This window comes from Mesorhizobium sp. M0590 (assembly GCF_040320905.1).
Taxonomy (GTDB): domain Bacteria; phylum Pseudomonadota; class Alphaproteobacteria; order Rhizobiales; family Rhizobiaceae; genus Mesorhizobium.
The window spans coordinates 1-115,343 of the sequence record NZ_JAMYQN010000019.1; the positions used below are offsets into that span (position 1 = coordinate 1).

Sequence of the window (115,343 nt, forward strand, 5' to 3'; positions counted from 1 at the left end):
CAACTTCGGCAAAGCCCGTCTCGCGGGCTCTCACCGTGCGGCGCCACTTATAGATCAGGCTGGTCGCGACATCGTACTGACGCGCTACCGCCGCCACTGTGGCCCCGGGCGCGAATGCCGCGGCCAGTATCCGGCACTGATCCTCTTCACGCCAACGACGACGACGCTCAGGCCCGGTCAATAACGTCACATGGCTCATGCTGTGCTGCTAACTTCGCTCGTAAGGGCGACCTTAAGAGCGCAGCCTCGCTACCGTGCCGTCCTCTCGCAAGGCGGCCTTCGCCGGAGGGTATCCATACGGCGACATATTGAAGGTCCGCATGGCATACTGCGACCGCTGCATGTCGTTCCTGGCAAGTGAGAACGGCAAGCAGATCAAGCTACTAGCGCTCGGCGAAGCTGAAGTGGATTCTCGACGAGGCGCTGATCGCGGCGGCTGGCGCTCCGCATTGAGCCTTGTGCCTCACCGCGCCACCGCAGTCACAAGGAACGCGACGGCCTCTCCGCTCGTTGATTGCTTTTCGAATCGAGCCGCCGTCATGAGGCTTCTAATATACGCCGGCCATCCTAAGGCGGACCTATGACCAGAGTTACAAAAGTTGAACTTCATCGGGGAACACTCCTTCTGTCTGCCTGTTCGATTTGCCAGGCGCATCCCGCGCATTCAGACAGGAGAAAGAAGATGAAACGCATCCTTTTGGCTTCGGCCGTGCTGGCGGTGTCGGCAGGGCTTTCCTTTGCCCAGACGACCAGCGGAACTTCGAGCGGAACCTCGACCAGCGGAACCTCGACCACGACAACCATGCCCAGTACGACGGATCAGGGCACCGGCACGACGAGCAGCGGCACCAACATGTCCGGCGATCAGGGCACCGACACGACCACCACCAGCGGCACCACAAATCCGAACTCGGCCAGAGACTGCGCGCCCGGCCAGCAGACTGGCAGCGCTCAGCAGGCGGCGCCTGGTCAGCAGGACACGACAGCCAATACCGCCGCGCCAGGCCAGGTGAAAAAGACCGACGAAGGTTGCTGATTGGCACATCGGCTCAGGTTGGAATCACCAGCGTGTGGCTGGCTGATCTCCCCCGACCACCGCCTGAACTCAACTCGGCTGGCGAGCAAGTTCCCGCCAGCCGAGCATCAGTTCAGGAACCTTTGCGCTTGCTTGTGCTTTCAGTGGGGCACGCGTGGTTTCTTTTGCTTTCGGTCAGATAGATATCCGTCTGCTCGCGCATCTTGCCTGAAGGGAGCTGCGGTCGCGCTCAGAGGAGAGCCGCGCTGTATTGCCGATAGCGCTAGAGCGATTCGAAGCCCTACGGCAACCGGCAGTTGGACTGACACCAAGTTGGCTCCGAGAGCGTTGGGAACAGCCTTGCACGGCACGTTGCTCAGTTTGGACTGCCCTCGTTCTCTTTGTTGCCCTGCTGGCCATATTCGTTCTGGGGTAGTCCTGATTGCTGCAGCAGGATCAAACTTGGGTGCACGAGGTTGTGAGCCTAGAGAGCTGCAGAGCCTACTTGGATCTTGAGCACCGTGGGGTTGAATGCAAGCTCCCGTGTGGTGCAAGTGACTGCTAGGCTTTCGTGGTTTTTGGTGTCCTCTTCGGTTTAGATGCCGCGGCCGACGTCACAGCAAGTGCGGCCTTCAGGCGCTGCTCCCGAAGCCGCGGTCTTTGCGTCTCGTGCCGCACGCTCAATGTCGGTCAATCCTCGTGCAGCATCCGAGGTGCGCTCGTCTCTGGCTTGTCTTTCTTTCTCGGTAGGCAAATTCCTACACTCCGATGTGCCAGCACAGTCGGCTGTCGGCACCCAACCACGGTCGCCATATCGTATTCCAACAGAAAAAACCCGCCTCGACTGCCGCTGAGCGCGCGCATCCCCGCCTCTGGAACGCTTCAAATACTTTGCCGTTGTTAAAGGCACCTGCAGGAGCCAGGCATGAGAGTATTCCAACGAATTTTGCCGCTCGCCGTGTTCGCCTTGCAGCTTTTTGCCGTGCAGTCATTTGCTCAGACCGAGCAGCAAGATCTGCCGGGGCAAGGCGCATCATCGACAACCGAAGATGCCCAGGATGTCGGCGTCGACGTTTCGCTTGGCAGGCACGAAGTGAAACAGCAGATCGCAAGGGAGCTTGGAATCTCCGAGGTGGAAGTGCCTCTGGCAGTTCATGTGCCTATCGAGCTCGCCAAGCGGGTCTGCGAGAAAGAGGTATTCGACGCACGCGCCAATGTGAACCGAAGCTGCACCGCGACGAAATACATCCCGGAAATTGCCGAAGCAGCACGAAATCGTCCGCAAACCTCTGCCGTTCCGGAGCAATAGGCGAAGCCGAATACTATGGGATACAGAAGGGGTGCTTGGCTACTCTGGTCGATCGACAAAGCGCCCCCCGAAAGTGTGGAGCTTGCGCGTAAGTTTTCAGGCAGCGTCGATACCGCTTGGCTTCCCCAGAGGATGAATCAGTTTGGGGCCGTTATGCTTCGACAAAAGGCGCACACCAGATTGCGAAGGCAACCTTCGACCAGGAGAGGCGGACACTGCTTGTTAGCAGCATCTTGATGATCGCCAGACTGACGAGCCTCTCTGGTCAGCATAGTAGCTTTTTGAGACTCCCCGCCCTTTTAGGTATACTTTCCCCTGACTGTCGACAATTGTTAGGGCGTCGTCAGCTGTGAGCGACGATCGCGCTTCCGCCCCGATCGGGAGACAGCGCAGATGGAAACCTCGTTCAAGAACGAACTGTTGCGGCCTGAGCGCGCCGGATCTGACGTTGCTGCAGCCTCACCTCGAAGCCCGTCACTTGGGACTGAGGACGCACCTGGAGCAGGCCTCGGTCCCGATTGACACCGTCGATTTCTTCGAGAGCGGTCCCGGGTCAATGGTGGCGAAGCTTCGGGCTGACGTCGAGGCCGAGGTTGGCCTTATTGGCTTTGACGGTATGACCGGGTCAGCCCTGGTCATGGGTGAGGACCGGTCCCCGCACGATTGCTTTGTTCAATTGAAGGCTGAAGCTATTGCTATAGACGCGCGTTGGCGGATCGTTCTTATGGGCAGCCCGAGGCGGAATACATCCGACTGATCGGGACGCCCCCGTTGCTCATGATGTCACCCGTGCTGCCCTCTCTCCCGTCGCTGACCACATTCGGGAGGTGGCGATTGGCACCTGTCAGGACGTTCTGGCAAGGGTTGTCCAACGGTATGAAACCGCAGTGTCGATCCAGGACAGGATCGTTGAACATTGCAAGGAGGTCGGATTAACACCGCAAGCAGATGAAGCTTTTTTGCAGGCCTTGTGGTTGTCGCTGGCGAAGGCCAGGACGGCCTTGGAGCGTGAGGTCCCCCCGGCACCGCTGCACCTGGCCGGCCGCTCTAGTCCTGGACAATTGCCGACCTCGTCGCTGGTCAGCATGCCAGAATGTCGATGGCGGAAGCCATGAGGACCCCGATTGAATGTTCTCATTCGTTTGTGATCGGGGGTGCAAGTCAATCCGGCTCCAGCGCATGTTGGCCTCAGGAACAAACCGCCGTCGCATCCGTTCAGCATCGCGAAGGACGACACGGCTGTCCACGGCCTTTCCGGTACTGCAAAGGAGACATGACATGCTCGGTCCGCAGAGGGGTTTTCGAAGACCATCTGAGGCTTCGCGCCGCTGGCGACATCGAGGAGGATCCTAGGTGCAACTATGCTGTGGACGTGGTCCTCTTGACCTCGAATTCGAATTTAGAGGCCATGATGCCGTCCGCCTGTCGTCCAAACGCCTGCGCGAGCAGCTGCCTCAAGGTGAGTTCAACTACATCGCAAAACAGGTCCGCGGCCCCTATACACTGCTGATCTGGTCGGCAACTTCGTCCAGGTTCGACGCCATTGGGGGCCCGAGAAGAGATCGGGAACCTTGATCAGGTGCGGGCAAAGGTCCGTTGCGAAAAATGCGGCCGCAAGGACTCGATGACAGCGGAAACCCTTCAGGCAGACGATCCTCATTCCGGAACTTCCGCAATGGAGCGCAGCCGAGATGCTCAAGCCGCTGCTGGCGCGGCGGACTGAAATCAGCGGTCAACCCGACCGTCGCTCGCTGTTGGCTGCCGGTGTGCCGTCGCCGAAGGAACAACAAGAGACTGGTCCAGTTAGAGCCATGCATGCGTCGATAGAAATGAAAGAGGAGATGACAATGGCGACGAAAAAAAGCTCTCAGGGCAGCTCCAAGGGCTTGGAAGACCTTTTCTATGATGGTCTGAAAGACATCTACTACGCCGAACGCAAGATTCTGACGGCGCTCCGGAAAATGGCAAAGGGCGCGGAGTCCAAAGAGTTGAAGGCGGCGTTCGAAAAACATCGTGACGAGACGGAAGGTCAGATCGAGCGTCTGCAGCAAGTTTTCGACGCCTTTGGCAAGAGAGCCCAAGGGAAAACGTGCCCGGCGATCGACGGCATCATCGAAGAAGGACAGGAGATTTTGGAGGAATTCGAGGAGGCTCCGGCATTGGACGCGGGTCTCGTGGCTGCAGCCCAGTCCGTCGAACATTATGAAATAGCGCGCTACGGGACTCTTGTCACATGGGCCGGGTTACTTGGCTTGAAAGACGCCGTCCCGCTACTCGAACAGACGCTCAAGGAAGAAAAAGCAACCGATGAGGCGCTCACACGACTAGGCGAAACAGGCGTCAACGAACGGGCGATGCAACAGGCCGCATAACTTCGGATCGAATCGACGCGACCGCGGCCCCCGGCAGACGGGATTGGAGCTTGGTTGTATTCGCCAATCCAGGCACACGTGTACACCGCAGCCGCCGAGCCGTCGACGTGGTGGTGGCCGACCGGTTTCGACTAGGCCACCGGAACTGACAATGGGGGACTGCGAATGCGATTACTTGCCCACGCCTTGGGCGACAGGATGTTGGTATGAACGAGGATACCGCTCGTCGGCCCACGGCAGGCTCTTCCGGGTTCGACAGCTTTTTCATGGCTGGTTTCGAGTGTTCCTCCCACAGGCGCGCCGACGGGGCCCGTCTTGATCTGATCCGCGCGACCTCACATGACATCCATGCACATGCCGACTATCGCCGTTGTGCCGAGCTTGGGCTTCGCACGATCCGCGACGGCTTGCGCTGGCACCTGATTGAAACAGCGCCCGGAGTCTTCGACTGGTCGAGTTGGACGTCGGCGATCGAAGCAGCCCAGGCGGCCGGGGTGCAGATTATCTGGGATATCTTCCACTATGGCTCGCCAGACCATATCGACCAAGGTGGCCCGGGGTTTATCAAGGCCTACGTCCGTTTCGCCGCGGAAGCTGTTCGGGTTCATCGCTCCGCTACCGGGGTGGCTCCCCTGGTGTGCCCGATCAACGAGATTTCGTTTTTTGCATGGGCTGTGGAGGTCGGCTATTTCCCCCGCGTCGGGCCGAACAAGCGTGGATGGTTCAAACGACACCTTGTCAGGGCAGCGGTCGCCGGCGTGAGGGCCATGCGGGAGGCCGAACCCGGCTGCAGGTTCATCTGGGCTGAACCGCTGATCCATATTGCTCCTCGTGACCGTACTCACCCCGAGCGGCGGCGCGCCGAAAATGCTCGCCAGGGCCAATTCGAGGCGTATGACATGCTGATCGGGCGCGTGGAACCGGAGTTGGGCGGCAGCAAGGACGTTGTGGACGTCATCGGCCTCAACTTCTATCCGCACAACCAATGGTACTTGAATGGCCCAACGATACCGATGGGGCACCACGAATACCGTGCACTTTCGGAATTGCTGGTCGAGGTCGCCGAACGATACAAGAAGCCGATGTTCATCGCCGAGACCGGCGCCGAAGGTTCAGGCCGGCCAGCCTGGCTTCACTACGTTTGCGACGAAGTGCGCGATGCGACGAGCCTCGGTGCACCTGTTCAGGGTATATGCCTGTACCCGGTGACGGCCTACCCAGGTTGGGACAATTCGCGCCACGCCGAAGTCGGCTTGTTCTCCACCATTCATGCGGACGGCTCGCGCACTGTTCGCAAGCCACTTGCGGACGAGTTGGAGCGCCAGCGCCAATCGTTCTTGGCGTTTGAGGAACAACAAGCAAGCGCGCTATAGCCTCGCTGATACGAACAGTGCGCGCTTTTCAGCTGCATCAACAGCACAGCATATCTAGAGCTGTTCGCCGAGAAGCCGAGAAACATCGTTGGTCTCTTTGGCCGTGGGTCGCCCGACGCCGGTCAGGCCGGCGCATCATTCACTCGGCCGCCTCGCGCTGCGTCGGCGTGACGAGCATCCCGTTTGCTGGCAGGCGTGTCTGAATGCGCCCGAACGTAGCCAATGCCTGGCCGACCACCTGATCCATATTGTAATAGCGATATGTTGCAAGACGTCCGACGAACCAGACCTCCGGGCACGCCGCGGCCAAAGCTTCGTATCGTTTGTACAAAGCCTCGTTTTCGGCCCGCGGCACCGGGTAATAAGGATCTCCGACGTCGGTGGGGTATTCGTAGGTGAGGCTGGTCTTCGGACTCTGCTGACCGGTCAGATGCTTGTACTCGGTGATCCGTGTGTATTTTTCCGTCTGCGGATAGTTGACGACGGCGACCGGTTGAAACTGCTCGCAATCAAGCGTCGTGTGCTCAAAGCGCAGCGAACGGTAGGGCAAGCGACCAAGCTTCCAGTCGAAATACTCGTCGATCGGACCGGTATAGATCATCTGCTGGAAGGGGATCTTGTCGCGAATTTCGCGGTAGTCGGTCTGCAGCATGATCTTGATCTTGGGACTATCCAGCATGCGCTGAAACATGCGCGTATACCCGCCTGCCGGCATGTTCTGGAAGCTGTCGCCAAAATACCGATCGTCGCGATCGGTCCGGGTCGGGACTCGCGCCGTCACTGACTTGCTCAACTGGGAAGGGTCGACACCCCACTGCTTCCTCGTGTAGCCGCGGAAGAATTTCTCGTAGAGCTCTCTGCCTACTGTGCTCACCACGACGTCCTCGGCGGTGCGGACTTCTTTGACCGTTTCGCGTCGGAAAGCGAAGAAGTCCTGCAGCTGCTCGGACGTCAATTCAAGGCCGTAGAGGCGGTTTATGGTGTCGAGATTAATCGGTATCGGCAGCAGCTTTCCATCGACAAGCGACAGCACGCGATGTTCGTAAGGCCGCCATTGCGTGAATTGCGACAGATAGTCGACGATCGATTGGGCGTTGGTGTGAAAGATGTGAGGCCCGTAACGGTGAATTAGTATTCCCGCCTCGTCGTAGCAGTCATAGGCATTGCCGCCGACGTGATTTCGTCGGTCTATGATCACGACGCTTTCCTGCCGTTGCGATGCGATACGCTCGGCCAGCACACTGCCGGCGAAACCGGCCCCTACGATCAACCAGTCGAACACGCTCACGCCCTCCTCAGGAATGGGACGACGCTCTTCATCGCATGGGCGCGCTCGATGTGGGCAGCCATCGCGCTCCAGGTCTTCTCCCAGGACATGTCGGCGAGGTAGGCGTCGGCCTTCTCCACCAGGAAATCGCGGGGGTGGGCCAGGATCGAGCGAAGCTTGGCCTCGATGTCCTCCGCCTCGACAATCTCGACAAGACCTTCGACGCCGTAGGTACGCACAACGTCGACGATCGCCGTGGACAACACCGGCAGTCCTGCCGCAAGAAACTCGGGAGTCTTGGTCGGGCTGATGTAGCGGGTCGCTTCGTTGAGCGCGAACGGCATCCAGCCGGCACTCCAATGCCTGAGATAGTTCGGCAGGTCTGCATAGGACTTGCCGCCCAGCCAATGCAGGTTGCCTGCCGTGGGAAGGCTCGCCCGATCGATCTTGACGACAGGGCCGAGCATGACAAAATGCACGTCTGGCATTGCCGCAGCCGCATGCGCGATAAGTTCAAGGTCGAGCCGTTCGTCGATGACCCCGAAGTACCCCACCCTCGGGTGAGGTATGTCGGCCTGATCGAACGGGTCTTCACCTGGCGCCCTAGCCTGATGGAAATGGGTAACGTCGATGCTGCTCGGGAAGGGAAAGATCGCCCGATGCAAGCTGCGCTTGGCCTCGTAGAGGCTCTGCCCGCCCGTGAAGACGACATCGGCACGTTGCAACAGCGCCTTTTCCAACTGCGTCAACTCTGCGGGAGCGTCTTTGAACGCGGAGAGTTCATCCATGCAGTCGTAGACGCAGACGTCACAGGCGAGATGATCGCTGAAGCGTAGCGCCATAGGCGTGTAATACCAGGTCGTCAATCGGTCATGCGGCGTGGAGGCGAGGATCTGATCGACGAACCTGCGCTGGATTGCGTCCGCCCTGGTCGCGGAAGTACCAACTGGGATCAGCGGCGTCACTATTCTGATCTTGGGGGTAATATTGTGCACCCGCATCGAAGGGTGGCGCCTCTCATCGAAGATCGGCTCTTCGAAGTAAATTAGCTGTTGCTGTTTTGACGCCAGGGTCAGAATGTGTTGTGGTCTCTGATATACGAAGTTCCATCGGAGGTGTGAAAAGCAAATTAAAATAGACGGTTGTACAGGGTTTTTTGGTGTTTTGGCCCGGCCCGCCGCCATTTCCATGTAGATTATCCTTCGATATAGTTACAAAATGCCTCGACTAACAAAAGTCAATCGAGGCAGCTTTGACATGAAGTTCGCAGCCTTCTATATAACTTCCATCCCGATAAGTTGTTCCATAGCTCCAAACTGTCTCGGGCGAGACCAGCCGTCCGCTCCACTTGCGACGGCTCGACAGAGAAGGGGCGAGCCGGCCGCCCCCATTCGATCCACATGATGAAGCCCCTCGCGTCAGGTCGGGCTCCCCAAATGTGGCCCTTTGCCACAGAGCGGTTCAAATCCTTCAATCGTTCAACAACCGTTCATCAGCGGAGCTATAAATACGCTTGGAATCGATTCATCTGAGTCGCGCCGGTGGTTCATTTGAATGGAGACCGAGACGAATCGAGGGATGGCTGGCGAATGAAGATCGACTTTGAAACCAACGTCTTTCCATTGTTTCACCCGCAGGTTGTGGATGATCTGAAGGACCCTTGTCCGGTGTTCGACGGCACGCTCTGGCACGTCTTCGGCTCCAGCGGCACCGTCACAACAGAGAGCTGGAAAATACTCCATGCCACGGCGCCGGATCTCTATGGACCCTGGACAGAGCACGAGCCGATCGTCTTGCCGATTACCGGATCTGGCATTGCGGCACCCGGCGTCATCCATGAGTGCGGCGTCTTCCATATGTTCATCCAGACCGAATTCATGAAGTCCGGCGGACGTTGCGAGCATGCAGTCTCCAATGACGGCTTTCATTGGGTGGTGCTCAATCCGGCGATTTTGTCGCTGCCCGACACTGATGAGGACGGCATCTACGATCCCCATCCGGCAATCATCGGCGGCAAGCGCTACATCGTCTATTCAGGCATGCCCAAATTCACCAGGGTACCTCAGCCTGATGTCTATCTGGCGCGCAGCCAATCCGATTCCTGGTTCGGGCCATGGAAACGTCTCGGCAAGATACTCGATCATCTCGACGTGCCGCATCACAATGCGCGCGAGCACCCAGATTACGAATGGGGGATCGAAGGCGCCCAGATCGTCGAACTGCCGGACGGTCGCGTGCTTCTCAACGCCACCTGCTTCCTCCCCGAAGGTCCGCGCGGCAGCCGGCAGCGCGTCTTCTTCGCCATCGCCGATGACGTCAAGGGTCCCTACGTTTCCGTTGGCCCCGTTCTCGACCCTGGTGAGCCCGGCGAGAATGGCCATTCGACGGTGATGATCGACGGCCGGCAACTGACCTTGTTCTACCAGAGCAGGCGTGAGGCTACGAACCATCGCTGGCGGTTCGGGTTGGCTAAGTGTGACCTGGATCGGCATATACTTTCGAGAGTTGCCTAGATGGTAAGTTCCGGCATTTGCCGGAACGGAGGATGCTCTGGCTGTTGGTTGGTGCGACGGATCCCTTTGTACTGGTGATTGAGGGTAGCAGGGGATTCGCAGCCAGTGGGCAAAGCTTGCGACGAGGGATCTATACACGTCAGGCAAGCCGGTCGCCTCATGGACGGCGGTGCCAGCTGCAAGCCTGGCCTAGCAATGAACTGTAACTGAGCGCAGCAACGCGGCCAGTCGATTCACGCGGTTTTGATCCTGAGCACAATGTCCTGATCGTAATTTCCAAAGCCCTTGCCGAAAATGTTGATCCCGCCGGGGCGATTGGCGTCGTCCTTGACGCCGATACGGACGCGGATTGAATGATGGCTCTTCAGATCGAGTGCGGCGAGGCCGGTTTCGGAAATCCTGAGGCCGTCGACATAGGTGCCGTCATTGGCAATTCGCCAGTTCTTAAGCTTGCCGTATTGCGAACCCTTGAGTTTCCACCAGGACGGCGTGAAGACGCCGCGCTTGTCGCCGAAATCCCCCGGCGACGTCCAGGTGCCGACATCGACGCCATTGATCGTCAGCGTGATGTCCGAGGGCCAATCGGCGCTGGTGCCCGGCACTTCCGAAGACAGCTCTATCGCTACTTCGAGCTCGGTGATCTCGGCATTGGCGAGCTTGGCATTGTTGGGAAACTGGTATTCGACAAAACCGCGCGTGAACCATAGCAGACCGGCTTTCATGCGGTCCGGATCGAGGAAAGTGTTCGGCACATCGAGCAAGCCGATGATGCCGTCCGGCGAACAAAGGCCGCAGGGCGCGGTAACCTCGAAGCCGGTGTAAAGCCCGATCGGCATCGACACTTCGATCGCGTCGTTCTTGACCGCACGATATTCGCTCTTGAACACGACGAGCACTTCTTCCGCCGTCGGATAACAGATTTTCTGACTGCCCTTCTTCGCTTTCAGGTGCTCGGTTCGGATCAGGCCCGCATCCTCCAGCACCTGGATGTTGGTCGAGACGGTCGACTGCGGCAGCGACAGCACGGCGGCGATTTCGTTGACATTCATCGGCCCCTTCTCATGCAGCAGTTTCAGCATCGAGATACGCGCCGAGGAGGCAAGCCCCTTGAGCACGGCAATGCCTTCCTCAGGTTCAATCACCAGAAAATTGCGATTCATGAAATCGCCAGTCTATGCTCGTGACAGAGGTTATGGCTTCGCTCATTACAACGGCGCTGACCGAAACGCCGAGCCGTTGATTTGGTTACATTAAGCCCTCGACCGTCAGTATGCATCGCAAGCCGCACCCACAAGGATGGTGCGACATGTCTACATTGTTCTCCGACCGCCAGCTCCTTGTAGTGCGGGGTGCTTGTCAGCCCGTGGCCTCGATTGCAGACGACTAGATACTGGCAGCCACAAAGAAAGGCAGAAGCCGAACACGGAAGTGGGGCCGTTCCCCTGGCCAAATCCCCAAGATACCGGACCTCGACGTCGGTGTTAGCCGAACCGGCGCGGATGGATGCACAGGATGCGGTTCGCTGAAGTGCGTGTCGCCGTGAAGTAAATCATCGGGGATTCGCCACCCGATAGAGTCGGGACGGGGTTCTACCTATTGCTTTTGAGCATGATCTTTTCCGAAAATCGCGATTCCACTTCTTCGGGATCGCGCCAGTGCCGGCCTACTTCATGCTGGCCGCGGCAGCGACCCTGTCCACCATGGCGAGAACAGCTAGCGGTGCGGTGTGGTGGACCATGTGGCCGGCCTGCGGGATGATATCGACAAAGGAACCAGGAATCTCCGATTGTAGTCTAAGAGCCTCGGCTTTCGCATCGAACAACCGGTCGCCGGCCCCGGCAATAATGCCGGCAGGCATCAACAGGGTGAAGCGGCCGCCGGCCAGCGCGTCGGCCAGCATCAATCCCGATTCGGCCGCGATCGACCGCAGCTGTGAGGCCGCTGGCGATGTCCTTTGCCGACGAAGCAAACCCTGCAGAGACGATGCCGGGGCGAAATACTTGCCCATGGCGAGCGGCCAGGTGAGCAGCACAAGCCGCGGCAGCAAAATGTGGCGGGAAACACCGGCAACAGGCAAGGCCAGCAGCCCGCCAGTGCAAGGCCCAGGCGCGGCGGCAAGAACGGACCGATGAAAGACTTCCGATCGAATCGTCGTCCGATCGAGCTCATCGACTCGCCCGCCTGCCATCGAACCCAAACTCAGGCCGCTGAGCGGCCGAGTAGTAGATGCGACTTCGCTGCTTCATGGCTCACACTCCATCTTTCAGAAAAGAGCGTGTGTTGCTGCGATCAGTTGAATCCGCCACCCAAAGCGGACGCGCCGCGAACGCGGCTGCTAGGCAGGCCGAAGCCTGTGCAAGTACAGCTGTGCGTCACAAGCCAAGTGAACCAAGAAGCTGCACGAACCGCGGGTGATCGCGAATGGCGTCGAAATCGACTTCGTGACGGATTCGCTCCAATACGTTCTGACTCATGCTTCCTCCGACGGCTCTTTCCAGGTACCGCACCGCTGCTCCACTTCCCCGAGCACGGAATACATGCAAGCGGCGTTGTACTGCGTCACGAAGTCGTCCGGATCGATCGCCAGCGCTCTGGCCAGCCAGGAACGCGCTCACCGATATACGCGAGCGCGAGGGCGCCGCGATGCAGCGGTGCCGCATTTTCAGGATGGCGGCCAGTTGAGCGTTCGGCGCGCTCGAAACAGACCCTTGGTTCGCGAGCGGATGAAGGCGATCGCGCAGGAGCGTCCCCCGTGTAGAGTTGCCACCCTGGATCTCGCCTTGGCCGGCTGCATTCCTGGCTGTGTCCCCTAGGATACATTGTCGAGCAGGGTCGACTTATCCAAGCCTTGTGTCGGCTCAGGCGGCCATTCACCATTCGGCGTCATCTCGTTGACTGTCTCGGGTAGATCCCGCGCAATCCTTCTGATTAGCTCCTCGCGCGAAAGACCCGTCTGCATCGAAATGGACGTGAGTGTACCTTCGTCCATTGCCGCTTGGACGTCCCTTGGCTCAATCGGTTGGTTTGGCCCGCTGCCAACCCACGAGTCGACCTTCGATCCTGCCCCCGCCTCCCTGAACCGGTCGAGGATCTCACCAAGGTCAGCCCTCGACACGCCATTCGTTATCTGAGCCAGAATTCTGCGTTGCGGGTCGTTTGGGTTAAGATACCCTGCTCCCGGAATCAATTGACAGAGCTTGTCGCGATTTTGGTATGCCAGAACGCCAAGCATCGCGATCGCCAATCTTCCCAGATTTGCCATTTGGTCTCCTCCACGGTTTTGGCCGATGAGCGAATCAAAGCCAAGTCTTGGCGGATGCCGACGCGTGTGGACTCGAACAACTTCTTGCCGGTCGGCTCGCGGGCGGACAGGACGCGTCCTTCGGGTACTCGTTTTCCATCTGACGTCTTCCCCTGACGCAGAACTTCGGGGCGCTTGGCCGCAGTCGCCCTGCGCCGATCGAACGCCCTAACCCGGCGCCTCCCGGGTTTGTTCCGCTTGTCAGAGTTTGTCGGCGACGATGGGGCGCGCGACCCGACGGGTAACTCTACCGGCTCGAGAGACAGAGTCTGCCCAACTTGACCATACTTCAGAACGACGACGGCTCGGTTAGCCTCAGCTACCTTGGACTGCCGCCGGCTCGCGCACGAATTTCAATTTCGGCGGGACGGCGAACACCCTGAACCGCTCAGCCAGGCTGTCAAGAGCTTGACGCATGCCCACTCCCGCAGCAGCCGCACCGTGTCCACTGATGACCATCCGCGGGTTCAGGGCAGCCAGGTGCTTCACGGATCTTTCCGCCGCATCCCAGTCCGGCGTGAAGTAGCGCGGCGGACCGTGCATCTCAAGATCCTGAACGGCGACCTCATAGACTGACTCCTGACCGGTGGTGATGAAAGCGTCCCCTACGATCAGCGAGCGGTCCTCCTCGCGCCAGAGCGAGATATGCCCAGGAGCGTGCCCGGGTGTGTGTAGCCATCGCCATCCGGGCATTCCGGGGATCGATCCGTCGGCAGGTAGGAGTTCCAAACGGTTGCCAAGATCAATTGGCCCCCGTGGGAAAAGCGGCGAAAGCAGCGCCATCAGTCCACCCCCGACCCAGGGATCCGGTGGCGGATAGGACGCGGTTCCGTCCAGATAGGGGCGCTCGAGTGGATGCGCGAAGACAGGCACGTCCCACCTATTCGCGAGGTCTAGAACCGTTCCCACATGGTCGAAATGGCCGTGGGTCAGGATGATCGCGGCCGGCCGTGCGTTCGTGCCAAACCGCTTTTCCGCGACCGCAAGAATGCTGCCGCGGGACGTCGGCAACCCGGTATCGATCAGCATCCAGTTCCGATCTCCGCTGCCCGGTGCGCCGAAGAACACGACATTGACGATTGCTAGGCGCAAATAGCCCAAGTCCGGTGCGATGCTCCAAGCGCCGTCGCCACGATCCTCGCGCCTGGCGTGGTCGATCTCGGAAAGTCGAATCTGAACGGTCATGTGATCCCGTGCCTCTCTTGTTGCTGAGCAGCCGCTCGAGTCGATCGGCGGCGGTGGTATATCGCCCCGAACTTGGCACGGCCCTCCTTGTTCCTCCTTCGCCACCCAGCTCCGGACAGTCCACCACAGGAACAAAGGCTCGACCAAATCGGTTCGGCATTACCCGGTCGCGCCAGGACGAGCTGGACTGAGCAACGAAGATGGCGCGCGCCCCATTGGATGCGGTATTTCGCCAACGCGGTTCCCGGTCCTAACAAGGCGGCCGAGTTCGAAGCCGACTGCTGAAAGAAGACTTCGAATGAGCGAAGTGGGGCGTATGGACGAGCACCAGGTGGAGGCTCCGGTTCCGCAAGCTTCGCCTATGACTGGTCAAGTTGGGCGCCAATGGTCGAGGCGGCCCGATCGGCAGGTGTCCAGGTTATCTGGGACATCTTCCATTACGGATCTCCAGACCATGTCGATCAGCGATCGCTGCATTTCATCGATGCCTATGCCTCGTTCGCGGCAGAAGCCGTGAGCGTACAGCGTTCGATCGCCGGAACACCGCCTCTGTTGTGTCCCATCAACTAGATCTCCTTTTTCGCATGGGCTGTTGAGGTCGGCTATTTCCCGCGTGGGGCCGAACAAACGTGGATGGTTCAAGCGGCATCTCGTGAAGGCTGCCATCGCGGGTGTTCGTGCAATGCGGGAGATCGACCCCGCCTGCAGATTTGTCTGGGCCGAGCCCCTTATCCAAATCGCTCCTCGTGACCGGACCCGCAGCGAACGGGGTCGGGCCGAAAACGCCCGTCAGGGGCAGTTCGAAGCTTACGACATGTTGCTGGGCCGCGTCGAACCTGAGTTGGGCGGGAGCGAAGATGTTGTCGATGTCGTGGGCCTGAATTTCTAGCCGCACAATCAATGGTAAATAAACGGGCCGACGATATCGATGGGACACCATGAGTACCGCGCTTTGTCGGAAATGTTGCTCGAGGTTGCTCATCGGTACGGTAAGCCGATGTTCATTGCCGAGACCGGCTCAGAGGGATCCGGCGGGCCGGCTTGGCTCCACTATGTATGCCGCGACGAGGTGCGTGCCGCTATGGGTGTCGGAGCATCGATTCGAGGGTATTTGCCTGTACCCGATAACGGCCTACCCGGGCTGGGACAATTCGCGTCATGCAGAGGTGGGGTTATTTTCGGCCATCCACCCGAATGGCACACGCCGCCTCCGTCAGCCCGTCGCGGACGAACTGGTGCATCAGCAAGATCTGTTCACGGCAAACCGGACGCGCTGATTGTGTTGCGACACACCGCAAGGGCGAGCACCGAAGACCAGGGCAAATTACGGTGTATTCCTCAGCCAAAATCGGCGCCACGCGATGCCAAGTGGCATGGGTGCGAGGATGACCGTGCAGCATCAGGAAGCGGCGGCCCCTTCCACCAACCCGCACTCTGAGCGTCGCTTCCGGAAGTTTGATCTGCTCCAGCGAGAAACCTTCAAACATGCAACTCCCTCCATTCGCAACATTTGCCAAACGTGTAAACGGAGAGGCAGTTCAATGTCGGCTTCCGCGGGATCTGAACTTGCCTTGTATTCCGCGAAGAGGTCGTGAGCCGAACGGCGGCTTTAACTGATCCCTCGGCAATAACCGGACGGACAGCAAACGGCCCCCAAAAAGCCGCCAGGCGGCGACGCGCCTGATATCGCACTTCGAGATCAACTCTGCCGTTTCCTGTTAGCCGAAGTTGCAAACGGCCCCGCTCACAATCGTGGTTGCGCCTTTGGGCATCGTGGTTCAGACCGCTGGCGGATTAGAACTCATATTGGCTTTGCGATCGGCTCATCGCTGCCGACTATCGGGGACCTATATAAAGGGGCATGTCCACGCGCCGTAAAACCAATGCAACAGCGAAGCTGATTGGAGAGTGGCCTTTAACCCCGGCTGCAACGTTTGGATCGTCCGTCAGAGCGAGGGGTATTTTTCTCGAAATACGCGCCCGCCTTCCAACGGAGTTCAGGAAATTGCTCAATATCGAGTCCCGCGTGCTTACCCTGCGCCTGTCTGAGGGCGCCGAGAATGATGGGCAGGTGGTATTCGGGATCATATCCAAAGCACTGCAGAATATCGAAGACCTGCCCGTAATCCCCCGTGAAATCGAGGACATTCTGACGATCTCGACGGCCGAACGGCACCGCTGGCTGAAAGATGGTCGCTTGCAGAGCGCCGGGACGAAAACCGTGAAACTCCGCGGGCGGGCAAGGAACATCACCTTTCACGTGTTCGACCCGGAGCACGTGGAGGATGTGCTTGACCGCGACCTGGTTACGGTCTGGCGCGAACAGGACGCAGCGACAGCTGCAGAGAACAGGCGGCGAGCCGCGGGGAAGGCCGCTATGAAACGTGCTCAAAGAAGCGGTCGCGGAACTGCAGCTTCAACTGGCTACGGCCCCGACGAGAACGCGCACTCCAGTTTGCGCGGCTGGGAAGATTTTGAGAATGACGGACTCCTGCGCTGATAGGCCGGGCGCACAAGCAGTTTAGGACGTTTGCCTGCGCCGTGCGAGATGCGCAAGAAGGGCCGTCAAACGCATCGCGTTCAGGACCCGCTTCGCAGGAACACCGCCCTTGCGCGCCATCTCGACACCCCAATGCATGTGGTCGAGCTCGCGGATCGAATGAGCGTCCGGATTGATGCTGAAGATGCAGCCCTGATCGAGTGCCTTTTGATGCCAGCGCCAGTCGAGGTCGAGTCGCCACGGATGTGCGTTGATTTCGACAGCGACGCCGTGTTTCGCACACGCTTTGAGGACTTTTTCGACGTCGAGATCATAACCGGGCCGCCGCAACAGCTGGCGACCGGTCATGTGCCCGATGATTGTCGTCCGGGGATTTGCGATCGCCTCAATGATACGCTCCGTCTGTTCCTTCTTTGGCAACTTGAAGCGGCTGTGCACGCTCGCGACAACGAAATCGAACAGCTCCAGGATATCATTCGGGTAATCGAGCGAGCCATCCGCCAGGATGTCCGCCTCGATGCCCTTCAGTATGCGAAATTTTCCATTGTATGCCTTGTTCAGCCGGTCAGCTTCGCGGTGCTGTTCAGCAATCTCCTGCAACGAAAGGCCGCCTGCGTAGTGAGCGGACTGCGAATGATCGGCGACACCATAGTATTCGAAACCGCGCTTGCGCGTGGCTTCCGCCATTGCCTCAAGCGTTTCGGTGCCATCGGATGCGGTCGTGTGAGAATGCAGGATGCCATGCAGATCTTCATCCCGAATGAGGGCGGGTAGCTTCTGCTTTGCCGCTCGCTCAATCTCGTCCCTGCCTTCGCGCAATTCAGGCTCGATAAACTGCAAGTCCAGAGCTTGGTAGATTTCTTCTTCTGTCGCTGACGCGATCAGCTTTCTCCCGCGATGAAGCCCGTCGGCGTTTAGGGTGAACCCCTTGTCGGCCGCGAACGTCTTCAGTTGCTTGAGGTGGTCTGCCGAACCGGTTGCTTCGAGCAGGCTCGCGCCAAAGTGCTTCCTGTCCGTGACAACAAGCCTGAGGGTCGTATCCTCGATTCCAGTCGATTTTCTGGCCTGCGCTACCAGGGCGAAATCGGAAACGAGCTCGCAACCGCGCCGGAAGTCGCCTGCAATTTCGACGCGCGAAAAGTCTGGATGCTCTTGCTTCACCGATATGACCGCATGTTCGAGAAGAGCGGCGGCCTTGTGCAGGTGAAGTTGCGTTTCGCCGCTGCGCACGATGGCCAGGTTCTGCAGGAGCTTTGTCTGAAGCGCGGCGCCGAGGCCTTTGACTGGGCGTATGCGGTCTTCTCTTGCTGCGGCCTCGAGCTCCGCCAGCGAGTTCACGCCGAGCGCCTGATGAAGCTTCAGTATCTTATCAGGACGAAGCCCGGGTATGGCAAACAGCTCCATCACGCCCGCTGGAACATCCTCGCGCAGCTTCTCAAGGCTCGGGTGCGTGCCGGTTTGGTAAAGCTTGGTCACGATGTCTGCGATTGCGTCACCGATCCCCGGGATCTTGGTGAGGGCGCCGGCGGCAATGATCCGATCAAGCGGCTGCGACAGCGCCGTCAGACTGTCTGCCGCGCGCAAGTATGCCTTTGTGCGATAGGGATTGTCGCCGCGCATAGACGCCCGTTGTGCGTATTCCCTCAAAAGACTGGCGACGGTCCTCGGATTGATTTTTGCCATGGCTTCAGCCAAACGGAGGCCGATCTCCGCAGGTTCCAATCAGGCAAGGCCATGAGCGCCGCGTTGCCCTTTAAATCCCGGCTTTACTGCCTCTTCACGTACGCTACAGATTGGGCAAGGATTGGTCAGCGCGACCCCATCCAGCCAGAGCTTTGGAGGCTGCGCGTTTATTTAATTCAGGAGCATCGCCCACGTGGAAATGAGAGGGCGCATCTATTGTCTTCATCTCCGCCCACGTGATCGGTGCCGCGACAGGGGCGCCTGGACGTGATCTTGCGCTGTAGGGCATGATCGCGGTCGCCCCGCGCTGATTGCGTAGATAGTCCACAAAGATGCGACCCTTGCGGCGCGCCTTTGACAACACGGCCGTGAAATGGGCCGGATCGCTCCGGGCGACCGCCTGCGCCAGGCGAGACGCGAAGTCCTTCACCTCTGGCCACTCGGCGCCAGGGGTGAGCGGCGCGATGACGTGCACTCCTTTGCCTCCCGTCAGCATCGGGAAAGTCGTAAGTCCCAGCGATTTAAGGATAGCGCGGAACTGAAAGGCAGCGGCGCGGACGGCCTCAAAATCGAGGCCTTCATCGGGGTCGAGGTCGAACACGAGGCGGTCGGCCTTTTCGACATCCTCGATCCGAGCCCCCCATCCATGCAGCTCGATCGTTCCCATCTGGACGCAGGTCATCAGTCCGTCGGCATCGTCGACATAGAGATATGGTTCCTCGTGCCCGTCCTTCTCCGTGATGCCGACGTGGTGGACTTTGTCGCCAAAGCTGCCGGCGTCGTGTTTTTGGAAGAAGCACTTCTTCGCGCGGCCCTGTGGGCATCGAACCAGACTGATCGGCCGGCTGCCAACCCAAGGAAGCATGATCGCCGCGACCGCTGCGTAATGGTCGGCGAGCTGTCCCTTGGTGATGTTGGACTCCGGATAGATGACGCGGTCACGGTTACTTATCGCGATGGCGGTTGTCGCAGACGCGGCGAGATCGGCTGCATGACGTTCCGTCTCGAGCACGACCGCCTCCGGCTTCTTGTCTTCACGGAGACCAAGATAGCTCGGATGTCGTAACGTCCCTTCATTTGTCATTTCGGTGAAGGCAATCTCAGCGACCAGTTTCGGACGGAGCCAGTGTGCGCCGCGCACTTCGGCGCGTGGTGCGTCGACGGTGGCGGCCTTCTGCTCAAGCGGCGCCATGATCTTCAAGAGACGAAGAAGTTCAGCGGTATCGAAGCCGGTGCCGACTTTCCCGGCGTAACGCAGCTTGCCGCGGTCATGAACGCCAAGGATCAAGGACCGAAACGCGCGGACCTTGTCGGACGGCGTCCAGCCGACAATCACAAATTCCTGCCGCCTGATGCATTTGATCTTCAGCCAGCTTGCGCCGCGGGCCGCCACATAACTCGAATCCGCGAGCTTTGAGATGACGCCCTCAAGGCCGGCAGCGCAGAAGCGATCGAGCAGCTCTTCTCCGCGGCCGAGGATATGGTCGGAGTAACGAAGGACCGGATTTTTCGCAGGCAAGATCGCCTCCAGCTTCGCCTTGCGCTCAACAAGAGGAAGCCTTGTCAGATCTTCGCCGTCGAGCTGCAGCAGATCGAACGCATAAAAGTCGATAGTCGCCGGGGCACCCTTCAATGCATTTTGAAGCGCTTGGAAGTTAGATCTTCCTTCGGCATCGACAACCACGGCCTCGCCGTCAATCAGGGCGGAGCGCACCTTGAGCTTGCGAGCCTCGGAGAGGACCGAGGGAAAACGGCTAGACCAGTCCAGACCAGATCGTGTGTAGGCTCGCGCCTCGCCTCCGCCGACCGCAACGAGAATACGATAGCCGTCGTATTTCATTTCATGGATCCAACGATCGCCGGCAGGGACCGTGTCCACGAGCGTTGCGAGCTGGACCGGCCGGAAAGCGGGCGGCGCTAAAGTGACCTCGTCACGAGCGGGCGACTTCGCTTGACTAGCGCTCGACGCATTGATTGCCTTACGCGACGTTGGCTTGACCACCCTGACCTAAACCATACTCAGAGACGAAACAGCGTTATTTGCCGTCCAACGCGCGACTACTTCTTTAGTTTCGCTGGCGGCCGTGTTGAGCTTTTCGCGATCATTGCCGACCCGCTTGATTAGCGCCTCGGCCTGAGGCCGTGCTTCCTGCCTCCGGCCCTTCCATTCCCGATTTTCGCGCACAGCTCACAGGCAATAATCAAGAGCAGGAACGGGCCCTCAAATGCCGCCACAGCGTATCCGGTTTCTGCCATCGGCTTTAGAAGCCTGACATCCGGTTCCGGTCCCCTGTGCGTACGGTTTTGATCTTCTCGTCGAACCCTATGTTCGATTGATGATTACTCGACGTGCCCCATTGACGCCAACTACCTCGCCCAGAGCAGCTCCGATGCCAGTTTCAAGAAGTGCAAAATGGCCATAAATGCGCCGACCAGAGTGAATGCTCTCGTATCCGGGTCTATTTCGAGCAGCGCGGACTTGGTCAGCATTAGACAGCCTAACGGGTCCTTCCCAACATAGCCATGGGCACCGGCCTGCTACTCACGCAGCACCCTCTCCTCCTTGGCAGCAGCCTCGAAAGCCTGACGGACCTCTTCCGGAGTCACACGGTCCTGAAGGGCGTCGGCGCACAGTTGCACAGCCTTCCTCCACTTAGGTCCCATCTTGGTCCACTTCATGAGTTCCTCGGCGGCACCCTCGACGTTGTTGCACCCGTAGGACCCCAGGTCGGTCGGTCTTGACGTACACCGGAGGGGAGAACCAATGGGTTGCCACGACAACTCCTACTCAGGGGAGAGATACACGTTGGCCTCCTTAGCGGCAGCCTCAAAGGCCTTTCGTATTATGTGGGGGTCAATCGAATCGCCCTCCAAGGCTGACAGGCAGAGGGTCACCGCCTTATGCCAGCGAGGCCCTCGCCGGGTCCACATCTTGAGCTGCTCAAGGGCTTCCTTCGCATTGTTGCAGCCATGCCTGACACCGGTTTCAGTCTTCACGAACACCGGAGGGACGAACCAGATGGGCGCCATGATACCTCCTACTCAGGGGAGAGATACACGTTGGCCTCCTTGGCAGCCGCCTCAAAGGCTTCACGCACCTCATGGGGGACATCCTGCCCTCGAACGCGTCGACGCAGGATTGGACCGCCTTCGTCCACCTCGGGCCCTTTGTGTCCCATGCCAGGAGTTCCTCGGCGGCTCCCTCGACGTGGCTGACCCCATTGCGAATGCCCGGACGTTTCGTCTTCACGTAGACCGGGGGAGAGAACCAGAGAGGACCCATAAGAGGGAACTTAGAGCGGGAAGAGCCCGCCGACCAACCCCGCTTTAGCTGCAGCTAAGGGAACGATGTAGGCCCTCGCGGGTTTAGAGGCGGCAGCGGGATTACTTCGTGGATGTGCAGCCGCTGTGGGGGGGTCCGTCGCCTCTCATCTCCATGCTTGGCGGCGGGCTCCTTTCGCGAAGGCGGTGTTGGTCTGAGACACCTAGAACCTTATACCGCAATCCAATTTAGCTGGTTGTCATTGGGGGGAGTAATGTCCCCTCCTCTTTTGCAGCAGCCAGGAATGCCTTGCGGGCCTCCTCAGCTTCCATCTCGTCGAAAATCACGGCCATGCAAACGCGCACCGCGAGGTCCCACCAAGGGCCACGCTTGGTCCACTTCATCAACTCCTCGCCGGCTGCCTCGGCGTTGTTGACGTTGCGGATGATCCCGGGACGCTCGGTCTTGACGGGGATCGGAGGGTTGAACCAGTGGAGAGCCATGAATGGACCCCAGGCGGCTAGCGGGTTTCGTCTCTACTAACCGGCTCAGCGATGAGGACGATTACCGTTTGTTAGGCATGTCTGAGTCCGTGACGGGATGTTTCCAAAGGTTCATCGACGGTTATCTAAGCGGTCGGTACGAAGCCGGTATGCATCATCTTCCGGTGGGTGTCGCCCTGGTCATTTCGCTTGTTGTCGGTCTACTCGTTGCGACGATCGCGTAAAAGGACCAGTCGGAAATCTGCGGCATCCGATGGTTATTTGTCCTCGGCGAGAGCGTTAATGTGAGGACTGTCACGCCAAGGCCGGAATATTGAGAATGAATGACAGCATATGGGCGCGCGCCCATTGCGAGGTCACCGAAGTCGGCCGACAGCTACTCCCGGGCGTCGAAAGCCACGCAGAGGCCCATGGCAGTTGCTGCCTCGACGATTGCCTCGGTTAGTTCTTCGTCGGAGGCCACCAAATAAGGCGCAGTCTCCCGAGCTTCGCGTAATGCCGCTTTGATCGAGACCGTGTCGCGACGGTCCGCCCTGTTGAGGAGGCGGTTATTCGCGAAGATCGAACCCGACGAACAGGCCAAAGGCTGGGGCAACATTGACAATAAGCTCCACCAGCTCGCAGTCAGTTTCCGCCAGATGTGGCCGGTCTCGGCGCACCGCTGCAATAGTCTCTTTGACGGAGATGATTTGGCCGCGACGGGCTTGTAGGATCAGCTCGTGAACAAGGTGTTTGGCAGTCACTTTGTCGGGTCGGCAGTTCGTCCAAACGTTCATACAAGGCCTCCCACCTCAGCGAGAACCCAAGAGAACATTCATGATCCTCTGTCGAGAAAAATCAAGAAGAATGTTTGATAACTTCTGAGTGGGAATCAGGGGGACAAGCCACGAAGCGAGCCTCTATACTCTTTGACCTGACGCTCAGCCAGCCGGCTAGGGACCTTCTTCCGTCGGGCCCTGTTTGGCCCGATCAATAGCCGCAAGTAATGACTGTAGGGTTGGCGGCAGTTCTGGTTCGACCTCCAGATTTAAGAACGTTTGTACGTGATGACGATAGCCTTCGGAACGGATCAGTTTCCGAAACGCTTCGGAGACAGACTGATGGTCTGCTTTGTTGCTCGTTGTCATGTTCGGGAAGTCCGTCCCAATGAGCCGCAACTCGCCCGCAACGAATGGGTTCCATCAGGAGGTCGGAATATTTGGTAGAAATTTCTGAGCGGGAGATCGGCTAACTGGCTCGCGCGAAGACCCCCGTGCCCCCTTCGATCCGCCGAGCATTAATCCCCGCTGTTTGAACAGAAGATCGTGTCGATCTAGCGTCGGTGTTGCATATCGTGAATGTTGGAATGCTTCTGTCCAATGTTTGCTCACGCTGTGATGCCAACAGGGCAGGCTCTTGCGGCAGGGTGCCGCAAGGTCGCGACGATGAAACGCCGGCCCAATTCAACCTGGGCGACGCCCTTCAAAGCTGGGAGGATCCATCTTCACCAAGCGGTCTGCGGCCTCGACCGCAGTTCGTATCCTGCTGCACAGCGCGAGATTTTCCGCCAGCATTTCTTCAGTGCGTTGAAGCGCGAGCTCGATCCGGTGGATGCGCTGCCTGGCATTGGCAACTTCCGATGTCAAAAGATCGGCCGCCATCCCGTGGCCGTGGGGTTCCATAGTGTCCATGGGTTTCTAATACATGGGGGGCGATATCGTTCCCTGATGTCGGGCGAAACGGCGGGCCGCAGAAAAGCGCGACGGGCCGAATGACCAATGCGCGCCGTGTCAAAACAGCGCCGGCAACAGGCGAACGGCTTCGGCCGCTCTAGATCCCACGGGCAGAGGCGATCACGGTCCAGAGGGCCATTGATCTGTTCAGGTACGACTACAACGTAAGCGAAGACACACTCAGGCGGCTGGTGATCAAGCACCGTCTTCACAACCAGACAATGCCCGGTGCTCCGTGGAGAATAAGCGCTCCCGGTTTGGCTATGGCGCTCGCCGGCGATGATGACGCGCTTGCGCGGTTGAGGCGGGACGATCGCGAGCATCCGGACGTAACCCGGTATTTCAAGCGGCTCGGCATCCCGCGACCCTGACCTGTTATCAAAAGTTATGGTCGCGGCGACTGTCTAAAATAGACATTAAGTAGATGTCGCGGCCCGACAGGGCTCCACACAAGAGCGAACCGTTGCTGCCTTGCGCATCGCCCTCTAGGCCGCCGGCGTCGAGTTCATCCCGGAGAACGGCAGCCGCGCCGGCGTGAGGCTCCGCAAACCTTAGGCCGTAGACTCGTTACTGCGCAGCCACACACCTGCTTTTCGCCATCGGACGAAGCGGTTGCAACAGGTGGTGCGCGGGCCATAGCGCTGAGGCAGGTCGGCCATGGAGCACCGGAGCGCAGCACCCAGAAGATGCCGTTCAGCACGCGCCGATCATCAACACGTGGCACACCTCTTGGCTTGTTGGGTAGACGCTTTATTCCATTGCTGACCATTGTCCAAAAGCGCTGTTAACCAAATTTTCTCACCCGCCAATGCTTATTCGCGCGACTGAAGGGGTGAGGTGATCGATGTGTGATTCAAACATAAGCGCGTTTCCGCTGCATCGGCGGCGGAAGTTGGTCGAAGGGATCGCCCGGGTCCTGGAATCCAAGAACGGGAAGGACGCGAACGCCTTCTGGCGCAACACCGCCAAGGAAATTCTCGTTCAACTGTCCGAATCAGGAATTGCACCCGGGGTCGCCGAACAGGAAGTTGGAACGCTTCTTCATGCTGTCTTGGCCGATATCGCCACCCGCAGTGCTGCGAAACTTGCACAATAGCATCGGCTCACGATGAAGGATTGCCGCATAGAGACGCCCCGGGGCTCCACAAGCGTAGCACCACTGCATCCGTCAAACGCAGGTTTCTCACTGCGGATGAAAAGATAGGCGCGTTCGTCGAAATCATGCGCGCGAATGTGCTCTCGGGCGAGATACGGCTCCGCCTCGCCTGTCCGGCGGTCATCGACCAAATCGAGGTAGGCGATGCGGAAACCCGCATTCACGAAAGGCCGACGGACCTTTTCCACGAGCTGAACCCGCAAAACCAATGAGCCGCCGTTGAGTTCCACACTGCCAATTATGCGACTTTTGAAGCACAAAAGGCGAACATGTAGTGGCCGGCCTATGTGTTCTCGACGTCAACAGCACTGACTCACTTCGGCTATCGCCGGCTTGTGAATGACCGGAAGGGGGCCGTTTCCAGACCGTCCGGTTTCGGTAGTTGCGAGAAGCTGCCGTTCTGCAGCCGACCCCTTAGCGGACATGGGGAGCTACTTCGAACAAAGATGTAAGCTGCCCTCCCCCATGCCAATCCAATGGCAGTCCTTCGGGCTACCATTGCAGTTTGGTGTACCTTTCCTTCTATAGGCTCTAAGCGATTCCAAGAGGGGGATTTTTGCCTTTCCAGCTGCAGAACTAGCATCGTCAAAGCACGGCTCCCATAGTGCCGCATGACCAGCGCGATGCGCGACTGAAACACACGAACGGGACAGAATGTTGGACTTGTTTACTCCGCGATTCCGGGAAGAAAAGCTCCACAATTACTTTCGTCGCATCTCGGCCGACCCTCACTACGCGAAGGTCCAGCCTATCATTCAAAACTGGGCGACAGGCCTGCTGGATCGAAGGGGAGAGAGCCAGAAATTCATCAACGAATTTCAAACGACATTCAATTCCTCGATGTGGGAACTCTATTTGAACAGAGCGCTGACCGATTTGGGGTGCAGTGTCGACTTTTCAAAGTCAGCGCCGGATTTCTTCGTCCGAGGACCCGGAAACTACGAGTTCAACATAGAGGCTGTCGTCTCTGACCAGCCTCCGACCGCGAAGCAGAAGAAGACCTTCAACGAGCAAGATTTCAAAACCCGTGGTGCACTGAAGCTTGCTGGGAAGATCAGGGACAAGCTGGATCTTTACCGCGGAAGCAATGGAAAGAAGCACCCGTATTCCTCGATGAGCCACGTGTGCAGCCGGCCATTTGTCATTGCAATCGCCCCCTTCGATAGCGACCTCTCACTCACCCAAAACAACGAACTCATCAACATGGTCCTTTTTGGCTTGGCGCCGCCTTTGCTCGAAGGGCCAGACCTAGGAAAGCAAGACAAGATAACCTCTCTCCTGAAGCCTTCGGGTGCGCGAGTTGAGATGGGAATTTTCACGAACGATTCGTTCAAAGAGATCAGCGCCGTTTTCTTTTCTACGGTCGGGACCTTTGGAAAAGCGGTCGTTGAAGGTAAGATTGATAGGCTCGTCCGGTCGACCCGTTACAGGGTGATCGACAAGGACAGGATTGCGCCCGGTTCGGAGCTCTGGCAAGTCGGGACGCACCGGTTTCAGCTCGCCGCGCTGAACTACCTCCTCACGCAACGACGAGGAAGCGAGCATCAGATCGGCGGTGCAGATGTGCTTATTCAGCACTCATCGTTTCATCGTGAAACCCATCTCGATGGGTTTCAGGTCTATTTCAATCCGTTTGCAGAGGTACCGTTTGAGCCAGAATTCCCATGGCCCGCAGAAATCGCTCTCAACTATTACGACGTCGAAAGCGGTGAGCACATCCAAGCGCATCCTGACGGCGCGCTCGTTTCAAGGCAGGTTTATCAAATAACCCCCGAATACATTCGGCTTCTGCTCGGCAGTTATGGCTTTCTTTCATGATGGTTAGCCGGATTGGAGAGGCTTCAAGATCGATTCCTAAGTCCGCATCCTGAGTTCTGCGCTCAAGAGCGGACTGACAGCAACCTGAGGTGCCTTTTTGCGACTGTGTGACGATTGCTTTGAACTCCGGTCATCAACATCTGGTACCATTCTTGAAGTAGCAGCAAGTAGGGCGTCGAACGATCAAGTCTGTCGCCCGAAACCGAATTGGGTCCCCATTATGAAACAGGAGGCAACTACTGTGGCAGCGGGAACTGCCGCGAGCATCGAACTTGCGGATCTGATCCGACGAAACGTGGAGTCTATGGCCTTCCCGCCATCGGAAATAGAGGCGGCCACCTATGAGGAGGTGAGCGCGCTGCCGCGCGTAGTTGTTTCTCGGCCGCCCGTGGAAGAGCTTTTGGCGACTGGCTTCGTGCGTTATGACTGTCACCGAAATTGCGGTGAGCAAGCTGCCAATGACCCGGATGGCAAAAGCAGACAGGTCACTGGATGGTTGCCCCATGGTGAAGACCTGATCCTCCACTCGGTCGCCATTATTGAAAATGAATGGATCTGTCTGACGCCGCAGTTAGTGCCTGCGCCGAACAGGTTTGAGTTCATTCCTGACCCTCATCTTGAGTGGCGCAATGCAGATGGCGGCGCCACCCGGACAGCATTCCGTCATGGGAATGAGGTACCGAAAGCACTTCGCAGGGACCCAGGCCATCATATCCGTATGTGGGACGAATTCCAGGCTCTCGTCGCAAGGGGACATTCGGTGATCGAGGCCAGAGATTTCATGGCAACGTCCGCTTTTTAGGAAATCGAACGTCGATTCGGAATGTCCGGCATGCGGCGCTAACCTGCCCGTCACGGTTCGAGCGAGTTGATTGTTTTGATCAGAGCGGCCACCGGTGGGCGAATAGCGTCAGAGCCCTTCGAATCCTGGGATGCCGTAGGCGGTCGGATCCAACGTCGGATTGAACAGCCATGCCAGCATTGACATGTTGCAGCCGTTCATGGTCTTGACGTTACTTAGCAAATCGGGCTCCGCGGCTGGCGTTTCGTCGGCGGCTACACTCACCTTTCCCTCCGGCCATTTGCCGGTGAGGCGAAATTGCTCCATGACAGCTTTTGCTTCTTCTTCAAGGGTGCGCCAGTATCTCGGCTTTCCGTAGAGAAATGGACACGAGTCTGTTGATGCCGTGAGTCCCGCCATCTCGGCGACTTTGGCGTCGGACAGCCGCCAGCCCAGCGGCAAGCCCAAGTCGCCGATGGGCAGCTCGTGGGGAAAATACCCGCCATCGACGTGTATTCCTTGAACGTTGTCCGGGTCAGCCAGTCCGCCGAGCAACCGCCTGGCCCGACTCACGGCCAATTCGCCTCTGGTGGTCCGAGTGCTGATCATCGTTAACAGCGGGTCCAGAAGATAGGACTGCCGTGGATCTGCGTCCTTTAGGGACTCAAGGTCGTTCAGAGGCACTTTGGAGTTCAAACTCTTGATCGGCATGTAAACGAGAAAAACATTGAACTCGCAGCCCTTCCACTCAACTGTTTGGGTGAATGTCGGGATGACGTGTAAAGGACATTTGCAGAGGTTTGTTCCACTCACCTCGTAGGTGGCGTCTTCGCTCTTGGCGCAGTGCTCGGAGTCGAGGGAAAGCGCCTTTATCTGCTCGACCACTTCCATCGCCGTATCGGCCCCTGCGTTCTCGAAGTAGCCGCCGTCTCCGAGAATTCGATAATCGTCTTTGTCGACTCGCAGCCGCGCCGTCGACGTGAGCCACGGGAAGCGAGCGCTGGTTACGGCTGCCCGGTTCCCTTGGATGTCCTCGCCGCCCGTCATGGGGAAGAAAGCAGCTGTTTGGCCACCCAGGTCAGGCACGGATCCAATCACAAAGCGAAATCCCGAATTGGCGTCCGTTGCAACGAACACCTGGGCGGGACGAGCCTGATCTGGCCGCCATGACGCTGCTAACGGTTCGGAGATACGCGGATTGTCCGGGAGACTTGCAGCAATGGTGTTTGCCAGGACATCGCCCCCGTCCGGCGAAATATCGATGAACGGCACGAAGAAGTCAGCCACCTGCACAATGAGGAGGTTGGCCAAAACGGGGGACAGGAAATCATAAGACAGCACATCGGTATTCACAGCCGTGTTGGAAGAGCCGCATTTACGCAGCTCAGAATTAGGCGCCTCCGCTGATGCGAACAACAGGTTGCCGATGCCCCCGCCCGATATGCCAACCGACGCGAACAGGTGCTGCTGGAAGCTTGGACAAACGGTCTGCAGCTTGCTGAGCGCGAGATAGGAATGAGCTGCGGCATAGATGCCGCCACCCTCGGCGGAGCTGATAATGACCGGATAAGGTCGCTTTGCCTCTTTGTAGGCGTCCAGATCGCCGCGCATTGCCAACCACGGCACGACAGCAGTGGCCGCAAACCAGTCGGAGCTGGCGTCAGCCCCGGGCTCTTTGCCAGGCGTGAGCGGAATATCGTTGCTGCTCCCGAACACAATCGACGCTAAAAGGCAAGCTCCGAGGTATGCCGCTGTGGCCAAAGGCCATGACCATAGGATCGTTAGTGTGGCGCCAAGCAGTCCAAGTCCAATAGTCACGACTGCAATACCTAGAGCCTGAGGTGTCGAGATCGGGTCGAGCCTCACTACGAGGCACAAAAGCGCCCACATGACCAGAACGGTTACAAGCGACCATCTCCGGCTCAGTTCTGCAACGCGCTTTGCGCCATACCCCGCCAATCTTAGCCGGCCTAAGAGCATCATGGCTCCAATACATACAAAGATGCCGGGAACGACAATCACCCAAAACAGCCACGGCGAGGCGGCGTCAGTCTTTTCGATTAAGCGGGCAATTGCGTAAAAGGATACACTCCCGACGAGCAGATCGGCGAATCGTGAGCTTCGACCGAGATCGTCGACGAATGAGATGGCGAAGGCCACGGTTACATATACTGGCAAAGCAAAGAAGAATATCGAGGCATAGCGCTCGTCGCGCAGGTATATGCTGAAGATATGTAAAACCTGCGGTGGCGCTAGAAAATTGAAAAGAACATAAAATACAGATATGACAAAAAGCGGAATGCGCTGAAATAGATATCGTGTGAAAAGCGTCATCGTATGTCTCTAAAGAGAATTTCAGCGCAAGTCAGTGATGCACATTCAAGAGAATGGTATTACATCGCCAGAGAACCGCAAGTCCTCCCCGCATCGTCATCGTATGCGAAGCCGGACGCATCATCAATCTGAGGACTGCCTGCAGCCAGATCCTCGGCTTCGTCGTGATGTCTATCTCCATGCCCTCCATGAGGAGACCTTTGTGGACCACCTGTTGGGCCGGCCAATGAGCCATGACCGTACCGAGTACCGCGTGCCGGTGAACGCCGATATCCATGACGCAGAGGTCATTTTTCTTCGAGGAGTAGGATTTCGATATAAAATCCGCTTGGCGTGAGGGGGCCGGCGAACTTGGCATAGTCGGTACTGCCGCCGCCGTAGCCAACGCCATCCACCACGTGACCGGCAAGTCCGTGCGTGATCTGCCGGTCACGATCGACAAGCTGCGTAGCCTTCTCCAGTACGAGCATCCTGGCGCCGCCCGTTTGGCATTCAGATGCGATGTGGCCGTGACTTAGTGCAATCGTGCCCAAGGTGGATCGCGAGAATGTCCGCTTTCTGGCTTTGGGCGAACCAACGTGAACGGCTGCGATCAGGCGCAAAGCTGCCACTCACCTATCGAAGAGCAAGAGGCCGCTTAGGGTCAGATCTTGCCGTTTGAGCTGGCCGCCGGAACGGGCACTGCGCCATCTCCGGACCTCCGGATCGCCATCAGGACTGAAGGGATTCTTCAAAGGCACGCATGCGGTGCCTCAAAGTCCGCTGATTGAGCTGCCGCATATGTCGAAGGTTGCGAAGGCAGGCCTCCGTCTCGCCGACACGGCTATCAAGAACGGTATCGAGTTCGATTTCAGCTATGAGGCGGATGCCAAGACGGGCACCCAGAAAATTGCCTTCAGGGTGACGCCCGCGGAGGCGCTGGAAGCGAAGAGGCGGGAGAAGGCGCGGCAACAGTTGCTTACCGGCCCGGAGACGGTGCGGCGGCTAACTGCTGCCGTTCCACAGGTCCAAATCGAAGACTTCACCAGAAGAGTGATTGCGCACGCCCCGTCTGGCAGCTCGTTCGACCAAATTGTGGTCGAGGCTTTCGTGCAGTTCATGAAAGATAACGGCAACGCTTACCAGTTGCTACAGCTCGCGTTGTCGTTTGAGATGCAGGGCAGGTCGGACATCGGGCAGGTCATACGCCGACATATCGATGACGGACCGGGCAAAGTGAGCGTCAGCGTAGAGGACTAGGCTCAATCAAGCCTTTGGGGCAGCTGCGGGCTTCTCCGCTTCCTTTGCATCAGCGACAGCTGCCCGCTCTTTGGGCGTCGGGAAAATGGTCTGAAGCTCCTCGGGTGGTATCCGCTCTTTGCCCTTATCAAGGATGCCACTGGTACAGATCGTGATGAACCCGACTCCAAACTGCGAGGTGGAGATCATGAAGTCCCCCTTCTCCTTGTACCCGTAACGGTAACCGAACCGCCTGCCGTAATCCTTGATGTTGCCCCGGCCACCAACCTCTTTTTCAGGCAACATCCTATTCACGTAGTCGGTTAGCTGCGACGCGCGCGGATGGCTGCTGTGAACCGTTGCGGTCCAGATGTAGTGCTTCTTCGTAAGGAACTTGCCGCCCGTTTCCTTGTAGTAGATCGCACACGCCATCTTCCGCCCGATCCTCGTGGCCGCCGCAGGAAACTCTGCAGGCACACCAGCCAACGGCATGTTCGACAAATCGGCGTCCGCTGGCACATGAATCCCCATTTCAGCCAGTGCCGCCGCCTTGGCCTGATTGCTGAGCTTGGTGTTCAGGAGCGCGGCCGGATAGTTGTTCTTGATGCCATCCTGCAGCCGCCACATCGACCACAAGTCGTTGGTGAACAGGTCGGGGTTTCCCATCTGCATGTAGTAGCCGAATATCTGGTCCTCCCTCTTGGTCGAGCCGTTGCAGGCCTCACACGCGGGGAACTCAAAACCCTCCGGGAAGAACCCACGCGGGAAGCACGCCTGAGGCGGGATGTGGTCGACCGTGGACGACTTGGTCACGCCTCCACAAAGGCAGCACAGCGGGTTGTCCTCCAGCAGTTGCTGGTAGCGGCTCTTCTTTTGTTTGGCCTGTCCCATTATTTCAGCAGCCCATGCAGGAGGTCGTTCAGCTGGATGGTGCCATGTGCAAACCCGTCGGCGAGAGCATCGATTTCAGGAATCGAGAGCCGCGCGCTTTGCGCGATTAGCTGCTGTTCCGCTTGCTCGAAAGCCCCGCGTCCAACCTTGCTCAGGCCGATGCCGAACGACGGTCAGTCCGGACTGAACTATACCCGTTAGAGCATCCTTGTCAGGCCTAAGTTTAGCATGGCTCGGTTTCGGATAGGTTAGCAGGCGACATCTACCGGGCTAGGGAAGCGCGGAGATGTCGAGCGACCTGGCTAACGGCCCTTCCGCTGCGCAAACAATGGGACAATCGCAAGCGCAGCGTTCGAACCAGCGTCGGCCATAATGGCCAATATGCGCCGGATCTCGGGCCTGTCGCAGCCCGCGTGATCGGCCAACGGCTTCGCGAGCGCGGCGGCGCGGTCGCCAAGATCATCATATTGCCAGAATTTCGGATCGCGGCCATGCGCCTCGACAAGGCGGGCGAGCCATCGCGTATAGATGGAAGCTCGCTCGTCCAACGACATGCGTTCGACCACACGCAATGATAACCACGCCGCTCGGCGGAGATGAAGTGTCGATTGCTGCCAGGTGTCGATCCATTCCAGAAGATCTGCGAGATGTAGCCAACCGGGCGGAATTGGAGTCGACCAAGGGCCCACGAACCCTGCAGCCTCCACGCAATTGTCGAGTGAATCATAATTGGTTTGCCGAGATGGGACGGCCGTCGCCATGACCCATTCCGCCGCGGGCTTCCACGCGAACCAGAAGCGTGCGTCGGGCCTCCGCTCGCTGACCATTAGTTCGTGGGCGATCGCCTCCATATAGTTGCCGACGAGTTCCCGGCCGTGATCTCGTTCTTCAAACCGGGTCAGACTTTTCCAGATCGCCCCATCGCCGTGGAAGGCCGCAAAGCGCCCGACCTCGCTCGCCATCTTGTGGGCCCATTCGAAGGGATAGCGGCGGTCGTGCTGCCGCGGCTCCTCGTCTTCCGAATAGTCCCGTGTCCATTCGACGAGGCCCTTCAAATAGGTCGCGAAAGCGTCGCGCCCCGTTGCCTCGCTCGTAAGGCGACGCCAGTCGAGGCGGGCTAGAATTTCCGCCACGCGTCCCCAGTCGAGCACGACAGGCGAGATCAGCCGAACGCGGCGCGGCGGATGATACCATTTGCGACCGCGTACCCACTGAGACCGATAGGGTGCCGGCGGAAGGTCTGGAACTCGGTTTGCCGGACATGGCGTTGCAGCGCGTTTGATAATCTTCAATCGCCTCCTCGCCATGCGTCTCGCAGCCCTTTCTTCGCTGCCCTGAAACCAGAAATGGCCGATGTCGATCACGCATACATCCAGCGTGGCAAAGGTCACCCGGCGAGCAAAGTCCGGGTTTGCGTCCCAGAGAAGTCCATCGAGCACTGCCTTTTGAAGGCCATGCAGCCGATCGACGGCAAGTTCGAGGACACGCCGCTCGATGGCGTCGTTGCGCTGGCGGCAGGCATACGCGGCGAGCCCCCATGCTCCTATATCCTGAGGGTCGAAGCTGAGTAGCGCCTCATCAACAGTAAAGTGTTCTTCCGCTGGCGAGCGCCGATTCTGACAACCCGCCTCAAGCCGTTCGCGAGCCCATTCGAGCCTTGCATCGAGAAACGCCATGTCGGCCCTTGCGACGACAATTGCTGCTGCTCCAACAATGGCGAAGGAGGTCATCTTTCGGGCCAGTCCGAATCCGCCATCATCGGCATCCTCGGGCGGTTCGGCCATCACTTGATCAGCTAGTTCGATAGCCTCTTCGAGGGTCAAGCCTTCCTCGATACCACCTTTCTCGCGCGAGTGGACTGCCCACATCGCCAACCGATTTACCTGTCCCATTCTGCGGCGGTTTTCTTCTGCAGCCTCGATGACCTTGAGCTGCTCGGCCGGAGGATTGATATGGGCTTCGATACGCTGCTTGGCCTCATTGTAGCTGATCTCGACCTGATTCTGGTCGCTGTCGGAGAGGATGCGTGCGAACCGCTCCCCGTTCGCCGCGACCCATGATGAATCGGCCGGCTGTCGCTTATCTTCGGCGAGATCCTCCAAACTCCACGTGCCACGCAAGGCGTCGAACTCGGCTTGGACTGTCTCGCCCGCCTTCAGGCGGAATGGAAGCATCAACGTGTGCGACATCGGCGACTGCGCCTTATGTCGCTCGAAGATCGCCTCGACCTGATCGAAGTGGTGATCACGCTCTGAGAAACTGTAGCTTATGCGATGCGCCGGTTGTTGGTCGTCGATATGCTTGCGAATGTCGTAGTTCCAGAACCGCGGCGTCCCGAGAAATGGCGCAGCGTGATCAATCGCACCCGGCGTGTTTACATGCGCCTTGAGGAGAGAAATACACAGACCCGCCGTCGCCACCAGACCGTTGGGCTGTAGAGCGAGCCTAATAAGGTCGCCGACATCCCGTCCGTTGGATGCTTGCCGATGCATCCATTCATCGAGCGCGAGATGCATCGAACCCAGGATATTTGATCCGAGTACGGCTCGGGACCAGCGGTAAACGGTCTCGTCACCCCAGAGAGCGATGGTATGCCCATCGATTTTGAGCGTCAGCGCAAGCGGTTGTTCCCCGTCGCGGCAGCGGGCGTACCAGCGCCAGAAGACCGAGGCTCGCCGTTCGATTCGATGGAAAAGATCCAGCGCCAACACTTCGTCGGCCTCGAACAACTCAAGGAAACCCGCGCGTGATGGGCCAGGCGGGTAGCAACTCTGACCGTCAGGGAGCCCCGAGCTATGAGCGTCGGAAAAACTAAATAGCTCACGCCCGAGGATCGACTGATCGTTACGCGAGCGGCGTCGCGGCGGCAGATAATGGCAGGCGCAAAGCTTGGCCCACGTGGCTGGAAACTTACCTGCCAGGAAACCAGGGGATTTCAGCAACTTGCGTCGCGGGCTGCCGAGGCGCCGATCATTAGCCAGACGCGCGAGATAGGCTTCGACACCGCGCGCGTCCGACTCAGCGCAGAATATCAGAGCCTGCCGAAGTTTCTCTTCGATTAGCTTCCAAGCGTCGCGGTCCGGCAAATCGATCCCGAAAGGCTCGCGTCTATCGCTCCAACCGAGCAGGTGACGGCATTCCTCGATCTCATCCAGCCAAGGGCGTACGATCTGTCCTATGGCCTGGCTATGGGCGTTCGGGAAGTTGAGCGTTGCTCGGCAGAAAACGCGCGCAGGTTCGGCAAGCTGAGGAACAAGACTCTTCGGCCAATTGGACCATTTCGGCAGCGACCAACGTAGAAATGGAACCCAGCTTCGCCACACCGGCTGCTTGCCATAGGTTGCGATCGCGTAGCGTTGGCTTTCGCTAAAATGGGCAAGGTGAGGAGAGTGTAGGAGCGTTTCGTCTAGCCTTGTCTCGGATACGAGGAGCGAGTCAAGAAGACGGCGGATCAGCCGGAAGTCATCGGCTTCGAGGGCGGAACCGAGATCGTCAAGGATTGCGCTAGAGGCTTCGGTATAGAGCGGCGCGACGAGCCAGGCCCGAGCCCAGGCAGGATCTATTGAGGTGTCGGCTTCGAGCGCCGCATACACTTCGCGCCAACGGACATAGTGGCCTTGCTCGAGACACAATTGTCCGAGGAGCCTAACCGCTCGAAGCCACCACAACGGCTCACCGCTGTCGCGCAAACGTTCGCCAAGCCGGTCGCAGTCGGGCAGCAGACCACGGGCGATGAGCCAATCCTCGTGTACGTCAAAAGCAAGCGTGATTGCGTCGGCACGAGGGTCTGAAAGCAGCGTGCCTTCGCTTATGAGGCAGAGCGCTCCTTCCGGATCGAAAACGGAGCTCCCAGGCGCGCGCGTCGGATTTTCGACAAGCCACCGCCCCATCTGCGACAGAGCCTTGGTCCGGCAAACGGTTAAGCGGGCATCATTCTGATCTGCATTAGCCCATTTTCCTGCTAAATCCATTTCGGTAATGCGCCCCTCGGGCGGTACGTCGAGTTTTAAAAGCTCGCGAAGAAGAAAGAGCCGCCGGTTCTGCTGGGCAAGATCATTCCGTCTGAGTAAAGATGCAAAGGCCGGGAACGCTTCCGCAACTGCTTCACAATCCTCCTCTTCTATCGCATCGACCGGAAGGCTCGCCGACTTGCTGATCCCCGCGTCATCGAGAGCGGCGAGCACCAAGTCCCGGTCTTGATATGCGCGAGCGGAAGTAATCATCCGCCAATTGCCGGCATCCAGATAACGTGCCGCGAGCGCCAGCAGGTCGGTCACGACCCCGCGCCGCTCCGAGAGCAGGAGTCGGTCGGCCCCGTCGATCAGGACCAGCAAATTGCCACCGCGTCCGAGGCGCTCGAACAGCTTTGTAGGTGTCTCGCCGATCCCGAGTTGCACCAGGTATTCGGCGAGCGAGCCTGCCCGAACCCTATTGTCTTTCAGAACAAAAAGCGGACCCAAATGCTCAAGTGCCAGGCGCTTCAGGATAGCCGATTTGCCACCTCCGCCCTCACCTGTGACGCGGACGATATTATGCTCAGCAAGATAGACCGACGCGCGCGCAACGAGATGCGACCGGGGCAGTTGGAGACTTTCACTGCCGCGGCGCAAGCGGTCCTCGATTGACCCCAAGGCGGCCTCGGCGGCCTCAGCCACACGCTCGAGATCAGCCGCGCCTGCCGCAAGCTCAGGGTAAAATTGGCGGATGACCGATGGATGCTTTGCCAGCAAGGCTTTGAGAGCGCCCCAGCCAAGAATATCTACCTCGAACTTGCCGACGGCAACCCGATCCGCGGAGACAGTGCGGGCGTGCTCCTGGAGATCCGCATCGACCTCGGCAGTCGTCGCAAAATACCATTTCCCGAGTGGTGGTGCGAACGCCTCTGCTTTGCCGAGCTCGATATCGAACTCGGCCTTAGTTGGCTTTCCGCCAAAGCCTTGGTCCTTGCCTTTGCACTGAACACCGAAGTATGTACCCGGCTTCCATTCGGGCGAGCCGTATACGTCGACGCCGTGCTGCGGTTGGCCGATCCGGCCGTTCTTCTGCGCGGTTGGATCCCTCCATACTTCCGCGAACAAGGCGCAAGACAGGTCCTCGAAGGTTTGCCACTTGCTCGGCGCATTGATCTGTGAGTCGAGAATATCCACGAGCTCAGCCTTGGCACAGCGAAAGATAGCCAGCAATTATGCGGGCGGAGCAATATCTACCCCAGCGCAAGATATTTCGCTTCCATTTTCACATTGGCCGGCGCGAACGCTAATCTGCAATCCGACTCACCCTCCGCTGGCCGAGCTGTTTGAGCCGATGCTTGATGTCCCGCGATTTCGCCTTGCGCGCCGATCGCGTAGGAGGACCTACTCAGCTTCTCCCATCCAGACGCGCGACCGATGCCTGTGGGTCGCCCGCAGCCGCTTCCACCCGCAACTCGAGCTCATGCGCCTCGGCGACGCCAACCCCGATCAGATTGCCCAGCGCGCGGTCGATCCGGCCCCGCGCGGGATGCGCCTGGATCAGCAGGCTCGGTTGTTCGGCGAACACGGCATCGAACCAGCGCACGACGCGACCACCGATGCCAGCGGTGATCCACAGGCCCGCCGCGCGGGTGCGATCGAACCAGGCCTCCACTGCATCGAGGACAAAGTCGAGGTGTCGCGCCCGGGGCGCAACGAGGAGCAGCTTCATAGTGCAAAGCGCCACGAACACCGTCGGCCCGCCCCTCAGCAGGGGGCGCATTGTGGCTAGCAGCGGGTCGATGCGGTCGAAGAGAAATGGCGGGAGATAGCTATGCGTCCCGTTAAATGGATCGTGGGTATTGAGGAGCATCTTCGCGATGATGCCGCCACTTTCTATGTCGATCCGCGAGCTGGCCGGATCGCCGGCATATTCCCACCGCCTGAGCGCGATCACCCGCTCCACCAGCTTGGCGCGCAGATCGGCAGGCCGAGAAGCGGTACGTTGGAGATCATTGAAATAGAGCGCGTCGGCCGCATGCATGACCGTCTGCGCGACCTCGCAGAAGGGCTCGTCTGGCAAATCGGTCACGAGCTTCAGATCGGAATCGAACGACATAGGCGTTCCGTCGAGTAGCCGCTCGGCGAACAGCGCATAATAGTGCAGGTTCCAGTCGTGGGGATCGCGGTCGATCTCGGTATCAACCGACAGCCCCAACCCGTTCATCCGCGCGGTCCAGTCAGCATAGGCCGCGACCACCTCCTGCCGCCAGCCGATCGATCCCTTAGGCGCGGCCTGCATCATCGCCAGCCACTGCGCCGCAGCCGCGCTGTCGACGTGGACGATCTCAATCGCCTCGTCTTCGTCGAACTGTGCCGGTGGGACTGGTCTAGGAACGCGAATACGCGAGCCGCGACGCAGATGTGGACGCTCCTTGGGCCATGTCGGCCACGCAGATTCGGCGCCGCCATCCAGCCAGGCGACCTCGGCTGCGACCGCTGCATCGATTGCCGCGGCCCGCTCTGCTTCGAAACGCGCATGCTCGGCGTCGTCCTCCTCCTGATAGCTCTTCCAGCGCCAGGTCGTGCTTGCGAAGGCTACGCGCATCGCCGCTTTGAAGAGCCTGGGCTCGATCTCGAGGATCCGCGCAAGGCCGGCGGAAAATGCCGGCGCGGCGCTGCGGTCCTTGCGGGTCGCGAGCCGGATCAGCGCATCTCGGTCCGCTTTGCTCCCCTTGCGCCCCCAGAGATGGATCAGCGCAAGCGTCGCGATCGCCGGGCGGTTGAAGCGCAGCGCAAGCTGCGAACCACCCCCGCGATCGGACTGCTCTTCCAACGCGATCGAGATGACCTGACGAACCCATTTCTCGTGCGTCACGAGCAGATCGTCATCCCCATCGCGTGCTACCAGCAGGGCAGTCGTGACCAGCCTCGTCGAGCGCGATTTGAGAGCATCGGTATCACTGTCGTCGGGAAGATCGCCCTCCGCATACTCGACCGCATCGCGTGCCGTTGAGGCGTTGGCGTGTTCGCCTTCTCCGCCCATAGCCAGACTGACGCGCGCCTCGATTTCGCTAGATCGAAGGAACTCGCCCCGCGTTTTCTCCATCGCCGCAAGATGGGCGGCCTCATCCGCCGGCGGCTGATAGGCCAGCTTCCCCTCCCCGATGTCTGTCCAGTTCGACCGTTGAAGCATGTTGTTGGCACAGCGGGCGATGAACCGCGTATCGCCCCAGTTCGAATAAGGCTCATAGGGCTCCAAGTTCTCGATCGCGGCGCCCAGTTGCTCACGCAGACGGTTCGCAATGGTGTCGTCGCCCATATAATTGGGGACGATGTCAAGCAAGGACGCACCCCGTGACGGGCGGGCTTTCAAGTCGGCGAGTTTGACCTTTCCATCCGGCTCTTTCCCAATAGGGAAATCAATTCCCGACCCGATTTGATCATGGGTCTGCCGCGCGCGGTCGGCAGACAGCAGCACAGGGGCTGCGATAAACGGCGCGAGAACGTCACGACCGACACTGAAATGCGACAGCAGTACGTCGATTGCGACCAGCAGATAGGCCGCACAGCTGCCTTCGGGTCCAAGGATGTCGGTGAGCACTTCATCGACGGGTACACCGTCGTCGAGGCGCTGCTGGCTCCACGCCTCGAGGGCCTTCAGTCCGGAGGCCGCGGAATATTCGTGGCTCTGGTCGCGAGACCACAAGTAGCTCGAAGTCCAGGGAAAGAAGCGCGGGCCATGGCCGAGATCGACGGTGTAGCCGTCGTCTTCCGGGGCAAACCCGTCGGTGTTGAACGCTATCGCTTCCGCAACCAGCGTCCGAATCAGCCTCAACCCTTCAGCAGCGCCGGACTCCAACAGATCGAGGAATGGCGGCTGCGCCGGCGAGGCCGGCAGATAGTCGCTGTCGGCGAAGGTGAAGGCTCGCTCCATCGAGCGGTCATGGCGGCCGCGCCGCTCCCGCTTGTCAATGAGGCTCGACAGTATGAGGTCCGTAAGCTCGGCCGGCGCAACCGGCGCGATCACCTTGGAAAACGGCCGGATCGCCTTGACCTTGTAGCTGTCCCCCTCGGCGCCGAGCTCCCTTAAATAAGTCTTCAGTTGATCGGGCGCGAATTCGCCAAGCAAGACCGCAATCAGGCGCAACTGCTCTATCGTGCTACGCGACGCGTCGCTCGCCGCCCGGCCGAGGCTTCGCTCTCCGGGGATCGTCACCTCGGCGTCGCGAACATCAAGCTGACGCAGCCAGCCAAACAGCATGATGGCCGTCTGCTCGGCGAACGGTCGAAGGTGCTTGAGGAAATAGACCTGTATTTGGACCAGCTCGACCACCGCGCCGATCGCCGACATTGGAATCTCAGCAGCATGCGCCACCACCCAGCGCAGGACCAGAACTGCCGACCCGGTATTATTTGTACGATACGAGCGCGGCAGATTGACCTTGGAGCCGTCCGGCATCGTCATCAAGTCTGCCGTCGCCACGGTCTCGGCCGCCGCGATCGCCGTGCACAATTCGATAAGGCGAGCTGCGTCGTCTGCCAATAGACCAGCGCTGCACTTTTCGAGCAATTCGAAGCCGGCCTCCGACCGCGGCAAGGCGAGGATGGCTTGGCGCCGCCATGATCCGTGCGCCCCTCGCGGAGACAGATGAGCGATCAGATCGGTCCAGGCGCTGCAATCTGCCCCCGTCTCGAGCGCGAGACGTGCGGCGAACTCGATACCGCGCGCCACACGCGGCGATACCGGCACAGTCAGATCGAGTGCGGCCAGACGGCTCGGATTCTCTGCGATGTAGTTCCCGATCGCCCAGTCGCGCAGCACGTCGTGATAGAAGTTTAGCCGGTCGCGGCGCACTTCCTTGAGCGTCAGTGCCTCAAGCAGATGCGTCCGAGCAGAAGAATCCTCGGTCAGCTCGACCCCGTCTTCTCCCTTTATGGCACTCGCCGCGAGCGCTGCCAGCAGCCGCTGCGCGGCGCGCACCTCCGCAGCCGACGCGCCGTCCGCTCTCTTCCACCACGAATCGGCCATTGCTGCTTCGGTCCGAACCTCGGTCGCGCTCGGCACCTTCAGCAACCGGGATAGCCGATAGAGATTACGAGCAAGACCGGCGGCGGGATGTTGGGGGGCAAGCAACAGCCGAAGATCCGGCGCCTGATTAACTAGAATCGCGACTTCATCGTCCGACAAGGGGCCGACGGGTACCGGCTGCACGCCGCCCAGGGCGGCAACGATCTCTTCGTCGAGCCAAGGTTCGATATCGACATGGCCGGCAGTGCGCGTGGTAGCGATTACTGTAAAACCCGGAATCGTGCTCGCCGCGCGCATGAGCTCGATGATGGTGCGTTGGCGGCCTCGATCGTCGAACATATCAATGCCGTCGACGAACAGCATCGCGGCGCCGCTAGCGGCCAGATCGGTCAGGAATTCGCCCGCCGAACCCGGAATACCGAGCGCGTTAGAGAACGGTAGCCAGCCGCCTGCCGGCGTCGAGTCGCAGTCAAGCACGATGATCGGCGCTTGGCGCGCCACGCGCTCGGCGACGTGCCGAAGCACCCAGGACTTACCGACACCGGAATCGCCACGGATTTCGATGAACCGATGCGCTTCGGACGCGTCATCCACCGCAGCGACAGCTTCCAATCGTGGCAAGGTCACACCCGCCACGCTCGTCCCGATATGGGAAAGCGTATTCCGCGCGAGTTCGGCTAGCTTGGCGCGTGCCAGCCCATAATCGCGGTCGCCGGCAAGCCGGAACCCTGCCTCGGCGAGATCGGCCCTGAGGCTATCTCGATCAATTTTACCGCCAGTGGTTCCGGTCTTGATCGACAGGTCGGTCAGCCGGCTCCATAGCGCCTCGGCACGGGCGACATCCTCGTCTGCCAGCGCCACCCGCGCGAGCGCCAGACCATGGGCCCGGGCAATCGGCGCCATCGCTTCGAAATCGAACTCGAGGATGAGCATTCGCCGCAAAAGCAACCAGATCGCCTGGTCATTGTCAGCGATACCGCCGGCGATCAAATGCTTTCGCGTCGTCGCGACGAAGTCGCGCATGTCCTTGCTCGCGACGCCCTTGGCGTCGATGCGGTTGAAGAACGCTGTTGCGCTATCCGCAGTTCGCGCCCATTTGAGCACATCCTGATAGGCGCCCGAAATCTTGCGGCTGGTCCGTTGGGTCGCGATGCCGAGAAGATGCCGGTCCTCCGGGACAGAACCCACCGTGCTCAGCGCAATTTGCGACGCGACGTCCTGATAGACGCTATCGCCAGGCGAGAAGGTAATATCCCGCTTCGACTGGATTTCGAGGATGAAGTCGCCCGCCGATCCCACGCCCGAAACTATCAGGTCATCGAGCTTGAATCCCTGCTCCGTGCCCTGGAACCGAATGCTGACGACCCGGGCGTCAGGCAAGCCCGGTGCCCGATTGCCCGTCAGCAGCGCAAGCAGATATAGCGCGCCGAGCTCACCTTCGATATAGGCACCGGCTGGCCCCCGCGATGCTGGGCTCGAACCGCGCGCGATTTCGGAGCTGGACTCCTGTTCCACCATTGAGATGATTTGCAGGGAGTCGTCCTCCCGATCAAGTGGGCACAACACTTTGTTCTAGTTCACCTGAACGGTCGGCAGGTTCTGACTTCGCTGAAAACAGGTGAGAATGGCCGAGGCGCTTTGCAGCCGGCTGCCTTGCTGCCCGGAAGTGGACTTCTTTCTGGTTCCGAATTGGAAATAGCGGACTCTGAGGTCGCCACGAGCCTTATCTTACATGACCCGTGACGGGCAGCGAAGGCTTGAACCAGCACAAACCAGACCTGACCAAGTGCGCTCTATTTATTCCATCTGGGTCCAGACATCGAACCCATCTTAGCCGAGCTGCACACAACTGTGCTCGCGGCGCGTCAACGATCCTTGTCCGATCTGGCCGCGTTCTCTCGGTCCTTGAGAAGTCGCGTACGGAGCTGGCGGGCCTCGACGACAAACTCATAGGGGAGCGTCTCAAAGACGCCCTTGAGGCTGACCGGATCGTTGCGCGCCCAGAGATAATAAGGATCGACGATTTCCATGATTTTTACCAAGCGAGCCCATTGGATAGGTTTCGGCGAATCGAGCAGCCGATCGCGATGCAATAACGCGGCCGTTTCAAGGTGACGTTGACGGAGCGCCACGCGGGCGGCATCGCTTACGGCCGGCAGAGTTTCGGCTGCGAGTTGATCAAGCCAAGGTACCATCACAGCCGAAGGGATGACGGTGGCTACCTGAGCCGCCAAGACTCGGTCCTTTGAGCGCTGCGAGTTCGCCAGCGGGGCGAGTAGCGCTGCCAGCCTATCGCCCCCCAGATGCAGCCGAAGACGCCGCTCGAGTTCCAATCGAAGGGAAGGCTTTGCGTCTCGGTAGCGGAGTAGGAGTTCCGAGCCGGCGCGATCTGGGTCGATCTCAAGCATCAGGTCGGCCGAAGCTGGTACCTCGTGGCGAGTGAGCAAGCGCTGCGCGGCGAAATAGGCTTCGTCCGGATCCTCATTCCGCAAATAGCGAATGGCCGCGATCGCGTTCCCGCGGTCAAACCCCGAGTGGCGGTAAGCCGCGCGCAGCAGCTCGTCTCGAGCCCGGCTGTCGCCCGCCTCGGCCAGCAGTCGCATAAGCCCTCCGTCAACGATCAGGTGCCCGTTGGTCCGCGAGCGCCGCAAGAAGCTGACGACCGCAGCCCTGCCCTCGGGGTGGTCGATGAGCGGGCGCAGGTAACCTTGGCCCGACCATGATGAACTCCCTATGTCCTGCTCCGAGAGCCAGTCAATAACGGCGCGCCGGGCATCTTCGTCTCCGTGTTCGCCGAGGTAGGTAGCGACGAGGTGTGCCTCCTGGTGGATCTGCCCGGCAATCATCTCGCGCGCCAGCGGAAGCACTCTGGGCGTGTAGAAGCCCAGCGCCCGAAACGACGCCAGTATCCTGATTCTGATTTGGCGGGAGGTCCCTGGTTCCAGGAAGGTTGCGACTAGGCGGGACGCATCCTCCGCGGCTCGTAGGAAGCCAGTCAGAGCTGCGGCAGTGTCGAGAGATTGTGCGTCGCCAGCTGCGAGAAGGTTCGTGATGCGGAGGCGGAGCGCCGAGGTGTCCCGGCCGTTCGACGAGCGCATCTCCGCAGCATTCAAATAGATGGGGGAGCCGGTTCGAACCATGCTTTCGATGTGCGCGTCGCAACCGTGTACGGCGAGCGCTTCCATGTACAGGACCTGGCCAACGGACTGGGCGTCGGGGTCCACCAGGGCTGCCGACAGCGACCTCGTGACGGCGTGTGCCTCAGACCAGCGGGCGGCGATAAAGCCATCCTGGCGACCAAAGGTATTGGGTCTTGCGAGCTCGGCCACCACCAAGTCATCGAACCCCGGCCCAGCGATCATCGCCAGAATGCGTTCGCAATGGCCGCCGGTCACATCGCGCGTCATATCGATGCGGCCGCGACGCCGTGCAGCGAACGTCAGCAATTCGGCCTCGAGCGCCGTGCCGGCACGACTTCTCAGTCTGTCGAATTGCCAAGGTTCACAGAGGCGAGGAAGGAAGTCCAAGGGGTGATGCAGTCGCCCCTCCTCTCGGTTGGGATTTCCGGTCCCGTTGAAGACACGGAGCCTTTCGGTGAAAGCGTCGAGAACTTCGTCGAGCGTTTCGGCATTCATCGCCTCGGGTCTGTTGCGGTAATAGAAGATGAGCTCGGTCGGTGGATCGTCGCTCCCGCTCGCACGCATGCGGATCGCGTCAGCGAGGCCCTTTGGATCGGCCGCTGCCAGTAAGTCGAACCACCAATTGGAGGCTTTCCAGCCGTAGAGGTCGCTGCCCTCCGCCAGCTGCCGCATGGCATCGCTTGGCGCTAGCCGTGCGCGGCTTCGCAAGATGCGCTCTGGCATCCACTCCTGCGCACCGGTCCCGGCTGCGTCAAGTACCGTACTCAAGGACGTTTCGCGGAAATCGCCTATTGCCTCTACGAGCGCTGCGCTCGAGGACCTCATTAGGGCCACCAACCGCTCGCGATGCCTGTTCCAAATCGCTGACGCCGTATCTCCGTCAACCGATTTCTCATCCTTGAGCCGCCACAACAGCTGGTCGATCGCCGTCACGTCCGTTTCGGCGGCCAGCTTCTTGTCGAGCCACTCCGGGGCTGCGGCAACGGCGATGCGCAGCGCATCGGAACTCAACTCCCGCCGGATAATCGCGAGCGACCGTACCTCGACATCCGATGTGGTTGCGGCCTCGTCGTAGGCGGCCGTGCGCGCAAGGTGCTCGCCCCAGATCGAGTCAAGCGCTCTCGGAGCCGGCACCATGCGGGCCGCCCACACTCCAATGTCGACGATGCGCTCGACGCCCGACGTGATCTGGCGCTCGATCAGGTCCTCGACGGGCTGGGCATCCGCGACTGCGATGCTGGCGAGGGCGAATGGAAGATTCCTCAGGATTTCCGTATCACCCTCTTCACCGAGCTCGTGGGCGGCGAGATATTCCAGGGCGGGAAGGATGCGCGGGCCCAGGCTGCCGAAGCCGTTTGTCCACTGATCCTCGGCATGGTCTTCCGGGTGCATCCGCGCGATATGCTTACGGATGAGCATGGCAACGAACTCGGGCTCGCTCTGGCCAGCGAGCAGCCACAATGCGTCGAAGTAGACATAGCCAAGACGCGTGCCGATCGCTTCGCCACTCTTGGTTCGCAGAACGTCGATCGAGGCAAAACGGGCCTCGGCTTCCGTCGGAGACAATCCATCCTCCAGTATTGCTTCGACCAAAGATTCCGCGACCGCCCAGTTGAGCATTCGGTCCGCGGCGAAAGCGATGCGGTCGGCTACCACGCGCCGTAAAAGCCCGACCTGCTCAAGGCGCAGGATTGCGGGATCGTCGAGCCCCGCGGCCCGCATCTCGCCGATACGCCAAGGATAGTGGCTTTGCCCTGTCAGGAGTTGGCCGGCCAGCGACCTCAGGCAGTGTCGGTCGCTGGGATGGTCGAATTGCTCGCGGGCATCCAGGCTCGCGTAGTCCCAATAGGCGTTGAACAGCTGATACTCTGATACGCCCGCCCAAGCATCGCGTTTGGGTAACTGAACAATAATGCTAGCGTGCACCGGCTTCAGAAGCAGTTCGAAAACATCGTCGGGCGTGGTCTCCAGCGCCGTGGCATGCCCATGTACGGTTAGGAAGCGGCGCAGTTCGGCACTCCGGAAATTGCCGATCTCAATGATCTGCAAATCTTGGCGAACCGAGCGGATCGCCTCGGTAATGCGCGGCTGGGCCGAGATGACGATGCGCACACCATGTTCGTGCCACCTGGCTCGCGCGAGCCGCTCCGCGAAGGTCCGATCCTGCACGTCATCGACATAGAGGGTGAGCCACGTCCCGTCGGCGCGACGGAGCGCCTCGCGCAGGCTTTTGGCCATGACCGCGATCGGCGCGAGATCCGGATGCGCCGGTTGCCAGATCCGCTCCGCGATGAAGTCGAGAACCTCCTCGATTGTCGCGGGCGCGCGCATGAGGATAGCGAGCTCGCCGCGATCGATCTGCTCGAAGGCGAGTTGTGCGAGTGACCAAGTCTTACCCTGTCCGGACTCGCCCGAGAGGACGGCGAGATCGGCCACGACATCGGGCAGAGCTCGACGCACCTGTAGTTCAACGGCGTAGCCGATGAGGCGGGCGTCCTCTTGCAGATGATTGCCGAGCAGCGTCGGCAAGGACTGGATATGTGCAAGCAGGCGGTGCGCTCGCGGACTAACCAGGGCGAGCAGGTCTGCGGACGACAGCTTTGCCCCATTCGTTGCGAGCATCATCAATTGGCCAATCAACTGATGGCGCTTGTCACTCACGTGTTCGCCGGGCTCGATGAGCGGGGTAAGCACCTTGTCGATCTCGTCTTGGGCCGCCGCTGGATTGAATACGTGGATTTCAAGCCGATCGAGCAGATGGCGCAACTCGGCGGTAACCTGGTCTAGGCCAGCAAATTTCGCGAGGCGTCGCTCAAACTCTGCCGTCGTCAGGCGTTCAGAGCCCCATCGATGTGGTTTGCCAGTAGCCCGCCCGCGCGACGCGATGTAGCCCTGAAGCGTAGCAAGGCCGGCCCCGTTGTTGGTGACGAAGCGAAATGTCTGGTCGGCAGCGATATGAACCGCACGCAGCAAGTCGGGAAACACCTTTGAGGCGACCTCACTGCTGGACCATCTACCCCGGCCGGTGCGCATCTTCACCTGTTCGACGATGTCGCGTGGTCCGCGAAGAAGCCTGTGGTCCCCGCCCTCGGAGGGTTCGAGATGCAAAATCATCTGGGCGCTGCCGTCCACAGGCGAAAGCGCGATGCTCATCTCGAGGCCGAGGTGAACGCTCCGCAAGATCTGCACGAGAAAGCCGGCGATCGCGCGCCGGCCCGGCGTTCCCGCGTCAAGGTCGATGGCAAGCGAGGCCGCGATCTGAGACGCCGCGTCGTTCATTGTGTTGGCTTCCTCAGGCCCATTCCATGATCGAGCGATGATTCGCTCTCAGAAGCAGCCTAGCCATCGGTGCGGCAAAGGCGAGGCGGAAGAAGGGACCTGGCAGTTGAAGCGGGCGGAAGCATCAGTCTACTTCGCGCCGACGTTTTTGTCCGCATTTCCAAGCCCGACGTTCCTGCACCGCAGGACCAAACTGTGAAACTCCCGCATAGCAAATGGGCTGACGGGAGGGTCCACAGTCTGGGACGTTCAAGGTTGATATCGAGCCTTCGGACCGATGTTCACGAACGTCGTCCCGAGGATGCGGCGTGAGCGGGTCGATGTAAGTCGTAAATGGTCTCCGCCTTCGTTTGGGTTAGACAAGATCGGATTGAATCGGTGTCGCCATTCTCGAATGGCAGCTCAAGAACGGACGGATCCGCGAGGCTGCCAAGTGCCAAGCCTATCTCATCTACCGACCTGATGTGATGATACAATCTCGGCGAGTGGCTCGATCTGGCGTCGTTCATCCTCTCCGACATTGTGGAAGACCCCACGCCGTCCGAGCGTGGGCGGCGCGGTCTCTACAACGACATTCTGAAATGCGTGGCCGAACTCGAGCGCCGCGGCCTCACTGTATTGTCGGGCGTCATGGAAGCGCCGCAACCGGGGCTGCCTGATTGGAAGGTGGCCATTGTCTCGGTGACGCCACGTCTGACCGATCCCGGCGCGCCCAAGCGCCGCCACGTCATGGTCGACCGCCGCTGCGTGGCACTGCCGCCGAATGCGCTCGCTGACGGCTAGGCAATGAGCGCGGCGCGCTCAGCGATGAATTGGGCAATCTGAGCCGGTACGAAACGGCGCGCATCGACATAGCCATCGGTGCGGAACACTCCATCGACGGCGCCATCGTCCACGCGCACGAACATGACGCGCTGATCTTCGCGCCCCATGATGATTTCGCGGATGGCACGGAATTCGACGTCACACCAAATCCTTGCGCTGATAGTCCTCGCCGAGGAAGACAACGATCAGCTTGGACCGATTTCGGTAGATGTCCTGCAGGAGGGTGTCCAACGAGGGTCGCGCAAGCTGGGACACGTAGTTGTTGTCGTAGAAATAGGCATTGGGGCCGACGCGTGCTTCAAGCTCGCGGGCGACCTGCTCGACCAGTCCGCGCGCCTCACCAGGGAAAGAGAGGCCGACATCGAAAGTGTGCCGCGTGATGTCGACGGCCCTCCCGGCCTGCTGGGTCCATGACGGCAGCACGATGCCGCGTGCGGCATGGAGTTCCTTGGGCAGGTTGACATTCTTGACCGCCCAATGCGTGCGGTTCATTTCCCAGTTGCCGATATCGAGCTCGAAGCTGAGGGCATCGAAATCGGCCGCCACCAGGAACGGATCTACAGGGATGATCTCGTATTCGATCCGCACTTGGCCGCGGCGTACGGTGACCTCGCGGATGATGCCGAATTTGGGGTCGAGCTTGCAGCCGGCTTCGTAAGCGAAGATGGAAGGCAGACGAGTCAGTTCCTTCAGCGCTTCCTCGTCCAGGGCGCCGAACTGCTGGGCTATCTGCTCGTCGGTGTATTCATGGTGGCGAACGCAGCGGCTGGCGTCGAGCACGCAGGGATCGCCTTTCTACTGATCTTCCCATCCGGATACGAAGAGGTTGTACATCGGCGTGCTTTCAAGGTGAGGCGTCAGGGCAGAAGCCCGACATCGTGGAGGAAGGCGGCGAGCACGGGCTCGACTGCAGCGGCCCGGCGCACATCGGTAAGGCCGATGCGGCGCGCCAGCAGGATCTTGGTCATGGGTTTGTCGTACTGAGGCCAGGCACCACGCAGGGCGACTCCCGATGCTTGCGTGGTCGGCGGCCGATGCTGGGCGAAGCCGTTGAGGTGACGCAGCAGCAGCGCCTCGTGGCAGGGGTCCTGCCAGATGAGACGGATGTCCAGCTGGTTGGCGAGCTGCTCGGCCTGTTGCCGACGTTGGTTATCGTTCTGCACCTGATCGATGTCGAGGAGCACTGCCCGACGCGCGAATTCCGAGCGGCGCCGGCGTCTCCGCTCGATCTCTTGTGCGGCGCGGCGCAAGCGGGAGGTGGGGTCACCCGCGCCCGGGCTGAGGTTCACGACTTCGAGGTGAACCGGACGGCCGGCGGCCTGCAGCAGATCGTTGAGCAACTGCCCATAGGCCTGTTCGGATTCCCCCTCGCAGCCCAGAAAGATCGGCGTTTTCGGTCTTATGGTCGGACGGCGCATCCTCATCCAACCTGGGGGACTGCGCCGTACACGCCGCCGAGATACTTCTTGTAGAGATTGTCGGTGCGGCGAACGGCGCCAACGTCCATCAGGCTATACACCTGTGACCGGCCCCGGCTGTCCTTCTCGCAAAAGACCACCTCTTCCTTGGCGAGATCGTCGAGCAGGGACGCCGAGTGGCACGTCATCCATAGCTGCGCGTCATAGGGGTTGCGTTCCGGGTCATAAAACCAGCGGACGATCTCCGGCAGGATCAGCGGGTGGATCGACTGATCCAGTTCGTCGACAAGCGCCACCCCTCCCTGCTGCAGGGCGAGCAGGATCAGGGGGAAGATGCGGATGAAGGAACGCGTCCCGTGGCTCTCGAGGCCCCAGGGCATATCCACATGCAGACCCTGATGCCGAAACAGTGCGACCGGTCCGGTTGCTGCCTGCACGATCTGCATCTCCTCGACACCGAGGTCGATGCGCTGCAGCTCCCGGTTGAGCGCCGCCACGACCGGCGGGTTCTGCGCGAGGTAGGTGATCACGGCCTGGTCGCCAAGATCGGTGCGGTCGATCAGGATGTTGCGATAGACGGCGGCGGCGGCCTCGAGGATGACCTTGGAGGCCTGGTGTTCGAAGAGTGCCAAGGTCGCGATGACGCTGGCATCCTCCCTTACCTTGTCGACCACCTGCGAGAAGCCGCTGAGCGGAAAGATCCTCGATCCCTGGACCTTACGGTCGGCATCCCGCTCGAAGACGCGCTGCCACTTGCCCTGGCCGTTGTTCTTCATGCGCAAAGCTTCGTGGGTGACGGTCTTGATCACGCCATCTGTGGGTTGCAAGTGCAATTCGTAGCGGAAGGTTCCGACATCGTCGGCGACGGCGATCTCCTCCGCGCTGCGTTCGGCGCCACTCAGGTCGAGCAGACCGCCCAGCTCGATCGCGAGCCGGATCGGACGATTGGCGGATTCCGCGTCGTTGAAGCGCTCGAAGGGAAGACCGGGACCCTTGTGCTGGAAGCTCTCGCCGATGAACCAGCTCACGAAGGCCAAGGCACGCAGCACGGTCGACTTGCCCGAGCCATTGGGCCCGAACAGCGCAACCGCCTTGGCGACACGCTCTTCCGAGCGCGGGAAGATCGAACCAAATCTTTCCGGCAGATCCGGCACGTTCTTGCCGATCCTCAGGTCGAGGACCTGTTGATCGCGGATGGAATAGAAGTTCTCGATTTCGAGGCGGTACAGCATTCGCGCAATATGGGGTGCCGTATTCGTATTTTCAACCGAAATTTGTCGATTATACGTTTTAGTCAGCCAAAATGCTACCTGAAGTCGCGGGTTTTGACTTTGATTGGCTCCACCTTCAGCCTGGGATCTACGATATCGCGTGGCTTGATCCTCGGCAGCATCGAGATCTGCGCGCGGCTCTCGATCTGAAAGACCCCAATCGTGTCCGCCTTGCGGATCATGGCGTAGGTCGCGGGATCCTCGGCCGGGTGGCGAGGTGGAGCGTGAGGCCCCCTCGGCCAGGAGATCGAAGCTGCGCATCATGCAGGTGAGCATGCCTAGCGCCAAAACATCCACCTTCATGAATTTGAGAATGTCGATATCGTCCTTCTCCCATTCGATGACCTGCCGATCGGCCATGAGCACCGGCTCGATCGGCACCAGCTCATCGAGGTGGTCGTGGGTCAGGACGAATCCACCGGGGTGCTGCGACAGGTGATGCATCAGAGGATCCGGCCGCGCTTTCGGGCGGCGACACCGGCCGCCCACAAGGTGGCGGCCGCTCCGTCGATGGCCCCGTTAGCGCCGCTGGCGACCTCATGCAGCGCCCCCAGCGCAAGCCCTCCTCCCAGCAGCACGCGAGCGATTTCGGGGACGCCGAAGAGTAGGATCTCGCGCCGGCGTGCAGAGCCGCTTTCCAGGCGTGCGATGCGCCCCCGAAGTTCGCGCAATTCACGACTGTTCGAGGACATGGCCATGCCCGTCGCGCTCGGCTCCGTTTTTCGATATGTTCTATCTTTGTTCCCGTGACGGAAGAGTCAATTGCAGGCACAGTTCAGATATGGAGTGTTGATCTGATGACCGACGAATTGCCGAAGTTTTCCCGCGTGGAGCTTGCGCTCGGCGAGCGTGTGGGAAAAATCGCCGCGCCCATGATTAACCAAGGCATGGCGCTCGAAGAGGCCCTGACGGGCGCCTACCCGATAGCAGCGAGGCAACTCATCGACGCTGGTGAAGATGCGCAGGAAGTCGAGGCGGCTCTGGCTCGTCAGCTCGCCTCTCAAGGGGTCCTGCCCGAGCAAGAAACCTTAGAGATTTCAAAGCCGCTTCACGCCGCGCTCATGGAGAGCTTTGAGGACGGGCTGATCACGCTGCCCGAAGGGCCGGTCCGTCTCGACGAAGTGACGGTCAAGGCGAACACCGGCTTTAAGATGGTGCTCTACCCGAACGAGTCGCAGCACGCCGGCTGTCCCCACGTGAAGGTCCAACTACAGGATGGCGACATCAATATCTCAATCGAGGAAGAACCTCGCGTCGTGGCCGGCAAGCGCAGCCTTCGCGGCGAGGCTGCTGCCCTTCGTGCCGTGAAGGACCACAAGAAGAGCCTGCTCGAGGAGTGGCACGCGACCCGGCCCGACGACCAGAAACTTCCGAAACCCGCGAGCTCCGCACCGCCAAAAGCGCCAAACACCGCTGCACATAAGGTCGCGATCGCGGGCGGTTCATCGCATTCCAACCCATGGCGACCGCGATGGACTCGGTGAGTTCTTTCTTGCAAACAACCGGATCGTCCCCGTCAATTTTCAGCAGAACGCGATAGCGGGCGACTAGTCCTCAGGAGCTCACGTTGCGCCCCCAGAAATCAGCGCTGAAATTGTTCAGCCGGTCATCGTCACCGAGCCTAAACCTCAAACTGACCTGGAATGCCCGCTCCGTCACGGCCCGCCCGGAAATAGTCGCGCACTGACCAATGAGCCAACCGCTCAAAGTGCTCCCGTTCGTAATGCAGGTCACTCTCACGGTTCTCCGCAAGCTTCCTGGCGCTCGGCTTTCGCTTAGGCTTCGGCTGAGCGAGTGCAAGACAGTCCAAACGGGGCCGGACCTTGTGCTTGAAGACAATGGACCCGGAAGTCCATTCATCCCCGGTCGCCCGGCGCCACCGGTAGCTGACGCGAACCTGCATGTTCTGGGTCAGACCAAATGGAGGCATCGTCGGATCGTAGACAAAAAATAGCTGGCTCTCGCGTTCCTCGACCTCCATGCGTTGCTTTATCTGGGCGAACGCAAAAGTCAGATCACTGCCGGCCTTGTGAGCGGAATATAGCGTCTCTTCGCGCTTCTTGGCCGACTTCGCGATCCTATACGCCGCAAGCGCTCGATCGAAGTACCGAAGCTTGGTGGCCACGTACTCTCCGCAGTCGTAGAGTGGTAGGCTGCTGAGTTTTCCGAGGTGCTCTGAACTGATGGCCTGATTAACCAAGTCATGAAGCTCGCTGCTGTTAATCGCGCCGATGGCCTGCTTCTCGCGGTGACTTAGGTTTATCAGCCCCATCTGGCTCTCCGTCCGCATAGATCACACCGTCACGTTCAACGCATTTGAGGTATCTGACAACACTCTTGTACGAGAAGGGCGCCCAGAACATGGCTAAAGGTCAGATGACACCTTGTGCCACTATCGTCCCTGACCCGATGAGGTTGAGAGCCCGTCAACCGGCTGCTGCGCTTCATCGCCACGCACGCGCAGGTACCCTGCCACCGCGCACCGATACCGAAAAGTGAGGCCTTGTTTGCCTTCTCCCCTTGCTACCGCGTGGCCCGGCGAACGGCCCGGCGGATGACCTCGCTCGAATCTGGATCGGGGTGCTCGCCACCGCCTTTCCATTCATCAGAAACCAGCCATTCTTCAAAGTAGAATAGCCATGTCGCAATCCATGGAATAAAGGTCTGGTCCAGGCGCATCGACCCCACCCACTCATGCGCTTTGGGCAGGTACAGGCAGAGTCGGAGTGGATCACGGTAGACGTGCGGTAATTTTCTCTCGCCACCAAGAAGCTGAATGTCCGGTTCCAGCACGACAGCTTTCGCTGATCCGCCTCGCTCATAGCTCAGACGGACGCGATATTCCCGACTCAACGGCGTGGGACGAACATGACATTCCCAGGTCAAGCCTTTTGTATTCAACGCACCGTCGCCCGCACAAATCGGGTTCGCTCGCAGGAACAAGAATTGCTGTGCGGGCGTGAGATCAGGACGGGTTGACCAGCTCATTAATCACCGAAATCGCTACAAGGGGCTGATCGGACGTCGCCTGCGAGCCCGCTCCTTTTCGGCTCAGCAGACCGAGGTCGCCATCGGCTGCGCCGTGCGCACGCCCGGAGTCCGTTCGCTGCCCGGCAAGGCCGACATAGCATGCGGCATCAAAGAGCTGATTGTGCCTAATGCCACATTTGTGCACCAACGCCTTGTGGCGCGGGCAGCCACAGGCACAGGCTACGCGGAAAATGAAAAGCGGGGCCAACCCATTCGCTTGCACACAGCCTGCGTTTTGCCAGCTCCTCAACCGCAACGTGCTGTCAATCTTCGTCTTGCCATGTCTTGAACGCCGAACTGTTCACGCCATTGGCGCCGCTTTGTCATCCCGTGCCCCGAAATGAGGCCGTCGTTCGAACGATATGCGCAGTTGCTTATCCGCCAGAAACCGGCGAGCCAGATCGGTGTCGCGCTTACCCACGCGTGACACCCAGTCCGAAAACAGGCGAACCGCGCGCCGGTTCATATGCCGCGAAGGACAGACCAGCCAGTATCCCGGAAACTCGATGACCTCGAACTCTATCGAGACCGGAACCAGAGAACCCGACACCAGGTCCTCGAATGCGATGGATGTGCTTTCCAGGACCACACCTGCACCGTCCTTCGCCAGTTGAACCGACATTGACGAACGGTCGAAACGATAGGGATACGTCATGCGGGCGCCCTGGATACCGTTGCACGGCAGCCAATAATCCCACCGGAAATAGGCCTTCACACTGTCGATCAACCGCGCATGGCGAAGCTGCTCGCGCGGATCCGGTGAGATCGCGCGCAGTTCGGCAAGATAGGAAGGCGAGCACATCGGCAGGATCAGATCGTTGACGACGCAATCCGAATAAAGGCCGGCCCAGCCGCCGTCGCCATAACGAAGATCAAGATCGATGACCTCCGTTTCGAAATCCGAGAAATTGGGCGTGGCGTCGACGCGCAAATTCCAGCTCGGATAGCCCTTGCTGAACTCGGCCAACCGCGGCGCCAGCCATTTCTCGCCGAAGGAAGGACTGACGCGCAGGCTAAGCTGGAAGCTTTCGCGCTGCCGCACAATGGCATTACGCACCTCGCGTATGGATTCGAAAGCCTGGGTCGTGGTCTGGAAGAGCCGCTCACCGTCGATCGTGAGCGAGAGATGGCGCTTTTCGCGCTGAAAAAGCCGCACCCCGAGTTGGTGTTCGAGCAGCCGCAGCTGCTGGCTAACCGCCGAAGGTGTCACCTGCAATTCCTGAGCGGCCTTTGCCACGCCGCCGAGCCGCGCGACTGCCTCGAAATGCGTCATCGAATTGAACTTGATGTCTGACCTCGTCCTCGTCAGTTAAGCTCAGCTACACAGAATGTTAAGAAACGAAAATTGAGCCGAATGTCAATCGGTCGCACAGTGGTCCCGGAAGGAGATACAGGATGGAGCCGAGTTCAACCCAAAGCTTGGGTAGCGCCGGCAACGTGCCGGGAGTTGGACAGGTATTGACCAGGAAGCCCCTGATCGAAGCTGCGAATATCGAGAAGAGTTATGACGCAACCCGTGTCCTGCGGGGTGTGAGTTTTCAGGTCCGGGCCGACGAAATCCACGCGCTCCTGGGCGGCAACGGCGCCGGCAAAAGCACTCTCATCCGCATCGTCACAGGGCTGACCTCACGCGAAGCCGGCGAGATTGGCTTCGCCTCGTCGAAGGCCGACCACAACAGCCCGATCATCGCGGTGGTGCATCAGGAGCTGGCGCTGTTGCCCGAGCTGTCCGGTCGCGGAAAACATCGGCATTGTGCATGCGAGGTCGGGCTGGTCGCAGATCAGCCGTCGCCGCACGCGCGAAACTGCGCTCGGAGCGCTCCAGCTGATCGACCCAGCGATCGGCGAAGCGATCATCGATAATGCCGGCACGCAAATTGTCCCTCCACGAAGGCCAGATCGTCCGGATCGCTCGTGCCCTTTCCACCGGAGCCGAAGTGCTGCTTCTCGATCCCGGCGATCCGGTTGGGGAAACGCGCTGGCTGCAGGAGATCGCCAACAAGCGAGGCTTTCCGCATGGCATCGTCGGCTATGCCGACCTGTCCCAACCCGACGTCGGCGACCTCCTCGACCGCCACATGGAATATCCGAACTTCCGCGGCATGCGGCAGCCGATGAATTATCATCCCGACCCCGCCAAGACCTATCTGGCGCGGCCGGAGGTCAGTCGTACGCCCGAATGGCGGCGCGGCTTCCGGGAGCTGGCGAAGCGCGGGCTGAGCTTCGACCCGCAGCTCTACTATCCGCAGATGAGCGAGTTCCTCGAACTGGCGCGCGACTTTCCCGACGTGCAGATCATTCTCAATCACACCGGCATGCAGGTCGACGGCGCCGAGCATCGAGGAGGCGATCGCAGCCTTCGGCGTCGGCCGCTCGATGTTCGCGACGAACTTCCCCGTCGACAAGCTGTTCTCGAGCTTCGACGCCATTTTGAACGCCTTCAAGGAAATTACGATCGCCCACCCGCACGAGGAGCGGCTCGCGCTGTTCCATGACAACGCCGCCCGGTTCTACCGACTTTAGATCGCCGGCAAACAGAAATAGCAGGAGAGTTCGACTTGTTGCTGAAGGGCAAGGCCGTGGTGATTTCGGGGGCCGCGGGCCCCCGGGGAATTGGCCGCTCCACGGCAGCGCTGATGGTACAGCACGGGGCTCGCGTTGCAATACTCGACCTCGATGACGGGCAAGCGCGTGACGCCGCTGCGTCGCTTGGACCCGACCATATCGGCCTTGCGTGCAACGTCGCGGACCTCGACGCCTGCAAGAGGGCGGCGGCGCAAGTGACAGAAACCTTGGGCAGGATCGATGTGCTCTGCAACAATGCGGGCGTCACGCAGCCGGTCAAGACGCTGGAGATCAGCGCGGCTGACTGGGACCGCATCCTCGATGTCAACCTACGCGGCGTGCTCCATCTCAGCCAGGCATTCATCCCGAACATGCGCGAAAATGGCGGCGGCTCGATCATCTGCATGTCGTCAGTTTCGGCCCAGCGCGGCGGCGGCATCTTCGGTGGCCCGCACTATTCGGCTGCCAAGGCGGGTGTTCTGGGGCTTGCCAAGGCCATGGCGCGCGAATTCGGTCCCGAAGGCATCCGCGTCAACTGCATCACACCGGGCCTGATCCAGACCGACATCAGCGGCGGCAAACTGACCAACGCCATGCGCGCCGACATCATCAAGGGAATCCCGCTCAGCCGGCTGGGCGAGGCGCGCGACGTAGCCGGCGCCTATCTCTTCCTGGCTTCCGATCTGGCCAGCTACATCACCGGCGCCGTGATCGATGTCAACGGTGGGATGCTAATCCATGGCTGAGTGGACAACGGAGCTTGAGATGCCTCGCGCTGGCAGCAATGTCAGCCTGGCCGAACGAGCCTATCGTATCCGCCGACACGCCGTGCGGATGGGTCAAGTCCAGGGCCAAGGTTATGTTGGACAGGCGCTGGGTGTCGCCGACGTGCTTGCCGTCGCCTATTTCCATGCGCTTCGTTACCGGCCGGAGGACACGTTGTGGGAGGGACGCGACCGCTTCCTGCTGTCGATCGGACACTATGCGATCGCGCTCTACGCGGCTCTGATCGAAGCGGGCGTGCTGCCGGAGGAAGAGCTCGAAACCTATGGCAGCGATGAAAGCCGTATGCCGATGTCCGGCATGGCGCCATACACGCCCGGCATGGAGATCACCGGCGGCTCGCTCGGTCACGGCCTTGGCATTGCCGTTGGCATGTGCATGGGGCTGACGCGCAAGCGAAGCGACAGTTTCGTCTACAATCTTTTGTCCGACGGCGAGCTCGGTGAGGGCTCGACCTGGGAAGCCGCGATGTCGGCCGCCCACCACAAGCTCGACAATCTCATTGCCATTGTCGACTTCAACAATCAGCAGGCCGATGGTCCGTCGACGGCCATGCTCTCCTCCGAACCGGTGACCGACAAGTTCGAGGCGTTCGGCTGGCATGCGCAGCGCGTCGACGGCAACGACATCGAGGCGGTCCGCAAGGCCTTCGACATGGCGCGCGGCCTGAAGGAACCTCGTCCGCGTGTGATCGTTTGCGATACGCGCATGGCCAAGGGTGTGCCATTCCTGGAAACCCGCGACATCACGCATTTCATCCGCGTCGAACCGCACGAATGGACGTTAGCGCTCGAAGCTTTGGAAAAGGGACGTCCGCGTTGAGGTTGTCAAAGTTCGCGCCGCGCCACGCCGCCAATGCCGGTGAGCGCAAGACCACATCGGCGATGATCGCGTCGATCGCGCCCGATGGCGTACCGACACGCAATGCGCCGTTCGGGCACACACTGGCCAGACTGGCGCACCAGCGGCCCGGGATAGTTGGCCTGACGGCGGACCTCGCGAAATACACCGATCTCCATGTCTTCGCACAGGAGCATCCGGACCGCTTCTATCAGATGGGCATGGCGGAGCAGGTGCTGATGAGCGCCGCCGCCGGCTTGGCGCGGGAGGGTTTTACGCCCTTCGCCACCACCTACGCCGTCTTCGCATCGCGACGTGCCTACGATTTCATCTGCATGGCGATCGCCGAGGAGAAACTCAATGTGAAGATCGTCTGCGCCTTACCGGGGCTGACGACCGGCTACGGCCCCAGCCACCAGGCGACGGAGGACATCGCGATTTTCCGCGGGATGCCGAACCTGACGATCATCGACCCTTGCGACGCGCTCGACATCGAACAAGCCACGGAGGCGATCGCGGACTACAACGGGCCGGTCTACATGCGGCTTTCGCGCGGTAAGGTTCCTGTCGTGCTCGACGAAGACGACTATACATTTGAAATCGGCAAGGCGCGAATGCTGCGCGAGGGCGCGGACGTATTGTTCATTTCCAGCGGCCTGATGACCATGCGCGCGCTGGAGGCCGCGAAGGCGCTTGAAGCCGACAGGATCGGCTGCGCCGTTCTGCACGTTCCGACGATCAAACCTCTGGATACGGAGGCGATACTCGCTGCCGCGCGCCGTTCGGGACGGCTGGTGGTGGCGGCGGAGAACCACACCATCATTGGTGGCCTTGGCGAAGGCGTTGCCGCGCTGCTGATGCGCGAGAGAGTGACCCCAGTCTTTCGCCAGATCGCCCTGCCCGACGAGTTCCTCGACGCTGGCGCGCTGCCGACGCTTCACGATCGCTACGGGATCTCAACTTCCGAGCTCGTGCGCCGCGTCCGCATTTGGAGCGAATGAGAAGTAAGAGCTCTCCCCACACAACAGTTGAGTCATCGACCTTGACCTTGCCCCTCTTATCTAATCCGGTTTGAAGTTCGTTCTGGCCCATCGAGAGGACCAGGACATGAAACGTAGCCGCTTCTCTGAAGAGCAGATCATCGGAATTTTGAAGGAATGAGGCCGGGGTATCGGTTGCCGATCTGTGCCGCAAGCACGGGGTCAGCGACGCCTCGATTTACAACTGGAAGGCCCGCTTCGGCGGGATGGATGTCTCCGAGGCTCGGCGACTGAAGGCTCTGGAGGACGAGAACACGCGGCTGAAGCGGCTTCTGGCCGACGCCATGCTCGACAATGCCGCGTTGAAGGATCTTGTGGGAAAGAAATGGTGACGCCCGCGGCCAAGCGGAAACCTTTCCAGCGACCAGATCGATCAACTTCAACGCCGACTGCAACGGACCAGGCGATCAAGGAAAGGTGCATCATGAAGCATTCGCGGAGCCGACAATAGCCGACGCCATTCTCGACCGGATCATCCACAACGCCCATCGCATCACCCTCGAAGGCGACAGCATGAGAAAGCAAAAAACACCGCCGCCCTTGACCGGCGCCGAAAACGGCGAAATCAATCGCAAATGACTTCAACCAGGCAACCGAGCGCCGACCCCATCCTGCTGTCCGCGAATTAGTGAAACTGCTGTCCGCGATTTAGCGGAACGACTGTCCCGTTTTTGCGAAATACGCACGTCCGACGCAGCTTGCGTTGACAGAGGCGGTTTTACGCGCAGTTGCAATAGCACTTCCGCCGGCCTATTTTTGTGGAGTTCAATTGTGGTTCGGCCAAGGGCGCTTTGGGCGCCGGACCGGCCCCGTGTAAACCTCATTAAAGAGAGACGAACCCTGCCATGGAAGAATTCTTATCGCGCATCGCCACTGGTGCCGGCATCGGCCCGGCTCTCGCAGAGAAGGCCGTTGGGTTAATGCTGGGTTTCCTGCAACGCCACGCGGCCGACGGTCCCGTTGCGCGCATGATCGCGGCCATTCCCGGAGCTTCGGAATTAGTGGCGAAGTATCATGGCAACGACCCAGAGGGCGGAGGCGGCCTCATGGGGCTCGGCCAGCAATTGATGAGTGAGGGTCTCAGCATTCTAAAGATCGCCGCCATCGCCAACGAGACGATCGCCTTCGCCAAGGAACATGCCGGCGACGAACTCGTGGACGAGGTCCTCAATTCCGTTCCTGGCCTTCCCCAGTTCGTCTGATCAGCGGCAGCCGGGGGCGCATGACCTCGTGCGCCCGTGCCGGCCCGTCTGCGCAGGTAGGCATTCTCCGCCGAGCGCTCCGTACCGATCTCGCCAGACCACCAACCGCCGGGCACGCGAAGCGAGCGTTGGAGTACTTCATTCGTCTGTCCCAAAATCGACCGCAGGCGAACCGATGTGTATAACTTCCGGCGGTAAGGGTTTATCGTGAACGCTTTCGATGAAGCCCGCGAGATAAGCAAACGTATTGTATTTCTCAAGAACCAACCGCTTCGCCTCTTGTATTGCGCCGCGACGCTCCTTCCAGAGGTCCGAGTCGATGATTTCTTGAATTTTTTGGATTACGTTCTTGTCCTCTGGGTCAATCAGAACCATTGAGTCGGAAGGGAAGAACCTCGTGATTGCCGGGCTGCCGTAATAGATCGGCATTGTTTCAGCAACGAAGCAGTCCATAAGCTTCTCTGTAAAATAGTAATCAGCACGAGTATTCTCGAAAGCTATACTGTAACGGTACGGTGCGAGTGCGTCCCATTTATCTCCAATCAGCCGAAAACCTCGGCCGAACAGGTCAAAATCGAGCTCCTCTCTCAGCCGTTCCAGAAACGCCAGCCGATATCGATGCCCTTTAAGCAGGGCGATGTTACTGGTAATCCATGAGAGCCGAAGCGGCTTGTCCACGACTTCGCTGACCAGAAGTTGGTCATATGTCTTTGTTACAGACCAAGACCGAGTGATAGGTGGAGACAAAACGAATCGGCGCTCTGCATTCTGCCGAGCAGCCAGCTCTGCGTCAGACGTCAGGACGATGGTATTTTTCCCTTGCCCTTCATGAAATGCGCGATGAGCTTTCGTCGGCGGTTCGCCGATTGCAAAAATTGTCCTGTTTGGACTCGCCTCGATATCAACAGGGAGCCCAAAAATAGAAGCAGAGTTAAAGACAATATGCCAATCGGGCGCGAAGGATGTCCTGCGTACAAAAGCGACATTGTTCCAGATTCCACTGCCCTTTGGAGTGAGATGGTGGATTGCATCATCCAAAACGCCCCAAGAATCCAGACATGTAGCAACAATGGGCGCCGGACGTTCCGTCAACAATTTGGTCGACAAAGCAGTTCCACCCCATTCACTTCCGTTGGACCGGGAGCAACTCGTGCATCGGGCGCAAGACCTCTCTGCGCCTGAAATAGCTCGCGATCCTGATCGGTATCAAACACACGATTCTGTGCGACTTCGCGATTCTGTGCGACTTCGCGCCATTCGACAACTCATCTCTAAGACCGCGGGAATCCCTTCACTCGTGAAGGTACTCAATCGCCATTTCGGATTGCGGTAAGATTGGGCAGCATAAACCTTCCGGGACCCGCTGTCGAGGCAATTGTCGCTTTGCACCTAACCAGGTTCTTCCTCACTTTGTGTGGTGATCAGGCCGGTTGAGTGGCAGCATGCGTGCCCTCTAAAATATGGAAGTTGACTACATTCTTATTATTTATACGACCAGTTTAGAGGCGGCTCGCCTCTCACAGGCGACGTTTGCAGCGGCGACGGCAGATCGAGATATTGGCGGGTTGATGCCGGGGCTTTGTCCGAAATCTGTGGTCCGATTTCGGACGAAGTGACGGTCAAGATGTCCGAAATATGCTACGAATTTCGGACAAGCTTCACACACAAAGCGCCGCGGCTTTGCCCGACATCATCGATATCGTCATGCAGATGGGCGATGCCGACCTAGCCTCGTCCCCTCCCCTTCCAGCCATTGCCAATCCCAGCCTGCCTGCGCAGCTTGAGGCGCTCGCCGGCCGCGCGCGCGATTATATCGAGGCGGCGAGTTCGGCCAACACGCGCCGCGCCTACGCAGCCGACTGGAAGCATTTTTCGAGCTGGTGCCGGCGCCAAGGCATCGAGATGTTCCCGCCCGATCCTGAGGTCGTCGGGCTCTATATCGCCGCCTGCGCGTCAGGTACGGCCACTGGCGACAAAAAGCCCAACACCGTTTCAACCATCGAGCGCCGGCTTTCGTCGCTCTCCTGGAATTTTGCCCAGCGCGGCCAGCCGCTGGACCGCAAGGACCGGCATATCGCCACGGTGATGGCTGGCGTTCGAAACACCCACGCCTCCCCTCCCCGGCAGAAGGAAGCGGTCCTGCCCGAGGATCTGATCGCATCTTCGAGACCCTCGACCGCGGCACGCTGCGTGGTCTGCGCGACCGCGCCATGCTGCTTTTGGGTTTCGCCGGCGGCCTTCGCCGATCCGAAATCGTCGGCCTCGACGTCGGCAGGGATCAGACCGAGGACGGGCGCGGCTGGGTCGAGATTTTTGCCGATAAGGGTCTGCTTGTCACATTGCGCCGCAAAACCGGCTGGCGCGAGGTCGAAATCGGCCGCGGCTCCTCCGACGCCACCTGCCCTGTGGTCGCTCTGCAGACCTGGCTAAGACTGGCGCGCATTGCGCACGGACCGCTGTTTCGGCGCGTTGCTGGTCAAGGCAGAGCCGTCGGTGCCGATCGCTTGAACGACCAGGAGGTCGCACGCCTGGTCAAGCGCACGGCGCTCGCCGCCGGCGTGCGCGGCGATCTGTCGGAGGGCGAACGGGCCAAGAAATTCGCCGGCCACTCACTGCGCGCCGGCCTCGCCTCGTCGGCCGAGGTCGACGAACGCTATGTGCAAAAACAGCTCGGCCATGCCTCCGCGGAGATGACGCGAAATTATCAGCGCCGGCGCGATCGTTTCCGCGTAAATCTCACCAAGGCGTCCGGGCTCTGATGCCCCCGTTTTGTCCGCTGGGATGAGGCGGTCAGATCTCAGGCGATAACAATTACCTCATCGAGCACAGCGAGCGCTGTGTCCAGACTATCGGCGGCCGACGCTTCGTAGTCAGGCATGATCATCAACTGCGTTATGGCACGGCCCACAAATTCCGGGTTTAGCTTTTCCAACCGATCCTTGGTCCGGGAGACCTGTTCCGGGAATGCGCGCAGATTGAAGCGAACAAATGACGAGGTCTCTTATCCCCGACACGAATAGCTCGCGATCTCATCGGGATTTCCCTTACCGCCATAGGCAGCTTGAGTGGGATAAGCGCAGATCGGCTGGTGCTTGCCGGGGAATGCCTTGCTGCCAGCCGCGAGAGAATCCGGAGCCTTGTCTTGGTTTATCCAGCCCTCGATGGCGGCCAAAGGATCAAAGTCGTCGAAGGCTTGGCCATCGCCGCAGTGGGTCATCCCCGGGATTATGAACATGCGCACGAAACGGCGAGTCGCTTCCAAATCGCCGCCGCTTGTGACCTCGACGACTTGCTTGTACCAGCGCACCAGATCGTTGGCTGAGAAGACCGGATCGGAAAGTCCCTGAAACAAGAGCAGCTTTCCACCGTGGGCAGCGAAGCTGGCGAGATACGTGCCGGTCGCATCATTGAGCTTGGCCGTATCCGCAACGCGTGCCGGATCCTTGTCGAAGTCGAACTTCAGGGGGTCAAAATTCGGCGCCGGGGGCGTCATGAAGTAGTATTGAAGCGAGCGGGCTCCCAGAACGATGTTATTTGCATCCGACTGGGAAGTGGGGGAATTGCCCAGCTTCCACATTCTCCAGTCCGCGCCCGCAACGCCCGTATCATATGGCCAATCGCTGTAAAGCTTTTCGCCATCGGAGCTTTCCGGACCCGCGAACGCGCGGCTCATGGCCTGCACTTGACCAGCCGTGAGGCAGCTGTCCGTCTTATCGCCTTGGCAGGACAGGACCTTTGGGTCGAACCGGCACTGCTGCCAGGCGTTGATGACGCCATCCTCAATGCCATCGCGAGCATCACAGGCAGCGAGAACCGCCTTGGCGACGATGTTCAGATCCTGCTGGGAGAAGGCGCGGGATAGAATGGGATGGCCGGCCTCATCCTTGGGAGCGATGCTCATGTACTGGCGAGTATCCCAGGCTTCGGCAATGTTGGCGGCACTGAGACGAAAACCCGGGCTACCTGCAACAATGCCGTCGAACTCGAGCGGATATCGCTGAGCCGCTATCAACGCCTCACGACCGCCATTCGAGCATCCCATGAACACCGACTTTTTCGGAGCCGCCCCATAGAACTTTGCAATCACCTGCTTCGAGACCGAAGTGACTTTGCCAATGGAGGCGTACGCAAAATCAATGCGTGCGGCTTGATCGACCCCGAAAGCCGGATCGGGGCTTGGGTGCCCGCCATCCATGCTTACAACAGCGTAGCCGCGCAAGAGCCCGGGAGCCGCGGTCGAGTTCCGGCAAGGAATGGTCCCGACGGCCGGCGCCAGGAAGCCATCAACTGCGCCGCCGCCCTGGAAAAGGAACATGTCATTCCAGGTCGTCGGAAGACGCACCTCAAACCGGGTGCCATATGATTGACCATCGACCCCCTGGCGTTTCCCGATAACACCTCGGACAAGGCAGTGCCCGCCCACTTTTACCGCCTGAGGCGAGGCGCCGGTGAATGCAGTGAAGGGATCTGCGGGGATCTCCTGCGGCTTTTGAAGGCTAGCCTCGGTAAAGATCACGCTTGGAATTTTGAGCTTGGCGATGGACCGGCACGCCTGATCCGACGCGTTTGCCGCCAGTGCAGGCGCACATACACATATGATCGCCAACATCAGTGCCAGCGTGCACCCGCGGTCCCGCAGCTTGAGCCCGTTAGCCAAGAACATACCCATCCTCCCTGGATGCGCCCGATAGCCCGAAAGCTGATCGCATTGGTAGCTAGTTGTGAGCTTTCAGTAGCTTGTCCATCCGGTCCGAACCGGGAAAGCTGAGATTGTCGAAGCTTCAGTGACTCCAGGGGGACCGGATGAACATCCATAAGAATACCGGTCTGACGCCGCTCGGTCGAGAGCGGATTTTTTGCGCCTGGGCGCGCCGGCAGCACCTCGGAGGTGTTGCCGCCTGATCCGCAGACCGTCGGCCTCTACATCACGGCCTGTGCATCCAGAAAGGTTACAGGAGACAAGAAACCAAACTCTGTGGCGACGATCGAGCGCCGTCTCTCCTCCCTGGCGTGGAATTATACGCAGCGTGGCGAGCCGCTCGATCGAAAGGACCGCCATATCGCCACCGTGCCCGCCGGCATCCGTAACAGCCATGCAAAACCGTCTGTGCAGAATGAGGCCATACTTCCCGAAGACCTGATCGCCATGCTGGAGACGGTGCTCCGCAAGACCCATCAGGTCGCCCCAGGCCAGAGCAACCGGCTCGTCCCCGGGGAGGACGAAACGGTCGACCACTCCGCTTGTTCGACTTGTGTTCGGGCGACTATCCCGGCTTCTATGCATCGCGCTTCGGCGCGGCGAGCTTTGTCCAACGCGCCAAGCCTTTGAACCGAATCGCTGTAGACGGAAGTCGCGGCGAGCTTCGCGTTGTTGATCGGAGCATCGAACCAGGCGTCGTATCCGCGGTATCCACCCCATCGTCTGTCGCGCAATCTGTTGGCGAGCGCGTCCTCAGCCGTTCGATCGCGGCCGTCTTTGCCGCAAACTATTATGTGGCGGCCGCCGATGCCATTCGGGCGCGCAATATCTCAGGGTTGAAGGATCGTCGATCAGTTTTCCGATGTCTTGGCGGGCCGCGATGATCTGCACATGACCCTACAAAGATTGCGCGTAGTAGGAAATACTGGTGCAACTGGTCACCCCAGGCGTCAGGATAATCGTAGAACCAATCGAACGAATGCACGCATCGCGGTTTGCCTACAGCACTGCTCTCCTGTCCCGATAGCGCAAATTCGCGGTTACCTCCGGCCACGAACAGTCGGACCAATTTTATTTGTAGGTTAGACCTTCGTCCTCGGCAAGATTGGCCAAGCGATGACTCGCTGCTGAATTGCCGGCCCGCGCGTGATGAGCGCGAAGGCGTCAGGTGCCCCCGCCGTCAAGACTCAAGCCGCAACGTAATCAGGCGGGAGTGCCTTCCGCTAGGTGGGGATGGACTGGCCGCCGAAGTCGGAAGCAGCAAGCCTGGAGCATAATGGAAGACCTCGACCATGTGAAGCAGGCCGTGAAGGGCGACCTAGCCTATTTGCAGCCACCTGCTCAAAGCCGCGACATGAAGCCAGCCGCCAGCCTGCTAGTTCGACAGCAACCGTTCAGCTTGCTGCCGCCGACCGCTTGAAAACGATGGTCACCTTCGTCCCTTTGTTGGCGCTGGACTCGACGGCTAGCTGCGCCTTGGCGTTCTCGGTCAGCGATCGCGCGATCAGCGCTCCGAGCTTGCCTGGTTTGGGCCACACCTCGCCTTCCGGCAGGCCGATTCCGTCGTCCGCCACTATAACCCGGCAGCCGTCGCCATCGACGACGCTGTGCAGTGTTATCGTGCCGCCATCGCGGCCCCGGAACGCATGCTTTAGTGAATTGGTCAGCAATTCGTTTACGACCAGCCCGGCCGGCATGGCGACGTTTATTGACACGGGATATGTATCCACCTTCATATCCAGCCGGATCCCCTCGACTGCATGCGAGCTCATCACCGCGGACGCGATCTGGCTGAGATAGACGCCAAGATCGACCTCCTCCTTCGGCTCGTCGGCCGTTAGCGTCTGGTAGAGGATCGCCAGAGCGTCGACGCGACCGGCAAGCCGCTCAAACCTTCTCCGGTCGGCCTCGGTCGCGTTGCGGCTTTCCAGCCGGATCAGCGCGGTGATCATCTGCAGGTTGTTCTTCACCCGGTGCTGCAGTTCGCGCAGCAGCGTGTCTTTCTCGCTGACACGCTCCTCCACCGAGCGCTGATCTCCCGCCTCGCCGTGAGCCGATACGTCGACCAGCGCCACCAGCCGGAAGCAAACCTTGCCGTTATCGTCTTCGATCACGTTGGAATAAACGTCGACGATCGCGGGTTTGTCCTCGCCGCGCTCCAGCCTGAAGGTGCCGACCAAATCGGTTCCCTCGACCACCGCCTCGGCTAGCGGCCTGTCCTTTTGCTGATGGAGGCCCGTGCCTAAAAGGGCCGCCCAGTTTTCTTGGGTGAGCCTGGCGGCCATCAGGCCTGAGAGTTTCTCGAATTCCGGATTGGCGTAGACCACGCGCTCTTCACCGGCAAGGTCCGAAACGGCTATGGCGATCGGCACCTGGTCGAGGAATTTCTTGAACTGTTCGCTTTCCAGTGCGGTTGCAAGGTCAGGTGTATCAAGTAACTGCTCGACCGCCTCAGCCTTCTCTGAATCCGATGTCATTTGCGCGCCTGTTCTGTGCGGATGATATCAACAATGCGGCGAGCCCGCCATCGCCAAAACTGGAGCTGCATCTCACGTTTCGCATCACGCATCTGACAACCAGCTCTGCATCGCGTAACGGCCGCACGTCCAGCATTGCGACCGGCCGAAGGAGAGCGGCAAGGATCGGCTAGAATCCAGGTGCCTGGAATGTCGAAGCGACCGGTCAAGTGGTTACGCTGCGGAAGATCGATAGAGCAGGCATTCAGGGAGAATGAGTTCGCGTGCCGGCCTCGGCGATACGTGCCGACACTGTCAACCTCATGACCGCATGCGGGCTGAAAGAGCAGCGCTTCGCTCCAGCGGTAATTCAGGCCGCTTGCCTAACTGCGGCAAGCCCATCGATCGTGTATGTTGAGACGCTATTGCCGATGCCTAAATATCGAACCCGTCATGGCAATCGTTGTGACGGGAAGCGCTCGCTTATGGGCTGTGCTGGAATGCGCATGAAGTATACGCCTGTGCGCCGCTTCGTTGATCTCTTGGCCTTCGAGGAAGTCGTCAATCTCATCGTATGTGAGACCGGGACGAGGTTCTCCAGGTCGGCGGTCGGGATCTTTTCAACAAGATCAGACGGAGCGCCCAGATACACTGCCAAGGCGCGAACTCTGCGCTTGTTCAGCCCGGAAAGAGGAAGAATGTCTGCGGCACCATCGCCGAACTTGGTGAAGAAGCCCATCAAGGCCTCGGCTGCTTCGAAGCGACTTCTGAAAAAGAAGTGTGGGTTTGCTCTCATACCCTTTGCTGAAAAATGTTGTCATAGAGCGCATGGAATGCCACGCGCTTCGAATCGGAGTAGCCATCCGGGAAGCCTGAAGCCCCTTTGAAGCGCATGTCCGGCAGCTATTCATAGCGTGGATGACTTTGATCGAAACAAACGATTTCATAACTCTTCGGAAATCTTGCATGGACAAAAGCACGTCCGCACCGGTCACCCATCCAAAGGAGAAAATCTTCCATGCGCCCTGACGTGCAGTGGAGGTCGTGCCGAGAAGTGAGTTGCAACTGGCCGATCATGTCGGCGGTTCGACGCTAGTCGTCCCCAATGTTCCTGAGCTGCGAAGTCTTGCAGGCGAGCCAGCTGCCCAGCGCGATTCTGCTTGTGGCGGGCTTTTTGCCGCAGGCAGTCCGCTCGTTTGGGCAGAGGATTGGAGACCCGGCCGGCAGCGCTACCATACAACATCAGCGCACTTTACATCTACGCGGTATTGCCGGGCTTCCAGTCGGTGCCATGTTTGGCCGACGAATGACGCGATGCGGCCTCCTGCACAAGCGAAGGCGTTATCGGATGTGCGACCGGGAAGCAGGCGGACAGTGCAGCACATGTCAGTCGCCTGTGCGACGGTCTTTCGGGGAATGAAATCGGGCCAGTTCACGGCGCGGCATTATTCGTCAACAGCCGCCCCTTCGCAAGGATATAGGCAGCCCGCGTCACAAGTTCGTGCTGCAGATGAAAACGGCATCGCCGGCATGCAAGTCAGCAGCCGCTCAAGATTCGATGATCCAGCCAAGCTCTCGGCGTCATGGAATGGCAGGCGCCACGATCGAAGCATCTCATGTTGATTCAGGCGGACCCTTATGAGGCGTTCTTTGATGCCGGTGATGCCTGACAGGCGGTTGCAGCTGCAAGCGACAACGCGGCCTATTTAGTTGGAAACGGTCTGAGGCAGGCCAATTTGGCTTGCCCGTCACTATGTGGAGAAAGAAATGCTGTGTCTAGGAATTAGCGGCGGACTTGACCAAGTCCATGAAAACCGATTCGAGCTTCGGAACGCCTTTATGCACGATGGCGCCGCGGTGCTCGTCCGAGACGGACGGGTGATAGCAGCCGTCGAAGAGGAACGCCTCAATCGGATGAAACACTCCAACAAGCTCCCAATTCGTTCGATTCAATACTGTCTGTCAGCGGCGGGGGTTCAGCTCAACGACATTGATCGTGTCGCGCTCTACGCCAGCGAGCCCTATGCCAACGCCATGCTTGAAGGTATGTCCGCATCCCACCCGGACATTCTCTCCATTCCGTTGGATGCTAAAACGTTGGTGCAGGATCTGTTAACGCGTGAGTTCGGCACTAAGTTGGACAGTTCGCGTATTTCATTCGTAAGTCATCATCAGGCGCACGCCGTGAGCGCCTTTGCAATGTCGGGCTTCGAACAAAGTCTTATTCTAGCGATTGATGGCTCTGGTGATTTCCTATCGGGCCTCTTGGCGGTAGGGTCTGGCACAGAAATTACGCAACTCGAGGCTTTCCCCGAGAACAATTCTCTTGGGCTGTTTTATCTCGAGACGATCCGCTATCTCGGCTACGGCTTGTTCGACGAGTATAAGGTAATGGGACTCGCGCCCTACGGCGACCCCGCTCCCTATCGCGAGCTCTTCGAGCAGTTCTACGAGCTCTCCGCCAACGGCGGTGGCTACCGTGTTCACCTCGACCGCATCGGTCCGGCGTTGCTCCGCAATATCGAGGTCAGGCGAAAGGGAATGCCCTTCACCCAGCAGCATCGAGATGTGAGTGCGTCACTGCAGGAAGCGCTTGAGCGGATCGTGTTCCACATTCTCCGGCATCACCGTGAGGCCACCGGCATGAAGCGGTTGTGCCTGGCGGGGGGGGTGGCCCACAACTGCACGATGAACGGTAAGCTGCTGTATTCAGGGCTTTTCGAAGACATTTTCGTGCAACCCGCGTCTCACGACGCTGGCTGCGCATTGGGAGCTGCGCTGATAGTCTCTAACGAGATGGGCCGCCCCGCGCCGTGTGAGCGACTGCAGGGGGTCTATTGGGGTCCTGATCTCGGGAGCGAGCGCGCCGTGCAACAGGAACTGAATGCATGGGCCGGACATCTCGAGGTTGAACGCTCTGATGACGTGGCAAGCAGTGCAGCCGACTGGATCGCCAACGGCGCCGTGATCGGCTGGGTGCAGGGTCGTTCGGAGTTTGGGCCACGTGCGCTGGGCAACCGCAGCATTCTTGCCGACCCTCGGCCCGCCGCAAACAAGGACCGGATCAATGCGATGGTCAAGAAGCGCGAAGGCTATCGGCCCTTCGCGCCATCTGTGCTGGAGGAGGATGCGAGCGAATTTTTCGACCTCCCGGATGGTAGGCACGAATTTCCATTCATGAATTTCGTCGTTCGCGTGCGTGACTCAAAGCGCGCCTTGCTCGGTGCCATCACGCACGTCGACGGTACCGCTCGCCTGCAAACAGTATCGCGCAACGCCAATCCCGCGTACTGGGAGGTCATCAATGCGTTCAAGAAGCGCACAGGCACTCCAATTCTGCTCAATACGTCCTTTAACAACAATGCCGAACCGATCGTGGATTCGGTTGCAGACGCGATTGCCACCTTTCTGACGACAGAGCTGGATGGACTTGTGGTCGGGCCCTTCCTGGTAAAAAAGCGGGCTACAACGCTGCAGGATTGGACTGCGCTTGCGGTTTCGTTGCCGCCCTATGTGTCCCTCCATCAAACCCGCGCTTACAAAGCGCCAGATCGTCGGGAGACTCACTGCGAGATCAGCACGACCCACTTCAGCAGTGACAGTGTACGAATTTCACACGACTTGTTTAATCTGCTGATGCGGATTGAGGGCGAAGCCGTGTTGGGAGATCTCCTCAATACAATTGCGCCGGATCAGGCTAAGCGTGAAGCTCTGATGGAGGGCCTGCGACGGCTGTGGGAGCAGCGCCTCGTTCGATTGCATCCCTCACAAGCTGCTCGCATGGATCAAGACTGCGATCAAACGCTGGACCAGCATAACAGGCTCTCAGCGTGATAGAGGTGCCGCTATCCAAGCTCGGCGAATAATGGTGTTCATCGATGCCGCCTGCCACCTCACCGCTGGCAGGCAGTCGACTTCATCACAGGGTTGATTCGTCCACTTCACCTTGGACGACCGGACGCGCAGAAAAAAGCGGCTGCGGCGGGTCCTTGCTAGCGACCGTGATGCGGGACCACAGCGACAGGGCGTGCCCGAGACGGTCAATGCGGCCGGCGGTGTCGTCGCCGGCGGCGACGGTCGCATTCAGGATCAGCATCGACCAAAGAGCGAGGCCACTGCCGTTATGCTCCGAGATCTGGGGACGGCGGCTTGGCGATCACCGTCTACTCGGCGTTGCCGAACTCACTGCATGCGAGACCGTGACGAAGCCCCTCACATTGCGGGTCGGGACATAGCTGGCTTTCTTGGCGCGCTACCATCGCTAGAGATGCAGACTTCGCCCAACAGCTCCTGCTGGAGCGCGGCTTGGATCTGATGGCAGAATTCTTGCGGAGACGCGGACAAAGTGGGGAGCACTCCAACCTACACACGCGTCACCGGGCTATCAGTGTTGACCGTATAATCTTCGGAATGGCAATGGCATATTTTACAAAGCACGACGGCAATCAAATTATATACCGCAGCTGGGAAGAGCCGGAACAGTCAAGCGCAAGGATGAGAATTTTGGTCCTCAAGCTTGATCATGTCGGCGACTTTTGGATGTCTCTAGGGCCTCTAAAGGACCTTCGTCAGCGTTTTGCGCATGCCCACATTACGCTGGTGGTGGGAAGCTGGAACATCGCTACTGCAAAACAGTTCGACCTCGCCGACGATCACGTTGCTTTTGACTTTTTTCCTCGCAACCCAAAAGTCAAAACGCGCAAAGAAGCCGCGGACATAAGGCCGCTGCTGACCGGCGAGTTTGATCTTGCCATTGATATGCGTGTTCCGGAAGAAACAAGGCCGATCTTGCTTGAAGTTCCCGCCAGGCACCGTGCGGCGATAGTTGATCCGTACAGCATGCATCAGATCGATATTGCGATAGCGCCATTCAATCTGAAACTGCGCAGAACCATTTTCTACAAGCTGGTCCAAAAAATAGGGCTTGCTAACAAAATCCCCCGTAGATGGCTTGATTGGTTCATTGACCGTAAGCAGGTGCGTCTCCAGCATGTGTCAGAAATCCTCCTCTTTCTGGTCGCAAAGGCAGCTGCCTATTTCGAAAGCGGAGCGGGTCACCCACAGAATTCGACTACAGGCAATGCCCCGATTGTCGTGGCTCCGTTCTCCAATTCCAGCCTGCGAGATTGGCCGATTGAAAGTTTTGGCAAAGTTGTCGCTGCTCTTTCGACCCGTGGTGAGGTGGTCCTCGTTGGCCGTGGCGAATGCCTGGAAGCGCTTGAGGAGGTTGCGAAGATAGCTAGGGAACGTGGGGCCGCGAACATTCGGACGGCTGTCGACTTGTCAGAATTGGAATTCAATTGTCTCGTGAATTCGGCCGCCCTCGTCGTTTCGAACAATTCAGGCACCGGCCATGTCGCTGCCCAGCTTGGCCGCCCTACTATCGGCATTTTCACGGCGTCACATCTACCGGAGATTTGGGGGTTTCGAGGTCCCTTGGTCAGCATGCTTATGAGTGTTATTGAATGTCGCGGATGTGGTCTGGACCAAGTGCGGCATTGTCCGGTCAAAGTCCGATGCAAGTTCGACATCACGCCGGATCTCGTGATTGCCGAGGTAAACGCCTTGATGAATCATTGTAAGGGTACGGCACAAGCTTAGTGGCTCGCGGTCACCACAACCGCGATTGCCCAGCCCTTGTCGCTGATTCAATCGCTACAATCACCTAAAGGCCGAAATTCAGAATCGAATCGACTTGTTCGAAGGACCGCAGTGGCGATGTCACATTGGCCGACAGGTGGCATAGAGCGGCGCCTGAGAATGAAAGTGCCGCCGCCCAGCCTTCATAGCCGTTCCTCCTTTGTGGCGTGACGGCCCGAAAGTCGCCATCGCGTCAGATGTTCATCAGGTTCGGGATAGCCGGGGCTCGTCCGGCGACAGTCATGGCAGCGACTTCGCTTCTGGACCCGCTCATCCGGCCGCCAAAAACAAATGCGCTTTCTAAGCCGTAATTGATCCGCCGGAGCTGACCAAAGCCACCTTGCTCTGGGTTGCGGCAATGGCGACTGGGGCGAGAAGCCGAGAAGAACCGATGCGGCGAGAAATCCTGAGACCATCCGCCACGAGACGTCGCCAGGGAACGTAGTATTGCGTTCCGCGTTACACTAACGTATATACGTCCGCAGCACAGGAGCGCGCCATGGCCACCACACCCACCAGGAAGGAAGCACCCGTCTCGATGCGGTTTCGCGACGATGATCTCACCATCATCGACCGCGGCGCGGAGCTGCTCGGCCTGTCGCGCACGGAGTTCATGCGGCGCGCCGCGCTGCACGAGGCGCAGGCGGCCATCCTCAACGAAACCGTCATCCGCGTGTCCCCGGAAGCCTATGACGCCTTCATGCAGGCGATCTCAGCCCCGGCCGCTGCGCCCCCGGCGAAGGCGGCCGAGCGGCTGCGTCGGTCCCCGCCCTGGGACCGCTAGGTGGCGCTTTCAGGCATCGAACTCCTCGACGACGCGCACCGCCTCGACAGCTTCGATTGCGGCAAGCCGGCGCTCAATGCTTGGCTGGCCGGCTTCGCGCGAACGAACCAGGCCCGCGGGTTTACCCGCGTCCTGGTCGTTCACGACGAGGGAACAGTCGTCGGGTATTACGGCCTCGCGCCGGGCGTGATCCAGCCAAATAGCGCACCGCGCGCCATCCGCACCGGACGCCCGCCCGATCCGATCCCCTGCCTGCTGATCGGACAACTCGCCGTCGACCACCGCTATGCCGGACAAGGCGTCGGTAGCGGCTTGGTCAAGGACGCGCTGTATCGCTGCGTCCCCGGCGCCGACATCGTCGGCGGCCGCGCGGTGGTGGTGCGGGCGATCGACGCCGAGGCAGAGCGCTACTGGCAGAGCTGGGGCTTCATTCCCGCGCGGGACAATCCGTCGGTGCTCATGCGCTCGATCCAGGACGTGAGCCTCTGGCTGGCCGACAAAGGCCACTAGCTCCGCGCGCGTAGCGCCTCCGGAAGCGGCAGGTCTGCGCGCGGGCCTGCCGCCGACCGGGCTCTAGTTGCGGCGTCCCGCCGCTCCCCGAGCCGGCTTCGCCGTCTCGGCGTTCGGGTGACCCCTCACGCAGGGCCAGAGGGAGACGGCGGTCAGAGCGAGGGAGCCCTGGAGAGAAGGGAAAGTCATGATGTCGATGATATTCATAGGGGGTTCACGCGAGATATTTGAGCTGATGGAACCTGCCATCGCTCGGATCCGCCCAATCGTTGTTGCCGTGCACGGCGTGCTGATTGGCGACGCGTCTGGAGCCGATGCCGAGGCGCAGGGCCTGCTCGCGGGCTACGGCTACAAACATGTCGGGGTCTTCCATGCGGCCAAGGAACCCCGCAATGATCTGGGCGACTGGGCTGCCTACCGGGTCCCGTCTCCTGAAGGTGCTAGAGGATACTGGATCTACGCCGCCAAAGACCGGGAGATGGCGCGCGCCGATTTTGGGATGATAGTCTGGGACGGCGCATCACCCGGCACGGCCGTCAACGTGCTTCGGCTCGCCATGGCGAACAAGCCGAGGTCATCTACGATCTGGCCAGGGGCAGCATGGCGACTACGCACCATGTCGTAGACTGGTGCGCCATTGCTCCGCGATGCCGGTCCAGACATTCGGCGCGCCAAGCCGAAGCCCGCATGACGCGAGGCGAGCGCCTGGCGTTGCCGGGATGATGGACGCGCGGTCCCGGCGGGTCCAACGCGATAGGCTTGATCCGGCCCCGCGCCCCCAACTCCACTTGTATGAACGGCCGGGGCCGGCCCTTTTCGAAACCGGCTCACCGCCGCGTGGCGTTGTGCAGGATGATTGTCTTGACCCGTCTCGCATCTGAAGCGGGTGCAAGCCTGCCGCACATGCCGCTGCTTGGTCATGCGAGGCATCGCTACCGTGGGGCGTGGCGTTCGCCGATCTCCAAACCGCTGTGCCGCCATACCGAACACGCAAGGCGGTTTAACCGCCAGGCTGCTGTCTGGGTGGAGATCCGCCTGATCTAAAGCGTCACCCACCCGACGGACAACATCTCACGACGCGCCGAGCAGCTTGGCCAAGAATCCGCACTGGCCGATCTCGCGCTGCGTGCGATCGCCTCCTCGATAGCATTGGAGCAACACCTTCTTGAAATCGGCCTCTGCCGGCAATTTTGTCGTAAAGCTCATGGTGGCGACTCCCGCACGCGCGCAGGACAGCCGGCAGATCGCGCATCTTGGCGATCAACCCTGCCATTCGGCCCGTCGTTCTTCTTTATTCCAATGGAGATCGTAATCAGGTCCGGCCGGTCACGGAGTGAAGTGTTCTCCCTTCGAGCAGCCACGTCGGCGCCGCTCAGAATCTTCGACGAGCGCGCCATGACAGCATCGATCTCCGCAAATTCTTGCCAGCAGATCGTCCTCACATCATCATGCCCTTGGCTTCAACCGGGCTGGTGCCCTCCCCTTCCCGGCTTTTTGTCCCGACGCTCGGGTCGCGTCGCCCGGCCCGGTCAAGGCCCGGCGCGATTGGTCGGGTCTCATGCCCAAAGCTGCCTCGGTGCCAGTAGCGGCACCGCATGGCCCCACCCAGGCTTGCGCCAGTAAAGCGTCGGCGAGCCAGCATCCGACGGTGCGTTCGAGCGATCTCATTCGGCGGCCATGATCGCGCACGTCACCATGCTGCAGCGGAAAGCTGCCGAAGCTCGTCTGGCCAGGTCGCTGACCGCCTCGTCGTCGCGGGCGACGACCGAAATCTTCCCCACCGCAGCGAGGTTTCTCCCGTTAGAAGATCCTCAGCGGGATGGGCTGCCAGTTCACGCCCGGCCAACAAGCATCCGGCCCGCGGGACAGACCTCGTCTCCCGGTCGTGTGAGCAGAAGAACATCGCGAAGTGCGGCTTCATCCTCGACGCCGCGAGCCTGCTCGCTATACCGCGGCCGCCGAAAGCCCTAGGCGCTGTCACCAGGCGCCAGCCCACCTTTCTAGCTGGCGGACCATCTCATCGAGCGCGCCGATGGCCGCACGGTCAGTGATTGCAATGTCCTCAATGCGCCGCAACTGTTTGGGTCGGGGGCAGCCCTGCGCAACCAGGCCGGCACCGCCGTCGTCGGCGCGGCTTCCGTGGCACCGGGAAGAGTGCCGTGGTGGCGCAGGAGGGTTTTGGCTCAGAATCATGGAACACGATGAATCATCGCGGCGCTTTTTGTAGAGCGAACGATAAGTCTTGCACGACCAGCCATTTATCCCTCGCCAAATCAATGCCGCGGGCGCAGGCGAACTCCGTCCGGACTAAGTTCAACGCGGGCAAAAGAAGTTGTGTAGGCCATGTCACGAAATGCTTGGTCCGCTTCTCTGCCGGCCGATGGTCCATGAAATCCCCTCCCCACCCACGACACCAGACACCTCCTTGCCAATATGCCGATCAAGTACTGGCCTCCATGGTACCAGCATGAACTCACGCGCCTTCTCGACTATCACGTACTTGCCGCTGGCAAGGTCGATCGAGCGGCGCAATCGACCCTCTATTCGATCACCAGGCTGCGCTTCGGAATACGAGAGTCCGAGTTCGTCAGACAGTTGACCGGCAACACGGTTCAGCTCACGTTGACGCAGGATCGAAAGCATGTTGGCGCGATAGACGATCCGGTCCTGCTCTTCCCGAGCAAGACCTTGCGCAATCAGCCACTGCCGTCGGCGGCCTTGCGCCTCTCGGACATCGCGGCCGAAACCAGAGCTGTGCAAGGCCTCCGGTGTGTCGGAAACCAGCTCTCGATCGAGCCAGGTGGCGCCGTCGAAGCTGACTTGTTGTTCCAGCGGCGTCGATGAGAGCTTGTCAACCGTGACAGGCTCGGCCCCGGCCCGCTGACGCTCGTAGTCAGACACACGGTCGAGATGATCCGGTGCGACGATCCAGGTGCCGTCCGGCTCGCGCTCGACACGACCGGTCGCCCGGCGGATCGCCTCCAGTCGCCGCACGTGCGTTTCGGCAAAGCGTTCGGTGGCCGACGGGTCATGCTTGAGATGGATATCGATGCTGTAGCGCCCGTCATGGGCCGTGGCGATCTCGGCAATTGTGCGGTCGACTTGCCTTGGCCCGGTGTCCCTCGGCGTGACCCGCACTATGCAGCCCTCTGGCGTCGGTTGGGTTGCCTCGCCTTTGCCGATATCAACATAGTGGCTTTTGCCGTCCACGGCGTCGACGACGAGGTAATGGCGGTCAGTGATTTCGTCGGCCAGGCCGCGCGCAACGATGCAGCCGACGACAGGCTGCATCTGCTCTGCAGATCGATCATGGATAACATAGTCGGCGGCACTGCGGGCGAGCCCCTTGCAGGTCAGTTCGCGGTGCATGGTCTTGATGATGTCGCCCCGCTCGCCGATGCGGCGCAGCGTCGCTTCAAGCTCGCCATCAAGGCGCCAGCGGCCCGAGCCGACTTCCTCAGCCAGACCCATCCGCTCGAGCTTGCGCAGGCGGCCCTGGTGCAGCGTCTGGCGAAACGTGTCTCGGCTGGCCGGTGAGACATGCCCATCATGGTCGCGCATGCGGAGCAGCTGCCGATCGATGCTGGTGAAGCGTTCCCGCTCCATTTCCTGGCGCAGGCGTTGCTCGATCTCGCGGTCCGTTCTCGGGCCAAGGTCGAGGCTGACCAGCTCGGCCGCCCGTTCACGGATTCCAGACGAGATGTAGTCTCGCGCGATGACAAGATTTTCGCCGCGGTCGTCCTTGCCGCGGACGATAATATGGGTATGCGGATGACCAGTGTTGAAATGATCGACAGCGACCCAGTCGAGCTTGGTGCCGAGGTCTTCTTCCATCTGCGCCATGAGGCGCCGCGTGAGCGGCTTGAGGTCGTCATACTCGATGCCGTCTTCAGGTGCGACGATGAAGCGGAACTGATGCCGGTCCCCATCGGCACGATCGATGAAGGCCTTGCCATCAACGCTGTCGCTGTCGGCGCTATAGAGCTCGCCAGGCTCGCCTTCGCGGGTGACGCCGTCGCGCTGGAGGTAGCGAAGGTGTGCACGTGCCCCGTCAACACCCTTGCCAGCCAGCTTGACGATACGCGCCTTGACGACGGCGCGCCGCTGCCGAAACGCCGCGTGGGGGTCGCGCGCTCTGAGAACGGCGGCAGCAGCCCCGCCGCGCCCCGCCCGGCTTCCGATGAAGCGGCCACGGCGACCGCTGCCGCCGCCGGCTCGGTTGATCGCGGCGCGGATCTGGCCGACGAAACGCTTGCCTGCCTTCGAGCCGCGCGATCCGATTTTGCCCAGGCTCGGCTTGAACTCTTCATCCTGCATTGAGCCTCCTAGTAATCTTGAGAAAAATCAAATCTTTGTCGGCAGAAGCTCTCCTGACGCTGAAGGCAGCCTCCATGAAAAACGATGTGCAGACAAAGACTTCGCCGCCTCCAGGAGGCGATGCCTTTATCTTGCCTTCCGCGGACCTGCCTCCCTGCCCCGCCCGACCCACGGTACCCCTGCCCTCACCTGCGATCCGGCCGGCCTGACCTTGCTCGCTCCGATCCGAGCGGCACCACAATTTGGCCATTCGGATCGGTCGCGGAAACACCGTTTCGCAGGAAAAACAGCGACTGCCCGGACGGGATTTCCGGCGCTTTTCCGGAACGGGATTTGCCGGTGAACGCGTCCATGTCGGCGGCCGAGATCCCCGCAGCCTTGACCTCTTCCAGATACGAAACCGTCTCGCTGGGCAGCGGTCGCCCACGCTGCAAATGCTGTTCGTAGCGGTCCGGCCCAGCGTTATAGGCGGCAAACAGGCCGGGAAAGCCGAAGCGGTCATACATGGCGCGCAGATAGGCAGTGCCTGCCAGAATGTTGTCGCGAGGGTCGTGCGGATCGGCCCCCAGGCCAAGCTCTGCGCGCATCTCCTCATAGGTGCCGGGCATCACCTGCATGAGGCCAATGGCGCCGGCGTGTGACGCGATCGGCCGTCCATTCAGCTTTGTCTGCCCTCGGCTTTCGGCATCCATGACGGCATAAATCCAGGGCTGTGGAATGCTGAAACGCCGGCTTGCCTCAGCTACGTAGTGCTGCCATCTTGCCAGCTGCGGACCACGGGAGATGGCGGCCGGCTGAGCGTCGGTCGCGGCGGAACAGGCGCATGGCGCTATCGCGACCATGCCGAGCATCAGGAGGGTTACTCGGTCCATAGCGGCACGAGCCTCCCGGCAATATTTTCGGCCGGCACCGGCCCGAAATAGCGGCTGTCGAAGGAGCGGTTTCTATCGTTGCCGAGCAGGAAAACCTCGGCGGCGGCGAGCTTGCGGCAGGCATTCCACCAAGGCAGCGGACGGTGCTGCGTGTCGGTTGCCAGCCGGCGCGCGACAATTTCGCCGCCGATGATGATGGCGTCGCCGAAGGCGCAGACATGCTCGCCAGGCAGCGCGGCAAGGCGCTTGACCAGCGGCACGTTGCTGGGCAGATAGAAGCGTTCGGCGGCGAGATCGGCGACCGGTTTTGGCGGGCGGACGAGCACGAGATCGCCACGAGCCGGCGATCCGGACGCGACGCGATAGAGGCCGACCGGCGCACTCTCCGAGGCGTTCCAGACCAGCCAGGGCGATGGGTTGTCGAAAGCGGCGAAGCCGATCAGGCTGAGGCCTATTGTGGCCACGGCGATCGTCTTGCGCGCCCGAATGCGCCGCAGATGGCTGCCGATCAGACGGATAGTGGGACGCCGGCTCATGAGCGGCCTCCCTCACCGGCCGAGCCGGAATTGTGCCCGCCATCCTCGGGCCTGGTCTCCTGCGCGCGTCCCTTCGACCAGTCGTCGAGCTCGTCGATGTGATAGCGGACATAGCGGCCGTGCTTGCGAAATTGCGGGCCGCCGCCTTTGAGCCGCATCTTCTCCAGCGTGCGCTGGGACAGCCCGATATAGAAGGCGGCCTGCGCGGTGTTGAGAAACGGACTGCCCTTCTTGGCGCGGGCCGCGCGTTCGTTTTCGTCGTCCATGATGGTCCTCGTTTCGTTACGGACAAGCGAAGGCGAGGATCGGCGAGCGAGATCGTTTCGGGGACGGGCGAAGAGTGGGGGGCGAGTTTTCGCCGCCCCTTCTTGAGAAGAGCCCCGCGCCGGTTGCGGCGCGGGGCTCGAGGCTGGCGGTTCAGTCGACGGGGTTCCAGATGATGGCGTATGTGTCGTCGTCATCCTGGCCGGCGGCGCGGCCGAGATTGGCGTAGAGCTTCCGCGGACCGAACTCCGGGGCGGCAATCGACAGGCTCACATAGTCCTTGCCGGAGGTCTCGCCGGTGCGGATCCAGCCGGCCCCTACTTCGACCCCTTGCGTCAGCACCCGGAAGTCGGGATGGGTGTCGGCGCTCTTTGCCTGATTGGGCACGATGTCGATGTCGGCGCGCACGCTGAGCGTCCTGAGCTGGCCCTTGTAGCCGCCGTTTTCCTGTTTGGTGACGTATCCGATCGCGGTCATTTTCAGTCTCCTTTTGGTGCTCGCCGGGGACCATTCCCCTGCGATGGCGGACCGTGATGGGCGCGTCCGGACCGCCGGAACCGGGGCGGCCGCAGCGATAGCGGAGGACCCGAGCGGACAGCTTTTTTGAAGCGAAGCGGCGCGAGGAAGCCGCCGCAGGCGGCGGGGAAAAAAGCTGCTGGCGAGGGTTTCGGGCGGGCCGGATCCGCCCATAGGTCGTCAAGCCAGCCGCAGGGGAATGGTCCTGAGACACCATGGAGACAGGTGGCGCGATCGGCGGCACAACGAGCAGGCGGCATTACAGGGCGCCGGCTGCGCGGGCTCTGTCGGCAACCCGATCGGACAATTGGCCCCATGCGCCTGGGCGCCTCGGCAAGCAACCCGGCGCGGTGCAGGGCTGCCCAAATGGGGGCGAGTTGGCGTCGGGATTTCTCGCGCGGCACTGGCTCGACAAGACGACCAATCGGCAGCCGGCGCGGCCCGGAGCGGCGCGCGCGACCTGAGCAGCGGTACTCGAGAGAACCGCCGCTCGGGCCCTGATCGACTATTCGCGCGCGAACAGCGGCTGCATTTGTGCCCACTGATCGGCGGTGCGGAAACCGCCGCAACTGGTGTAGCTTTCGGCGGGGAATTTCATCCAGCGCGGCAGCCAGGTCTCGACCCTGAGGCGGCCATTCTCGCCCGCCAGGAAGTCACGGATGATCTTCTTTTGCGTCTTGACCTTCTCGGCGACATTGCCGTCCGCGACCAGCTTGCCGCCGACCTCGGCCAGCATCGAATTGGCGATTTCCTTGTCGTGCAAGAGGTCGAAGAAGGCATCGTCCGGTTGCCACCATGCGCCCATATCGACGTTCAGATGGTTGCCGAGCGCCTCGATGACGGCGCTGCCGGCTGCAAGCGTCTCGGCCATGACAAGGGTGAGAACGCGCATGACATCGTCGTCGCACAGCGCCAAGAGGCGCGCGAACACGCCGGCGATAGCAAAGGCGTCGCCATTGCCGCCGGCGACCACGCCATCCGCATCCGGTGATCCGAGCAGGGCCAACACTTCGCGCCGCTTTTTGCCGAATGCAGCTTCAGCCTTGCAGCCGGCAAGGCTGGCAGTCACCGTCTCGTTGACTGCGCGCTGTGGCTCACGGCGCACCTGCCACAAGCCGGACCCGGTGATGGCGTGAGCCACCACGAGGCGCAGCGCCACGGCGGGATGGTCGAGCATGGCGGCGCGCACGGCGGCATGGCGATGCAGATCGATATAGTTCTGCATCGGGCCGGTGAGTTCGGGGCGCGGCGGCTTGGCGGCTGTTTCGTCTTGCTCGCCGCCCTCGCGGGCGCGGCGGGCTTGCTTGTGTGACAGCCAGCCCTCGTGACACCCGACCTCGCCGCGATACGTGACCGCGATGAAGACCTTGCCGCCCTTCTTCTTCGGGGTCTTCTCGTGGTCCCATCGGTGGAAATACTGGCCCGGCTCCAGCAGCACCAGCTCGCTCCAGCCGTCGTTGAGATAGGTGTCGCGTCTGGCGGCAATCGCTTCGTTCTGCTTTTGCCAGAACAGGTCGGCATCGGCGAAATAGCTGTCCTCGCCGAACAGGTCCGAGGTGATCAGGCCGGGATATTCGTCGATGGCAAACAGCGCCACCTTGGTGGAAATCGACTGGCCGCCGAACAGCCATTGCTTCAATTGAAAGCCACGCGGCGCGTATTGATCGGGATCGGCACAGAGTGCCAGCCAGTCCTTCTGCTGCGCCTTGGACGCCATGGTGAGATGGCGCACCGTCTCGGCGTCGATCTCCTCGCGGCGATAGGCTTCGCGGATTTTGGGCAAGAGGTCGCCAAGCGCCAGAATGCGTTTGACCTTCAGGTCAGTGATGCCGAAGGTCGCAGCGATGTCTGGAACGGTGCGGCCTTGCCTGACGAGCCGCGAAAACGTCTCCCATTGCGATACTTCGTCAGGATCAAGGCGGGCGAGGTTTTCGATCAGCGAGGCTTCCAGCGCATCGGCGTCGTCACCGTCCTCCATGATGGCGCAGGGCAAGGGATCGCCTTCGCCGCGCTCGTCGGCAAGCGATTTCGCGGCGAAATAGCGCCGCCTGCCGGCAACGATCTCGAAGGTTTCCGGCTGGCCGTTCGGCCGCACAAGGAGAGGCACCAGCACGCCGCGCGCACGCACGGATGGCAGGATGTCGGAAATGTCGGGCGCGCGTTTTCCATGGCGCATGTTGAGCGCGGAAATGTTGAGCTGATCCAAGGGGATGTGGGCAAGCTGCATGGTTACTCTCCTTCGCTTTGGTTAAGGTTGTCCCCGCCGCAGAGGCCGAAGGCCGGCGCGGCGGGACGGTTTTTGCGCCTATCGGCGCTGCTGTTCCGCCGTGTCGGGCGGAAGCTCGGAATGGCTTTGAAAGGGCGTCTGCTGCCTGCCGCAGAAGTCGCTCGGCCTCGGTGATGTGGCCGCAAATACGGGCGGCTTCGGCATAGACGGAAAGCGGAAAGCGCGCCTGGAAATGCAGGTCGCGCTCGATGCCGAGGCCAAGCGGACCTTTTACGGATGCAAGCTCGGCCAGACTGACGCTGCCGAGTTCGGGGAAGCCGAAGCCGAGATCGCAAAGGCCGAACAGCGTGTCGCCATCGGCGTCGAGTTCGCTCAAAAGCCACGTCGCGGCACCTGTCGGATTAAACAGTTTCACAACGGGAAAATGGTCGATGTCGGCGTCGGCGGCGCCATTGGCGAGCAGTCGTGCGCGCAGTGGATCGGTGATCAGGATCATGGAAAGACTCCTTGTCAGAACAGGTCGAGTTGATTTCTGCTGGCTTCATCGAAGAGGCCGATATCGAGCGGCTTTTGCGCCGCGCGCGGACACATCGGCGCGTCCATCAGGAGGGTGAGCCGATCGCGCGTGGTGATCGGCCGAACGCCGGGAATGAGCAGCTGCTCGCCTTGCGGCGTCGGCTCGGTCGCGGTCAGTTGAGGATCGCGCATCGTCATGCCGCAATCCCTTCCTGCGCCTCGCCTTCGGCATCGGCCTGAAGGCCAAGCAGGAAATCGGCGGCCTTGGAGGCAAGACTGGCGGCACGGAAGATCGCGCGGTTGTCCTCGCGCAGCACCTTTAGCCATGAGCCGATGTAATCGGCATGACGCACGGTCGGCTCGATACCGAGATTGCTGCAGACGAAGGCGGCAGTGATTTCGGCGACCAATTCTTCACGCGCGTAAGCCTTGGAGCCGAACGAGCCGGAGAGGTCGCGAGCAAGCCGCGTTGGGTGGCCGGTCCAGTGGCCAAGCTCGTGAAAGCAGGTCCGGTAATAGTCGATCTGCTGATGGAACGCCGGCTGCGGCGGCACCTGAATGTGGTCGCTGCCCAGCATGTAGAAAGCGCGATCGCCGCCGACCCTGAAATCCGCACCGCTGGCGCGAATGAGCGTCTCGGCCTGCGGCACGATCTCGCACTGAGGCAGCGGCTCGGCGGCGGCATAGAGGTCTTCCGGAAGATTATCGCACTGCGCGACATTGAAGACGGTGAAGCGCTTCAAAAAAGGCACGGCCTGTGGTTCATCGCCCTCGTGGCGTGCGCGCTCCTTCTCGTCCTTGGGGACAAAGCGGTCGGCATGCACGATGGTCGTGCCGCGCTCGCCCTTCCTGACATTGCCGCCAAGGACGAGCGCCTGCCGGAAGGTGAGCCAGTTCTGGCTGGGATAGCTGCGCTCGATGACCGCGCCCCACAGGATGAGGATATTGATTCCGGAATAGGTGCGCCCAGAGGATGCATTCCTCGGCAGGCCAAGGCCTGCCTTTGCGCTGCCCCATGGCTTGACCCATGGCACGGTGCCGCGCTCCAGCTCGGCAATGATGCGGTCCGTGATCTCCTGATAAAGGCTGGCGCCGGGGCGCCCGCCCTTGCCTGCGCCAGCCTCTCCCCTGGCGGAACGCTTGCTGTTTGCATGCATCGTCTCATCCTCCGCTCGCCAATCGCCGCGCCTTTCCCCGGAAGCGGGATGGGCGGCGAGTCGCGACCGGAAAGGCCCGCCGTGGGAGGCGGACCGCATCCGAAGGACCGGAACGAAGAGGAGGACCCTGAGCGCACGCGAAGGGTTGCGGGCTGCCGCGGCGGGCCTAGAAGGGAGTGCCGCCCACCCCGCGCCACCGGGAAAGGCCAACAGACAAACCCCGCCGCCCGCAAGGGCGGCGGCCGTCTCAGCCCGAAGGGCTGCCCACGCCAAGGGGCGAAGCCGAATGGCCGAGACCGCCTGAGCTTGCCGAAGAAAAGCGGGCTCGGTTCACGAGCACCTGGTGCGCGTCGTCAGGCGCGCGGGCGCCCGCCAGGACGGCAGGCTGGACAGATTTTTCGCACGGATCATCGTCAAGCGCCGCAGTTACGCCGAGAAACTCGACGACATCGCCGCCGTGGCGCGGCTTCCTCCGAACAAAACCAGCGCTCGCCTTTCAACAGGTTGAGGCGCGTGTCCCAGTAATTCCTGTCCGGGATCATGATAGACGCGCTCGCCCGTTTTGTAGCTTATATTGGCTTTGATGTTGCAGCCGACAGCGGCAGGGTCGATTCGAAGGCAAGAAAGCCAGCCAGGAGTTGTCTTGAAAGCGATGGTTGCCCACGCCCCTTCCCTCCGAAGAGAGAATGGGACGTTTGCAGCGTGGAGTCTACAAGTCGGGTCTAATTCACCGATCCTGTTCCGAACCATTGAATGAACGGCGCATCCTTACCCGTGATATCCTTCACCGTCTTTAACAGCGCTTCATGGGTGCGTTGGAGAGCCCGGTAATGGTTGCTGCTAGGTGACAGAAGCGGCTGGACGATGCTCTTGTGCAGCCGTTCCGCCTCCGCCAGAAAGCGCTCGATTTCAGCTTGTGAAAGCTGCTTGGAAAGTTTGGTCCTAGCCATTGCGATCTCCGTTGAGGAATCGCCCACCTAGGATTATCATCCTATATCGGCATGGCTTGGTAAAGACCCACCCGCAGCGGAATGGCAGCTTGCCGAAGAAAAGCGCGCTCGGTTCACGGTACCGGCGCGAGCCGTTAGACGCGCAGGCGCCCGTTAGCCCGCAGGCTGGACAGAATCTCGCACGGATCAGCGTCAAGCGCCGCAGTTAAGTCGAGAAACTCGATGACGTCGAGACGCCGCTCTCCACCCTCGTACTTGGCCACGAAGGATTGGGGACGATCAAGCTTCTCGGCCACCTGCGCCTGAGTCAGGCCTTTGGCCTTGCGTAGGGAAACCAGCTGGGCCAGAAACCGCTGGTGGCGGGGCGATCGAAGAGATTTGGGCATGTAGGCGAACCGGTCGGGTAAAGACCGGATCAGCGACTAATCCCGGTTTCGGATTATCCCATTTTGGGATATGCTGCGGGCACTCAACAGGCGAGGTTCGCAGGCATGAATCGACCAATGGGAACAGATGAGAGTCGAAGCTCAACGTTGAGCGATGAAGTCCCCTGGTCGGAGAACCTCACGAGCTACGACAGGGAGCATTTCACGATCTATCTGAAGATTTTGGATGCCTGCGCCGACAATGCCAGCGAAGAGGAAATGGCCGATCTCATTCTCGGCATCGACCCGGCCCTTGAACCGGTCCGCGCCCGCAAGGCTCTTCGCAGCCATATCGACCGTGCGAACTGGATGGTGACGACTGGCTACAAGGAACTGTTCGCCGGCTGACGCACAGCACGGACTGTCATGCTCTTCAAACAAGGACGTTCAGATACCCGCCATTCATGAGCGCACGGCCGCGAGAGACGGCGCGGCGGGAGCGGTCACAACTGGTTCGCGTGCTGTTTGACTGCCATTTCTAGTGCTTGGCTCAGAGGCACAGCCTTGGAGAACAGGAAGCCTTGAGCGGTTCGGCAGCCAAGCTTGTGCAGGGTTTGCCGATCCGCCTCTGTTTCGACGCCCTCGGCCATGACCTCGATCCCGAGCATGTTACCGAGATCGATGACCGATTTGACAAGCAGTCGGTCCTCTCGGGACTTGGCCAAGCCGCGAATGAAGCCCTGGTCTATTTTCACCTTGCGTATCCGACTGTCCTTGAGCGATGCCAACGTAGAAAAGCCGGTGCCGAAGTCATCGAGCGCGATGGAAATGCCGGCATGTGAAAGCCGTCCGAGCTTTTCATCCACTCTGTCCGGGTCCACCGGGGATTCTTCGGTAATCTCGATCTCGAACATCGTTGCAGGGAGACCTCTTGCCGCCAGACCATCCAGAACCATGTCGTCGATATCGCCGGCTTCCAGTTCGCGCGGTGAAACATTCATCGCCACACGGAGATCACGACAGTCAGCTTTCACCAAGCCGTCGATAAAAGCACAACAGTCGGCGAATACGGTTTGCGTCAGCAGCTGAAGCATTCCGGTTTCGCGTGCAGCTGTGATGATTTCGGGTGGAGAGATGGCGCCATGAGTCGGATGGGACCACCTCAGCAAGGCTTCAAAACCGACCACGGCCTCGGTGTCGAGTTTCACGATCGGCTGGAACCAAGGTTGCAAGCTTCTCGTCTTTATCGCCGAATGAAGGTCCCGTTCGACGGACTGGCGGCGTTGCAGTTCCCTGTCGAGTTCGGCATCGAACAGGCAAAATTCGTTCCTGCCACGACGCTTGGCCGTATAAAGGGCGATATCCGCCCGCAACAACATTTCCGTCAGGCCCGGCGTCTGCGCCAAGTATATTCCTATCGATGCCCCGACACGGACGGACGCGACCTCGATATAGGGGCGGGCAATTTTGGCTATGATATCGGAGGCGAGATCACTAGTAGAAACCGAAACCCTCGTTGAGGGAAAAAACAGCACGAATTCATCGCCGCCAATACGAGCGAGCGTTGAGCCTTCCGGTGCTTCCTCCTCTATGCGGCGGGCGATCCTGACAAGCAGTTCATCACCGGTCCTGTGACCGTAGGTATCGTTGACGGATTTGAACCCGTCCAGATCAATCAGCATTGCCACGAAGGGGCCATCCGCGGTCTCGAACCGTCCGATAGCGTGTTCGAGGCCACGCCTGTTGAGAAGGGCCGTCAGGTGGTCCTGCCTGGAACTGGCCTTCATCTCCGCCGCAAGCCGCTCGGCCTCATGCCTCAGGCGGCTCGCTTCGCGGAAGCGTGCTTGCCCAACAAACGCAGCTCGAACCAAGCCGCCCATGAAGAGCAGAACGGTAAAAGCCAGAATGTAGTCTTCAAAATTGCCTTTCGCCAAAAGGCATCCCACCGTGATGAGGAGCGGAGGTGTTATGAAGTTGATCGCCGCCGCGGCATACGAACTGCCGTATGTAACCGCACCAGCTGAAATGCCCGCCAGAATGACCAGATGCAGCGGTGCTTGAGGTGTCGTGTATCCAACAGTCAGGACGGCCAGGAAGGACCAGGCAAACCCTGCCAGAAGAGCAAGGATGCCAAACCAGCGAAGCCGCGGCAAAACCCCCACGAAATTGTCATGGCGCCCTGTTTCCTTTAGCTGATAACGCGCGAGTGCAAGGCGGGCGGCATTTATCGCATTGACGACCAGGAACCAGATTGCAGCGGCAAAGCCGCTGCCAGAAAGGGCGTGCACCGCCCAAATCAGGCCTGACAGGATAGCGCTTATCGGCATCGACACGAAGAGGCCGGTCCTCAGGTCAGCAAGCTGATCCTGACGGATTTTGGCCTCCAGCGTGTCTTCATTCTTCGGGGCCATGGACGGACCGGCTTGCTCCCATCGTTGTTCGCGACGACAAGCTTACGCAAGCCCACTGAAGGACGGGTTAACTATCCAGCGGGGGTAACCAGTGCGCTCACCATGGCTCCGGGTCGCACGTCTGCTGTTAGGATTGCCGGCTGACCATCGAGATCTTGACCGTGCTATGCCTTGATCCGAACCATCCCAGGATCGGCAACGTCACCATGGAAGCAGCCTTACGAACGGCATCAAACGCGACCGGCGAGACAAAAGGAAGCCGGGCCGAGATAGCGTTCCAGAGCGGCAGCGCTGCCTGCGATTCACCGCCTGAGCATGGCCGAAATGCCATGGCGGATAAAGGGAAGATATTGGGCAAAGCGAAGCCCCGCATGTCTTGCAAGCCGTGCCGTCGGGTGCTCGCCTGAGTAGAGAGCGACAAGTACATTCGTAGCATGATAGAGCGGTGCCGCCGACAGACGCAGCCGGCTTTCGTATCTGCCGAGCATGTCAGGATCAGCAATGTCGCGGCGCTCACGACATGCCGCCAGGATTCCATCGGCGAGTTGCTTCTGGCCGCTGAGGCCGATGTTGAAGCCATGCGCGGTCACCGGGTGCATGCCGAGGGCAGCATCGCCGATCAGTGCCGCACTCGGAGCCCAGAACTTGTGCGCCCAGGTCGTGACCAGCGGATAGGCATGGCGGGTGCTTGCCAAGGTCATCTCTCCGAGGCGTCCTCGACAACGGTTCGTCAATTCCATCAGGAACAAATCGTCGTCGAGAGCAAGCAGTCTGTCGGCCTCATTTGAGCGCAACGTGAGAAGCAGCGACGACACGCCTTCCATGAGCGGCAACATCGCTATCGTCTGATGGTGATCGAACCATTCGACCGCGATCTGGTGATGGGCGCGCTCGTGCCTCACCCGGCAAATCAGCATGGAGTTGCCAAGCCGATTGATGTCGGCCCCAATGCCGAGCAGGTCGCGCGTCGCGGACAGACGCGAATCCGCTGCAACGAGCAGCCGAGCGGCCAATTGCCTGCCATCACAGAGCCTTATGACTGCTTCTTTGTGGCTGGTTGTTGCAGTGACGACCGAGTGGCCGCACAGCAGCTGGGCATGACCCTGGAAGTGGACAATCTTGAACAGGGCGTCGCGGATCCGACAATTTGGGACCAGAATTCCGAGTGGTTCCCCAGATCCGCTGGGAGAATCGAAGCACAGGGCGAAAGGGCTCGATCCGTTGAGCACACGCGCGCCTTGAAGTGGTGATTTGTCCGAAGCGGGGATGATATCCCAGGCGCCGAGCTCGCGAAGGATTCCAACCGAAGCGTGGGTCAGCGCGATCTCGCGACCGTCGAAAGCCGGATTCGCCAGGGTTTCGAGCGACTGCCGTTCAACCACTGCCACCTTGAGTCGGCTCTGGGCAAGCGATGCGGCGAAGGAAAGTCCGACCGGCCCGGCTCCGACGACAATAACGTCGAATCTATCGACAGAGCCGGCCATCAGCGTCCCGCCATAGCGTCGGCTATCTGCGACGAAGGGGACTGGAACGCATCGCAATCGCTCCACGGTTTGCGGCTCATCTCCCCAAGCATCTCCACGCGACCTAACCGTCCGTTAGACATCCGTTCTCCGTTGAAAAATGGTCAATGAAACCATGCCGACGAAGAGATAACCCTGATCTGGATCAACCTGGCTCGACAAACGCGGCAACGGCAGGTTCACGGTCGACTGGTCGATCGCCACGCAATGGTCTGGTCAGGTCATCATGGAATGGCGGGCTTCCCCTTCGGTGCGGCCCTTTTCACGGCGATAACAGGGGTTCGATTGCCCTTGGGCATACCAGCAAAATCAAGCACTTAGCTTATGTTTCCGCAAACTCGTCTAATATTCATCTAATATCTCTCATGTGGAAAACGGTGGATTTGGGTGGAGATTGATGGAATCAGATAGCCGAACGTTGAAATCGGCTCCTATATGAGTGCTTGGGGGGCCAGATGCATTGTGAGGTTGAGTTTCTGCCGGTTGGCTCCGGCTCCAAAGCCGGTGACGCCATTGTAGTGCGTTATGGCGACGCTGCCGCTTATCATCTGATGTTGGTCGACGGCGGACATGCAGAAACCGGAGACAACATCGTAGCGCATCTCAAGAAGCAGTTCGGGCCATTTCCTGTTCTGGAGCATGTGGTGTTGACGCATTCCGATGCGGACCATGCTTCGGGGCTGCGCACGGTTTTGAGCGAGATTCCTGTGCGAAATCTCTGGATGCATATCCCTTGGCTCCTCGCCGAGGAGTCCCGTCACCTTTTTTCGGATAAGCGATGGACCGCTGAGGGGCTGAAGTCCGCTGTAAAGGCCGAATACGGGACGATCAGCGAAATCTACGACTTAGCTTTGGAAGCTGGCACCAATATTTTCTTTCCATTCCAAGGCACGGACATCGGCCCTTTCCGCGTATGCTCGCCCAGCCGCGTTGCGTACAGTTATCTCTTGCCGCAATTCGAAAAGACGCCCGATCCGGACCAGGCCGCGATTGAGGCGGCACAGATGTGGTTAGGCAAGGAGTCGCTCGCGCGCAAGATCTTGGAAGCAGCGAAGGCCGCGCTGCATGGTTGGACGACGGAGAGTTGGGACAACGAGCGTTTGCAAGACGGGGGAATCACCAGCGCCAGCAATGAAACGAGCGTCGTACTGTATGGCTCTTTTGAGAACGACGCCCGTGTGCTTCTCACGGGGGACACAGGGGTAAATGGATTGCGATGGGCGGCCATTTATGCGGAGAGCGTGGGCCTTCCACTTCAAAAGTTTAGCTTTGTGCAAATCCCCCATCACGGCAGTCGACGCAACGTCGGCCCCATGATTCTTACGCGTCTTTTAGGAGAAATTCAGGCGGAGGTTTCTGCATCACGTTTCAGTGCTTTTGTTTCTGCACCTAAGGACGACGAAAAACATCCCCGCCGGATCGTGTTAAACGCATTTAAGCGCCGTGGCGGCCATATCATTGCAACTCAAGGCGTCGGCAAGGTTCATTGGGGAGGTTTCCCGGCACGTGCTGGATATGACGTTGCGGAAAGTCTGCCATTCTACACACAGGTCGAGGAATATACGTGAGCACAGATGGACCGCCGCGCTCGTTGAAAGATCAGACCCGCTGGCAGCTTTGGCTTACGATTGCCGCGAACTTTGCTTTGTTTTATGGGGTGGCACAGTCTGACGCTCTTGCGGTTTCCGGCATCAAGGGCCTGCTGGTGGGGGCCGCAAACCTTCTTCCGGTCGGGCTAGCTCTCATTGTTACATCAGTCGCAAACGGCCTTCTGAACGCCGCTGCGAAAGCCCGCTTGGTGTTTCTTCGATGGCACTTTGCATTGCCTGGACATCGAGCCTTTAGCAGGCACGGGCCGACAGATCCTCGCATCGATATGTCTCGACTGAAAGACTCTTTGGGAGATACTTTCCCCCGAACACCGGGTGACGAAAATCGCCTGTGGTATCGGTTTTACAAAGACGTCGAGTCAGAGACCGCAATCCTCCATGCTCACAGGGAATTTCTGTTTACTCGCGACTACGCCGCTTTTTCGTTCCTGTTTCTTTTCGGCTTTGGGACCGCAGCGGTTTTCATGGTGCAGTCCCTGAGGGTGTCGCTTATCTATTGCGCCGTTCTGCTGCTACAGTTCTTGGTTGTTCGCCACTCGGCGGCAACCTATGGGGTCCGGTTGGTAACAACGGTGCTGGCGCGCCACGCAGCGAAGACGGTTTGGATTTCCGGGTAGTAGTAGGCCCCTCTTACCCTCACGCCGTCCTCCAAACCTCGACGCTGTTAAAGAGTTCGGACTCGCCGGAGGCGGCGGCTAGTCCAAACCCGGCCGTGTTGTTGGTTCCCGAACACCAATGCTCGACGCGGTGCGCCTTTGCCGGCGAGAGCGGTTCCCCATCCGAACGAGTCGGGTTGGTGAGGGCTGGTGTCAGCCACCGCGCTAGAGCCGGAGGCGACCACAACACCGTCAGTGACATTGAGGAGCCTGGCGATGTGTTGTGTGGCTCCCCATGCCGGCGCCCGCCACCGGACCCTGCAATTTACCGATGGCGTGAATTCGTCGCCGGCCAAGGTGATGATACCAGCGGGATCATATGACTTGGTGTTCAAGGTTCGAGGTCGAAATACACATTTCTTATGTCTGCAACTGCCGTCGTCGCGCTCGCCCTTTCGGCATGCTCGACGCCGGCTTTCGAGTTCGAACGCGTCACCGTCACCAACGCCAGCTACGACAATCCGCTCGCCGCCATCGTTGCGGTTCCGGCGGATCTCGCCATCGTTTCCGCCTCGGAAGACTTCGAGCGAACGCGGGCCGTCGCCGGCCCACCAAGAATGCGGTCGTTTACTTCGCAGTCTACATGACCACTTCGCCGGCGGTGAGCTGGAACCGACCTTTCGCGGTTCCCTGGCAGGTTTGACAGCTTCGAATGGACCCCGAGCCCGGCGCTAACCATGCCGGCCTTTATCGTTGCGGCTTTCCGGTCTTTGGCCGTATTGAGCGGGCCATGAAACAGATCCTCGCCGCGACTCATCGCTGTCGCCGCCACCTCGGCACACGCCGAAGAAATGACGCTGACACCAGCCATGGCGAAAGCAGCCACCTCCGCTATCAAGATGAACGGGTCCAACTGCCCTGCGGCGAAGAGCGCATAGAAGAAAGGGCCTGATGCCCGAGGCGATGTCGTCAAGGTGCATTGCGGTCCCGACGATGGAACCGACAACGTCTTCGCCGACTTCTCCTACCGTGTCACGTTCCAGCCGGACGGCGGCATAGACGTCACCGAGTGGTAATTCGGCCTTGACCGATGTTCCTATTCCGTTCTATCGTAGGAATAAATTCCTAATTATATACGTGACAAAGTATGCGTGATTCGATAGAGTGTCGGGGCGTGACAGGCCGGATTCGGCAGACAAGTGGAAAAATGCGAAAACGCCTATTTGGCACTGGAAAAATATGCGTTTTGCATATTTCATAATGGCGGAGCGGATTCTTCCGCTTTGATACGACTTCCCCGGATGGCTCGGGGAAGAAGGCACCCGTAGCGGGGTGCGCCATCCAGCGACGCCCGTTGGGGCGGGGTGTGAGCGCTTTTGCGGGCCGACTCACCCCCTCCATCGCGCTGGAACGTCAATTGATCGGGATTTCGTGACTCGGTGACAAGAGTCCCAGCCCTAAAAACCGATTCATTTCATGGCTTGCTGGGGAAAACACGCATGAGCGGTGGAAAACCGGGAAAAGATTCCGACGAAAAGCGCTTCAACGAGACCGTACAGCGGCTGCTGAAGACGCCGCCGAAGCCGCATGATACGACCGCCCAAAAGAAACCGGAAAGCAATAATAGCAAAAAGCAGGGGGACAATCCGCCCAACCATTGCAAAACTTAGCGCTTCAGGCGATAAGTCGCCAGTTTCCGGGGGGAAGACTGACAGTGCCTTTTGTACCTAAAGAACAATTGCCAGACGTGCCAGACGGCCAATGCCCGCCTATCGACGCAATCGGAATGAGTGGGCGATTTATTAGGTTGGTTGCAGGGCTGGAAATAGACGAAGTGTTTTTCCATTCTCATAATGCGCTTGGTTTACCCCCGCGCAAAAATACAGACCCATGCATTTGGGCGGCATGTTCGCTGATCATCTACGATGAGAATTGGGGAGAAGGGCCTATCGCTCGCGTTCGCGATTTCGCGCAAAGCGTTGGCCTGCTCAAACACAAGACATTTGGCGCGATTCTTGATATAACTCCCAATTCCGGTGTTGGTCACCGTGGCACGGAGGAGTCGCCTCACGTGAGCTTTTGGATGGCGGCAGACTTTGACCCGGCTGGGGCAGTAGTCGACGTTGTGAGCCTGCTATGAAGGCTCGCAACAAAAGGCACGCCTCCTACATCCAGACGCTGGTGTATTACGACGGGCCAGTCCTTGCACTGTTGCAAGATCGGCAGGGCAACAACGTAGTCGCCTTTGCCGTCCCAGATGAGATTGAAGGGTTCGACGAGCCGTTCATCGCGAAGTCCACGAGCCCAAAACTTCTCTCAGATTATCTTCGACAGCGGATCGATCTAAGCTACCTAATGCGAGAGCGACGGGGCGGTGAGCCTTATCTGTTTGATTGGGCAAAGTTTGAAAATGAGGTGCAACTCGTTCCCGCCGAAACGGTTGTCGAGGATGTGGCTAATCTATTGCCGTCCCCCGGGTTTTTTGCCCGAAACCACACTGAGCAATTCAAAGGCATAAAACTCTCGGTGCTGGCGAGCCATACATACCGGATAGATGGCAGATGGTCCGCGAACGACTTCTCACGGTTTTATGCCAAGCTTGATGACCTATACAGCTTGTTCTCGTATCTCGATGAAGTGAGAGACGCGACCGGGCCGCTCGCCCAGAAACTGGTCGAAAAAATTGCGAAATATCCTTGGCAGCGCGGAGGAAGCTATCTCGGATTTTTCAGGGATATCGCAGCGGAATCCAAAGAGGATTATCCGCTCCAGGTGTCGAAGATAAAATATGCCTCACCGGGCGTCATAGAGGTTAAAGGAGTTTATAGCTCTCTTGCGCAGATCGACGCTCTGGTTGGCATATTCGACGCCAACAAAGCTGATCTATCAAGCCTTTATCGTGAATTGCATGGGATCTTAGAGCGAGACAGCGTTTTGGGGACCGGGGACCAAGATTTCTCCAACAGTGCCACGGCAAAAATGGCCGTGGAGAGGGCGGACAAGCTTTTGGTAGGTCTTAGTGTCAGCGATCCGAACGCAGTGAAAGAGGCATGTCAAAATCACTTCGTGCCTTATGCAAAAATAGCATTAGCTATTTATCGTCGCGGCGAGGAGTTTCACCGCTTTCACGCTGAGGGCCGGATGCGGCTTCCCTCAGAATTTTCTTCCTCAGGGCGATAAGCTTACGCGCCTTCTGCCTAAGCCTGACTGGCTTCACCAATCCGCCGATAGGTAAGGCGCTTGCCTTCGATCATTGCAAGCAACTGGTCGTGACGTTCGGTGTCAGTCACCTTAAGCGCTGTGCGGCGATTGTAACGGAAATCGAACTCGGCAAGGTAGCGGTGCAAGTGAGCTTCGCCGCAATGCTGGTAGACGCCAATCATGCCGCGCTTGAACACTGAAAACACGTTCTCAATCGTATTCGAATGGATCGCCACGCCGCCCTCGTAGCGGACGTATTCGCCAGCGGAATGAATGGTTGTCTTGTGTGAGGCGTATTCCTCGCCAGTGGTGGTGTAGAGCTTTGACTGGTCGGTGTAGAGCGTTGAGTTGCGGTCGGCATTGCGGACCAGGATATCGCGCACAACTGCCTTGGTGGCGTGCTGGACGTGAACCATGCGGGCTTTGCCGCCACGCTCGACAAGGCCGATAACCGTGCGCTTCGGCTTCATCTTGCGCTTCAAGCGCGGCTGGCCCTTGCGCTGAGGCGAAAGGTAATCGCGGTCGACGCGACCGATATAGGTTTCGTCGGCGGCACGGTCTTGGCTTCGCCGCCAAGCGGGCCAGCGGACTTCACGTCTTCCTCCATGGCTTCACGGATGCGGTGAGCCATGAACCAAGCGGTCTTGTAGGTGACGCCAAGCATACGGTGCAGCTGGTGGGCACTCATGCCTTTCTTGGACGAAGCCATGAGGAACGTTGCCAGAAGCCACTTGTTCAAGGCGATCTTGGAACGCTCGAACACGGTGCCGACAGTGACGGTGAACTGTTCGCGGCATTGCATGCAGTTGTACAGGCCGGGGCGGTGCGCCTTGCCTTCCATCTTGGTGATACGGTCTGGATTGGCATTGCCGCAATGCGGGCAATTAGGACCATGCGGCCAACGTCGCGCTTCCAAATGGATGCGGGCGGCGTCGGCGTCTTGGAATATGGGGTTGTCGACGCGCATTTGGCTAACTCCTTGGAATCGTTTATCCCAAGTGGCGCGTACTTTGTCAAGTATATAATTGGGAATAAATTCATACGGTGAAGAATGCCGAGGCGATGGGCTGATGAGGCCGAACTAGCCGCGCTTATCATGGTGCGCGCCAACGCGGGGAAGCGGGTCACGCTCTCCCCGGATACCGCACTATTCGTCGGATTGAAGCTGTTGACTGCCTCGGCGAAACCGACGGCCGCCGAGGTCGCACTTATGATCTGCGATAGCAAGTGTGAGCGCCCGTGTTACCCCTGCCAAGGCAAGGCCAACAGGATAGTCCGCGCCTACGGCACTGCGCCGGCTAACGCCGGTCTACACAGACAAGCATATGTTTACGCTACTGAAAAGTCGGCGAGACACCCGGAATTGCGTGACCTGTTACTTTGGTAGTGCTTTTTATTTAGTTGCGGGTTGTATTATGTCTTGTTTCCGAGATGAAAAGGGGTCTGCAATGAAAGCTTACGGCAAGATCCTACTTGTCGCCGCAACGGGTTTGTTACTACGGCGGCGTATTCTGATACGTGCGATACGGGGAAAGACTCTTGCAGCATAACATGCCCCAAGCGCTGCTATGCGTCTTGGATGCCACCGCAAAAACCTGCAGCAAGGGCTGTAGTGACACGCTGGTTGAGAAGAAGAGTCACACTCTTTATATGTCAATCAACGGATTGACGAAGCAAGAGCTAATCGCTCTTGAAAGGAAAAAAGCTCGCAGATTGAGATTGTTACGTTTCGGCGGTCAAGGTCTTGCCGGTTTCGAAAGCGATCATGTCTGCATTCCCTTGTTTGAGAATTCTAGATCAATATCAAGAGGTTGCGAGGCCACGGGGCGACGCAGTCCAACTGGCTTTCCGGGATCTCGCCGGACAGGATGCAGCCGTATCGGTCATAGGCGCCGATACCTGGGGCGAAGAACCATGCGGAACGCCCGGCGGCATCGGTGTGGGCGCCGTCCTCCTCGTCTCGAAAAGGGCGGAGCGGCCCGACACAGAGGCCGCCTCGGGTGCGATAGGTTCCGCCGGTCCTGACGTCGATTGGTTCGCCAAGATCTTGGTCTTGACCGGCTTTAGCGAGCCTGGCTGCAGCCAAGATCAACTTGCTGAATTCGGGCAATTCTATATTTTGGGTGACCGCCATGTCGAAGCGTCCTCTTCGGTTGTGGTTAGAGCCGGCGAGTGTTTACATCACTCGCCGGCTCACTCACACTTCGACAAATCCATTCGAAAATCAAGTACAAAACGCGCTTGCCACGTTTTATTAGGTGATGGCGGAAGATATCTTCCCATGTTGTTTACGATATGCAAACGATTACTGATTTTTACGTTTGCGATATACAAACAGAGGTCTAGAATCCCCGAATGCTATCAGTGCAGGCGCGTGCTCGCGACACTCTCTATGCGCGGCTCGTCGCCCGATAGATGAGTTGTGCCGGACAGCCAGAGCCTACCGGAGGCGTGCGGGTCCGCCGTGCGTATGATCTTATCTCGGGCAACGGGGGAAACCGCATCCGTCGCAGCCAAGCCGTTCTTGACGATGACGCCGATGTGAGAGGCATTCAAGGATTGAAGCCGCCGTGCGTGCTTGCTGACGCCCGCATTCAGGGCAGCTTTGAAGTCGTTGTTAACGCGGAGCACGGTTGCTCGGGCGAAATCGGCAGGCAAACGGCCGCGCCAATCCTGCAGGTCGGCTTCCGTCAAGCAATGCAATTCTTTGTCAGCAATAGCGGCGTCGGACAGAATGTGCTTTCGCATACGATTGCCGGCATCAAGGCGAGCGCCGCGAGCGCGCTCAACCTTCTCGCGTTCTAATATGTAAGCCTCGGTGACACTGCGGCCGGTTACAGGGTCGCCAGCGGCCTTTGAGACGGCCTCGATACGTTTGCCTCGACCAGTCTTCGTGCCGCGCCGACTGCTTGCTGGAAAGAAAGACACGTCACGCCGTCCGCGTCCATCGCATCGTCAGCAGTCGCAACCGTTTCTTGCCGGTACTTGCCGTCAAGCGCACCACCCAACGCCCACCTCGCGGCGCGACGCGGTAGCCCAGGTGCACGGTCGGGTCGATTGATCGCCAATGAGTTCCGGGCGCCAATTTCGCACGCGCGGCCTTAGTCGTGACCGGCGACTCTTCAAGCGTTCTTGGCATTACTTCCCCCGCGACTCGTCTAATATTCTTATAATATCGCCCCGCGTAGACCTGTGGAGGCCAATGGAGAGATGCCCGCTAACTTATTGAATTATGTGGAAACGTATGGAAAATAGCAATGCGCGAAGCGGCACAAACGCAGCACTTTCCTGGCCGAAATTCGGCAACGTATTCTGGCTGATCGGTTCGCACCCGTCGCGCGCCGAAATCGGCATGACGCGAAGCAACCGCGGAAAATATTCGAGCGAGTCGTTGCAGGGCAGGCTGGCTCAGCTGCGTGGCTCGTCGCGGTCGATCAGGATCCGCTCGGCGGCGCCATCGAGATCTTCATATTGGCCGCTCCTCAAGGCCCACAGAAACCCGGCCAGCCCAAGCGCTCCGAGGAACAGGGCCACAGGTATGAGGTAGGCGAGCGTCGTCATGAGGATTGTGCCAGTGCGCCAATGTCGGAGTGCCTGTCATGTCGGGCATCTTGCACCGATGCATTTGACACGAAACCTTGCAAGCGTAGCGCATTGCCGATGACCAGGAGGGACGAGGCGGACATCGCGACCGCCGCGATCAGTGGCGTAACGTGCCCCAGGATGGCGACCGGCACGGCGATGCCATTGTAAACGATCGCGAGGGCGATGTTCTGCCGGATCAGCCGTCCGGCCTTCCGCGAAATGTCTAAAGCAAGTGGGACCGCCAGAAGACTTTTACGCAGGAACACGAAATCCGCGGCGTTGCGACCGATATCCGCCGCCGTGGCCGGAGCTATCGAAACGTGTGCGGCGCCCAATGCAGGCGTGTCGTTGAGCCCATCGCCGACCATCAGCACCTTGTGGCCAGTTCGCGTCAATGCTTCGACGTGTTCGACCTTCCCGGAGGGAAGCAACGCGGGAACGAAGCGCTCGACGCCCAGTGCTTCCGCAACTTCGCCGCAGGGAGCTTCTGTGTCGCCCGACAGCATCTCCACCGACACGCCGGCGCCGTTCAGTTGCTCGATGGCCGCCTTGGCATCGGCACGCAGCTCATCCTCGAAATCGAAAGTCGCGACAATGACCCCGTCCTTCGTCAGAACGGTTCCGCCATAGCCTTGTTTGCCTTCGCCGCCGATCCGAGCTTTCCACTCACGCCATCCGCGGCGACCCAGCCGCCAGGTACTGCCCTCGGCGATGGCTTCGATGCCGAAGCCCGGATGCTCGCTGACGGACGCGAGTTTCGGCTGGCCGGCAAAGGCTGCATTGCCAGCGATTGCCTTCGAAAAGGGATGGCGGGAATGCGCTGCCATCTCGGCCGCCATGGCGAGCATCGTCGGATCGATGGACGGCGCATTGATCAGCCTGGGCAGTCCGAGCGTAAGCGTGCCGGTTTTGTCGAACAATGCCGTGTCGATCCCCGCCAGGCGCTCCATGGCGGAGCCGTCCCTGACCATGACGCCGCTTTCAAACAGCCGCCGCGCAGCGACCACCTGCACGATCGGCACGGCGAGACCGAGCGCACACGGGCATGTAATGATCAAAACGGCGATCGCGATTGTTATTGCCCGGTGCCAGTCGCCGGTCGCCGCCATCCAGCCGAGGAACGTCACAAAGGCGGTGAGGTGGACCACGGGGGCATAGAGCGCGGAGACGCGATCGGCGATCCTGCGATGGCGGGCGCGGCCGCCCTCTGCCGCTTCCATCAGCCGAACGATTTCGGCCAGGAATGAATCCTTCGCGGCGGCCGTCGCCTCGATGGTCAGCGGACCGGTGAGATTGAGTGTACCGGCCTGGACCTGCGCCCCCGGGCCCACCGTTCTGGGCGTGCTTTCCCCGGAAACCAGGGAACAGTCGAGATCCGATGCCCCGCCAATGATCCTGCCGTCGATGGGCACCCTCTCGCCAGCCGCAATCAAGAGCTCCATTCCTGGTTCGATCTCGCCAACCGGCAAGTAGTCGCGCGAACCATCCTCGCGCAGCACCATGGCGCCGCGCGCCGCCAGCCGAGCCAGTCCGTTTACGGCCGTCCGTGCCCGTTCCCGCATCACGTGATCCAGCGTGCGGCCGATCAGCAGAAAGAACAGCAGCGACACCGACGCGTCGAAATAAGCATGGTCGCCATGGTTGATCGTCTCGTAGAGGCTCATGGCGTAAGCGAGCGATACCCCGACCGCGATCGGCACGTCCATGTTCATGCGGCTGTGGCGCAGCGCATTCCAGGCCGAGCGAAAATAGATGCCGCCGGCGAAAGCGAGCGCAGGAATGGCAATCAAGGCCGAGACCCAATGGAACAGGTCGCGGGTCGCGCCTTGCGCGCCGGACCAGACGGAGACTGATAGCAGCATGATGTTGCCCGCCGCAAAGCCGGCGACCGCGACGGCGCGGATCAGTTCCGAGAGCGTCTTGTCCTTCCCGCTAGCCTCGGGATCGAACAGGTGCGCGCCATAGCCCAGCCGTCCAAGTGTGGCGACGAATGGCGGAACCTCCTCGCCGCGCCACCGGACCGAAACACGTTTCGTCGAAAGATTGACACGAGCGCCTTCGACGCGATCTAGCTTGCCGATCGCCGTCTCGATCGTCTGGATGCAGGCGGCACAATGCACAGCCGGCACCGAGAGGTCGGTCTGGCGAAGATTTTCGCCAATCGAGCGGCTCGCCAGTCTGATTTCCTGGCCAGAAGGCAGGACCAGTGTGACCTTTTCCAGGTCCAATGCCATTTCGGCGCCTGGCGCGCAGCAGCTCATTGCAGCGCCCCGTGGGAAATCATGATCCGGCGAACGTCGCGATAGGGTTCCGCAAGGCTCGCATCGGCGTCGATTTCGACGATCCAGAGGCCATCCTTGGGCGTGTGGTGCGCGGCGAATATCTGACCGGAGGCAGCCTCAAGAGTGACGGATTTGTCCTCGGCCTCGTAGGCGGGATGACGGAACAGCACCTTGACGCCATGCAAGGCAACCGGCTTGCCGACAGCATCGGTGAGGCTGTAGCGGACCTCACCGCCTGCGATGGTCAGTTTGCCAGTCCAGCCGAGGGCCGCCTGAGCTCGCCCTTGCTCGGCCTTTTTGTTGAATTGCTGGCTCGCCACATAGGTGTTTTCGACGACAAGGCCGGTCCAGCTCGTGTTGGCGAGCGTCGCCATCGCCAGATTGACCGCTATGACCACGCCGAAGAAGCCAAGGATGGTGAACAGCATATGCCTGCCGGTGAATTCGCGGGATTGTCGCGAGGTGTCGCTCATCTGGCGCTCTCCGGTGCGTTGAAAGTGGCCGTATATTCGTCCGATTCGAACGTTGCCTTGTTTTCGACCCGGAACTTGAAGCTTTGCGCTGCACCCCGAACCTGATCTGCCGGCTGACGCACGAAAACCTTGAGCATCTTCAGCCGGTCGGGTTCGACCGGGACGGCGAAGGAGCGATCCGCCGGCAGGTCGATGCCGACAACGCTTATTTCGGCTCCATGCAGGCCCTGCATCGTGACAATGATCGTTCTTGGTTCGGGGATCATGTTGAGCAGCTTGACGGTGTAGCCGTTGCGGATCGAACCGTCGGACAGCGTCACGAACTGCGGGTTGCGATCGTGCAGGACATTCAATTCGAGCCGTTCGCGGGTCAGCAGCGAATAGAGCAGCGCGAGACCGACCGCCGACCAGGCGCCCATGTAGATGAAGGTGCGCGGGCGAAAGATCTTGCGAATATGGAAACGGGCCACCTTGTCGGAGAACAGGCCGTCAGCGCTCCTGACCAGTGACGGGTTGACTGAACCGGAGCCGCCCGGGGTCGCCAGCATCACATTGGCGTTGTAGTCGGCCAGCGTCGCATAGGAAATCAGTCCGCGCTCCCTGCCGAGCTTGTCCATGATACCGTCACAGGTATCGATGCAGAGCGCGCAGGTGATGCATTCAAGCTGCTGGCCATCACGAATGTCGATCCCCATCGGGCACACCGCGACACAGGCATTGCAGTCGACGCAGTCGCCGACGGGCTGCCCGGCGGCAAGGACCCTCTTGGCGTGACGCGAGCGCGGTTCGCCGCGCCAGTCATTATAGGTGACGGTGAGGGAATTCTCGTCGAGCATGGCCGCCTGGATGCGCGGCCATGGGCACATGTAAGTGCAGACCTGCTCGCGCATCAGCCCGCCGAACGTATAGGTCGTCGCCGTCAGCACGGCGACGGTGATGTAGGCGACGGGGGCGGCGGTGCCGGTGAAGAGTTCCCCAAGCAGCATCGGCGCATCGGCGAAATAGAAAATCCAGGCGCCGCCGGTCAGCACCCCTATGACCAGCCAAATGGCGTGTTTCGATGTTCGCAGCACGAGTTTGCGCGCAGTCCAGGGACCGGCATCGAGCTTGATGCGCGCGTTGCGGTCGCCCTCGATGGCTCGCTCGACGACCAGAAACAGATCGACCCACACGGTCTGCGGGCACGTATAGCCGCACCAGGCCCGGCCGACGGTGGATGTGATCAGGAAAAGGCCGACACCGGCCATGACCAGCAGGCCGGCGACGTAGTAGAATTCCTGCGGCCATATCTCGATGAAGAAGAAGTAGAAGCGGCGGTTGGCAAGATCGACCAGCACGGCCTGGTCAGGGGCAAATGGCCCGCGATCCCACCGCAGCCAGGGGGTCAGGTAGTAGATCCCCAGCGTGATTGCCATCACCGACCACTTGAAGCGGCGGAAACTGCCAGAAGCCCGGTTCGGGAAGATCTTCTTGCGTCCGGCATAGAGCGGCTGACGGGTCTTGGCGGAGTTGACCGCATCGGCTTCGAGCCGTTCTATTTGCGTGTTATCGAGCACGAGAAGCTCCAGTCACCAGCGACGATTTCGCCGGAAGCCCGACCCATCGGTTTCTGGATGATGCCGAGGCCCGGCTCGCGCCGGGCCTCGTCGCTTGGCGGTTGGGGGGAGGACGAGAATAGGCTTGCGTTCCTATTCTCCGCCGCCAAGCGAATGGACATAGACCGCGAGTTCCTTGACCTTGATCTCGCCGAGACGCCCGATCCAGGCCGGCATGACGCCATGCCTCGGGGCGCGGACCTGCGCGGCGATGGCTGTTTCGCCAGACCCGTAAAGCCAGATCGCGTCGGTCAGGTCGGGTGCGCCGAGCTCCCTGTTGCCCTTTGCATTCTCACCATGACAGGCCGCACAATTCTCGGCGAAAACATTGGCGCCGAGTTCGATCAGGCTTGTGTCCTGAACAGGATCGGAGAGGCTTGCGACATAGGCGCCGACCTGCTTGATCTGATCCGTCGTGATGATGTCGCCAAAAGCAGGCATTTCCGACAGGCGCGTATCCGGGTCACATGCGAAGCGGATGCCGTGCGCAATCGTCTGCTGGATCTGTTCGGCGTTGCCACCCCACAGCCAATCGTCGTCGTTTAGGTTGGGAAAACCCTTGGACCCTTGAGCGCCCGAGCCATGGCACTGCACGCAATTGACCTTGAACGCGGCGCCACCTGCGGCGACCGCGAATTCGCGTAGTGTATCGTCGGCAGTAATCTCGGAGACGGTCTTCGCCTGAATGGCAGCGACATATTTGCCCTTGGCCACTTCGGCCGCCGCCAGTTCAATCTTGACGTCTTTGCGGCTCGAATACCCCAGCACACCCCTGGTCGCGGAGGTCAGCATCGGCCATGCCGGATAGACGACGGTGTAGCCGATCGCCCAGGCAATGGTGATGTAGAAGGTGATGACCCACCAGCGCGGAAGCGGGTTGTTGAGTTCCTTGATGCCGTCCCACTCATGGCCGGTCGTCGAGATGCCCGAAACCTCGTCGATATGCTCGCTGCCCATGATCAGTCGTCCTTGAGAGGAATGTGAGCGGCTCTCTCGGCTTGCCTGCGGCTGCCGGGACGAAATGCAAAGGCAACGCATCCGAGGAAGAAAAGTGCCATGGCAAGCAGGCCCCAGCTGTCGGCAAACTCCCGCATGAAATTGTAGGTCATCGCCATTCTCCTCAGCGGTAACCGGCGGCTTCGTCATAGGTCCTGAAATCGACCAGCGTGCCGAGCATCTGGAGATAGGCGACCAGCGCATCCATTTCGGTGAACTGCTGCGGATCGCCGTCGAAGTCCCCAAGCTTGGCCTTCGGATAGCGTCTCTCCAGGCCCGATGTATCGGCATTCGCATCGGCCTGCGCCATGAGATCGGCATTGGCATGAGCGATCATGTCGTCGGAATAGGGCACACCGACACGGCTGTTGGCGATCAGATGCGTCGAGAAATCCTTCACCTCGATTGGCATGTCCTTCAGGAACGCGTAGCTCGGCATGATCGATTCCGGCACCACCGAACGCGGCTCGGTGAGATGCTGGACGTGCCATCCGTTCGAGTAGCGGTCGCCGACCCGGGCGAGATCCGGCCCGGTGCGCTTCGAGCCCCACTGGAACGGGTGGTCGTACATCGACTCGGCCGCCAGGCTATAGTGGCCGTAGCGCTCGACCTCGTCGCGGAACGGCCTTATCATCTGGCTGTGGCAGAGGTAACAGCCCTCACGCACATAGATGTTGCGCCCGGCGAGCTCGAGCGGCGAATAGGGCCGCATGCCTTCGACCTTCTCGATGGTGTTGTCGAGATAGAAGAGCGGCGCGATCTCGACGATACCGCCGATGGTTACGACCAGCAGGGACCCGAGGAGAAGAAGTGTGGCGTTCTTCTCGATGACCGCGTGTCTGTCCATCAGGCCCATTTTCTGGCTCCTGATCGCACAGGCTGGAGGGCGGGGATGGAGCGCGGCATCGGATCCTCCTCGCGCTGGTAGCCGAGGATGGTCATGGCGACGTTCCAGGCCATGATGAGGGCGCCCGACAGATACATCGCGCCGCCGATGGCACGCATGATGTAGTAGGGATGCATGGCGGCGACGGTTTCGGCGAAGGAGTAGACCAGGAAGCCCTGCTCGTTGTATTCGCGCCACATCAGGCCCTGCATGACGCCGGAGACCCACATCACCGCGGCGTAAACGACGATCCCAAGCGTCGCCAGCCAGAAGTGCCAGTTGACGAGCCGCAGCGAATAAAGCCGGTCGCGGTTCCATAACTTCGGGACCATGAAATAAATCGCGCCGAACGAGATCATGCCAACCCATCCGAGCGCGCCCGAATGGACGTGACCGATGGTCCAGTCGGTGTAGTGCGAGAGCGAGTTGACGGCCTTGATTGACATCATCGGGCCTTCGAAGGTGGACATCCCGTAGAAGGCGATGGCCATCACCATCATACGGATGATCGGGTCGGTGCGCAGCTTGTCCCAGGCGCCCGAGAGCGTCATCAGGCCGTTTATCATGCCGCCCCATGACGGCATCCACAGCATGATCGAGAACACCATGCCGAGCGTCTGGGCCCAGTCCGGCAGGGCGGTGTAGTGGAGGTGGTGCGGACCGGCCCAGATGTAGAGAAAGATCAAAGCCCAGAAGTGGATGATCGACAGCCGGTAGGAATAGACCGGTCGGTTGGCTTGCTTGGGCACGAAATAATACATCATCCCGAGGAAGCCGGCGGTGAGGAAGAAGCCGACGGCATTGTGGCCGTACCACCATTGCGTCAGGGCGTCCTGTACGCCGGAGAAGGCTGAATAGCTCTTGGAGCCCAGGAAGGAGACCGGCATCGACAGGTTGTTGATCACATGCAGCATCGCAATGGTCACGATGAAGGCAAGGTAGAACCAGTTGGCGACATAGATGTGCGGTTCCTTGCGCTTTAGGATCGTGCCGAGGAACAGGATGAGATAGGCGACCCAGACAATGGTCAGCCACAGGTCCACATACCATTCGGGCTCGGCGTATTCGCGGCTCTCGGTGATACCGAGCAGGTAGCCGGTTGCCGCCATGACGATGAACAGCTGATAGCCCCAGAACACGAACCAGGCGAGATCGCCGCCGAACAGCCTGGCACGACAGGTCCGCTGCACGACATAAAGTGACGTGCAGATGAGTGCATTGCCGCCGAAGGCAAAAACCACGCCGGAAGTATGCAAAGGCCGCAGTCGGCCGAAATTGAACCAGGGCTGGATGTTGAGATCGGGGTAGGCGAGCTGCAGGGCGATGACCACGCCGACCAGCATGCCGACGACGCCCCAGAATACGGTGGCGACGGCACCGAAGCGGATCGGCCCATCCATGTAAGCGGCGGGGTCGATCGGAACTGCCGGCTTGAACTCCGTGTTGCGCAACAGAATCGCAGTGAAGCCAGCCACGGCGAAGAACAAAACCCACATATGCCGGCGAAAAGGTTCATCTACGCCGAAGCCGGCAGCCACCAGGGCCGCAAACGCAAACAGGCTTAGAAGGACGATCTCTGTGCCGAATTTCATCGCAAGCCCCGATTTCCAATTCCGGCGGGCGCCAACCGCAGTGCCTTATTGCGCAGCCGTGGCCTGCTCGCCCTGATCCATGTCAGAGCCGCACGATTTTGCTTCGAGCAGCATCGAGTTCGGTGCGATCAGACTGTGGCGATCGAATGTGGAAGCGCAGCACCGGCCGCCACGCTTATGGACAGGCCCCGCGTCCCCGGTCGGGCCGGGTATGGAGGCGATCGCGGGCGTGTGGGGAAGCGCGCCTTCTGTGACGCTGGAAAGTGGGCAGATGCCTTGCCGAACGTCGATCGTTTCAATGCCTTGGGACAGCCAGCGCCAGCGTTGCGCTGCCTTCGTGACATTCATGGTTCGGGGAGACGGCGATTTTCCCCTGCGTATGAGGCGTAATGACTTCGGCCGAGTGCGATCCTGCCTGGAACAGCCGGTTGCACGTCGAGCACGTCGAGGATGGATGCTTCTCCGACGAGTTGGCCGAAACGCACCTGGCTCATGCGATCGGATGGAGAGCGGGCTGTCGCTATGCGACTTCTTCTAAGCCCAACGCGAGCATGCCCTGCCCCGAACGAAGTAAGTGACGTAGGCCATGCAGCTTCGGTGTCATTCAAACGGCGGTTGCGCCTCGGCCGCCGCAGCGCCGTTCCAGCCGGCTCATGCTGTCCACGGTGACACGGCGGTTGTTCTCGATCCGAATCACGCCGTCCATTCTCAGGCTGGTCAGCTGACGGCTCACGGTCTCGTTTGTAATTCCAAGGAAATCAGAGATGTCGGCACGCGTCATCGGCAGCTCGAAGCACGCCGAGCTGGCCGCCGGGTCAACACTGGAATCGATGTTCCGGGCGATCATGAGGAGAAAGCTCGCCACCTTCTCCGGTGCGGTCTTGCGCCCCAGAGTCACCATCCATTCGCGTGCCTCGTCGAGTTCGTTCAGCGCCTGCTTGAACAGGCGATGCACAAATTCCGGTGATTCCTTCATCATCCGTTCGATGGCCGCTCTCGGAAACGAGCATAGCGAGACAGCTGTTGCCGCTTCCGCATTGATCGCGCTTTTCATCTTGAAGGGCCGTCCCAGAAAATCCGGCGCGAACTGGAGACCGACGATCTGCTGGCGGCCGTCCGAAAGGCTCTTCGTGAGCTTCACCACGCCTGAAAGCACGTTTGAATAACAGTCGACCGCCTCGGCGTCGCCGATCAGTTCGACCCCCGGCTCGATATTGTGCCGCGACGACGTCTTGGCGAGCTGAGCCAAATGGTCTGGTTCGAGCGCACCACAGACACCGCGGTGCCGTGCCTCGCAAGACAGGCAAAGAACGGGAATGCCGGAACTGTGAATGTCCTGCCGTAATGTCATTCGATCGCTCTACCGGTCCAGTGCGGGCAGGATAGCAATCGACGGTAGAAAAATCCTTGCGGCAGTTTGTCCGTGCTGAAGGTTGATCGAAATCAGGGCTTAGGCTCATCCAAGCATCCACAGTTCCGGCGACGCAAACACGGTGGACCACGACATGCGACTGAAGCTAGCTGCCAGACTTGGCGAGAACGTCCCGCGCTATACCAGTTATCCGACAGCGCCGCATTTTCATACAGGCATTGATGCTGCAATTTGTCGTGGCTGGCTGCAGGCGCTCAACGATGGCGATGAGATCTCGCTCTATCTGCACATCCCGTATTGCGACAAGCTTTGCTGGTTCTGCGCTTGCCACACCAAGCAGACACGCCACTACGAATCAGTGACCACATATCTTCGCTCACTGCATGCCGAGATCGCCACCGTCGCCGGTCTTGTCGCAGGCAAGGGCCGCGTGCGTGCCGTCCATTTCGGCGGCGGTTCGCCGACGATGCTCAAACCGGAGGATCTGGTGGCGCTGGGAACCGTCCTGCGCAACAGCTTCACGTTTCTGCCCGGTGCAAAGATCAGCGTTGAGATCGACCCCAACGATATGGACGATGCCCGCCTCGATGCACTTGCCGAAATCGGCATGACCCGTGCGAGCCTCGGCGTCCAGGATTTCGACCCGAAAGTGCAGAAAGCGATCAACCGCGAGCAGAGCTTTTTGCAGACCAAGACGGTTGTTGATGGCGTTCGTTCGCGCGGCGTCGAATCCGTCAATCTCGATCTGCTCTACGGCCTGCCGCATCAGACCAGGGAGAGCGTCGCCTCCACGGTTGCACAGGCACTGACCCTGGAACCGGATCGGATCGCGCTTTTTGGCTACGCCCATGTGCCGTGGTTCAAGAAACATCAGACGATGATCGACGAGGCGTGGCTGCCAGGGCCAGAGGAGCGATTTGCTCAATCGCAATTGGCAGCGCGGGCGATCATCGACCAGGGATACGAAGCAATCGGGCTCGATCATTTCGCCAAGCCGGGCGATGGGCTGGCGCTTGCGGCCCGCGCCGGGACTTTGCACCGGAACTTCCAAGGCTACACCGAGGACCGCTACGAGACCTTGATCGGCCTCGGCCCATCGTCCATCAGCCAGTTTCGCCAGGGCTATGCACAGAATATGCCTTCGACCGCCGAGTATGGACGCATGGTTGCTGATGGCGGGCTGGCCGCTGTTCGGGGTATCGCGCTTTCCGACGACGACCGTGTTCGCGGCTGGATCATCGAGCGGCTGATGTGTGACTTCGCCTTCTCGGCGATTGAGCTGGTGGAGCGCTTTGGCGAAGCCGGCCAAAGACTTCTCGTCCGAGCGAGTTCCACGGCCCTCCAAGATCCTGCGCGGTTGCTTGAACTTGATGGTGACCGCTTCGTCGTGCCTGCGGAAAGCCGGCCCTTTGTCAGGAGCATCGCGGCAAAATTCGACAAATATTTCGAAAGTGGAACGGCCAGGCACTCAGCGGCAGTCTGAGCACCGCAGAGGAACGGTCATGGTTCTCAGTCGATCGTGAACCGATTGCGCTACATTTTTCACTGTTGATCGGCGACCGTCGTGTCGAGACAGGATTCGGAGCGGACCAGACGCGTCTTGGCATAGCGACGATATCGTCCGGTCGTGCCTTCCGGCGCCGTATTCCATTTCGCAGTCCCTGAAGCGCCACGTCGAGTCCGGCCTCTTTTCTGTATCGGAAGCAGTCGACAATCGTCCTGGCCAGATCATGGTTGTCGGCCGACAGCTCCCTTCGGCCTTGCAACAAGAATCCGCAAGGACCGTGCCAGCTGCAGCAGGCGCCGCCGAATCGCACCACCATACTATCCACCCGTGGCTCGCACTAACCTTTGATTGGTTCGCGCCAGGCCGACGCCCGTCGAAACCGAGCCTCGGCAACAATCCGAGTCGTAAGCGGCTGGCCACGCTCTTGGTGCCGGTGGCAGAAGTCCGCAAGCATCCCGGCAGCGCCGTAAAGCTTGGGACAACCCGTCCACCCGAATATCCGCCGGCACAGTTTCAGTGAAAAGCGGGCCTAGGCTAGACGGCTCTCTTGTTACCCCAGAGCATAACGTGCAGCTGCGGCAGCACACGGGCTTCGAACCACCTGTCGCGGGTCACGCTATCAACCAGCCACTCCATGCGCTTCAATATTCCGTCAAGGTCGACAGGCGCGTCTTCATTTGCGGGGCGTGGCGGCGTGTGATTGCCGGGTTGCAGATAGATCGGAAGTCGCGGAAATCTCGCAGCGGCGTCTTTCGCGTAGGCGTAGTCCCTTTCATCGAAAACAATGAGCTTGAGCACGACTTGCGGCCTGCCTTGTGCCGCCTGGAGGCACGCCTCGAAAGCGGCCCAATCGGTCGTCATTTGGCTTGACGGCGGCTTTGGGCTGAGGACTAGCACGTCAAGGTCGGCAAACCAGTCTCTGGCCACCGAACCTTGGGTTTCCAGCGCAAAACGGTAACCTTCACCATGGCCTCGCTCGATGAGCGCGCCGAGCGGCTGGATGGCCGGATTGCCGCCTGACAGCGACACCATCAGCGGGCGGCCACCGGAAAGCGCAAGCACGTTTTGCCACACCGCGCCAATGGACATCATCTCCCATTCATGGCGGAATTGATTGTCCACCGCATGCAGGCTGTCGCACCAGGAACAGCGATAGTCACACCCGCCGGTTCTGACGAAGACCGTCGGCAAACCGATGAGCACGCCCTCGCCCTGGATCGTCGGCCCGAAAATCTCACTCACGCGGATTGCGGGATGCGTATCGGTCATGGCCGGTATTCCGCCCAGGTTTTCGGTGTTTCGCTCACCCGCACGGCCGAGGTTTCGCGCAGGCGTGCCTTGCACCATTCATAAAAATGTCTGGCCAGATATTCCGCCGTGACTTGCTCATGTCCCAGCACGTCGTTGAGATGTCGATGGTCGAAGCTCTCGTCGATGTAGCGTTTGAATGGCGCCAAATCGTGATAGTCGCGCACGAAGCCGTTGTCGTTCAGTCCATTCGCTGAAAGCTCCACTTCAACGATGTAGTTATGCCCGTGCAGGCGCGCGCATTGGTGATCGGGTGGCAACGAGGTGAGCTGATGCGAGGCTGAGAAGTGGAATTCCTTGGTGATGCGGAACATTACGCGGTCCTCCTTCGCAGCGCATCGAGCCAGAAGTCGGAGTCCTCGTAGTCGGTGGGGTCCGGCTGCCCAGAGAGATGAAACGCCTCGCGCCGCTCGACGCAGGTCCCGCACCTCCCGCAGTGACGCTCGGCGCCCTTGTAGCAGGACCAGGTCTGCGCAAATGGCGTGCCGTATGCTGCTCCATTCCTAACAATGTCCGCCTTCGTGAGATTCACATAGGGTGCATAAATGCGAATCTTCGCGTAGCCGTCGAGCGCGTGGTCCTGCATCATCTGGAAAGCGTCGATGAAGGCCGGACGGCAGTCGGGATAAATGAAATGATCCCCACCATGCACGGCCGTCGCCACCGCGTCAGCGCCGTGCGCTGCGGCGAAGCCGAAGGCAATGGCTAACATGATGGCGTTCCGGTTCGGCACCACCGTGACCTTCATCGTGTCTTCGGCGTAGTGCCCGTCGGGCACGTCCACATTATCGGTCAGCGCGGAGCCGGAAAGGCCGCCGCCGATCTCGTGGATGTCGATGATGCGGTGCGGGACGCTCAGTCGCTCCGCGCAAAGGGCGGCGAAGCCCAATTCCTTTCTATGCCGTTGGCCGTAATCGAAAGATAGGAGGCCGGCGAGTTCGTGCTCCGCTGCCACCTTGTGAGCAAGGGTAACGGAGTCCAATCCGCCGGAGCAGACGACGAGAGTCTTCATTTTTGGGTCCTTGTTTTAACCGGGTAGGCTGCGACCGGAGATTTCTCTGCGCTCCCAGTACTTCAGGAAATCCATTTTGTGAAGTGAACGGGGGACGAGTTTCATGCGCTGACGTGCCGCTGTGTGCAAGGCGCCCTCGCGGTGAGCCTGCAAGGAACACTGACTAGCGAAACGTCACGCTTCAGCGGAATGCTCAAAGGCGAGCGCACCAGAATAAGCTCTGCAGGAGGTCCGGACCTTCGTAAACAAAGTTCTCGACGATCAAGCGCCCGGCGGTCCCGAGCTTCGAGGGACGCCACCGCGAGGGCTTCAGGTACAAGACGGCCCGAGGATGGGCTTGCCGCAAGAGAACGGACTTACCAGTGGATGTTCAGCGACGCCGATGCAGATGTCTGGAATGATCACGACATCAATTGTCGCGGCAACTTTGGCTGGCCTGCTCCTCGGGCTCCGTAGATCCAGCGCATTCCGCTTCAGGATCGGTTCGAACCGGAGCACGCCCTCGGTCAATAGACGACCGGCAAACCCTGAATGATCGGTCGTGAGCCGACATCTGTGAACAAGCGGTGTGGTCGATTGCTATCACCCATGTGTTGCGCGCAGGTATCTTATGGCAGTGGATGAACTGGATTTGATGATTTTACAGCTGGCGGTCGAAAGCGTTCGCTCGCTCTCCTTAAGCTTCGCAGAAAAGGCCGCCGAGGTAGCCACCAGGAGCCGCGGCATCCTGCTTTTCGACGTGCGGGTCGACGGTGACGCGGAGGTCCAGCGGGTCGCAGCCATCCGATATCAGGGCGACCAGATCGGCGTGCTGGCGTTGGACAGACAGGGCCTTGTTACCCACCATTGCATCGTCAACGGTACGTTCTCACATTTCACTGCGCCCTTGGAGAACTGGCACAGCATGCCCCTGTCGATGCAGGCCAAGATCAATGCCAACGGCCATGCCAGTCTCTTCCTAGGGGCCTTGCGAAATGCCGGACATTTGCTGGGCAGCTAGCATTTGGCCAGAATGCATCTGTGAATTTTTGCATGCGCATCGCTGCCGACACCGCCTGGCATGATTGTCGTGCTCGAAAACGGCTGCGGCGATCGCGGCAAAGCGATCGCCGCGATGATGGCGATCAACGCGTGGGCGTTGCATAGATGCGCGATCGTTTAGACGGAGGTCTCCGCCTGCCATCGAGCAACATGCACGGAGGTACGCAAAGCGCAAATGCGTCAAGTAGTTGAAGGGACGAGCCCCTCGCGCAAATGGAGCTTGCGCTGCCGTCGTCGTCCCATCGTGCCGCCGAACTCGGGGGCGTGACGATCGACCACGATGGCCTGTTTTTTTGCAAAGCCGAATGTCCCAACCGAAGCCAAGGAAAAAACTCCGACCCCAGCGAAGAATAGTAACAACACGGGCGACGCAAGCCGCCTTGCCCTCTAGCAGGGGAGGTGCTTGCGGTGCTCTCACCGACACAAGATCGCAAATGGCATGTGGGTGAGCACCAGAACTGGCGACACGCATGGTGATCGGCTTGACTCGCTGGAGGAAGCACAAGGCCTCAGTGGGCGGAGGCGCCAGCGACGGTCGAATACTGGCTGGCTGCTCGGGATCTGATCGTTGAAATGACGTAGGATTTGGTTGCTTAAGCCGATCCGAACCATTTCCCGGAGACCACACCCACCATGAACGATCTTGCGCTGCCGCTGAGCGGTTTGTCATCAGTCGGCGGCAAGTCCGTCGTCGCCCGTTTCGACGGCGGCATGCTGTCTTCCAACAGCGGCGTTCTGGCCTTGGCCGAGGTGGAAAAGCGGTTGCGGGTGGCCGAGCGTCTGGCGCGTTGGATCGACGATCCGCGCTGCCCGGACCAGGTCGTCCACAGCCTGGCGGACATGATCGGCTTTCGCATGAAGATGATCGCCGCCGGCTACGAGGACGGCAACGACGCCAACCGGCTGCGCTGCGATCCGGTCTTCAAGATGGCCCAGGATGCGCTGCCGTCGGGTCGGGATCTGGCGTCGCAATCGACGCTGTGCCGGCTGGAGAACCTGCCCGGCGTGCGGGAGCTGGTCGCGATGGGACGGGCGATGGTCGATCTCTATTGCGCCTCGTTCCGGCAGGTGCCGAAGCGGATCGTACTCGACATTGACGACACCTTCGACGCTGTGCACGGAGGCCCACAGCTTCGCCTGTTCAATGCCCACCATGACGAGTACGGCTTCCAGCCGATCGTCGTGTTCGATGGTCCGGGACGGTTCGTCAGCGCGATCCTGCGACCGGCCAAGCGGCCGAGTGGGGCTGAGATCCGCCCCCACCTGCGCCGTCTGGTGCGGGCGATCCGGATCAACTGGCCGAACATTCGAATCCTGCTCCGCGGCGATAACCATTATTGCAACCCGCAGGTCATCGACTGGTGCCGCGCCAACGACGTCGACTTCATCTTTGGCCTCGCGCCCACCACGACCCTGCGCAAGCATGTCGCGGATCTGGAGGCCAGCACGACGGCGCGCCTCGAAGCGTCGGCCAAGACAGGCAAGGTCCGCAGGTTCAAGGAGTTCGTTGACGGCGCCCGCGGCGCGGCCGGGCCGGCAGCACTCAGGCGACTATAACGGGCGCAGAGCCGACCCTGCGGCTTCCAGACATTGTCGTGTACAGCTTCAGACCCTCAAGCCGAGCCCGCAGGGCCTCGCTTACCTTTTACGGGGCGGCGGTACGTCCAAGCCGCTTCAACAGTTAAGAATTTCGCAAAGACGATACCCCCGGATCGTCGAGCTTCCGCTGCCACTTCCCGCATTCGCCGAGGCGGTCAATGACCCGCCCTTCACAACGTTATCCGGCAAGCATCTGGATGCGAGAGATAATGTTGCCGGAGGCATCTCTCATGGCTTCTACACCTGCCTGAACGCCAGAACCGCGTTCGTGCCGCCAAAGGCGAAGGAGTTGCTCAGTGCCACGCGCACCTTGCGCTCGCGTGCCACATTGGGCGTGACGTCGAGATCGCAATCGGGGTCCAGCTCACGATAATTGG

94 protein-coding genes and 12 pseudogenes (1 of these 106 running past the window's edge) are annotated in these 115,343 nt (G+C 60.0%); 39 read left to right on the plus strand and 67 right to left on the minus strand.

The window, feature by feature from the left end; translation table 11 throughout:
• Nucleotides 1–199: transposase (locus NKI52_RS25630; RefSeq protein ID WP_352475051.1), on the minus strand; the 199-nt coding region annotated here is incomplete at its 3' end.
• A 483-nt stretch (nt 200–682) separates the two neighbouring features.
• Between NKI52_RS25630 and NKI52_RS25635 the strand changes: the two genes are divergently transcribed.
• The 4 genes from NKI52_RS25635 to NKI52_RS25650 all read left to right on the plus strand — a co-directional run bounded on the left by NKI52_RS25635 (nt 683) and on the right by NKI52_RS25650 (nt 6,069).
• On the plus strand, nt 683–1,036 hold the full coding sequence (locus NKI52_RS25635) for a hypothetical protein (protein WP_352456137.1): 354 nt from the start codon (nt 683–685) through the stop codon (nt 1,034–1,036).
• Nucleotides 1,037–1,940: 904 nt separating this feature from the next.
• Nucleotides 1,941–2,324: a hypothetical protein gene (locus NKI52_RS25640; RefSeq protein ID WP_156937370.1), complete on the plus strand. Its 384-nt coding sequence runs from the start codon at nt 1,941–1,943 to the stop codon at nt 2,322–2,324.
• 1,847 nt (nt 2,325–4,171) lie between these two features.
• Complete coding sequence (locus NKI52_RS25645) at nt 4,172–4,696, plus strand: YciE/YciF ferroxidase family protein (protein WP_352662415.1); 525 nt, start codon at nt 4,172–4,174, stop codon at nt 4,694–4,696.
• Between the two features lie 206 nt (nt 4,697–4,902).
• Nucleotides 4,903–6,069: a glycoside hydrolase family 1 protein gene (locus NKI52_RS25650; RefSeq protein ID WP_352700219.1), complete on the plus strand. Its 1,167-nt coding sequence runs from the start codon at nt 4,903–4,905 to the stop codon at nt 6,067–6,069.
• Between the two features lie 139 nt (nt 6,070–6,208).
• Here the strand turns inward: NKI52_RS25650 and glf are convergent, their stop codons facing one another.
• Together glf and NKI52_RS25660 are read right to left on the minus strand one after the other, a co-directional pair.
• Nucleotides 6,209–7,351: a UDP-galactopyranose mutase gene (glf, locus tag NKI52_RS25655; protein ID WP_352700263.1), complete on the minus strand. Its 1,143-nt coding sequence runs from the start codon at nt 7,349–7,351 to the stop codon at nt 6,209–6,211.
• Nucleotides 7,352–7,353: 2 nt separating this feature from the next.
• The gene (locus NKI52_RS25660; protein WP_352700220.1) at nt 7,354–8,526 is read right to left on the minus strand and encodes a glycosyltransferase family protein; all 1,173 of its coding nucleotides are present in this window, start codon (nt 8,524–8,526) and stop codon (nt 7,354–7,356) included.
• Between the two features lie 399 nt (nt 8,527–8,925).
• Between NKI52_RS25660 and NKI52_RS25665 the strand changes: the two genes are divergently transcribed.
• Nucleotides 8,926–9,849, plus strand: coding sequence for a glycoside hydrolase family protein (locus tag NKI52_RS25665; protein ID WP_352700221.1), 924 nt, complete (start codon nt 8,926–8,928; stop codon nt 9,847–9,849).
• Between the two features lie 233 nt (nt 9,850–10,082).
• On the opposite strand, the gene NKI52_RS25670 is transcribed toward NKI52_RS25665, so the two are convergent.
• The 5 genes from NKI52_RS25670 to NKI52_RS25690 form a co-directional block, all read right to left on the minus strand.
• Nucleotides 10,083–11,009 (minus strand): ArsR/SmtB family transcription factor, encoded by a 927-nt coding sequence (locus tag NKI52_RS25670; protein WP_352700222.1) that lies wholly within the window; start codon nt 11,007–11,009, stop codon nt 10,083–10,085.
• Nucleotides 11,010–11,512: 503 nt separating this feature from the next.
• Nucleotides 11,513–11,752, minus strand: a complete 240-nt coding sequence (locus NKI52_RS25675) for an alpha/beta fold hydrolase (protein ID WP_352700223.1) — start codon at nt 11,750–11,752, stop codon at nt 11,513–11,515.
• A 906-nt stretch (nt 11,753–12,658) separates the two neighbouring features.
• Nucleotides 12,659–13,111: a YidB family protein gene (locus tag NKI52_RS25680; protein WP_502897799.1), complete on the minus strand. Its 453-nt coding sequence runs from the start codon at nt 13,109–13,111 to the stop codon at nt 12,659–12,661.
• Between the two features lie 354 nt (nt 13,112–13,465).
• Nucleotides 13,466–14,335 carry an MBL fold metallo-hydrolase gene (locus NKI52_RS25685; protein ID WP_023679038.1) on the minus strand — a complete coding sequence of 290 codons (870 nt, stop codon included), beginning with the start codon at nt 14,333–14,335 and terminating at the stop codon, nt 13,466–13,468.
• A 1,172-nt stretch (nt 14,336–15,507) separates the two neighbouring features.
• Nucleotides 15,508–15,822: an alpha/beta fold hydrolase gene (locus NKI52_RS25690; RefSeq protein WP_352700224.1), complete on the minus strand. Its 315-nt coding sequence runs from the start codon at nt 15,820–15,822 to the stop codon at nt 15,508–15,510.
• Between the two features lie 374 nt (nt 15,823–16,196).
• On the opposite strand from NKI52_RS25690, the gene NKI52_RS25695 reads away from it, so the two are divergent.
• Nucleotides 16,197–16,835, plus strand: coding sequence for a hypothetical protein (locus NKI52_RS25695; protein WP_352700225.1), 639 nt, complete (start codon nt 16,197–16,199; stop codon nt 16,833–16,835).
• A 21-nt stretch (nt 16,836–16,856) separates the two neighbouring features.
• Here the strand turns inward: NKI52_RS25695 and NKI52_RS25700 are convergent, their stop codons facing one another.
• From NKI52_RS25700 to NKI52_RS25735, 8 genes and pseudogenes are all read right to left on the minus strand, one after another.
• The gene (locus NKI52_RS25700) at nt 16,857–18,518 is read right to left on the minus strand and encodes a DNA polymerase/3'-5' exonuclease PolX (protein ID WP_352682205.1); all 1,662 of its coding nucleotides are present in this window, start codon (nt 18,516–18,518) and stop codon (nt 16,857–16,859) included.
• Nucleotides 18,519–18,621: 103 nt separating this feature from the next.
• Nucleotides 18,622–20,520, minus strand: a complete 1,899-nt coding sequence (gene ligD, locus NKI52_RS25705; protein ID WP_352700226.1) for a DNA ligase D — start codon at nt 20,518–20,520, stop codon at nt 18,622–18,624.
• Nucleotides 20,521–21,056: 536 nt separating this feature from the next.
• The gene (locus NKI52_RS25710) at nt 21,057–21,197 is read right to left on the minus strand and encodes a DUF982 domain-containing protein (RefSeq protein ID WP_352700227.1); all 141 of its coding nucleotides are present in this window, start codon (nt 21,195–21,197) and stop codon (nt 21,057–21,059) included.
• Nucleotides 21,198–21,302: 105 nt separating this feature from the next.
• Nucleotides 21,303–21,548 carry a DUF982 domain-containing protein gene (locus NKI52_RS25715; RefSeq protein ID WP_352473718.1) on the minus strand — a complete coding sequence of 82 codons (246 nt, stop codon included), beginning with the start codon at nt 21,546–21,548 and terminating at the stop codon, nt 21,303–21,305.
• 480 nt (nt 21,549–22,028) lie between these two features.
• Entirely contained in the window at nt 22,029–22,283 is a 255-nt protein-coding gene (locus NKI52_RS25720) for a DUF982 domain-containing protein (RefSeq protein WP_352467868.1), read from the minus strand.
• Nucleotides 22,284–22,831: 548 nt separating this feature from the next.
• Nucleotides 22,832–23,059, minus strand: a complete 228-nt coding sequence (locus NKI52_RS25725) for a hypothetical protein (RefSeq protein WP_352467869.1) — start codon at nt 23,057–23,059, stop codon at nt 22,832–22,834.
• Nucleotides 23,060–23,725: 666 nt separating this feature from the next.
• Nucleotides 23,726–23,923, minus strand: coding sequence for a hypothetical protein (locus NKI52_RS25730; RefSeq protein WP_352682143.1), 198 nt, complete (start codon nt 23,921–23,923; stop codon nt 23,726–23,728).
• Between the two features lie 644 nt (nt 23,924–24,567).
• Nucleotides 24,568–24,764: pseudogene (locus NKI52_RS25735) on the minus strand (transposase); the annotation flags it as partial.
• Between the two features lie 75 nt (nt 24,765–24,839).
• Here NKI52_RS25735 and NKI52_RS25740 point away from each other — a divergent pair.
• The 3 genes from NKI52_RS25740 (at nt 24,840) to NKI52_RS25750 (ending at nt 27,771) form a co-directional block, all read left to right on the plus strand.
• Complete coding sequence (locus tag NKI52_RS25740) at nt 24,840–25,091, plus strand: DUF6074 family protein (RefSeq protein WP_352473724.1); 252 nt, start codon at nt 24,840–24,842, stop codon at nt 25,089–25,091.
• 714 nt (nt 25,092–25,805) lie between these two features.
• A complete protein-coding gene (locus NKI52_RS25745; protein WP_352700228.1) occupies nt 25,806–26,969 on the plus strand; it encodes a hypothetical protein in 1,164 nt (387 codons plus the stop codon).
• 220 nt (nt 26,970–27,189) lie between these two features.
• On the plus strand, nt 27,190–27,771 hold the full coding sequence (locus tag NKI52_RS25750; protein ID WP_352682139.1) for a hypothetical protein: 582 nt from the start codon (nt 27,190–27,192) through the stop codon (nt 27,769–27,771).
• Between the two features lie 108 nt (nt 27,772–27,879).
• Here NKI52_RS25750 and NKI52_RS25755 read toward each other — a convergent pair whose 3' ends face one another.
• Entirely contained in the window at nt 27,880–30,084 is a 2,205-nt protein-coding gene (locus NKI52_RS25755; RefSeq protein WP_352682137.1) for a hypothetical protein, read from the minus strand.
• A gap of 287 nt (nt 30,085–30,371) precedes the next feature.
• A complete protein-coding gene (locus NKI52_RS25760; RefSeq protein ID WP_352700229.1) occupies nt 30,372–30,695 on the minus strand; it encodes a hypothetical protein in 324 nt (107 codons plus the stop codon).
• Nucleotides 30,696–30,741: 46 nt separating this feature from the next.
• Here NKI52_RS25760 and NKI52_RS25765 point away from each other — a divergent pair, with 46 nt between their 5' ends.
• Nucleotides 30,742–31,323, plus strand: coding sequence for a hypothetical protein (locus tag NKI52_RS25765; protein WP_352682133.1), 582 nt, complete (start codon nt 30,742–30,744; stop codon nt 31,321–31,323).
• Between the two features lie 6 nt (nt 31,324–31,329).
• On the opposite strand, the gene NKI52_RS25770 is transcribed toward NKI52_RS25765, so the two are convergent.
• The 4 genes from NKI52_RS25770 to NKI52_RS25785 form a co-directional block, all read right to left on the minus strand.
• Complete coding sequence (locus NKI52_RS25770) at nt 31,330–32,193, minus strand: hypothetical protein (RefSeq protein WP_352682131.1); 864 nt, start codon at nt 32,191–32,193, stop codon at nt 31,330–31,332.
• A gap of 302 nt (nt 32,194–32,495) precedes the next feature.
• Nucleotides 32,496–37,340 carry an NACHT domain-containing protein gene (locus NKI52_RS25775; RefSeq protein ID WP_352682129.1) on the minus strand — a complete coding sequence of 1,615 codons (4,845 nt, stop codon included), beginning with the start codon at nt 37,338–37,340 and terminating at the stop codon, nt 32,496–32,498.
• Nucleotides 37,341–37,551: 211 nt separating this feature from the next.
• On the minus strand, nt 37,552–42,693 hold the full coding sequence (locus NKI52_RS25780; RefSeq protein ID WP_352682127.1) for an NACHT domain-containing protein: 5,142 nt from the start codon (nt 42,691–42,693) through the stop codon (nt 37,552–37,554).
• 347 nt (nt 42,694–43,040) lie between these two features.
• On the minus strand, nt 43,041–47,594 hold the full coding sequence (locus tag NKI52_RS25785) for an ATP-binding protein (protein ID WP_352700230.1): 4,554 nt from the start codon (nt 47,592–47,594) through the stop codon (nt 43,041–43,043).
• A 522-nt stretch (nt 47,595–48,116) separates the two neighbouring features.
• On the opposite strand from NKI52_RS25785, the gene NKI52_RS25790 reads away from it, so the two are divergent.
• Nucleotides 48,117–48,377 carry a hypothetical protein gene (locus NKI52_RS25790; RefSeq protein ID WP_352682123.1) on the plus strand — a complete coding sequence of 87 codons (261 nt, stop codon included), beginning with the start codon at nt 48,117–48,119 and terminating at the stop codon, nt 48,375–48,377.
• Here NKI52_RS25790 and NKI52_RS25795 read toward each other — a convergent pair.
• The 5 genes and pseudogenes from NKI52_RS25795 to NKI52_RS25815 all read right to left on the minus strand — a co-directional run bounded on the left by NKI52_RS25795 (nt 48,374) and on the right by NKI52_RS25815 (nt 51,806).
• A pseudogene (locus tag NKI52_RS25795) lies at nt 48,374–49,199 on the minus strand (toll/interleukin-1 receptor domain-containing protein). The gene NKI52_RS25790 and the pseudogene NKI52_RS25795 overlap by 4 nt on opposite strands.
• A 77-nt stretch (nt 49,200–49,276) precedes the next feature.
• Nucleotides 49,277–49,837 carry an RloB domain-containing protein gene (locus NKI52_RS25800; RefSeq protein ID WP_352682119.1) on the minus strand — a complete coding sequence of 187 codons (561 nt, stop codon included), beginning with the start codon at nt 49,835–49,837 and terminating at the stop codon, nt 49,277–49,279.
• A gap of 2 nt (nt 49,838–49,839) precedes the next feature.
• Complete coding sequence (locus NKI52_RS25805) at nt 49,840–51,069, minus strand: AAA family ATPase (RefSeq protein ID WP_352700231.1); 1,230 nt, start codon at nt 51,067–51,069, stop codon at nt 49,840–49,842.
• Nucleotides 51,070–51,167: 98 nt separating this feature from the next.
• Nucleotides 51,168–51,546 (minus strand): annotated as a pseudogene (dnaE2, locus tag NKI52_RS25810) (error-prone DNA polymerase); the annotation flags it as partial.
• 5 nt (nt 51,547–51,551) lie between these two features.
• On the minus strand, nt 51,552–51,806 hold the full coding sequence (locus NKI52_RS25815) for a hypothetical protein (protein WP_352682116.1): 255 nt from the start codon (nt 51,804–51,806) through the stop codon (nt 51,552–51,554).
• Between the two features lie 99 nt (nt 51,807–51,905).
• Here NKI52_RS25815 and NKI52_RS25820 point away from each other — a divergent pair, with 99 nt between their 5' ends.
• Complete coding sequence (locus tag NKI52_RS25820; RefSeq protein WP_352700232.1) at nt 51,906–52,592, plus strand: DUF4160 domain-containing protein; 687 nt, start codon at nt 51,906–51,908, stop codon at nt 52,590–52,592.
• A gap of 137 nt (nt 52,593–52,729) precedes the next feature.
• On the opposite strand, the gene NKI52_RS25825 is transcribed toward NKI52_RS25820, so the two are convergent.
• The 3 genes from NKI52_RS25825 to NKI52_RS25835 all read right to left on the minus strand — a co-directional run bounded on the left by NKI52_RS25825 (nt 52,730) and on the right by NKI52_RS25835 (nt 55,411).
• Complete coding sequence (locus NKI52_RS25825; protein ID WP_352700233.1) at nt 52,730–53,380, minus strand: hypothetical protein; 651 nt, start codon at nt 53,378–53,380, stop codon at nt 52,730–52,732.
• Between the two features lie 251 nt (nt 53,381–53,631).
• Entirely contained in the window at nt 53,632–54,096 is a 465-nt protein-coding gene (locus NKI52_RS25830; RefSeq protein ID WP_352682110.1) for a type II CBASS E2 protein, read from the minus strand.
• A 343-nt stretch (nt 54,097–54,439) separates the two neighbouring features.
• A complete protein-coding gene (locus NKI52_RS25835; RefSeq protein WP_352457357.1) occupies nt 54,440–55,411 on the minus strand; it encodes a LysR substrate-binding domain-containing protein in 972 nt (323 codons plus the stop codon).
• 122 nt (nt 55,412–55,533) lie between these two features.
• Between NKI52_RS25835 and NKI52_RS25840 the strand changes: the two genes are divergently transcribed.
• From NKI52_RS25840 to NKI52_RS25875, 8 genes and pseudogenes are all read left to right on the plus strand, one after another.
• Complete coding sequence (locus NKI52_RS25840) at nt 55,534–56,001, plus strand: ATP-binding cassette domain-containing protein (protein ID WP_352457358.1); 468 nt, start codon at nt 55,534–55,536, stop codon at nt 55,999–56,001.
• A pseudogene (locus NKI52_RS25845) lies at nt 56,001–56,661 on the plus strand (amidohydrolase family protein). Before NKI52_RS25840 ends, NKI52_RS25845 begins: the two are co-directional and overlap by 1 nt.
• Before the next feature lie 35 nt (nt 56,662–56,696).
• A complete protein-coding gene (locus tag NKI52_RS25850; protein WP_352700234.1) occupies nt 56,697–57,449 on the plus strand; it encodes an SDR family NAD(P)-dependent oxidoreductase in 753 nt (250 codons plus the stop codon).
• A 19-nt stretch (nt 57,450–57,468) separates the two neighbouring features.
• On the plus strand, nt 57,469–58,308 hold the full coding sequence (locus tag NKI52_RS25855; RefSeq protein WP_352453734.1) for a transketolase: 840 nt from the start codon (nt 57,469–57,471) through the stop codon (nt 58,306–58,308).
• Entirely contained in the window at nt 58,305–59,327 is a 1,023-nt protein-coding gene (locus NKI52_RS25860; RefSeq protein WP_502895560.1) for a transketolase family protein, read from the plus strand. The genes NKI52_RS25855 and NKI52_RS25860 overlap by 4 nt, the downstream gene beginning before the upstream one ends.
• A 106-nt stretch (nt 59,328–59,433) precedes the next feature.
• Nucleotides 59,434–59,718, plus strand: a pseudogene (locus NKI52_RS25865) (transposase); the annotation flags it as partial.
• Nucleotides 59,719–59,789: 71 nt separating this feature from the next.
• A pseudogene (locus tag NKI52_RS25870) lies at nt 59,790–59,945 on the plus strand (ATP-binding protein); the annotation flags it as partial.
• Nucleotides 59,946–60,211: 266 nt separating this feature from the next.
• Entirely contained in the window at nt 60,212–60,568 is a 357-nt protein-coding gene (locus NKI52_RS25875) for a hypothetical protein (RefSeq protein ID WP_352453730.1), read from the plus strand.
• 138 nt (nt 60,569–60,706) lie between these two features.
• Here NKI52_RS25875 and NKI52_RS25880 read toward each other — a convergent pair whose 3' ends face one another.
• Complete coding sequence (locus NKI52_RS25880; RefSeq protein WP_352453731.1) at nt 60,707–61,675, minus strand: glycosyltransferase family 10 domain-containing protein; 969 nt, start codon at nt 61,673–61,675, stop codon at nt 60,707–60,709.
• Between the two features lie 528 nt (nt 61,676–62,203).
• Here NKI52_RS25880 and NKI52_RS25885 point away from each other — a divergent pair.
• A pseudogene (locus NKI52_RS25885) lies at nt 62,204–63,327 on the plus strand (site-specific integrase).
• 242 nt (nt 63,328–63,569) lie between these two features.
• On the opposite strand, the gene NKI52_RS25890 reads toward NKI52_RS25885, so the two are convergent.
• Nucleotides 63,570–65,231 carry a tannase/feruloyl esterase family alpha/beta hydrolase gene (locus tag NKI52_RS25890; protein WP_352493621.1) on the minus strand — a complete coding sequence of 554 codons (1,662 nt, stop codon included), beginning with the start codon at nt 65,229–65,231 and terminating at the stop codon, nt 63,570–63,572.
• 191 nt (nt 65,232–65,422) lie between these two features.
• Here NKI52_RS25890 and NKI52_RS25895 point away from each other — a divergent pair.
• Nucleotides 65,423–65,741 (plus strand): annotated as a pseudogene (locus NKI52_RS25895) (integrase); the annotation flags it as partial.
• Nucleotides 65,742–65,743: 2 nt separating this feature from the next.
• On the opposite strand, the gene NKI52_RS25900 reads toward NKI52_RS25895, so the two are convergent.
• The 3 genes and pseudogenes from NKI52_RS25900 to nadE form a co-directional block, all read right to left on the minus strand.
• On the minus strand, nt 65,744–66,001 hold the full coding sequence (locus NKI52_RS25900) for an aminopeptidase (RefSeq protein WP_352453904.1): 258 nt from the start codon (nt 65,999–66,001) through the stop codon (nt 65,744–65,746).
• Between the two features lie 660 nt (nt 66,002–66,661).
• Nucleotides 66,662–67,744, minus strand: coding sequence for a sensor histidine kinase (locus NKI52_RS25905; RefSeq protein WP_352474131.1), 1,083 nt, complete (start codon nt 67,742–67,744; stop codon nt 66,662–66,664).
• A gap of 401 nt (nt 67,745–68,145) precedes the next feature.
• Nucleotides 68,146–68,477: pseudogene (gene nadE, locus NKI52_RS25910) on the minus strand (NAD(+) synthase); the annotation flags it as partial.
• A gap of 1,013 nt (nt 68,478–69,490) precedes the next feature.
• Between nadE and NKI52_RS25915 the strand changes: the two are divergent.
• Complete coding sequence (locus NKI52_RS25915) at nt 69,491–71,557, plus strand: carbamoyltransferase family protein (protein WP_352683970.1); 2,067 nt, start codon at nt 69,491–69,493, stop codon at nt 71,555–71,557.
• Between the two features lie 85 nt (nt 71,558–71,642).
• Here the strand turns inward: NKI52_RS25915 and NKI52_RS25920 are convergent, their stop codons facing one another.
• Nucleotides 71,643–71,819, minus strand: a complete 177-nt coding sequence (locus tag NKI52_RS25920) for a hypothetical protein (protein WP_352457364.1) — start codon at nt 71,817–71,819, stop codon at nt 71,643–71,645.
• Nucleotides 71,820–72,139: 320 nt separating this feature from the next.
• Between NKI52_RS25920 and NKI52_RS25925 the strand changes: the two genes are divergently transcribed.
• From NKI52_RS25925 to NKI52_RS25945, 5 genes are all read left to right on the plus strand, one after another.
• A complete protein-coding gene (locus tag NKI52_RS25925) occupies nt 72,140–73,324 on the plus strand; it encodes a glycosyltransferase family 9 protein (RefSeq protein WP_352453586.1) in 1,185 nt (394 codons plus the stop codon).
• A gap of 538 nt (nt 73,325–73,862) precedes the next feature.
• Nucleotides 73,863–74,147 carry a type II toxin-antitoxin system TacA family antitoxin gene (locus NKI52_RS25930; protein WP_352453587.1) on the plus strand — a complete coding sequence of 95 codons (285 nt, stop codon included), beginning with the start codon at nt 73,863–73,865 and terminating at the stop codon, nt 74,145–74,147.
• Nucleotides 74,148–74,657 (plus strand): GNAT family N-acetyltransferase, encoded by a 510-nt coding sequence (locus NKI52_RS25935; protein WP_352700235.1) that lies wholly within the window; start codon nt 74,148–74,150, stop codon nt 74,655–74,657.
• Between the two features lie 190 nt (nt 74,658–74,847).
• A complete protein-coding gene (locus NKI52_RS25940) occupies nt 74,848–75,282 on the plus strand; it encodes a hypothetical protein (RefSeq protein ID WP_352700236.1) in 435 nt (144 codons plus the stop codon).
• Between the two features lie 236 nt (nt 75,283–75,518).
• Nucleotides 75,519–75,701, plus strand: coding sequence for a hypothetical protein (locus tag NKI52_RS25945; RefSeq protein WP_352457368.1), 183 nt, complete (start codon nt 75,519–75,521; stop codon nt 75,699–75,701).
• Nucleotides 75,702–75,728: 27 nt separating this feature from the next.
• On the opposite strand, the gene NKI52_RS25950 is transcribed toward NKI52_RS25945, so the two are convergent.
• From NKI52_RS25950 to NKI52_RS25995, 10 genes and pseudogenes are all read right to left on the minus strand, one after another.
• Nucleotides 75,729–75,863 carry a hypothetical protein gene (locus NKI52_RS25950; RefSeq protein WP_352457369.1) on the minus strand — a complete coding sequence of 45 codons (135 nt, stop codon included), beginning with the start codon at nt 75,861–75,863 and terminating at the stop codon, nt 75,729–75,731.
• A gap of 1,140 nt (nt 75,864–77,003) precedes the next feature.
• Nucleotides 77,004–78,974: a relaxase/mobilization nuclease RlxS gene (gene rlxS, locus NKI52_RS25955; protein WP_352700237.1), complete on the minus strand. Its 1,971-nt coding sequence runs from the start codon at nt 78,972–78,974 to the stop codon at nt 77,004–77,006.
• A 185-nt stretch (nt 78,975–79,159) separates the two neighbouring features.
• Nucleotides 79,160–79,846 carry a lytic transglycosylase domain-containing protein gene (locus tag NKI52_RS25960; protein WP_352700238.1) on the minus strand — a complete coding sequence of 229 codons (687 nt, stop codon included), beginning with the start codon at nt 79,844–79,846 and terminating at the stop codon, nt 79,160–79,162.
• Entirely contained in the window at nt 79,834–80,382 is a 549-nt protein-coding gene (gene lepB / locus NKI52_RS25965) for a signal peptidase I (RefSeq protein ID WP_352700239.1), read from the minus strand. Before lepB ends, NKI52_RS25960 begins: the two co-directional genes overlap by 13 nt.
• Nucleotides 80,379–80,648, minus strand: coding sequence for a helix-turn-helix transcriptional regulator (locus tag NKI52_RS25970; protein ID WP_352453595.1), 270 nt, complete (start codon nt 80,646–80,648; stop codon nt 80,379–80,381). Before NKI52_RS25970 ends, lepB begins: the two co-directional genes overlap by 4 nt.
• A 151-nt stretch (nt 80,649–80,799) precedes the next feature.
• Nucleotides 80,800–81,123, minus strand: coding sequence for a DUF736 domain-containing protein (locus NKI52_RS25975; RefSeq protein ID WP_352474126.1), 324 nt, complete (start codon nt 81,121–81,123; stop codon nt 80,800–80,802).
• A 544-nt stretch (nt 81,124–81,667) separates the two neighbouring features.
• Entirely contained in the window at nt 81,668–83,389 is a 1,722-nt protein-coding gene (locus NKI52_RS25980) for a ParB/RepB/Spo0J family partition protein (protein ID WP_352700240.1), read from the minus strand.
• A 78-nt stretch (nt 83,390–83,467) separates the two neighbouring features.
• Nucleotides 83,468–83,885: pseudogene (locus NKI52_RS25985) on the minus strand (DUF2958 domain-containing protein).
• Nucleotides 83,886–83,899: 14 nt separating this feature from the next.
• Nucleotides 83,900–84,103: a hypothetical protein gene (locus tag NKI52_RS25990; protein ID WP_352502724.1), complete on the minus strand. Its 204-nt coding sequence runs from the start codon at nt 84,101–84,103 to the stop codon at nt 83,900–83,902.
• Nucleotides 84,100–85,062, minus strand: a complete 963-nt coding sequence (locus NKI52_RS25995; RefSeq protein WP_352700241.1) for an ArdC family protein — start codon at nt 85,060–85,062, stop codon at nt 84,100–84,102. Before NKI52_RS25995 ends, NKI52_RS25990 begins: the two co-directional genes overlap by 4 nt.
• Before the next feature lie 343 nt (nt 85,063–85,405).
• Here NKI52_RS25995 and NKI52_RS26000 point away from each other — a divergent pair, with 343 nt between their 5' ends.
• Nucleotides 85,406–85,570: a hypothetical protein gene (locus NKI52_RS26000; RefSeq protein ID WP_352700242.1), complete on the plus strand. Its 165-nt coding sequence runs from the start codon at nt 85,406–85,408 to the stop codon at nt 85,568–85,570.
• Nucleotides 85,571–85,784: 214 nt separating this feature from the next.
• Here NKI52_RS26000 and NKI52_RS26005 read toward each other — a convergent pair whose 3' ends face one another.
• Together NKI52_RS26005 and NKI52_RS26010 are read right to left on the minus strand one after the other, a co-directional pair.
• Nucleotides 85,785–86,012, minus strand: a complete 228-nt coding sequence (locus NKI52_RS26005; RefSeq protein WP_352700243.1) for a hypothetical protein — start codon at nt 86,010–86,012, stop codon at nt 85,785–85,787.
• Nucleotides 86,013–86,146: 134 nt separating this feature from the next.
• Entirely contained in the window at nt 86,147–86,398 is a 252-nt protein-coding gene (locus tag NKI52_RS26010) for a helix-turn-helix domain-containing protein (protein WP_023722035.1), read from the minus strand.
• A gap of 105 nt (nt 86,399–86,503) precedes the next feature.
• Here NKI52_RS26010 and NKI52_RS26015 point away from each other — a divergent pair, with 105 nt between their 5' ends.
• Complete coding sequence (locus NKI52_RS26015) at nt 86,504–86,785, plus strand: DNA -binding domain-containing protein (RefSeq protein ID WP_352700265.1); 282 nt, start codon at nt 86,504–86,506, stop codon at nt 86,783–86,785.
• A gap of 95 nt (nt 86,786–86,880) precedes the next feature.
• Here NKI52_RS26015 and NKI52_RS26020 read toward each other — a convergent pair whose 3' ends face one another.
• Nucleotides 86,881–88,788, minus strand: a complete 1,908-nt coding sequence (locus NKI52_RS26020) for a putative bifunctional diguanylate cyclase/phosphodiesterase (RefSeq protein WP_352700244.1) — start codon at nt 88,786–88,788, stop codon at nt 86,881–86,883.
• Nucleotides 88,789–89,090: 302 nt separating this feature from the next.
• Nucleotides 89,091–90,272 carry a 5-demethoxyubiquinol-8 5-hydroxylase UbiM gene (ubiM, locus tag NKI52_RS26025; RefSeq protein ID WP_352700245.1) on the minus strand — a complete coding sequence of 394 codons (1,182 nt, stop codon included), beginning with the start codon at nt 90,270–90,272 and terminating at the stop codon, nt 89,091–89,093.
• 494 nt (nt 90,273–90,766) lie between these two features.
• Here ubiM and NKI52_RS26030 point away from each other — a divergent pair, with 494 nt between their 5' ends.
• The 6 genes from NKI52_RS26030 to NKI52_RS26055 all read left to right on the plus strand — a co-directional run bounded on the left by NKI52_RS26030 (nt 90,767) and on the right by NKI52_RS26055 (nt 95,697).
• A complete protein-coding gene (locus NKI52_RS26030; RefSeq protein WP_352700246.1) occupies nt 90,767–91,879 on the plus strand; it encodes a ComEC/Rec2 family competence protein in 1,113 nt (370 codons plus the stop codon).
• The gene (locus NKI52_RS26035; protein ID WP_352700247.1) at nt 91,876–92,538 is read left to right on the plus strand and encodes a hypothetical protein; all 663 of its coding nucleotides are present in this window, start codon (nt 91,876–91,878) and stop codon (nt 92,536–92,538) included. The genes NKI52_RS26030 and NKI52_RS26035 overlap by 4 nt, the downstream gene beginning before the upstream one ends.
• A 401-nt stretch (nt 92,539–92,939) precedes the next feature.
• Nucleotides 92,940–93,164: a hypothetical protein gene (locus tag NKI52_RS26040; RefSeq protein WP_352700248.1), complete on the plus strand. Its 225-nt coding sequence runs from the start codon at nt 92,940–92,942 to the stop codon at nt 93,162–93,164.
• Nucleotides 93,165–94,016: 852 nt separating this feature from the next.
• The gene (locus NKI52_RS26045) at nt 94,017–94,187 is read left to right on the plus strand and encodes a hypothetical protein (RefSeq protein ID WP_352700249.1); all 171 of its coding nucleotides are present in this window, start codon (nt 94,017–94,019) and stop codon (nt 94,185–94,187) included.
• A 44-nt stretch (nt 94,188–94,231) separates the two neighbouring features.
• The gene (locus tag NKI52_RS26050; RefSeq protein WP_352700250.1) at nt 94,232–94,657 is read left to right on the plus strand and encodes a hypothetical protein; all 426 of its coding nucleotides are present in this window, start codon (nt 94,232–94,234) and stop codon (nt 94,655–94,657) included.
• The gene (locus NKI52_RS26055) at nt 94,654–95,697 is read left to right on the plus strand and encodes a hypothetical protein (RefSeq protein ID WP_352700251.1); all 1,044 of its coding nucleotides are present in this window, start codon (nt 94,654–94,656) and stop codon (nt 95,695–95,697) included. Before NKI52_RS26050 ends, NKI52_RS26055 begins: the two co-directional genes overlap by 4 nt.
• Before the next feature lie 17 nt (nt 95,698–95,714).
• Here NKI52_RS26055 and NKI52_RS26060 read toward each other — a convergent pair.
• The 13 genes and pseudogenes from NKI52_RS26060 to NKI52_RS26120 all read right to left on the minus strand — a co-directional run bounded on the left by NKI52_RS26060 (nt 95,715) and on the right by NKI52_RS26120 (nt 108,478).
• A pseudogene (locus tag NKI52_RS26060) lies at nt 95,715–96,685 on the minus strand (IS1595 family transposase).
• 825 nt (nt 96,686–97,510) lie between these two features.
• Nucleotides 97,511–97,852 carry a hypothetical protein gene (locus NKI52_RS26065; protein WP_352700252.1) on the minus strand — a complete coding sequence of 114 codons (342 nt, stop codon included), beginning with the start codon at nt 97,850–97,852 and terminating at the stop codon, nt 97,511–97,513.
• Between the two features lie 227 nt (nt 97,853–98,079).
• Nucleotides 98,080–98,646, minus strand: a complete 567-nt coding sequence (locus tag NKI52_RS26070) for a hypothetical protein (protein WP_352700253.1) — start codon at nt 98,644–98,646, stop codon at nt 98,080–98,082.
• A gap of 480 nt (nt 98,647–99,126) precedes the next feature.
• Nucleotides 99,127–99,279, minus strand: coding sequence for a cbb3-type cytochrome oxidase assembly protein CcoS (ccoS, locus tag NKI52_RS26075; RefSeq protein WP_023679633.1), 153 nt, complete (start codon nt 99,277–99,279; stop codon nt 99,127–99,129).
• Nucleotides 99,276–101,564 (minus strand): cation-translocating P-type ATPase, encoded by a 2,289-nt coding sequence (locus NKI52_RS26080; protein WP_352700254.1) that lies wholly within the window; start codon nt 101,562–101,564, stop codon nt 99,276–99,278. The genes ccoS and NKI52_RS26080 overlap by 4 nt, the downstream gene beginning before the upstream one ends.
• A complete protein-coding gene (locus NKI52_RS26085) occupies nt 101,561–102,058 on the minus strand; it encodes a FixH family protein (protein WP_352700255.1) in 498 nt (165 codons plus the stop codon). Before NKI52_RS26085 ends, NKI52_RS26080 begins: the two co-directional genes overlap by 4 nt.
• Entirely contained in the window at nt 102,055–103,614 is a 1,560-nt protein-coding gene (ccoG, locus tag NKI52_RS26090; protein WP_352700256.1) for a cytochrome c oxidase accessory protein CcoG, read from the minus strand. Before ccoG ends, NKI52_RS26085 begins: the two co-directional genes overlap by 4 nt.
• Nucleotides 103,615–103,746: 132 nt before the next feature.
• Entirely contained in the window at nt 103,747–104,610 is an 864-nt protein-coding gene (ccoP, locus tag NKI52_RS26095; RefSeq protein ID WP_352700257.1) for a cytochrome-c oxidase, cbb3-type subunit III, read from the minus strand.
• Nucleotides 104,611–104,612: 2 nt separating this feature from the next.
• On the minus strand, nt 104,613–104,762 hold the full coding sequence (locus NKI52_RS26100; RefSeq protein WP_352457387.1) for a cbb3-type cytochrome c oxidase subunit 3: 150 nt from the start codon (nt 104,760–104,762) through the stop codon (nt 104,613–104,615).
• Between the two features lie 11 nt (nt 104,763–104,773).
• Nucleotides 104,774–105,505, minus strand: a complete 732-nt coding sequence (gene ccoO / locus NKI52_RS26105) for a cytochrome-c oxidase, cbb3-type subunit II (RefSeq protein WP_352700258.1) — start codon at nt 105,503–105,505, stop codon at nt 104,774–104,776.
• Complete coding sequence (gene ccoN / locus NKI52_RS26110) at nt 105,496–107,127, minus strand: cytochrome-c oxidase, cbb3-type subunit I (protein WP_352474113.1); 1,632 nt, start codon at nt 107,125–107,127, stop codon at nt 105,496–105,498. The genes ccoO and ccoN overlap by 10 nt, the downstream gene beginning before the upstream one ends.
• A gap of 45 nt (nt 107,128–107,172) precedes the next feature.
• Complete coding sequence (locus NKI52_RS26115; protein WP_352700259.1) at nt 107,173–107,475, minus strand: hypothetical protein; 303 nt, start codon at nt 107,473–107,475, stop codon at nt 107,173–107,175.
• 256 nt (nt 107,476–107,731) lie between these two features.
• Nucleotides 107,732–108,478 (minus strand): Crp/Fnr family transcriptional regulator, encoded by a 747-nt coding sequence (locus NKI52_RS26120; RefSeq protein WP_352700260.1) that lies wholly within the window; start codon nt 108,476–108,478, stop codon nt 107,732–107,734.
• Nucleotides 108,479–108,632: 154 nt separating this feature from the next.
• Between NKI52_RS26120 and hemN the strand changes: the two genes are divergently transcribed.
• Nucleotides 108,633–109,982 (plus strand): oxygen-independent coproporphyrinogen III oxidase, encoded by a 1,350-nt coding sequence (gene hemN / locus NKI52_RS26125; protein WP_352700261.1) that lies wholly within the window; start codon nt 108,633–108,635, stop codon nt 109,980–109,982.
• Between the two features lie 558 nt (nt 109,983–110,540).
• Here hemN and queE read toward each other — a convergent pair.
• The 3 genes from queE to queC are packed head-to-tail and all read right to left on the minus strand — an operon-like array spanning nt 110,541 to nt 112,326.
• A complete protein-coding gene (gene queE, locus NKI52_RS26130; RefSeq protein ID WP_352453860.1) occupies nt 110,541–111,275 on the minus strand; it encodes a 7-carboxy-7-deazaguanine synthase QueE in 735 nt (244 codons plus the stop codon).
• On the minus strand, nt 111,272–111,628 hold the full coding sequence (gene queD / locus NKI52_RS26135; protein ID WP_023722053.1) for a 6-carboxytetrahydropterin synthase QueD: 357 nt from the start codon (nt 111,626–111,628) through the stop codon (nt 111,272–111,274). Before queD ends, queE begins: the two co-directional genes overlap by 4 nt.
• Nucleotides 111,628–112,326 carry a 7-cyano-7-deazaguanine synthase QueC gene (queC, locus tag NKI52_RS26140; RefSeq protein ID WP_352474109.1) on the minus strand — a complete coding sequence of 233 codons (699 nt, stop codon included), beginning with the start codon at nt 112,324–112,326 and terminating at the stop codon, nt 111,628–111,630. Before queC ends, queD begins: the two co-directional genes overlap by 1 nt.
• 610 nt (nt 112,327–112,936) lie before the next feature.
• Between queC and NKI52_RS26145 the strand changes: the two genes are divergently transcribed.
• Together NKI52_RS26145 and NKI52_RS26150 are read left to right on the plus strand one after the other, a co-directional pair.
• Nucleotides 112,937–113,326 carry a hypothetical protein gene (locus NKI52_RS26145; protein ID WP_352595649.1) on the plus strand — a complete coding sequence of 130 codons (390 nt, stop codon included), beginning with the start codon at nt 112,937–112,939 and terminating at the stop codon, nt 113,324–113,326.
• Between the two features lie 674 nt (nt 113,327–114,000).
• Nucleotides 114,001–114,885 (plus strand): annotated as a pseudogene (locus NKI52_RS26150) (IS1380 family transposase); the annotation flags it as partial.
• A gap of 318 nt (nt 114,886–115,203) precedes the next feature.
• On the opposite strand, the gene NKI52_RS26155 reads toward NKI52_RS26150, so the two are convergent.
• A protein-coding gene (locus tag NKI52_RS26155) for a beta-ketoacyl-[acyl-carrier-protein] synthase family protein (protein WP_352508066.1) crosses the window boundary here: on the minus strand, nt 115,204–115,343 show its 3' portion. It continues 1,066 nt past the right edge of the window; the window shows 140 of its 1,206 coding nt (coding positions 1,067–1,206); its start codon lies off the right edge, out of view; its stop codon occupies nt 115,204–115,206.

What these genes read in the sequence shown, in the direction of transcription:
- NKI52_RS25740 (WP_352473724.1), top strand. Translation starts at nt 24,840, where the DNA reads ATGTGTGATTCAAACATAAGCGCGTTTCCGCTGCATCGGCGGCGGAAG.
- NKI52_RS25780 (WP_352682127.1), bottom strand. Translation starts at nt 42,693, where the DNA reads ATGGTGGAACAGGAGTCCAGCTCCGAAATCGCGCGCGGTTCGAGCCCA.
- NKI52_RS26065 (WP_352700252.1), bottom strand. Translation starts at nt 97,852, where the DNA reads ATGGCGGTCACCCAAAATATAGAATTGCCCGAATTCAGCAAGTTGATC.
- NKI52_RS25755 (WP_352682137.1), bottom strand. Translation starts at nt 30,084, where the DNA reads ATGACGCTTTTCACACGATATCTATTTCAGCGCATTCCGCTTTTTGTC.
- NKI52_RS25940 (WP_352700236.1), top strand. Translation starts at nt 74,848, where the DNA reads ATGTCGATGATATTCATAGGGGGTTCACGCGAGATATTTGAGCTGATG.
- NKI52_RS25970 (WP_352453595.1), bottom strand. Translation starts at nt 80,648, where the DNA reads ATGGACGACGAAAACGAACGCGCGGCCCGCGCCAAGAAGGGCAGTCCG.
- ubiM (WP_352700245.1), bottom strand. Translation starts at nt 90,272, where the DNA reads ATGGCCGGCTCTGTCGATAGATTCGACGTTATTGTCGTCGGAGCCGGG.
- NKI52_RS25855 (WP_352453734.1), top strand. Translation starts at nt 57,469, where the DNA reads ATGCCTCGCGCTGGCAGCAATGTCAGCCTGGCCGAACGAGCCTATCGT.
- NKI52_RS25715 (WP_352473718.1), bottom strand. Translation starts at nt 21,548, where the DNA reads ATGGCGCCCATCTGGTTCGTCCCTCCGGTGTTCGTGAAGACTGAAACC.
- NKI52_RS25950 (WP_352457369.1), bottom strand. Translation starts at nt 75,863, where the DNA reads ATGAGCTTTACGACAAAATTGCCGGCAGAGGCCGATTTCAAGAAGGTG.
- NKI52_RS25875 (WP_352453730.1), top strand. Translation starts at nt 60,212, where the DNA reads ATGGAAGAATTCTTATCGCGCATCGCCACTGGTGCCGGCATCGGCCCG.
- NKI52_RS26030 (WP_352700246.1), top strand. Translation starts at nt 90,767, where the DNA reads ATGCATTGTGAGGTTGAGTTTCTGCCGGTTGGCTCCGGCTCCAAAGCC.
- NKI52_RS25725 (WP_352467869.1), bottom strand. Translation starts at nt 23,059, where the DNA reads ATGAACGTTTGGACGAACTGCCGACCCGACAAAGTGACTGCCAAACAC.
- NKI52_RS25730 (WP_352682143.1), bottom strand. Translation starts at nt 23,923, where the DNA reads ATGGCGGCCGATCTTTTGACATCGGAAGTTGCCAATGCCAGGCAGCGC.
- NKI52_RS25745 (WP_352700228.1), top strand. Translation starts at nt 25,806, where the DNA reads ATGTTGGACTTGTTTACTCCGCGATTCCGGGAAGAAAAGCTCCACAAT.
- NKI52_RS26145 (WP_352595649.1), top strand. Translation starts at nt 112,937, where the DNA reads ATGGCAGTGGATGAACTGGATTTGATGATTTTACAGCTGGCGGTCGAA.
- NKI52_RS26115 (WP_352700259.1), bottom strand. Translation starts at nt 107,475, where the DNA reads ATGAATGTCACGAAGGCAGCGCAACGCTGGCGCTGGCTGTCCCAAGGC.
- NKI52_RS25660 (WP_352700220.1), bottom strand. Translation starts at nt 8,526, where the DNA reads ATGGAAATGGCGGCGGGCCGGGCCAAAACACCAAAAAACCCTGTACAA.
- NKI52_RS26010 (WP_023722035.1), bottom strand. Translation starts at nt 86,398, where the DNA reads ATGCCCAAATCTCTTCGATCGCCCCGCCACCAGCGGTTTCTGGCCCAG.
- NKI52_RS25990 (WP_352502724.1), bottom strand. Translation starts at nt 84,103, where the DNA reads ATGACGATGCGCGATCCTCAACTGACCGCGACCGAGCCGACGCCGCAA.
- NKI52_RS25980 (WP_352700240.1), bottom strand. Translation starts at nt 83,389, where the DNA reads ATGCAGCTTGCCCACATCCCCTTGGATCAGCTCAACATTTCCGCGCTC.
- queE (WP_352453860.1), bottom strand. Translation starts at nt 111,275, where the DNA reads ATGACCGATACGCATCCCGCAATCCGCGTGAGTGAGATTTTCGGGCCG.
- NKI52_RS25995 (WP_352700241.1), bottom strand. Translation starts at nt 85,062, where the DNA reads ATGCATGCAAACAGCAAGCGTTCCGCCAGGGGAGAGGCTGGCGCAGGC.
- NKI52_RS25685 (WP_023679038.1), bottom strand. Translation starts at nt 14,335, where the DNA reads ATGACCGTTCAGATTCGACTTTCCGAGATCGACCACGCCAGGCGCGAG.
- NKI52_RS25975 (WP_352474126.1), bottom strand. Translation starts at nt 81,123, where the DNA reads ATGACCGCGATCGGATACGTCACCAAACAGGAAAACGGCGGCTACAAG.
- NKI52_RS25905 (WP_352474131.1), bottom strand. Translation starts at nt 67,744, where the DNA reads ATGACATCGGATTCAGAGAAGGCTGAGGCGGTCGAGCAGTTACTTGAT.
- NKI52_RS25750 (WP_352682139.1), top strand. Translation starts at nt 27,190, where the DNA reads ATGAAACAGGAGGCAACTACTGTGGCAGCGGGAACTGCCGCGAGCATC.
- NKI52_RS25830 (WP_352682110.1), bottom strand. Translation starts at nt 54,096, where the DNA reads ATGAGCTGGTCAACCCGTCCTGATCTCACGCCCGCACAGCAATTCTTG.
- NKI52_RS25800 (WP_352682119.1), bottom strand. Translation starts at nt 49,837, where the DNA reads ATGCGCCGTCCGACCATAAGACCGAAAACGCCGATCTTTCTGGGCTGC.
- NKI52_RS26120 (WP_352700260.1), bottom strand. Translation starts at nt 108,478, where the DNA reads ATGACATTACGGCAGGACATTCACAGTTCCGGCATTCCCGTTCTTTGC.
- NKI52_RS25825 (WP_352700233.1), bottom strand. Translation starts at nt 53,380, where the DNA reads ATGGGGCTGATAAACCTAAGTCACCGCGAGAAGCAGGCCATCGGCGCG.
- NKI52_RS26055 (WP_352700251.1), top strand. Translation starts at nt 94,654, where the DNA reads ATGAAGGCTCGCAACAAAAGGCACGCCTCCTACATCCAGACGCTGGTG.
- NKI52_RS25815 (WP_352682116.1), bottom strand. Translation starts at nt 51,806, where the DNA reads ATGGCCATGTCCTCGAACAGTCGTGAATTGCGCGAACTTCGGGGGCGC.
- NKI52_RS25690 (WP_352700224.1), bottom strand. Translation starts at nt 15,822, where the DNA reads ATGTTTGAAGGTTTCTCGCTGGAGCAGATCAAACTTCCGGAAGCGACG.
- ccoP (WP_352700257.1), bottom strand. Translation starts at nt 104,610, where the DNA reads ATGGGCAGCGAGCATATCGACGAGGTTTCGGGCATCTCGACGACCGGC.
- NKI52_RS25665 (WP_352700221.1), top strand. Translation starts at nt 8,926, where the DNA reads ATGAAGATCGACTTTGAAACCAACGTCTTTCCATTGTTTCACCCGCAG.
- NKI52_RS26080 (WP_352700254.1), bottom strand. Translation starts at nt 101,564, where the DNA reads ATGAGCTGCTGCGCGCCAGGCGCCGAAATGGCATTGGACCTGGAAAAG.
- NKI52_RS25645 (WP_352662415.1), top strand. Translation starts at nt 4,172, where the DNA reads ATGGCGACGAAAAAAAGCTCTCAGGGCAGCTCCAAGGGCTTGGAAGAC.
- rlxS (WP_352700237.1), bottom strand. Translation starts at nt 78,974, where the DNA reads ATGCAGGATGAAGAGTTCAAGCCGAGCCTGGGCAAAATCGGATCGCGC.
- NKI52_RS26005 (WP_352700243.1), bottom strand. Translation starts at nt 86,012, where the DNA reads ATGGCTAGGACCAAACTTTCCAAGCAGCTTTCACAAGCTGAAATCGAG.
- NKI52_RS26045 (WP_352700249.1), top strand. Translation starts at nt 94,017, where the DNA reads ATGAGCGGTGGAAAACCGGGAAAAGATTCCGACGAAAAGCGCTTCAAC.
- NKI52_RS25640 (WP_156937370.1), top strand. Translation starts at nt 1,941, where the DNA reads ATGAGAGTATTCCAACGAATTTTGCCGCTCGCCGTGTTCGCCTTGCAG.
- ccoN (WP_352474113.1), bottom strand. Translation starts at nt 107,127, where the DNA reads ATGAAATTCGGCACAGAGATCGTCCTTCTAAGCCTGTTTGCGTTTGCG.
- NKI52_RS26085 (WP_352700255.1), bottom strand. Translation starts at nt 102,058, where the DNA reads ATGAGCGACACCTCGCGACAATCCCGCGAATTCACCGGCAGGCATATG.
- NKI52_RS25650 (WP_352700219.1), top strand. Translation starts at nt 4,903, where the DNA reads ATGAACGAGGATACCGCTCGTCGGCCCACGGCAGGCTCTTCCGGGTTC.
- NKI52_RS25930 (WP_352453587.1), top strand. Translation starts at nt 73,863, where the DNA reads ATGGCCACCACACCCACCAGGAAGGAAGCACCCGTCTCGATGCGGTTT.
- NKI52_RS25770 (WP_352682131.1), bottom strand. Translation starts at nt 32,193, where the DNA reads ATGGGACAGGCCAAACAAAAGAAGAGCCGCTACCAGCAACTGCTGGAG.
- NKI52_RS25700 (WP_352682205.1), bottom strand. Translation starts at nt 18,518, where the DNA reads ATGGCAAAAATCAATCCGAGGACCGTCGCCAGTCTTTTGAGGGAATAC.
- NKI52_RS25720 (WP_352467868.1), bottom strand. Translation starts at nt 22,283, where the DNA reads ATGGCTCTCCACTGGTTCAACCCTCCGATCCCCGTCAAGACCGAGCGT.
- queC (WP_352474109.1), bottom strand. Translation starts at nt 112,326, where the DNA reads ATGAAGACTCTCGTCGTCTGCTCCGGCGGATTGGACTCCGTTACCCTT.
- NKI52_RS25820 (WP_352700232.1), top strand. Translation starts at nt 51,906, where the DNA reads ATGACCGACGAATTGCCGAAGTTTTCCCGCGTGGAGCTTGCGCTCGGC.
- NKI52_RS25835 (WP_352457357.1), bottom strand. Translation starts at nt 55,411, where the DNA reads ATGACGCATTTCGAGGCAGTCGCGCGGCTCGGCGGCGTGGCAAAGGCC.
- NKI52_RS25635 (WP_352456137.1), top strand. Translation starts at nt 683, where the DNA reads ATGAAACGCATCCTTTTGGCTTCGGCCGTGCTGGCGGTGTCGGCAGGG.
- NKI52_RS26040 (WP_352700248.1), top strand. Translation starts at nt 92,940, where the DNA reads ATGTCTGCAACTGCCGTCGTCGCGCTCGCCCTTTCGGCATGCTCGACG.
- NKI52_RS25890 (WP_352493621.1), bottom strand. Translation starts at nt 65,231, where the DNA reads ATGTTCTTGGCTAACGGGCTCAAGCTGCGGGACCGCGGGTGCACGCTG.
- NKI52_RS25840 (WP_352457358.1), top strand. Translation starts at nt 55,534, where the DNA reads ATGGAGCCGAGTTCAACCCAAAGCTTGGGTAGCGCCGGCAACGTGCCG.
- NKI52_RS25680 (WP_502897799.1), bottom strand. Translation starts at nt 13,111, where the DNA reads ATGGCAAATCTGGGAAGATTGGCGATCGCGATGCTTGGCGTTCTGGCA.
- NKI52_RS25960 (WP_352700238.1), bottom strand. Translation starts at nt 79,846, where the DNA reads ATGGACCGAGTAACCCTCCTGATGCTCGGCATGGTCGCGATAGCGCCA.
- hemN (WP_352700261.1), top strand. Translation starts at nt 108,633, where the DNA reads ATGCGACTGAAGCTAGCTGCCAGACTTGGCGAGAACGTCCCGCGCTAT.
- ccoS (WP_023679633.1), bottom strand. Translation starts at nt 99,279, where the DNA reads ATGACGACGCTCGCCTACCTCATACCTGTGGCCCTGTTCCTCGGAGCG.
- NKI52_RS25695 (WP_352700225.1), top strand. Translation starts at nt 16,197, where the DNA reads ATGTCCACGCGCCGTAAAACCAATGCAACAGCGAAGCTGATTGGAGAG.
- NKI52_RS26100 (WP_352457387.1), bottom strand. Translation starts at nt 104,762, where the DNA reads ATGACCTACAATTTCATGCGGGAGTTTGCCGACAGCTGGGGCCTGCTT.
- lepB (WP_352700239.1), bottom strand. Translation starts at nt 80,382, where the DNA reads ATGAGCCGGCGTCCCACTATCCGTCTGATCGGCAGCCATCTGCGGCGC.
- NKI52_RS26015 (WP_352700265.1), top strand. Translation starts at nt 86,504, where the DNA reads ATGAATCGACCAATGGGAACAGATGAGAGTCGAAGCTCAACGTTGAGC.
- ccoO (WP_352700258.1), bottom strand. Translation starts at nt 105,505, where the DNA reads ATGGGCCTGATGGACAGACACGCGGTCATCGAGAAGAACGCCACACTT.
- NKI52_RS25805 (WP_352700231.1), bottom strand. Translation starts at nt 51,069, where the DNA reads ATGCTGTACCGCCTCGAAATCGAGAACTTCTATTCCATCCGCGATCAA.
- NKI52_RS25670 (WP_352700222.1), bottom strand. Translation starts at nt 11,009, where the DNA reads ATGAATCGCAATTTTCTGGTGATTGAACCTGAGGAAGGCATTGCCGTG.
- NKI52_RS25710 (WP_352700227.1), bottom strand. Translation starts at nt 21,197, where the DNA reads ATGAAGTGGACCAAGATGGGACCTAAGTGGAGGAAGGCTGTGCAACTG.
- NKI52_RS26020 (WP_352700244.1), bottom strand. Translation starts at nt 88,788, where the DNA reads ATGGCCCCGAAGAATGAAGACACGCTGGAGGCCAAAATCCGTCAGGAT.
- NKI52_RS25920 (WP_352457364.1), bottom strand. Translation starts at nt 71,819, where the DNA reads ATGCTGATCCTGAATGCGACCGTCGCCGCCGGCGACGACACCGCCGGC.
- NKI52_RS25915 (WP_352683970.1), top strand. Translation starts at nt 69,491, where the DNA reads ATGCTGTGTCTAGGAATTAGCGGCGGACTTGACCAAGTCCATGAAAAC.
- NKI52_RS25925 (WP_352453586.1), top strand. Translation starts at nt 72,140, where the DNA reads ATGGCATATTTTACAAAGCACGACGGCAATCAAATTATATACCGCAGC.
- queD (WP_023722053.1), bottom strand. Translation starts at nt 111,628, where the DNA reads ATGTTCCGCATCACCAAGGAATTCCACTTCTCAGCCTCGCATCAGCTC.
- NKI52_RS25785 (WP_352700230.1), bottom strand. Translation starts at nt 47,594, where the DNA reads ATGAACGACGCGGCGTCTCAGATCGCGGCCTCGCTTGCCATCGACCTT.